At 57.7% G+C, this 113,891-nt stretch carries 109 protein-coding genes and 1 pseudogene (2 of these 110 only partly in view); 33 read left to right on the forward strand and 77 right to left on the reverse strand.

Annotation, left to right across the window (positions count from 1 at the left end):
* The 6 genes from cysT to ACFO3S_RS02100 all read right to left on the reverse strand — a co-directional run.
* Positions 1-290, reverse strand: partial view of a sulfate ABC transporter permease subunit CysT gene (gene cysT, locus ACFO3S_RS02075; protein WP_378091709.1) — the start only. The gene continues 556 nt to the left of window position 1, outside the view; only the first 290 of its 846 coding nucleotides appear in the window; its start codon is at positions 288-290; the stop codon falls past the left edge of the window.
* 31 nt (positions 291-321) lie between these two features.
* Positions 322-1,443: a sulfate ABC transporter substrate-binding protein gene (locus ACFO3S_RS02080; RefSeq protein WP_378091711.1), complete on the reverse strand. Its 1,122-nt coding sequence runs from the start codon at positions 1,441-1,443 to the stop codon at positions 322-324.
* Positions 1,444-1,998: 555 nt separating this feature from the next.
* Entirely contained in the window at positions 1,999-2,952 is a 954-nt protein-coding gene (locus ACFO3S_RS02085) for an ATP-binding protein (protein ID WP_378091713.1), read from the reverse strand.
* A gap of 33 nt (positions 2,953-2,985) precedes the next feature.
* Positions 2,986-4,449, reverse strand: a complete 1,464-nt coding sequence (locus ACFO3S_RS02090) for a DnaD domain protein (RefSeq protein WP_378091715.1) — start codon at positions 4,447-4,449, stop codon at positions 2,986-2,988.
* A 74-nt stretch (positions 4,450-4,523) separates the two neighbouring features.
* Positions 4,524-4,943 (reverse strand): GtrA family protein, encoded by a 420-nt coding sequence (locus tag ACFO3S_RS02095; RefSeq protein WP_378091717.1) that lies wholly within the window; start codon positions 4,941-4,943, stop codon positions 4,524-4,526.
* A gap of 37 nt (positions 4,944-4,980) precedes the next feature.
* On the reverse strand, positions 4,981-5,292 hold the full coding sequence (locus ACFO3S_RS02100; protein ID WP_378091719.1) for a YuiB family protein: 312 nt from the start codon (positions 5,290-5,292) through the stop codon (positions 4,981-4,983).
* Between the two features lie 209 nt (positions 5,293-5,501).
* Between ACFO3S_RS02100 and hemQ the strand changes: the two genes are divergently transcribed.
* Positions 5,502-6,251: a hydrogen peroxide-dependent heme synthase gene (gene hemQ, locus ACFO3S_RS02105; protein WP_378091721.1), complete on the forward strand. Its 750-nt coding sequence runs from the start codon at positions 5,502-5,504 to the stop codon at positions 6,249-6,251.
* 102 nt (positions 6,252-6,353) lie between these two features.
* On the opposite strand, the gene aspA is transcribed toward hemQ, so the two are convergent.
* From aspA to ACFO3S_RS02120, 3 genes are all read right to left on the reverse strand, one after another.
* On the reverse strand, positions 6,354-7,772 hold the full coding sequence (gene aspA, locus ACFO3S_RS02110; RefSeq protein ID WP_378091723.1) for an aspartate ammonia-lyase: 1,419 nt from the start codon (positions 7,770-7,772) through the stop codon (positions 6,354-6,356).
* 188 nt (positions 7,773-7,960) lie between these two features.
* Positions 7,961-8,236, reverse strand: a complete 276-nt coding sequence (locus ACFO3S_RS02115; protein WP_378091725.1) for a hypothetical protein — start codon at positions 8,234-8,236, stop codon at positions 7,961-7,963.
* Positions 8,236-9,432, reverse strand: a complete 1,197-nt coding sequence (locus ACFO3S_RS02120; protein ID WP_378091727.1) for an NAD(P)/FAD-dependent oxidoreductase — start codon at positions 9,430-9,432, stop codon at positions 8,236-8,238. Before ACFO3S_RS02120 ends, ACFO3S_RS02115 begins: the two co-directional genes overlap by 1 nt.
* A gap of 241 nt (positions 9,433-9,673) precedes the next feature.
* Between ACFO3S_RS02120 and ACFO3S_RS02125 the strand changes: the two genes are divergently transcribed.
* Positions 9,674-10,669, forward strand: a complete 996-nt coding sequence (locus tag ACFO3S_RS02125; protein WP_378091728.1) for an NAD(P)/FAD-dependent oxidoreductase — start codon at positions 9,674-9,676, stop codon at positions 10,667-10,669.
* Between the two features lie 317 nt (positions 10,670-10,986).
* On the opposite strand, the gene sda is transcribed toward ACFO3S_RS02125, so the two are convergent.
* Both sda and ACFO3S_RS02135 read right to left on the reverse strand, forming a co-directional pair.
* Positions 10,987-11,130 carry a sporulation histidine kinase inhibitor Sda gene (gene sda / locus ACFO3S_RS02130; protein WP_378091730.1) on the reverse strand — a complete coding sequence of 48 codons (144 nt, stop codon included), beginning with the start codon at positions 11,128-11,130 and terminating at the stop codon, positions 10,987-10,989.
* 262 nt (positions 11,131-11,392) lie between these two features.
* Complete coding sequence (locus ACFO3S_RS02135) at positions 11,393-12,064, reverse strand: YheC/YheD family protein (protein WP_378091732.1); 672 nt, start codon at positions 12,062-12,064, stop codon at positions 11,393-11,395.
* A gap of 238 nt (positions 12,065-12,302) precedes the next feature.
* Between ACFO3S_RS02135 and ACFO3S_RS02140 the strand changes: the two genes are divergently transcribed.
* Positions 12,303-12,809, forward strand: coding sequence for a hypothetical protein (locus ACFO3S_RS02140; RefSeq protein WP_378091734.1), 507 nt, complete (start codon positions 12,303-12,305; stop codon positions 12,807-12,809).
* 15 nt (positions 12,810-12,824) lie between these two features.
* Here ACFO3S_RS02140 and ACFO3S_RS02145 read toward each other — a convergent pair whose 3' ends face one another.
* From ACFO3S_RS02145 to ACFO3S_RS02155, 3 genes are all read right to left on the reverse strand, one after another.
* Positions 12,825-13,073, reverse strand: a complete 249-nt coding sequence (locus ACFO3S_RS02145) for a Spo0E family sporulation regulatory protein-aspartic acid phosphatase (protein ID WP_378091736.1) — start codon at positions 13,071-13,073, stop codon at positions 12,825-12,827.
* A gap of 429 nt (positions 13,074-13,502) precedes the next feature.
* A complete protein-coding gene (erpA, locus tag ACFO3S_RS02150; protein ID WP_378091738.1) occupies positions 13,503-13,862 on the reverse strand; it encodes an iron-sulfur cluster insertion protein ErpA in 360 nt (119 codons plus the stop codon).
* A 55-nt stretch (positions 13,863-13,917) separates the two neighbouring features.
* The gene (locus tag ACFO3S_RS02155) at positions 13,918-14,376 is read right to left on the reverse strand and encodes a hypothetical protein (protein ID WP_378091740.1); all 459 of its coding nucleotides are present in this window, start codon (positions 14,374-14,376) and stop codon (positions 13,918-13,920) included.
* Positions 14,377-14,644: 268 nt separating this feature from the next.
* Between ACFO3S_RS02155 and mqnE the strand changes: the two genes are divergently transcribed.
* Both mqnE and ACFO3S_RS02165 read left to right on the forward strand, forming a co-directional pair.
* On the forward strand, positions 14,645-15,748 hold the full coding sequence (gene mqnE / locus ACFO3S_RS02160) for an aminofutalosine synthase MqnE (protein ID WP_378091742.1): 1,104 nt from the start codon (positions 14,645-14,647) through the stop codon (positions 15,746-15,748).
* Positions 15,749-15,824: 76 nt separating this feature from the next.
* Positions 15,825-16,883, forward strand: a complete 1,059-nt coding sequence (locus ACFO3S_RS02165; RefSeq protein WP_378091744.1) for an NAD(P)/FAD-dependent oxidoreductase — start codon at positions 15,825-15,827, stop codon at positions 16,881-16,883.
* A gap of 18 nt (positions 16,884-16,901) precedes the next feature.
* Here ACFO3S_RS02165 and ACFO3S_RS02170 read toward each other — a convergent pair whose 3' ends face one another.
* Positions 16,902-17,168 carry a YuzB family protein gene (locus tag ACFO3S_RS02170; RefSeq protein ID WP_378091746.1) on the reverse strand — a complete coding sequence of 89 codons (267 nt, stop codon included), beginning with the start codon at positions 17,166-17,168 and terminating at the stop codon, positions 16,902-16,904.
* A 100-nt stretch (positions 17,169-17,268) separates the two neighbouring features.
* On the opposite strand from ACFO3S_RS02170, the gene ACFO3S_RS02175 reads away from it, so the two are divergent.
* Positions 17,269-17,511 carry a NifU family protein gene (locus ACFO3S_RS02175; protein WP_378091748.1) on the forward strand — a complete coding sequence of 81 codons (243 nt, stop codon included), beginning with the start codon at positions 17,269-17,271 and terminating at the stop codon, positions 17,509-17,511.
* Positions 17,512-17,563: 52 nt separating this feature from the next.
* On the opposite strand, the gene ACFO3S_RS02180 is transcribed toward ACFO3S_RS02175, so the two are convergent.
* The 12 genes from ACFO3S_RS02180 to ACFO3S_RS02235 form a co-directional block, all read right to left on the reverse strand.
* Positions 17,564-18,334: an SDR family oxidoreductase gene (locus ACFO3S_RS02180; RefSeq protein WP_378092234.1), complete on the reverse strand. Its 771-nt coding sequence runs from the start codon at positions 18,332-18,334 to the stop codon at positions 17,564-17,566.
* Positions 18,335-18,367: 33 nt separating this feature from the next.
* Complete coding sequence (locus ACFO3S_RS02185; RefSeq protein WP_378091750.1) at positions 18,368-19,078, reverse strand: Cthe_2314 family HEPN domain-containing protein; 711 nt, start codon at positions 19,076-19,078, stop codon at positions 18,368-18,370.
* A gap of 1,076 nt (positions 19,079-20,154) precedes the next feature.
* A complete protein-coding gene (gene nagA / locus ACFO3S_RS02190) occupies positions 20,155-21,345 on the reverse strand; it encodes an N-acetylglucosamine-6-phosphate deacetylase (RefSeq protein WP_378091752.1) in 1,191 nt (396 codons plus the stop codon).
* A 36-nt stretch (positions 21,346-21,381) separates the two neighbouring features.
* Positions 21,382-22,278: an ROK family protein gene (locus ACFO3S_RS02195; RefSeq protein WP_378091754.1), complete on the reverse strand. Its 897-nt coding sequence runs from the start codon at positions 22,276-22,278 to the stop codon at positions 21,382-21,384.
* 2 nt (positions 22,279-22,280) lie between these two features.
* Complete coding sequence (locus ACFO3S_RS02200; RefSeq protein WP_378091756.1) at positions 22,281-23,108, reverse strand: carbohydrate ABC transporter permease; 828 nt, start codon at positions 23,106-23,108, stop codon at positions 22,281-22,283.
* A gap of 11 nt (positions 23,109-23,119) precedes the next feature.
* The gene (locus ACFO3S_RS02205) at positions 23,120-24,034 is read right to left on the reverse strand and encodes a carbohydrate ABC transporter permease (protein WP_378091758.1); all 915 of its coding nucleotides are present in this window, start codon (positions 24,032-24,034) and stop codon (positions 23,120-23,122) included.
* A 76-nt stretch (positions 24,035-24,110) separates the two neighbouring features.
* Positions 24,111-25,451, reverse strand: a complete 1,341-nt coding sequence (locus ACFO3S_RS02210) for an ABC transporter substrate-binding protein (RefSeq protein ID WP_378091760.1) — start codon at positions 25,449-25,451, stop codon at positions 24,111-24,113.
* 27 nt (positions 25,452-25,478) lie between these two features.
* Positions 25,479-26,240, reverse strand: coding sequence for a sugar isomerase domain-containing protein (locus ACFO3S_RS02215; RefSeq protein ID WP_378091762.1), 762 nt, complete (start codon positions 26,238-26,240; stop codon positions 25,479-25,481).
* A 64-nt stretch (positions 26,241-26,304) separates the two neighbouring features.
* Positions 26,305-27,042 carry a GntR family transcriptional regulator gene (locus ACFO3S_RS02220; protein WP_378091764.1) on the reverse strand — a complete coding sequence of 246 codons (738 nt, stop codon included), beginning with the start codon at positions 27,040-27,042 and terminating at the stop codon, positions 26,305-26,307.
* 262 nt (positions 27,043-27,304) lie between these two features.
* Positions 27,305-28,243: a COX15/CtaA family protein gene (locus ACFO3S_RS02225; protein ID WP_378091766.1), complete on the reverse strand. Its 939-nt coding sequence runs from the start codon at positions 28,241-28,243 to the stop codon at positions 27,305-27,307.
* Positions 28,244-28,372: 129 nt separating this feature from the next.
* Entirely contained in the window at positions 28,373-28,717 is a 345-nt protein-coding gene (locus ACFO3S_RS02230; RefSeq protein ID WP_378091768.1) for a thioredoxin family protein, read from the reverse strand.
* 78 nt (positions 28,718-28,795) lie between these two features.
* Positions 28,796-30,340, reverse strand: a complete 1,545-nt coding sequence (locus ACFO3S_RS02235; RefSeq protein WP_378091770.1) for a stalk domain-containing protein — start codon at positions 30,338-30,340, stop codon at positions 28,796-28,798.
* A gap of 210 nt (positions 30,341-30,550) precedes the next feature.
* Between ACFO3S_RS02235 and ACFO3S_RS02240 the strand changes: the two genes are divergently transcribed.
* Positions 30,551-31,687 (forward strand): DUF2515 family protein, encoded by a 1,137-nt coding sequence (locus ACFO3S_RS02240; protein ID WP_378091772.1) that lies wholly within the window; start codon positions 30,551-30,553, stop codon positions 31,685-31,687.
* On the opposite strand, the gene ACFO3S_RS02245 is transcribed toward ACFO3S_RS02240, so the two are convergent.
* The 7 genes from ACFO3S_RS02245 to ACFO3S_RS02275 form a co-directional block, all read right to left on the reverse strand.
* Entirely contained in the window at positions 31,618-33,243 is a 1,626-nt protein-coding gene (locus ACFO3S_RS02245; RefSeq protein WP_378091774.1) for a putative polysaccharide biosynthesis protein, read from the reverse strand. The two genes, ACFO3S_RS02240 and ACFO3S_RS02245, sit on opposite strands and share 70 nt — an antisense overlap.
* A 22-nt stretch (positions 33,244-33,265) precedes the next feature.
* Positions 33,266-33,751: a DUF456 domain-containing protein gene (locus tag ACFO3S_RS02250; RefSeq protein ID WP_378091776.1), complete on the reverse strand. Its 486-nt coding sequence runs from the start codon at positions 33,749-33,751 to the stop codon at positions 33,266-33,268.
* Between the two features lie 4 nt (positions 33,752-33,755).
* The gene (locus ACFO3S_RS02255) at positions 33,756-34,499 is read right to left on the reverse strand and encodes a Cof-type HAD-IIB family hydrolase (RefSeq protein ID WP_378092236.1); all 744 of its coding nucleotides are present in this window, start codon (positions 34,497-34,499) and stop codon (positions 33,756-33,758) included.
* A gap of 164 nt (positions 34,500-34,663) precedes the next feature.
* A complete protein-coding gene (locus ACFO3S_RS02260) occupies positions 34,664-35,548 on the reverse strand; it encodes a metal ABC transporter permease (RefSeq protein ID WP_378091778.1) in 885 nt (294 codons plus the stop codon).
* Positions 35,545-36,489 carry a metal ABC transporter permease gene (locus ACFO3S_RS02265; RefSeq protein WP_378091780.1) on the reverse strand — a complete coding sequence of 315 codons (945 nt, stop codon included), beginning with the start codon at positions 36,487-36,489 and terminating at the stop codon, positions 35,545-35,547. Before ACFO3S_RS02265 ends, ACFO3S_RS02260 begins: the two co-directional genes overlap by 4 nt.
* 5 nt (positions 36,490-36,494) lie before the next feature.
* Positions 36,495-37,289, reverse strand: coding sequence for a metal ABC transporter ATP-binding protein (locus ACFO3S_RS02270; protein WP_378091782.1), 795 nt, complete (start codon positions 37,287-37,289; stop codon positions 36,495-36,497).
* Positions 37,290-37,309: 20 nt separating this feature from the next.
* On the reverse strand, positions 37,310-38,257 hold the full coding sequence (locus ACFO3S_RS02275) for a metal ABC transporter solute-binding protein, Zn/Mn family (protein WP_378091784.1): 948 nt from the start codon (positions 38,255-38,257) through the stop codon (positions 37,310-37,312).
* A 728-nt stretch (positions 38,258-38,985) separates the two neighbouring features.
* Between ACFO3S_RS02275 and ACFO3S_RS02280 the strand changes: the two genes are divergently transcribed.
* From ACFO3S_RS02280 to ACFO3S_RS02290, 3 genes are all read left to right on the forward strand, one after another.
* A complete protein-coding gene (locus ACFO3S_RS02280) occupies positions 38,986-41,208 on the forward strand; it encodes a glycoside hydrolase domain-containing protein (protein WP_378091786.1) in 2,223 nt (740 codons plus the stop codon).
* Positions 41,209-41,405: 197 nt separating this feature from the next.
* Complete coding sequence (locus tag ACFO3S_RS02285) at positions 41,406-41,915, forward strand: hypothetical protein (protein WP_378091788.1); 510 nt, start codon at positions 41,406-41,408, stop codon at positions 41,913-41,915.
* A gap of 596 nt (positions 41,916-42,511) precedes the next feature.
* Positions 42,512-42,940: a hypothetical protein gene (locus ACFO3S_RS02290; RefSeq protein ID WP_378091790.1), complete on the forward strand. Its 429-nt coding sequence runs from the start codon at positions 42,512-42,514 to the stop codon at positions 42,938-42,940.
* A 461-nt stretch (positions 42,941-43,401) separates the two neighbouring features.
* Here ACFO3S_RS02290 and ACFO3S_RS02295 read toward each other — a convergent pair whose 3' ends face one another.
* The 3 genes from ACFO3S_RS02295 to ACFO3S_RS02305 are packed head-to-tail and all read right to left on the reverse strand — an operon-like array spanning position 43,402 to position 47,111.
* Positions 43,402-45,525: a peptidoglycan D,D-transpeptidase FtsI family protein gene (locus ACFO3S_RS02295; RefSeq protein ID WP_378091792.1), complete on the reverse strand. Its 2,124-nt coding sequence runs from the start codon at positions 45,523-45,525 to the stop codon at positions 43,402-43,404.
* Positions 45,522-46,670, reverse strand: coding sequence for a transglutaminase domain-containing protein (locus tag ACFO3S_RS02300; RefSeq protein ID WP_378091794.1), 1,149 nt, complete (start codon positions 46,668-46,670; stop codon positions 45,522-45,524). The genes ACFO3S_RS02295 and ACFO3S_RS02300 overlap by 4 nt, the downstream gene beginning before the upstream one ends.
* A gap of 6 nt (positions 46,671-46,676) precedes the next feature.
* Positions 46,677-47,111, reverse strand: coding sequence for a hypothetical protein (locus ACFO3S_RS02305; protein ID WP_378091796.1), 435 nt, complete (start codon positions 47,109-47,111; stop codon positions 46,677-46,679).
* Between the two features lie 182 nt (positions 47,112-47,293).
* On the opposite strand from ACFO3S_RS02305, the gene ACFO3S_RS02310 reads away from it, so the two are divergent.
* From ACFO3S_RS02310 to ACFO3S_RS02320, 3 genes are all read left to right on the forward strand, one after another.
* Entirely contained in the window at positions 47,294-48,511 is a 1,218-nt protein-coding gene (locus ACFO3S_RS02310) for an MFS transporter (RefSeq protein ID WP_378091798.1), read from the forward strand.
* A 132-nt stretch (positions 48,512-48,643) separates the two neighbouring features.
* Positions 48,644-48,733, forward strand: coding sequence for a sporulation protein YjcZ (locus ACFO3S_RS02315; protein WP_378091800.1), 90 nt, complete (start codon positions 48,644-48,646; stop codon positions 48,731-48,733).
* A gap of 143 nt (positions 48,734-48,876) precedes the next feature.
* Positions 48,877-49,230: a toprim domain-containing protein gene (locus ACFO3S_RS02320; RefSeq protein ID WP_378091802.1), complete on the forward strand. Its 354-nt coding sequence runs from the start codon at positions 48,877-48,879 to the stop codon at positions 49,228-49,230.
* A 94-nt stretch (positions 49,231-49,324) separates the two neighbouring features.
* Here the strand turns inward: ACFO3S_RS02320 and ACFO3S_RS02325 are convergent, their stop codons facing one another.
* Together ACFO3S_RS02325 and cyoE are read right to left on the reverse strand one after the other, a co-directional pair.
* Complete coding sequence (locus ACFO3S_RS02325; RefSeq protein WP_378091804.1) at positions 49,325-50,047, reverse strand: SCO family protein; 723 nt, start codon at positions 50,045-50,047, stop codon at positions 49,325-49,327.
* Positions 50,048-50,049: 2 nt separating this feature from the next.
* Entirely contained in the window at positions 50,050-50,907 is an 858-nt protein-coding gene (gene cyoE, locus ACFO3S_RS02330; protein ID WP_378091806.1) for a heme o synthase, read from the reverse strand.
* A gap of 278 nt (positions 50,908-51,185) precedes the next feature.
* Here cyoE and ACFO3S_RS02335 point away from each other — a divergent pair, with 278 nt between their 5' ends.
* A complete protein-coding gene (locus ACFO3S_RS02335) occupies positions 51,186-51,608 on the forward strand; it encodes a cell wall hydrolase (protein ID WP_378091808.1) in 423 nt (140 codons plus the stop codon).
* A 21-nt stretch (positions 51,609-51,629) separates the two neighbouring features.
* A complete protein-coding gene (gene gerQ / locus ACFO3S_RS02340; RefSeq protein ID WP_378091810.1) occupies positions 51,630-52,085 on the forward strand; it encodes a spore coat protein GerQ in 456 nt (151 codons plus the stop codon).
* Here the strand turns inward: gerQ and ACFO3S_RS02345 are convergent.
* The gene (locus ACFO3S_RS02345; RefSeq protein ID WP_378091812.1) at positions 52,055-52,348 is read right to left on the reverse strand and encodes a hypothetical protein; all 294 of its coding nucleotides are present in this window, start codon (positions 52,346-52,348) and stop codon (positions 52,055-52,057) included. The two genes, gerQ and ACFO3S_RS02345, sit on opposite strands and share 31 nt — an antisense overlap.
* Before the next feature lie 72 nt (positions 52,349-52,420).
* Here ACFO3S_RS02345 and ACFO3S_RS02350 point away from each other — a divergent pair, with 72 nt between their 5' ends.
* Complete coding sequence (locus tag ACFO3S_RS02350) at positions 52,421-53,404, forward strand: metal-dependent hydrolase (RefSeq protein WP_378091814.1); 984 nt, start codon at positions 52,421-52,423, stop codon at positions 53,402-53,404.
* Positions 53,405-53,538: 134 nt separating this feature from the next.
* Here ACFO3S_RS02350 and ACFO3S_RS02355 read toward each other — a convergent pair whose 3' ends face one another.
* On the reverse strand, positions 53,539-53,745 hold the full coding sequence (locus ACFO3S_RS02355; RefSeq protein WP_378091816.1) for a small, acid-soluble spore protein, alpha/beta type: 207 nt from the start codon (positions 53,743-53,745) through the stop codon (positions 53,539-53,541).
* Positions 53,746-53,834: 89 nt separating this feature from the next.
* Between ACFO3S_RS02355 and ACFO3S_RS02360 the strand changes: the two genes are divergently transcribed.
* Complete coding sequence (locus ACFO3S_RS02360) at positions 53,835-54,008, forward strand: DUF5325 family protein (RefSeq protein WP_378091818.1); 174 nt, start codon at positions 53,835-53,837, stop codon at positions 54,006-54,008.
* Here the strand turns inward: ACFO3S_RS02360 and trpS are convergent.
* Entirely contained in the window at positions 54,005-55,003 is a 999-nt protein-coding gene (gene trpS / locus ACFO3S_RS02365) for a tryptophan--tRNA ligase (RefSeq protein ID WP_378091819.1), read from the reverse strand. The genes ACFO3S_RS02360 and trpS overlap by 4 nt on opposite strands.
* Positions 55,004-55,472: 469 nt before the next feature.
* On the opposite strand from trpS, the gene ACFO3S_RS02370 reads away from it, so the two are divergent.
* Positions 55,473-56,657: a permease gene (locus ACFO3S_RS02370; RefSeq protein ID WP_378091821.1), complete on the forward strand. Its 1,185-nt coding sequence runs from the start codon at positions 55,473-55,475 to the stop codon at positions 56,655-56,657.
* A gap of 14 nt (positions 56,658-56,671) precedes the next feature.
* Positions 56,672-57,718: a TIGR03943 family putative permease subunit gene (locus tag ACFO3S_RS02375; protein WP_378091823.1), complete on the forward strand. Its 1,047-nt coding sequence runs from the start codon at positions 56,672-56,674 to the stop codon at positions 57,716-57,718.
* A 168-nt stretch (positions 57,719-57,886) separates the two neighbouring features.
* On the opposite strand, the gene ACFO3S_RS02380 is transcribed toward ACFO3S_RS02375, so the two are convergent.
* Together ACFO3S_RS02380 and ACFO3S_RS02385 are read right to left on the reverse strand one after the other, a co-directional pair.
* Positions 57,887-58,285, reverse strand: a complete 399-nt coding sequence (locus tag ACFO3S_RS02380) for an O-methyltransferase (protein ID WP_378091825.1) — start codon at positions 58,283-58,285, stop codon at positions 57,887-57,889.
* Positions 58,286-58,534: 249 nt separating this feature from the next.
* Positions 58,535-60,316 carry a M3 family oligoendopeptidase gene (locus ACFO3S_RS02385; RefSeq protein ID WP_378091827.1) on the reverse strand — a complete coding sequence of 594 codons (1,782 nt, stop codon included), beginning with the start codon at positions 60,314-60,316 and terminating at the stop codon, positions 58,535-58,537.
* Positions 60,317-60,401: 85 nt separating this feature from the next.
* Here ACFO3S_RS02385 and ACFO3S_RS02390 point away from each other — a divergent pair, with 85 nt between their 5' ends.
* Positions 60,402-60,635 (forward strand): hypothetical protein, encoded by a 234-nt coding sequence (locus ACFO3S_RS02390; RefSeq protein ID WP_378091829.1) that lies wholly within the window; start codon positions 60,402-60,404, stop codon positions 60,633-60,635.
* A gap of 11 nt (positions 60,636-60,646) precedes the next feature.
* Here the strand turns inward: ACFO3S_RS02390 and ACFO3S_RS02395 are convergent, their stop codons facing one another.
* Together ACFO3S_RS02395 and ACFO3S_RS02400 are read right to left on the reverse strand one after the other, a co-directional pair.
* The gene (locus ACFO3S_RS02395) at positions 60,647-61,348 is read right to left on the reverse strand and encodes a DUF2225 domain-containing protein (RefSeq protein ID WP_378091831.1); all 702 of its coding nucleotides are present in this window, start codon (positions 61,346-61,348) and stop codon (positions 60,647-60,649) included.
* Positions 61,349-61,358: 10 nt separating this feature from the next.
* Positions 61,359-61,754: a globin domain-containing protein gene (locus tag ACFO3S_RS02400; RefSeq protein ID WP_378091833.1), complete on the reverse strand. Its 396-nt coding sequence runs from the start codon at positions 61,752-61,754 to the stop codon at positions 61,359-61,361.
* Positions 61,755-62,300: 546 nt separating this feature from the next.
* Between ACFO3S_RS02400 and ACFO3S_RS02405 the strand changes: the two genes are divergently transcribed.
* Both ACFO3S_RS02405 and ACFO3S_RS02410 read left to right on the forward strand, forming a co-directional pair.
* Entirely contained in the window at positions 62,301-63,596 is a 1,296-nt protein-coding gene (locus tag ACFO3S_RS02405; protein ID WP_378091835.1) for a nucleoside recognition domain-containing protein, read from the forward strand.
* A gap of 100 nt (positions 63,597-63,696) precedes the next feature.
* A complete protein-coding gene (locus tag ACFO3S_RS02410) occupies positions 63,697-64,491 on the forward strand; it encodes an NAD kinase (protein WP_378091837.1) in 795 nt (264 codons plus the stop codon).
* A gap of 278 nt (positions 64,492-64,769) precedes the next feature.
* Here the strand turns inward: ACFO3S_RS02410 and ACFO3S_RS02415 are convergent, their stop codons facing one another.
* Together ACFO3S_RS02415 and lipA are read right to left on the reverse strand one after the other, a co-directional pair.
* Positions 64,770-65,750: a YutD-like domain-containing protein gene (locus ACFO3S_RS02415; protein ID WP_378091839.1), complete on the reverse strand. Its 981-nt coding sequence runs from the start codon at positions 65,748-65,750 to the stop codon at positions 64,770-64,772.
* A pseudogene (lipA, locus tag ACFO3S_RS02420) lies at positions 65,747-66,667 on the reverse strand (lipoyl synthase); the annotation flags it as partial. The pseudogene lipA and the gene ACFO3S_RS02415, both read right to left, overlap by 4 nt.
* A gap of 110 nt (positions 66,668-66,777) precedes the next feature.
* Here lipA and ACFO3S_RS02425 point away from each other — a divergent pair.
* Complete coding sequence (locus tag ACFO3S_RS02425) at positions 66,778-67,812, forward strand: M23 family metallopeptidase (RefSeq protein WP_378092238.1); 1,035 nt, start codon at positions 66,778-66,780, stop codon at positions 67,810-67,812.
* A 298-nt stretch (positions 67,813-68,110) separates the two neighbouring features.
* Here ACFO3S_RS02425 and kduD read toward each other — a convergent pair whose 3' ends face one another.
* Genes kduD through kduI form a run of 3 tightly spaced genes read right to left on the reverse strand, consistent with a single transcriptional unit; the run spans position 68,111 to position 70,494 of the window.
* A complete protein-coding gene (kduD, locus tag ACFO3S_RS02430) occupies positions 68,111-68,881 on the reverse strand; it encodes a 2-dehydro-3-deoxy-D-gluconate 5-dehydrogenase KduD (RefSeq protein ID WP_378091841.1) in 771 nt (256 codons plus the stop codon).
* A complete protein-coding gene (locus tag ACFO3S_RS02435) occupies positions 68,853-69,626 on the reverse strand; it encodes a DeoR/GlpR family DNA-binding transcription regulator (protein WP_378091843.1) in 774 nt (257 codons plus the stop codon). The genes kduD and ACFO3S_RS02435 overlap by 29 nt, the downstream gene beginning before the upstream one ends.
* 34 nt (positions 69,627-69,660) lie before the next feature.
* On the reverse strand, positions 69,661-70,494 hold the full coding sequence (gene kduI / locus ACFO3S_RS02440; protein WP_378091845.1) for a 5-dehydro-4-deoxy-D-glucuronate isomerase: 834 nt from the start codon (positions 70,492-70,494) through the stop codon (positions 69,661-69,663).
* Between the two features lie 901 nt (positions 70,495-71,395).
* On the opposite strand from kduI, the gene ACFO3S_RS02445 reads away from it, so the two are divergent.
* Entirely contained in the window at positions 71,396-72,106 is a 711-nt protein-coding gene (locus tag ACFO3S_RS02445; RefSeq protein ID WP_378091847.1) for a DNA-binding response regulator, read from the forward strand.
* Between the two features lie 334 nt (positions 72,107-72,440).
* Here ACFO3S_RS02445 and ACFO3S_RS02450 read toward each other — a convergent pair whose 3' ends face one another.
* From ACFO3S_RS02450 to ACFO3S_RS02470, 5 genes are read right to left on the reverse strand one after another with little or no spacing between them, the layout of a single operon-like run.
* Positions 72,441-74,009: a response regulator gene (locus tag ACFO3S_RS02450; protein ID WP_378091849.1), complete on the reverse strand. Its 1,569-nt coding sequence runs from the start codon at positions 74,007-74,009 to the stop codon at positions 72,441-72,443.
* Between the two features lie 5 nt (positions 74,010-74,014).
* Positions 74,015-75,931, reverse strand: coding sequence for a sensor histidine kinase (locus tag ACFO3S_RS02455; protein WP_378091851.1), 1,917 nt, complete (start codon positions 75,929-75,931; stop codon positions 74,015-74,017).
* 57 nt (positions 75,932-75,988) lie between these two features.
* On the reverse strand, positions 75,989-77,671 hold the full coding sequence (locus ACFO3S_RS02460) for an extracellular solute-binding protein (RefSeq protein WP_378091853.1): 1,683 nt from the start codon (positions 77,669-77,671) through the stop codon (positions 75,989-75,991).
* A 23-nt stretch (positions 77,672-77,694) separates the two neighbouring features.
* Complete coding sequence (locus ACFO3S_RS02465; protein WP_378091855.1) at positions 77,695-78,579, reverse strand: carbohydrate ABC transporter permease; 885 nt, start codon at positions 78,577-78,579, stop codon at positions 77,695-77,697.
* A gap of 19 nt (positions 78,580-78,598) precedes the next feature.
* A complete protein-coding gene (locus tag ACFO3S_RS02470) occupies positions 78,599-79,519 on the reverse strand; it encodes an ABC transporter permease (protein ID WP_378091857.1) in 921 nt (306 codons plus the stop codon).
* A 147-nt stretch (positions 79,520-79,666) separates the two neighbouring features.
* On the opposite strand from ACFO3S_RS02470, the gene ACFO3S_RS02475 reads away from it, so the two are divergent.
* The gene (locus tag ACFO3S_RS02475) at positions 79,667-80,413 is read left to right on the forward strand and encodes a glycoside hydrolase family 16 protein (protein WP_378091859.1); all 747 of its coding nucleotides are present in this window, start codon (positions 79,667-79,669) and stop codon (positions 80,411-80,413) included.
* A gap of 83 nt (positions 80,414-80,496) precedes the next feature.
* Here the strand turns inward: ACFO3S_RS02475 and yunB are convergent, their stop codons facing one another.
* The 12 genes from yunB to ACFO3S_RS02535 form a co-directional block, all read right to left on the reverse strand.
* Positions 80,497-81,456 carry a sporulation protein YunB gene (gene yunB / locus ACFO3S_RS02480; RefSeq protein WP_378091861.1) on the reverse strand — a complete coding sequence of 320 codons (960 nt, stop codon included), beginning with the start codon at positions 81,454-81,456 and terminating at the stop codon, positions 80,497-80,499.
* Between the two features lie 267 nt (positions 81,457-81,723).
* Positions 81,724-82,542, reverse strand: coding sequence for an MBL fold metallo-hydrolase (locus tag ACFO3S_RS02485; RefSeq protein WP_378091863.1), 819 nt, complete (start codon positions 82,540-82,542; stop codon positions 81,724-81,726).
* A gap of 180 nt (positions 82,543-82,722) precedes the next feature.
* Positions 82,723-83,781, reverse strand: a complete 1,059-nt coding sequence (locus ACFO3S_RS02490; protein WP_378091865.1) for a Gfo/Idh/MocA family protein — start codon at positions 83,779-83,781, stop codon at positions 82,723-82,725.
* Positions 83,782-84,975 carry a M20 family metallopeptidase gene (locus ACFO3S_RS02495; RefSeq protein ID WP_378091867.1) on the reverse strand — a complete coding sequence of 398 codons (1,194 nt, stop codon included), beginning with the start codon at positions 84,973-84,975 and terminating at the stop codon, positions 83,782-83,784.
* Between the two features lie 103 nt (positions 84,976-85,078).
* Complete coding sequence (locus ACFO3S_RS02500) at positions 85,079-86,176, reverse strand: alanine racemase (RefSeq protein WP_378091869.1); 1,098 nt, start codon at positions 86,174-86,176, stop codon at positions 85,079-85,081.
* Positions 86,173-86,646, reverse strand: coding sequence for a RidA family protein (locus ACFO3S_RS02505; RefSeq protein WP_378091871.1), 474 nt, complete (start codon positions 86,644-86,646; stop codon positions 86,173-86,175). The genes ACFO3S_RS02500 and ACFO3S_RS02505 overlap by 4 nt, the downstream gene beginning before the upstream one ends.
* Positions 86,643-88,010: an alpha-L-fucosidase gene (locus ACFO3S_RS02510; protein WP_378091873.1), complete on the reverse strand. Its 1,368-nt coding sequence runs from the start codon at positions 88,008-88,010 to the stop codon at positions 86,643-86,645. The genes ACFO3S_RS02505 and ACFO3S_RS02510 overlap by 4 nt, the downstream gene beginning before the upstream one ends.
* A gap of 25 nt (positions 88,011-88,035) precedes the next feature.
* The gene (locus ACFO3S_RS02515) at positions 88,036-89,730 is read right to left on the reverse strand and encodes an ABC transporter substrate-binding protein (RefSeq protein WP_378091875.1); all 1,695 of its coding nucleotides are present in this window, start codon (positions 89,728-89,730) and stop codon (positions 88,036-88,038) included.
* A 14-nt stretch (positions 89,731-89,744) separates the two neighbouring features.
* Complete coding sequence (locus ACFO3S_RS02520; protein WP_378091877.1) at positions 89,745-90,644, reverse strand: carbohydrate ABC transporter permease; 900 nt, start codon at positions 90,642-90,644, stop codon at positions 89,745-89,747.
* A 12-nt stretch (positions 90,645-90,656) separates the two neighbouring features.
* On the reverse strand, positions 90,657-91,631 hold the full coding sequence (locus ACFO3S_RS02525) for an ABC transporter permease (RefSeq protein ID WP_378091879.1): 975 nt from the start codon (positions 91,629-91,631) through the stop codon (positions 90,657-90,659).
* Positions 91,632-92,013: 382 nt separating this feature from the next.
* The gene (locus tag ACFO3S_RS02530) at positions 92,014-94,344 is read right to left on the reverse strand and encodes a helix-turn-helix domain-containing protein (RefSeq protein WP_378091881.1); all 2,331 of its coding nucleotides are present in this window, start codon (positions 94,342-94,344) and stop codon (positions 92,014-92,016) included.
* Between the two features lie 546 nt (positions 94,345-94,890).
* Complete coding sequence (locus ACFO3S_RS02535) at positions 94,891-95,316, reverse strand: GreA/GreB family elongation factor (RefSeq protein WP_378091883.1); 426 nt, start codon at positions 95,314-95,316, stop codon at positions 94,891-94,893.
* Positions 95,317-95,571: 255 nt separating this feature from the next.
* Here ACFO3S_RS02535 and ACFO3S_RS02540 point away from each other — a divergent pair, with 255 nt between their 5' ends.
* The 7 genes from ACFO3S_RS02540 (at position 95,572) to ACFO3S_RS02570 (ending at position 102,271) form a co-directional block, all read left to right on the forward strand.
* Entirely contained in the window at positions 95,572-96,186 is a 615-nt protein-coding gene (locus ACFO3S_RS02540) for a bifunctional transcriptional activator/DNA repair enzyme AdaA (protein WP_378091885.1), read from the forward strand.
* Complete coding sequence (locus ACFO3S_RS02545) at positions 96,167-96,757, forward strand: methylated-DNA--[protein]-cysteine S-methyltransferase (RefSeq protein WP_378091887.1); 591 nt, start codon at positions 96,167-96,169, stop codon at positions 96,755-96,757. Before ACFO3S_RS02540 ends, ACFO3S_RS02545 begins: the two co-directional genes overlap by 20 nt.
* Positions 96,754-97,572 (forward strand): SPL family radical SAM protein, encoded by an 819-nt coding sequence (locus ACFO3S_RS02550; protein WP_378091889.1) that lies wholly within the window; start codon positions 96,754-96,756, stop codon positions 97,570-97,572. Before ACFO3S_RS02545 ends, ACFO3S_RS02550 begins: the two co-directional genes overlap by 4 nt.
* Before the next feature lie 112 nt (positions 97,573-97,684).
* Positions 97,685-98,320, forward strand: a complete 636-nt coding sequence (locus ACFO3S_RS02555) for a hypothetical protein (protein WP_378091891.1) — start codon at positions 97,685-97,687, stop codon at positions 98,318-98,320.
* A 238-nt stretch (positions 98,321-98,558) separates the two neighbouring features.
* Entirely contained in the window at positions 98,559-100,001 is a 1,443-nt protein-coding gene (locus ACFO3S_RS02560) for a spore germination protein (protein WP_378091893.1), read from the forward strand.
* Between the two features lie 30 nt (positions 100,002-100,031).
* On the forward strand, positions 100,032-101,156 hold the full coding sequence (locus ACFO3S_RS02565; protein WP_378091895.1) for a Ger(x)C family spore germination protein: 1,125 nt from the start codon (positions 100,032-100,034) through the stop codon (positions 101,154-101,156).
* A gap of 32 nt (positions 101,157-101,188) precedes the next feature.
* Positions 101,189-102,271, forward strand: a complete 1,083-nt coding sequence (locus ACFO3S_RS02570; RefSeq protein ID WP_378091897.1) for a GerAB/ArcD/ProY family transporter — start codon at positions 101,189-101,191, stop codon at positions 102,269-102,271.
* Between the two features lie 38 nt (positions 102,272-102,309).
* Here the strand turns inward: ACFO3S_RS02570 and ACFO3S_RS02575 are convergent, their stop codons facing one another.
* From ACFO3S_RS02575 to ACFO3S_RS02605, 7 genes are all read right to left on the reverse strand, one after another.
* On the reverse strand, positions 102,310-103,779 hold the full coding sequence (locus tag ACFO3S_RS02575; protein WP_378091899.1) for an ABC transporter substrate-binding protein: 1,470 nt from the start codon (positions 103,777-103,779) through the stop codon (positions 102,310-102,312).
* Between the two features lie 61 nt (positions 103,780-103,840).
* Positions 103,841-104,734 (reverse strand): carbohydrate ABC transporter permease, encoded by an 894-nt coding sequence (locus tag ACFO3S_RS02580; RefSeq protein ID WP_378091901.1) that lies wholly within the window; start codon positions 104,732-104,734, stop codon positions 103,841-103,843.
* Positions 104,734-105,684: an ABC transporter permease gene (locus ACFO3S_RS02585; RefSeq protein ID WP_378091903.1), complete on the reverse strand. Its 951-nt coding sequence runs from the start codon at positions 105,682-105,684 to the stop codon at positions 104,734-104,736. The genes ACFO3S_RS02580 and ACFO3S_RS02585 overlap by 1 nt, the downstream gene beginning before the upstream one ends.
* A gap of 31 nt (positions 105,685-105,715) precedes the next feature.
* Entirely contained in the window at positions 105,716-106,981 is a 1,266-nt protein-coding gene (locus ACFO3S_RS02590; RefSeq protein ID WP_378091905.1) for a Gfo/Idh/MocA family protein, read from the reverse strand.
* 48 nt (positions 106,982-107,029) lie between these two features.
* The gene (locus ACFO3S_RS02595) at positions 107,030-108,115 is read right to left on the reverse strand and encodes a DUF4832 domain-containing protein (protein WP_378091907.1); all 1,086 of its coding nucleotides are present in this window, start codon (positions 108,113-108,115) and stop codon (positions 107,030-107,032) included.
* Positions 108,108-109,424, reverse strand: coding sequence for an acyltransferase domain-containing protein (locus tag ACFO3S_RS02600; protein WP_378091909.1), 1,317 nt, complete (start codon positions 109,422-109,424; stop codon positions 108,108-108,110). Before ACFO3S_RS02600 ends, ACFO3S_RS02595 begins: the two co-directional genes overlap by 8 nt.
* A 4-nt stretch (positions 109,425-109,428) precedes the next feature.
* Positions 109,429-110,763 (reverse strand): DUF4832 domain-containing protein, encoded by a 1,335-nt coding sequence (locus ACFO3S_RS02605; RefSeq protein ID WP_378091911.1) that lies wholly within the window; start codon positions 110,761-110,763, stop codon positions 109,429-109,431.
* Between the two features lie 393 nt (positions 110,764-111,156).
* On the opposite strand from ACFO3S_RS02605, the gene ACFO3S_RS02610 reads away from it, so the two are divergent.
* Entirely contained in the window at positions 111,157-112,161 is a 1,005-nt protein-coding gene (locus tag ACFO3S_RS02610) for a LacI family DNA-binding transcriptional regulator (RefSeq protein ID WP_378091913.1), read from the forward strand.
* Between the two features lie 166 nt (positions 112,162-112,327).
* On the opposite strand, the gene ACFO3S_RS02615 is transcribed toward ACFO3S_RS02610, so the two are convergent.
* Together ACFO3S_RS02615 and ACFO3S_RS02620 are read right to left on the reverse strand one after the other, a co-directional pair.
* Positions 112,328-113,323, reverse strand: coding sequence for a hypothetical protein (locus ACFO3S_RS02615; RefSeq protein WP_378091915.1), 996 nt, complete (start codon positions 113,321-113,323; stop codon positions 112,328-112,330).
* Positions 113,324-113,465: 142 nt separating this feature from the next.
* Positions 113,466-113,891 carry the 3' end of a response regulator transcription factor gene (locus ACFO3S_RS02620; protein WP_378091917.1) on the reverse strand. It continues 1,188 nt past the right edge of the window, so only the last 426 of its 1,614 coding nucleotides appear in the window; its start codon lies beyond the right edge, outside the window; it ends in the stop codon at positions 113,466-113,468.

The raw sequence follows: 113,891 nt of genomic DNA on the forward strand, positions 1-113,891 counted from the left end.
ACGATTCGCTTGCCGGGAAACTCGTAACGTACGAGCACCCAGGCCAGCAGCAAACCGAAGAAAAAGTTGAGCGCCGCCGCGACGAACGCTGTCGTCAAGCTCAGTCTGTAAGAGGCTACGACGCGCGGATCGGCTACGGTTTTCCACCACTGCTCGAGGGACAGATCAGCGGATTTGACGGCCAAAGCCGCCAGAGGGATCAATACGATCAGACTGAGATAGAGGATCGTAAAGCCCAGGGTGATGGAGAAGCCCGGCAATATCCGTTCTTTTTTTCCCAATCGAATCATGAAGCCGCGTCAACCTCCTGCCGGCCCTTGGTCAGGATCCCGGCGCATAAATTTGATCGAACGTGCCTCCGTCGGAAAAATGCTTCGCCTGCGCTTCGTTCCATCCTCCGAAGTCTTCGTCGATCGTCAGCAGGTTCAGCTCGCCGAACTGGTCCTTATAGCGGTCGGCTACCGATTGCAGACGCGGGCGGTAGAAGTTTTTCGCGGCGATCTCCTGACCCTGTTCGGTGTACAGGTATTGGAGATATTCCGTGGCCGCCTCCCTCGTCCCCTTCTTGTCGACGTTTTTATCGACGATCGCAACCGGCGGCTCGGCCAGAATGCTTAAGGAAGGCGTAACGATCTCGTAATGGTCGCCGAACTCCTTCAGCGCCAAATAAGCTTCGTTCTCCCAGGCCAGCAGCACGTCGCCGATTCCTTTTTCGACGAACGTCGTCGTCGATCCCCGGGCTCCCGTGTCGAGCACCGGAACGTTCTTGAACAGCTTCTTCAGAAAATCGAGCGTCTGCGCTTCGTCGTAGCCGAGCGTCCGCGTTGCGTAGCCCCATGCCGCCAAGTAGTTCCAGCGCGCGCCGCCGGACGTTTTCGGATTCGGAGTAATGACTTGAACGCCCTCCTGGATTAAATCGTCCCAATCCTGAATTCCTTTCGGATTGCCCTTCCGCACGAGAAAGACGATTGTGGACGTGTACGGCGTGCTGTTCTGCTCGAACGTCCTCTGCCAATCGGCGTTCAGCAAGCCCGGCTCTATGAGCGCGTCGATATCGAAGCCGAGCGCCAGCGTGACGACGTCCGCTTCCAGGCCGTCGATGACCGAGCGGGCCTGCTTCCCGGAGCCGCCATGGGATTGCTTGATCGTAATTTTGCCGCCGGTCTTTTCTTTCCAATATTCAGCGAAGCTTGCGTTAAACTCTTCATACAGCTCGCGGGTAGGATCGTAGGATACGTTCAGCAGTTCGATGTCTTTCGGCTTTTCCTCGCCTGCCGCCTCCGAAGAAGAGGCGCCCGCCGATTCGCTTGCGGCCGACCCGCTCGGCGAAGCCGCATGAGCCGGCGCGCTGCCGTTGTTTTTGGAGCCGCATGCAGACAGCACCGTAACAATCAACGCCGCAACCAGCAGAAGTTTCCACTTGTTCAAGACCTCCACATTCATCCACCCCAACCATTCCGATAATTTTGCGTTTCCGTGCGCCGGATGGCCCTTCCGGCAGCTCGGGAACGAATTTCCGCTCGCGAGACGGCCAACTTTGTGCTGTTTGCGCGCCCGCTTTTGCCAATAATACCTATATACCATGTAAATCATATAAAATTACTTGGTATTGGTGAAATCTTATCAGGTGAACAAGCGAATTGTCAATAAGTGTCTATCAAAAAAACTTATAAATCTTTTTTGGAGCTAAAACGGCAAAACGGCCTCCCTCCGACGTCTTGGCGTCGCGAGAAGGCCGTTTTCAACCCGCCTAACCGGCGGAAACCGTTCGATTTTTGAACGTCACGTTTTTAAGCGCCCGAAAATCGTGTCCGTATGCGTCACCTTCCCTATCTGTCCATGGTGTCTCCAAACCAAAAAATCCCCCATTCCATCATAGCGCGAAACGGCGCAATGCAGGGGGGATTTTTCGCTTAAATAAGGGTAGACAATTTCATGCGAGGGAAGGCAGGCAGCACGAAGCATCGACGGCCTGGGTTGTTTGCGGGCAGCTGCCCGCTACTTCCCGGCGCCGCGATGATTGCGCCCCCGAACATGGACGACGTCGACGAACGGGCGGATGCGGTCCATCAGGCGCTGTCCTTTGTGCATCTCTTCGCCTTCCTTGTGGGTGAAGCTGAAGTGCTTCTCGAGATTCCCGAGATCGTGATTGGACGTGTAGAAGGTCGGCTTGCGGTTCATGCGATGATTCAGAATCGCGCCGAGCACATGGTCGCGAACCCACGGGGTCAAGTTCTCCGCGCCGATGTCGTCGAAGACGAGCAGATCCGTCTCCTTCATCATCGTCACCGTCTCCTTCAGCTTCTGCGGCTCGAACATAAGCGCCTTGGCGTCCTCGACGAACTCCGGCATATAGACGATGACGCCCGAAAAACCCGACTTGGCCAGCCTCTGAAGCAAATACCCGGCCAGATAGGTTTTGCCGGTGCCGAAGTCGCCCTGGAGGAACAAGCCGCGGCTCGGCAAGCCCGATTCTTCCGCCCGATCGGCGTATTCCTGCAGCAAATCTACGGCAGGCGCCCGATTCGGGTCCAGACGGATCATTTCTTCTTCGTCATAATATTCGCCAAGCGCGGAAGGATCCAAGTACAGACTCGTCACCCGGCGGCGGATCCGCTCCTGGTTCTCGTAAGCCGTCCACTTGTCGCAAGGTTTTTTGTAATCGTTGATCTGCCAGCGGCCGTTCAGACTCTCGCACGACAGGCCTGTCGAATGACCTTGCAAATCGTTCGGACAAGCGTCCAGTCCCGGGCAGGCCTGACAGTTGCGATACTCCTTCGTCATCTGATAGAGCCGATTCAAATTCAGACGAAGCACATGATCGTCCAGCTCGGGATATCGGTTCCGCAGGCTAACGACGAGCGGATCGGCCAGCACCTGCTCGGCGATATCCTTCCCCGGGCCCGTCCGGGGGAACGGAAGCCGACGCAAAGCCTCCTTCAACGATTCCATTCTGCGCACCTCCACTCGAGCCGCTTACCGGCCTTATTTTTTGCTCTTCCGTTCGCGCGCCCGCGCCAGCATTCGTTCCAGCTCCTCCGGAGTGACGTCTTCCGCCGGTCCCGTATCCTTGACGACCGACATGACGGGCTTGCGGCGCCCTCCGCCGCGCGAGCCGGACGCTTCGGCGCGAGGGGGCTCGTCGCCGCGATTTTTGCGGTCGAGCGCTTCGTTCAGCTTCTCCTGCTCGCGAACGTAAGCGATGGCCTTCTCGACCGTGTCGATCCCCTTGGCCAGCATGTTCGAGGCGATCGCGTCGACGAAGGATTTCGTGAGACGCTGTGCCCGGTCAAGCGAGAAGATGTAATGGATCAGCACGTTAATGACCGGCTCCGGCAGCTTGTAGTTCAGATCGATGCGCTCGAATACGCGCACGAAGTTGTCCGGAACTTCCCCGGGAAAATAGCGGGCCAGCATTCGCGTATACGGCTCGCGGCGAAGCATTTCGTTGTATCGGGCTGCCGATACGTTCTCCTGGAATCTCTCGGGAATGTCCATCAGCATAGAGGGGGGAATGACGACAGGCTCGTCCGTCTGCACGAGCTCCGCCCTGCCCTCTCCTCTGGCCATCAACCGTTCCCTCTCTTCCGCACGCTTGCGGTCCTGCCGGTACATTAAATTCGCCCGGTGCTGCAAGTTGTCCCACAGCAGCGTGCCGTCGTGCCGGAAAATGCCGTCCTCGTCGAGCAATCGGCATATTTCGGGCGCCTCCAGATCGTATTTGTAGGCCAAATAGTTGATCTGGGCCATCGATTGAGGCGCCCGGTTCAGCCGCTCTACGAACGCCCGGTTCGCCGAGCCGCGCGGAAACCGAAGCATAATCTCGCTGTGCCGAATCCGATCCGCAGGGCGAAACGACGGGCGCTCCTGGGCGACGGCGCTCTCCGACCAGCCGGCCTCCAGCTCCGGATCGATCAGCCCCGCGCTGATCCGGAAGATCTCCGAGAAGTGAACGGTCGCTTCCTCCCGATTGACGAAACGCGCCAGCTCCGCCGGCGGCTCCGGCCCGAAGACGTCGCGCAGCTCAAGCAGCGCGCTCTTGCCGATCTTGTCGCAGAGCAGCAGCGTCAGATGCTCGCTCGCGAAAAACTCCGCAGGACGGAGCGGAGCCACGAGAGAATACTCGTACAGCGTCTCCTCCGACAACGGATTATGATGACGGTAAACCTGCAGCAGTCCGACCGCTTCCAGCCTTGAAGCCGCGTCGACGACCGTCTGCCGGCCGGCGGCGTTCAGCTCCACGCCCAATCCCAGAAACAGCTTGCGCTGGAACTCCGGAGCCGAGATGCCCGCCGTATCCTCGGCGATCTGATGATAGAGCAATTGATAGAAAGCGGCCGACACCGCCCCCGTCATCGGCTGGTAGAGGGAGACGAACGTTCTCCGGTCCAGGCCGCTGAGGGCGAAGTCTCTGCTGACGATAAATCGATGACTTTCCGTAAATTCCATTAAATTCGACACGCGCATCGCGAGATCGACACTCTCTTCTTCGAAGTGATGATCCTTCTATTGTAGCATAGATTTCAAGATTCAGGCTCCCGAATTCGCCGCTGCCGGCCGCCGCCGAACACCCACAGCCGGTAACCCGCGTAATTCACCCCAAGGGAGACGGCGACGGAGATCGCTTTGGCGATCGCGGACTCCACCCCTCCGCGCTCCAGCCCGAGCAGCGCTGCCGTCGCCGCCGCGAAAGACGCCGCATTGACGAGGACGAAGCGCAGCATCTCCGCCGCGCTTCGCTTGCCGCGAACCCTGAACGTCCAGTAGCGGTTCAGCAAATAGCTGTTCGCCACCCCGGCCGCATAAGACGCCGCCTGCGCTCCGGCGGACGGAACCCCCAGGCCGTAGACCAGCGCACAAAAAACGGCGAAATCCACTCCCGTGTTCACCCCGCCCACGAGCGCGTACTTCGCCACTTTTATCCCTTCCGATAACCGGAGCATTCGACTCCTCCCGACTTCGCGCAGCCGCCGGCCGCCGCTAGAACATTTTATAGCCGCCGCGCCGCAGCGCGCGGATCGACCAACCGCTCAGATAAGCGCCGACCCCTCCGGCCACGATCAGAATCGTATCCGACACGAGCAGCGATTGTATATTTTCGGTCACCGTCAAATCGTCCTGCCATAGCTGCCAAATGCCGAGCGGCACGATAACGATCACGAACAGCCATAGCGGGAACCACGTCGTCTTAATCAGCATATTCAAAATAAACCCGATGCCGAAAAACAGCACTAAACAAAGCAGCGAGCCGATAATGCCGAACAATATTCCACCAACGACTCCACCGATCATTACGCAAACCTCCAAAATAAGACTCTTTTCCAGTTTACAAGCTGCTCAGGCCCTCGTCAACGCGAAGGGTGTGAATGAGCTGTGAACATTGGTCCGAAAACGGCCTTTTTGCCCGTATCCGGCCGTCTGCGCGTTTGCCCCCCGCTCTCTGCTTGGGCTACAATGGTATACAATGGTACTAGTTAAGGATGAACAAGGAGAGATGAACGATGAGTGAAGCCGCTCAAACATTGGATGGATGGTACGTGCTGCACGATCTGCGCACGATCGACTGGCAGGCCTGGAACGCCGCTTCCCCTGCGGAAAAAAACGCCGCGCTGGACGAGCTGGCGAAGCTGCGCTCGGATTGGACGGCGGTCGAGGAGCGCAAGGAAGGCAGCTTCGCATTCTACTCGATCGTCGGCCAGAAAGCCGACTTCCTCCTCATGCATTTGCGCGAAACGCTGGCGGAGCTGAACGAGATCGAGAACGCGTTCAACCGTTCCGCCTTCGCCCGTTATACGACGAAAGCCTACTCTTATGTAAGCGTGGTTGAGCTGAGCAACTATATGGGCGCGCCCGGCGTCGATCCGATGCAGGTGCCGGAGATCGCCGCCCGCTTAAAGCCGATCCTGCCAAAGAGCAAGCATATTTGCTTCTACCCGATGAACAAGAAGCGCAACCTTCAGGACAACTGGTACATGCTGCCGATGGAGGAGCGCAAGACGCTGATGAGAAGCCACGGCATGATCGGACGCGGCTATGCGGGCAAAGTGAAGCAGATCATCTCGGGCTCCGTCGGCTTCGACGATTGGGAATGGGGAGTCACGCTGTTCTCCGACGACGCGCTGCAATTCAAGAAGCTCGTCTACGAGATGAGATTCGATGAGGTGAGCGCGCGCTACGGCGAATTCGGGTCGTTCTTCGTCGGCAATCTGCTGAGCGAAGAAGCGCTCTCTCGCCTGCTCCCGAGAGGTTGACGGAGGCAGACGCCCTCTGATCGGGAAACGTCTTTCCCCGCGCTCGCGTCCTTCCGCCGATCAAGACCGCGCCCCCTTACGGGAGAGGCGCGGTCTTGTCGTTCAGCCCTGATCCTTCAACAGCCGCTCCCCGGCGATTCCCGGCGTCGTCATCTGGATCGGATCGAGAATTTCGTCCATTTCCTTCGCGGTCAGCAAGCCTTTCTCCAAAATCAGCTCCTTGATCGTCATGCCGGTCTTCATCGCCTCCTTCACGAGCTGCGCCGCCACGTCGTAGCCGAGATGCGGGTTCAGCGCGGTGACGATGCCGAAGCTTCTGTCGACGTAGGCCTGACATCTGGCCCGGTTCGCTTCCATCCCCTCGAGCGCGAACCGGTTGAAGACGTCGAGCGCTCTTTGCAGCACCTGCAAGGACTGCAGCAGATTAAAGGCGATGACAGGTCCCATGACGTTCAGCTCGAACTGGCCCGCTTCCGAAGCCATGCAGATCGTATGATCGTTGCCCATCACCTGGAACGCGACCTGGTTGACGACTTCCGCCATCACCGGATTGACTTTGCCCGGCATAATCGACGAGCCCGGCTGCCTCGGAGGGAGGAAAAGCTCGTTCAGGCCGACGTGCGGTCCCGAAGCCATAAGGCGAATATCGTTGCAAATTTTCGACAGGTTGACGGCGCACACCTTCAACGCCGCCGACAGCTCCGTGTAAGCGTCCGTGTTCTGCGTCGCGTCGACCAGATCGGGCGCGGAGCGAACCGGGATGCCGAGATCCTCGGCCAAGCTTTCCACGACCAGACGAATATAGTCGGGCGTGGCGTTCAGGCCCGTGCCGACCGCCGTCGCGCCCATGTTGACCACAAGCAGCCCCTCGGAGGCGCGGCGAATGCGTCCCATATCCCGCTCCAGCACTCTGGAGTAGGCGCCGAACTCCTGGCCCATACGAATCGGCACCGCATCCTGAAGATGGGTTCTTCCCATTTTGATCACATCGTCGAACTCCGCTTCCTTGCGAACAAATCCTTGACGCACCTCTTCCATCGTATTCAGCAGCTGCTCGGTCAAACGGTGGGCCGCGATGCGAAGCGCGGTCGGAATGGCGTCGTTCGTCGACTGCGACATGTTGACGTGATTGTTCGGACTGCAATGGAAGTAATCCCCCTTGGGGCGTCCCATCAGCTCCAGCGCCCGATTGGCCAGCACCTCGTTCATATTCATATTGATCGAAGTGCCTGCGCCCCCTTGTATCGAATCGACGATAAACTGGTCCGACAGGCTCCCGCCCGCGACCTCTTCCGCCGCCTGCACGATCGCTTGTCCGATCTGCGCCGGCAGCCTCCTCAGCTGCAGGTTCGCCAGAGCCGCAGCCTTCTTCACCCGCGCGAGCGCGATCACCAGCTCGGGATGAACCGGGACCCCCGTAATCGGAAAATTCTCTACCGCCCGCAACGTCTGAATTCCGTAGTACACCTCTTCGGGAACTTCCTTGCTGCCGATCGAATCTTTCTCCAGTCTTCCGGGCATCTCTCTTCTCCTCCCTGCATCGCTTGTATGGTTTGGTCTCCCCTTTATTGTACACCAACAAGCGATGGATAGCCGAAACCAGGCAATAACGCCTTCGGCGTCCTCTAGACGCATAATCGCGTAAAAAAAACGGACTCGATCGTTCCCCCGCTTAGCGAGGAGCGATTCGAGTCCGCCCGTTCGTTCGGTTACTCTTCATCTTCCGTGGCGCGCATCTGCGCTTCCCATTCTGCGCGTCGCTTCTCTTCGAGATACTCCTGCGTCATCCGGTCGCGAGCCCGGCCCTTCTCCTTCAGCCGCTCGATTCCCGGCTGAATGAGCAAGTCCACTTCGGCCTGCACGATGGCGACGAGATCGTAACGCTTCTGCGTTTCGAGATAAGCGCCCACTTCCATCAGCGCGTTGTAACGGTCCAGTTCGTCTCGCGTCAACAGGCCCCGCACTTGCACGCTGCAATGTCTCATTACAGGAATTTGCCCTTGCGCAGCACGAGCGGAATGCCGCCGATAATGAACAAATAGCGAAGGTCGATCAGCTTCTTCAGCCATGCGGCCGTACGACCTTTGTACTTCTTGCCGAACGCCAGCCCGATCGCCTCGCCCTTGCCGAGCGAAGCCACGGCGCCTTTGTTATGGAACACGAACGGCTTAAGCGGCTGGTTGCGAATGGCCGCCACCAGATTGTGAGCGCAGTTGACGCCCTGCTGCATCGCGATCTGGGCCGTCGGCGGATAAGGCCGCCCGCCGTCCGGGTTAAATACCAGCGAGTTGTCGCCCAGAACGAACACGTTCTCGTGACCGGGAGCGCGCAGAAACTCGTCGACCTTCACGCGGCCTCTCATCGTCTCGAAGCCCGCTTCCTCGATAAGACGGTTGCCGCGAATGCCGCCCGTCCAAATAACCGTCTGCGACTTGATCTCCTCGCCCTCGCCGACGATAACGCCGTCCGCCGTGCACTCCTTGACGGCCGTGCCGATGCGGAACGTCACGCCTTTCTTCTGAAGCACCTGCATCGCGTATTCGACCAGCTCCGGATCGAAGCCCGGAAGAGCTGTCGGCGCCGCTTCGATATTGATGATTTTAACGAGCGACTGGTCGACGTCGAACTGCTTGCACAGCTCGGGAATGCGATCGGCCAGCTCGCCGATGAATTCGATGCCCGTGAAGCCGGCTCCGCCGACGATAAACGTCAGGTAGTCGGTACGGTGCGGCTCGCGCTTAAAGCGCGCGAATTGATACTCGATATGCTCGCGAATAAGCCGAACGGAGTTGATGCTGCGAATGTTGAACGCATGCTCGACCATTCCCGGGATGCCGAACGTTTCCGGTTCGCCTCCGAGACCGATAATCAGATAATCGTAAGAGAGCGTTCCGTCTTCCAGAATGACCTTGCGGTCCTGCGGGCGAATCTGCACGACCGTCGACTTGACGAAGTCGATCTTGAACTCGTCGATCAGCTTGGAAATGTTGACGCGCGCGTTCTCCGGGTTGTCCGTACCGGCGGCAGGCATGTGCAGGTGCGTCGTAATGTAGTGATAGTCGTGCTTGTTGACGAGAGTGACATCCGCTTCATTATAATTCAATTCCTTCTGCAGCCGGAGCGATGTCAACACACCGCCATAGCCTGCGCCCAGAATGACGATCTTAGGTATACTGCTCATTGATGATCCCATCCAATCCCTTTGTGTGTTAGTCTTGTGAAATTTTACACAATCTCTTTCGCTAAAACACTTAATCGAAACTCTAGAGTAGATCATAGCGGCTTTTCCAACAATTTTCAAGGTTCATTCTTACGAATATATTTGGGCATCTCTACAAAAAGCTTTCTTCTCCTTGTCGACAAGTTTATAATGAAGACGTTTAGCGACCGCTAATCGACATCAATTTACGGAGGTGTCACACTTGGATTCCAGCCATTCGCCAGTCGTCGACGTCGCGATTATCGGGGGAGGACCTGCCGGGATGTTCGCGGCGTTCTACGGCGGCATGAGGAAAATGTCCGTCAGCCTGATCGAAAGCATGCCTCAGCTTGGAGGCCAGCTTGCCGCTCTGTATCCCGAGAAATATATTTACGATGTCGCGGGATTTCCTAAAGTCACCGCGCAGGAGCTCGTCAACAATCTAAAAACCCAGCTGGAGCTTTTCAAGCCCGGCGTTTATTTGGAGCAAAAGGTGTCGAAAGTAACCAAGATCGAGGAACGCCTCTTCGAGATTGTTACCGATAAAGCGGTTCACCATGCGCGATCCGTCATTATTACGGCGGGCGTCGGAGCTTTCGAGCCTCGCCGGCTGGAGCTGCCCGAAGCCTCCGTCTACGAGAAGACGAATCTGCACTACTTCGTCAGCGATCTGGAGCGGTTTCGCGGGCAGAAGGTGCTGATCAGCGGAGGAGGAGACTCGGCGCTCGATTGGTCGCTCATGCTCGAGCCGATCGCAGAGAAGGTGACGCTCGTCCATCGCCGGGACAAATTCCGCGCCCACGAGCACAGCGTCGAACTGTTGAAGAAGTCCAGTGTCGAAGTCGTCACGCCTACGGAGATTACGGGGCTGTACGGAGAAGGCGTGATCGAGCGGGTGACGCTGACCGACGTCAAATCGGGAGCGGTCATCGAGCGCGAGGTCGATGCGGTGATCGTCAACTTCGGATTCGTCAGCTCTCTCGGCCCGATTGCGGAGTGGGGCTTCGACATCGAAAGCGGCTCGATCGTCGTCGATTCCCGAATGGAAACGAGCATCCCCGGCATTTTCGCCGCTGGCGACATTACGACCTATCCGGGCAAGCTGAAGCTGATCGCCGTCGGCTTCGGAGAAGCGCCGACCGCCATCAACAACGCCAAGGTCTACGTCGATCCGGAAGCCAAGCTGTCCCCGGGACACAGCAGCAATATGAAATTTTGAACCGGAACGCGATCCTGTGCAACAATAAGGGCATCCTATCTTAGGAATACCGGTACAGCCGGCCTAAGGAGGATGCCCAATTTGATATGTCCGGTCTGCAACGCCTTAAGCCCCCTAGAGATTTCTTGTCCGAATTGCGGTTCCGCAGCCGAAGACGAAGGTCGTGCGAGCGATTGGAGCGGTCCCTATTCTCCCTACGAACCCGAACTCGCGGCCCTCGAAGCTCCCTCCGGAGCCGAAAGGACGACCTGCCGGCATATCGTCCGCTGCGACGGCTGCCCCTATGAATTCACGGTAGAAATTGCCTTGTGGCATATCTAGACGATCCTTTCTTCGGGGACCGACAGCTTTCTTCTCCGGATTTCCGTCCGCAGCAGGCGCACGAATTCCCTATCCAGCTGCATGCGCAGCGCGCTGCGATAAGCGTCCAACAGCAGTTCGTCGGTTAACGTTGGCAACATGACCCACACCCTCTCCTTTGGTTTGTGTAAGGCATCATAGCATGCCTTGCGCCGGGTGGACAAGCCGACAATTATCCACAAGGAGGTGTGTGTAACTTGTGTGCATTTTGTTGAAATCTGCCAGTAACCCTTGATTTATCGGTGTGTATATTGTGGATGAAGTTATGCACAGTTTTTTCGGCGGTTTATCGATAAACAACTTTCATGACCGCAAAATATTCTATTACGGCTTTCTATAGAAAATGTTGTCGGTTTCTCTCTATTACTGCGGTCGAGTATTGACCTCCAGCATCCAAATATGTCCCTTACGGTCGATGCCGTAATCGTAGCCCAGCTGCCCGATGCCCGGATACCGGCTTTCAAGCAGCGCCGTTGAGGCTTTCGTCAAATGCCGCATTTCGCGTTTTTTCTTTCTGACAAGCTTCGCGGACAACGAGCGCCGAATGCCTTGAGCGGCGGTCATCAGCGTGCCCCCGCGGCACAGGTTCGTCACGAACAGCCCCGGTCTCGCCAGCCTCCCCACCATCGACCGATATCTCCATGTGCCGTTCTCCTTGACGTATTTTACCCGATAATCGATCGGTCTTCCTCCGATCGTCGCAAGCCGGATTCCTTTTTGAATCAAATAAGCTCTCTTCAGGCGCGTAGCGTTCAATGCCTTCATCAGGCCCCCGAATGTCGAGAACGTTCGTTTGCTGGACCTATGCGTCATTTTGTAGGACGAACCGAGCTTTTCGATTTTGATTATGCCGATTCCCCCGCCGCCTCGGACCGGCTTGACGACGACCATGCCGTACCGGTTGATCATGGTGCGCAAGTTCGCCGCGTTCAGCAGTCTGGAAGGCGGAATATGTCCGGCGATATAAGGATTCGAGCGCAAGGCGTTCGTCTTCACCCACTTGTTGGCCAGCTGCCGGCTAATCGTTACCTCCATATGACGGCTCCTTTCCTGAGGGTATGATGTATATATACTCGTTTCTCGGGACAGGTTCTTGGATAGATGACGCCGGAGATTCGCCTCTATTTGCCAAGCAGCCAATAGATTTCGCGAATCGGACGGACCGAATGCGGGAAAAGACGACATGAGGCCGGCTTTCCGGGCATACGGATAGAGGGAGGATGAATCGGGGGGGTGAATGCGGATGGGCGGTACGGAAAGGAGGCGGCCGCTCTTGCGATGGGCGGCTTTATGGGGAAGGCTAACGAACGGTTGGCGGACGGCGGCATTCCCGCCGGAGCCGCCGGCGGAGAGGCGAACGGCAGCCCGCTCGTCCGAGAGCGGAGAGCCGCCGGGAGCGGCAGCGACGGATACGCCGGAGAGCGGACAGGCTAACGGCGCCGAAGCGGACCGAGCGCTCGACGACGACCTTCGCCTCCTGCGGGACGTCCCGATTCCCGAGGAAGCCGAAGAGCTTAACGCACTCAGCACGAGCACCCTCGATCGGATCGGTTATTTGTGCACCTTCAATCTTCGGGGGAACGCCAAAGAAGCCGGCGACTACTATCGTCGGGCTTTCCGGCAGCGAAGCTTCGAATACGCCGAATATACGGACGGATCGACCGTCAATTTGATGGGCGGCAACGACACCTATAGTCTGCTTGTCGGGATATTCCCGAATGAAAACATATCGGAACGAGTAACGGTGACGCTGACTTACGGCGTCAAGAAAGCGAATTAAGCGCGTCTTCTGCCGTCAGCTGTGCACCGAGAAGTTCTTGGCGCGCCGGGGGCGATAGACGAACGCATGGCCCTTGCTTGACGTTCTGGCAGGCTTCCGGCACTTCTCGTAGCGGTTAAGCTGCTCGTCGAGCAGCTGAGAAATCTCCAGCACCCTCGAATTGCGCATGTCCGCTCCATTCTTGACGTAGGCCAGAATCATCTCGTTTCTCAAATTTTCGATATTTCGTTTAATCACCTTCAGCTTCAATTCGCGAAATTCCAACTTTCATCCCTCTCCCAATGGCATTTCCTTTTTCCATATCATGTTATAACTTATCATAAAACGAAAGTTTTTGGAAAGTTCCACAAAAAATATTAAGCAATTGTTAGTGTTTTCGTCAAGATCAAATCTATTTTCTCAAGCATAAACGGCTTACGCCGTCCTTGGGACCGGCGAGATAACGTTTATGTCGGAGGTGATTCAGATATGGATTCAAGCAAAAACGCCTTCGGCGTCCTCTAGACGCAGAATCGCGTTTTTGCCGGAGTTGATTGAGAAAAGGATAGCAATTTTATAATTTCCGAATCACCAAGCAAAAATGGCCTCTTCACGCTATCGTCGCAGACGACATCGCCATAGAGGCCTTATTCCTATGCATTCATGGGTTAACCTTTGTATCACGCCGAGCGGGCTAACGCGCAGCGACCCGGATTAGCAAGGATCGGCAGCCGGATTGCCCGCATCGGTCGCCGTTCTGAAGCTGCTGCCGCAGCCGCAGGTGACGGTGGCGTTCGGATTGTGGATCGTGAAGCCGCCTCCCATGGCGGATTCCTTCCAGTCGATCTCCAGGCCGCGCAAATATTTCATGCTGTCGCTGTCGACCACCACTTTTACGCCGCCGATCTCCATCTCGCTGTCGCCTTCATGGATTTCGTCGTCGAAGCCCATGCCGTATGAGAAGCCGCTGCATCCGCCTTCCTGGACTCCGATGCGCAGAAACAAATTCGGAATTTCCTCCGCGGCAAGCATTTCCTGTATTTTCTCCGAAGCCGATTCGCTGATATTCACCATTGCAGGTTCCCCTCCTTGACTTGCTGTTCTCCTCCTCAGTATACTCCAGAGAACCTCAAGCCTCAAGAGAGGCATCGCCCGCAGTCTGCTGCGGGATCGCTTTCAGCTCGATGCGGCAGCGGAACTGTCCGCCTTCGTTCAGCAGAAAGTCCGCCAGCCGGCGAAAGACGAAGGCCAGCTCTTGCCCGGTCGACTCCGTATCGAGCGTATAGCGGAATTGATCCGCAGACGGACCGCGCACGGAGCCGCTCTGCTCGGAGCCGAGCGCTCCCGCGGCCTGCATTCTCTTCCACTCCTTGGACGGCTCGAACTTGTCCGACCGGCGCACGATCTGTTCGTAGATGCGCTGCTTCTTCAGCCACATGTAATATTGAATCGGATTGTTCAAGTTCCAAGCCTGGCTCAAATCCTTGATCGTATAAGCCGCCCGATATTGCTGCAGCGTTTGAATCTTCTGGGATTCTTCCATTTTCTCCAGCTCGCTCAGTGGCAAAATCTCCGGTTTCAGCTTCACGCACCGCCTCGTTCATCAATTTACTTTTACATTAACCATAATTTTCTTATTATTCAAGTTGATTCCCTATTTTGCCAGAGTTTATACGTTTTCTATTTCCAGTTGCCGTAAAACAGGTTCGGGTTTATAATATTACCAGGTTGTTAACCATTACCTTTATTGATTTATTGGAAAGTTATTTTTTTCACAAATATGTGATAAGGGAAAGTAGTTCGATGATCCTTCATCGCGCTGCTTTGTCATTTCATTACGGCTGGAGGCGCATGCCATGACTCTCGTTACGACGCACCCCGACCGCCAAATGGCGGAAATCGCCGACAAAGTCCGGAACGGCGAACGATTGACTCTGGAGGACGGCGTATTCCTCTACCGCTCGGAAGATCTGCTCACGATCGGGCAATTGGCCAACGAAGTGAATTTGAAGAAAAACGGCAAAAAGGTTTATTTTATCGAGAACATGAGCCTTTACTTTACGAACGTCTGCGAAGCGCGCTGCGCGTTCTGCAACTTCCGCAAGGACGAAGGGCAGGAGGGCGCTTATACGCTGTCTCCGCAGGAGATGATCGACTACGTCGAGCAGCATATCCATCCGGGCGTGCGCGAGTTCCATATCGTAGGCGGACATAATCCGCACGTGCCTTTCGAGTATTACGTCGAGTCGATTCGGGCGCTGAAGATCCAGTATCCGAACGTCACGATCAAAGCCTACACGGCTGCCGAGATCGATTTCTTCTCCCGCATCTCCGGCCTGTCGTACCGCCAGGTGCTCGAGCGGCTTATCGAAGCCGGCCTGGAGACGCTGACGGGCGGCGGCGCGGAAATTCTGTCCGATCAGTACCGGAAAAAAATGCGGGTGACGAAAGCCAACATCGAGCAGTATTTAGACGTCCACCGGACGGCTCACGGCCTCGGCCTGCGCACGCACACCACGATGCTGTACGGCTCCGTGGAGTCGCTGGAGGAACGCGTGCAGCATATGCTCCACATTCGGGAGCTGCAGGACGAGACGAACGGCTTCCAAGTGTTTATTCCGCTGTCGATGCAGCCGATCAGCCCGAAGGCCAGCATCCGCCGGCGCAATTCCGCATTCGACGATCTGAAGGCGATCGCGATCAGCCGTCTCCTGCTGGACAACATTCAACATATTAAAGCCTATTTCATCAATATCGGCACGCAGCTGACGCAAGTCGCGCTGACGATGGGGGCTTCCGACGCGCACGGCACGATCGTCCGCGAGAAAATCAGCCACGCGGCGGGAGCGCTAACTCCGTCCGGCATTACGCGAGAAGATCTGGTATGGCTCATCAAGGGCGCCGGAAGAATTCCGGTGGAGCGCGACACCTTCTATAACGAGATTAAACGATACGAATAATTCAGAGTTCCCCGTCGGGTAGACGGGGACTCTTCTGTGTCATACTAAAGATAACAGACATCAAAGGAGACCAGGTATGAGCAAGGTCGTAATTCTAGGCGGCGGGTACGGGGGGATGATGGTCGTTCAGGAGCTTCTGGAGCAGATCCCGGGCGACAAGGAGATCGTTCTCGTCGAACGCATGCCTTATCAAGGCTTAAAAACGGAGTATTACGCGCTCGCCGCAGGCACCGTATCCGATTTCGAAATCCGCGTCAACCATCCCGTTCATCCGCAACTAAGAATGGTTTACGGCAATATTACCGACATCGACTTGGATAACAAAGTCGTTCGCGTCTCCAACCGCGATCCGATCGCTTACGATTCCCTCGTCGTCGCGCTCGGCTGCACGGACAACTACCACGGCATTCCCGGAGCGGCCGATTACGCGTGCAGCATCCAATCGCTCTCCTCGACCCGCCGCACGTTCCAGCAGATCAACGACATTCGCCCTTACGGCCAGCTGACGATCGTGGGCGGAGGGCTGAGCGGCGTCGAGGTGGCCGCCGAGCTCAGGGAGAGCCGGGCGGATATTAACATTCGCATTCTGGATCGCGGCCACAGCGTCATGTCCGCATTTCCGGGCAAGCTGCAGGAATACGTCGCCTCCTGGTTCCGCCAGCACGACGTGGAGATGCGCTCTCACATCGGCATTACCTCGCTGGAGCAAGGCGTGATTCATAATGGCTCCGAGCCCATCCTGACGGACGTGACCGTCTGGACCGCCGGCATTCAGCCGGTCGAGCTCGTTCAGCGGATGGCGCTTCCGAAAGACCCGCAAGGACGTCTGATCGTGAACGAATATCACGAACTGCCCGATTTTTCCCGCGTCTACGTCATCGGAGACTGCTCCAGCCAGCCGTTCTCCCCAAGCGCGCAGCTGGCCGGGGCGCAGGGCAAGCAGGTCGCCGAGGTCATTCTGGCCCGCTGGCAGGGCAAGGAGCCGAGACTTGGCCGAATCAAGCTGAAGGGAGTTCTCGGCTCCCTGGGCAAGAAAGCCGGCTTCGGACTGATGGGGGCAACGCCGCTGCTCGGCCGCATTCCCCGCATGCTCAAGAGCGGGGTGCTCTGGAAAAGCAAACGGCATTTCGGCTGATGGCGGTCGGTCCGCGGATCAGAGATCGTCCAGCAGCTTATCCAGGGCGATCCGTTCCTGCTCCTGCTTGCGAATTTCTTCCAGCACCAGCTCGTACAGCTGTTCGGCCGTCTCGGCCACGACGCTCTCTCCGTTCACCAGCGCGTACGGAGACAGGAAGCACTCGCCGCAGTTGCCGAGGCATCCGTACTCGATGACTTCGGTATCCGGCAGCTCTTCGAGCTTCTTCAACGCTTCGTCCGTCCCGTGTTGGGCGTTGCTGACGCAATACTCCACGACGTTCATTCGTTTCATTTCCTTTCCGGTTGTGAAAAATGCTAAAGTTGGTCGGTTTGAAAATGGATCTATTTGTACTATAATAGACGTTAGAAAGGAGTGGATGATCATGAGTACAAATGCTCCAAGCATGTACGATGAAGTGAGCGACGTTCTCGACAAGCTGCGTCCGTTCTTGCAGCGCGACGGAGGAGACGTCGAGCTCGTCGACATCGAAGACGGCGTCGTCAAGCTGCGTCTTATGGGCGCTTGCGGCAGCTGCCCAAGCTCCACGATCACGCTCAAAGCCGGGATCGAGCGCGCATTGCTGGAAGAAGTCGAAGGCATTCAGGAAGTCGTTCAAGTGTTCTGATTTTCCTTCATAGGGAAGCGTAGAAGGTCCTGCCGTCCGGCAGGACCTTTTGTCATCGCTTCAGCATCGTCCGGATCGGATCCAGCCCGCCGGACACGTCGATCGTGTTGCCCGTGATGAAGTCCGATTCGGGCATGCACAGAAACGCGATCATTCGGGCGACGTCCTCGCCGCTGCCCGGTCTTCCCCGGGGCGACTCGTCGTCCATCAGATGGACGACGTCGGCGATGCTTTTCTCCTTGTTGTCGCCGCGAATGTCTCCGGGACAGATCATGTTCACCGTAATGCCGCTGGCCGCTTCCTCCACCGCGAGCGTCTTCGTAAACGAGACGAGACCGACCTTGGCCGCCGCATATACGGCTCGATGAGGCCAAGACCTCGCCTCGGAGGCGTGGCCGAAGCCAAAATGGATAATTCTCCCCCACTGTCTGGCCCGCATGCCCGGCAGCACCCGATGGTCCATCAGCATCGTGCCGACAAGGTTGCCGTTCATCAAATAATGGATATCGTCCGAGGAATAATCCGCAAACAAGCGCCGTTCCCGAATGAAAGGTCCGGCGTTGTTGACGAGAATGTCGACGCTTCCGAACCGTCTCTCCGCTTCTGACACGAGGCGCTCCGAGTCGGCAGCGATCGCGATATTCGCCTGAATCGCGTACGCCTTGCGGCCCAAAGCTTCGATCTCTTCGACAAGCCGCTCGGCTTCGTCCCGGCTGTTCACGTAGTTGATGGCCACGTCGCAGCCATGGCTTGCCAGCTCAAGCGCCGTCCGGCGCCCCAGTCCCTTGGCGCTGCCGGTCACCAGCGCCGTTCTGCCCAACAGCTTCACTCGGTTTCCCTCCGTCCCGTTGTCCGCTTACTCCATACGGCGCAATTCGCCGCACGCATATCGAAAGGCGACATGCAGCGAGTCCCGAACCATAGCCCAGCCTTGGTCCAGATCCTCCATATTGGAGCCGAGATCCTCGAGCGTTCTTCGCTCGCCGTCGTAGGCCAGGCTTTGCTGCAGATCGTCTCTCAACTCGGCGTTCATCTGGTGAATCTCCGTGTTCCTTCGGCTGCGCAGACGGCTCATCGCCGCCTGATGCCGCTCCTTGATTTCGTTCAGCGGCTTCATCAGCTCCGTATGGAGCCCATTCTGACGCATATTCCTCAGCACCGTAAAATAGGAATAGCGGGACTTGATTCGCTCCGTCCGTAGGGCCAGCAGCTGATTCAACAGCGTTCCCAGCTTATCCAGCACGGCGAAAAAACGAATGTAGGCGTTTTTGTCGAAATATACATGCCTTTCGTAGCTGGTTCTCTCCTCCGGCGTGAACGCCTCAAGCCGGGAATGCCCGATTTGCAAAGCGTACTTCTTGGCGGCGTAGCAGCTTTGCTCCAGCTCGTTCATCGAGCGCAGCAGACCTTCCGCCCAAATCTCGAACGTCCGGCATTTCTTCGCATGTTCCGGCCGGCGATCCGCAAGCTCGGAGCAGCGGCGGGCGAACGCTTCGATGGAACGGACCGTCTCCAGCGACCTGCCCGTCCACTCGCGAGGTGTTTCCCCGAATAGAACTCTAAGCATCGGCGCTCCCCCCAGCATCTCGCATCTTGTCCCATTGTAACGCAAAAGAGACGACTCGCTCAACCGAACGCGGAAGGCTTCCCTGTTTCGCCTCACGCCTGCAGATCCCATCGGTCAGCCTTAGAAGTATCGATCAACTTGGAATTTGGGCGCTCTTGTTGTTCCTTATCCTGTTTGCAGCGTTATTGGGTATGCGATCGGTGGTATGCGATCGGTGGTATGCGATCGGTGGCATGCGATCGGTGGCATGCGATCGGTGGCGCCCATCCTCTCGGCAACGTCTAACGGTTGCAGTGGCGCTTAATCGATCGTTTTCCCGAAAAAGGAAAAGCTAACGGTTGCCACCGCGCTTATTTGGGGGTGATCGAGCGAAACGGCGCGTTTTCGGCGGAAATAGCCGCTGCTGCAACCGTTACAACCTCCGTACTGCGAAAATGGCACAATTAGCGGCTCTGGCAACCGTTACGTTAGTGGGGTGGCGTAGGCGCGGGTTGGTGGGCAGCGTAGGATGGTGGGCTAGCGGGGGTTGGTGGGCAAGCTTAGGTTGGTGGGCTAGCTGGTGGGCAAGCGTAAGTTGGTGGGCAGCGTAGGTTGGTGGGTTAGCTGGTGGGCAAGCGTAAGTTGGTGAGCAAGAGTAAGTTGGTGGGCAAGAGTAAGTTGGTGGGCAGCGTAGGATGGTGGGCAAGCGTAAGTTGGTGGGCAAGCGTAGGTTGGCCTGGACTGGCGGTGGTTGGCGGGGGTAGTTGACTGGCCTAGGTTGGCGAGGGTTGGTGGTTGGCGCGAGTTGGCCTTTGTTCGCGATGGCCGTCGGGACTCCGCCGGCAACTGGGACGATTCCTGCAAGGCCGCTTTTTAACCGTTGCCTAGCCTGACAACATTGATGTCCCCCCATGGAATGGTCTTCCCCGGATCGGAGCGGATGGCTGCCTGCAGCGGTCTGGCGGACGGTTATGCGACAGCTCCGACGGGCAAGTCATGGAAAAAAACCGATTGCTATAAAAAAACGCTAACGCTCGCATAGGCAAGGTTAGCGAAATAAGAGCTTGCGTTCGGCCAACCGCAACATGCCGAACTTGTCAGTCCCGCTTCCTCCGTGCGGAAGCAATCTCGGCTTCCGGACGGCCGTAAACGAAATTCCCGTTCACCATCGTCCAGCCGACCGAGCGGTTCGGGCGCAGCTGGACCAAATCCGCCTTCATTTCCTCGGCGATCCGGCCCGTGTGCGGATCAAGTCGAAGCAGGGCGGCCGGATTGGCGGAAGCCATGCCGGAGGCGTCGGCCAGCGATACCCGATGATGCGCCACCATTCTGCGGAACGCCTCGTCCAACGTTAGCAGACTGCCGGCCAGCGTTCCGTCTTGAAGTCTGGCCTCCCCTTTCACGACCTGAACGGGAAGTCCGCCGATATCGTACTCCCCGTCGCCCAGACAGGCGGCTCGCATCGCGTCGGTGATCAGCAGCAGCTTGCCGGCCCCTTTGCTGGCGAGCGCCAAATCGACGACGCCCGGATGAAGATGGATGCCGTCCACGATGAGATCGGCCGTTACCGCCGCGCTGCCCAGAGCGAAAGCGACAATTCCCGGTTCCCGGTGATGCAGCGGGCGCATCGCGTTAAACAGATGCGTCACGTGAGACACGCCCCACTCCGTCGCTTTCTCCATATCGCGCCACGTGGCGTCGCTATGTCCCGCCGAGACGACAACGCCCCTCCGAACGGCCTCCTGGATAAGCTCTTGCGCTCCTTCCAGCTCCGGGGCGAGCGTAATCATCTTAACCGCGCCTTCCGCTCTCTCGCACCAGCGGACGAACTGCTCCATGTCCGGCAGCCGGACGCCATCCTCGCGATGCGCGCCCCGAAGCTTAGGGTTGAGGAAGGGCCCCTCCAAGTGAATGCCCAGCGCCGCCGCCCCGACTTTGCCGTTGCGACCGGATTTCATATATTCAACGACCGCGTCGATCGCGCGATCCGTAGCGTCCGCCGATTGGGTAACCGTCGTAGCCAACCACCCCGTCGTTCCTCTAGCCCCGTGCGTACGAGAGATGGTATCCAACGCGTCGGAAGAGGCGTCCATCACATCCGCACCCCCGCCGCCGTGAACATGAACGTCAATAAATCCCGGAAAAATGACGCCTTCAGCCTCCTGCTCTTCGCGGTTCGAAAGCGCATGGAACTCGCATCGAACGATCGTGCCGTCCGCAATCGCAACGACGCCTCTCTTCACCTGTCCTTCGGGCGTCAAGAAGTGCCCTCTCAGTTCATTCTCCATCGTGTTCGTTCCTTTCCGTAAGAGATGCTTCCATCGCTAGAGAAAGACCAGTCTCAGCGCGCCCAGCACGCCGGCTTTCTCCGATAACTTCGCCGCCGCTACGGGAACGTCTCTCGCCGACGGAGATCCGTACCGTTCCATCGCGCTGCGCAGGGAAGGCATCATCCTGTCGAGCTGCAGCGATACGCCGCCGCCGATCAGCACCAGCTCGGGATCGAATACGCTCGCCAGGTTGGCTACCGCTCCTCCGATGCAATAACCGATCTGATGGACCAGCTCCAGCGCCTCGGGATGCCCGGCGGCCGCTCTGTCGAACAGCTCTCTGCCGCTCAGCGGCACGGACAGCCGGGAAGCGCGCCGGTGAATGCCCGTTCCGGACACCATGCGCTCCAGCCAGCCCTGCTCCGGATCGCCCGAATCGGTCATATCCATCGTCAGCCAGCCCATCGAGCCCGCCGTCCCGTTCGCCCCTCTCAGCACTTTGCCGTCCACCATAATGCCGCCGCCGATCCCTGTGCCCAGCGTCAGCATGACGACGGATTGGCGGCTCCGTGCGGCCCCGAGCCACTGCTCTCCGTAGAGCGCCAGCTGACCGTCGTTCTGCAGCCGCGCAGGAATCGCCCAGCGCTCGTCGGCATGCGCCCCCAGATCCAGGCCGTTCAGCTCCGGAAGATTGGGAACCCATTGAACGAGCTTCTCCGACACTCTCCCGGGCAGTCCGATTCCGACTCCGTAAGGAGTGCCCATGCCCTGCCTGAACGAAGCAGCGGCGAAATGCCCGACCAGCTCGTCCAACTGACGGAGCAGGCCGCTGCGCGTTTTTTCCGTGTCGAGCTTGACCTCTTCGATGATCGTTCCCTGCTCCGTGGCCAGAACGGCCCATATTTTCGTTCCGCCGATATCGATTCCGATGCCCGTTTTCAACACTTCCATCCCTATCCCTTCATTCCCGTCATCGTAATGCCTTTGATGAAATACCGCTGAAGCAGGACGAATACGATCAGCGAAGGAATGACAATGATCGTCGAGCCGGTCATCATCATATTCATGTTGGCTTGGGAGCTGTAAGCGTTGCGCAGCATGTTGATGCCCAGCGGCAGCGTATTCATCCCTTCGTCGCTCACGACGACCAGCGGCCAGAGGAAGCTGTCCCATTGGTAGACGAACGAGAAGATGGCCAGAGCGGCAAGCGCCTGCTTCTGCAAGGGAAGAATCATCGACCAGTACACTCTCCATTCGGAAGCTCCGTCGATTCGCGCGGCCTGAATCATCTCGTCCGGGATGCCCGACGTAAACTGCCGCATGAGGAAGATGCCGAAGCCCGTTACGATGTTAGGCACGATGAGGCCTGCGTAGGTGTTCACCCATCCGAGTTCTTTAATGATAAAAAACAGCGGAACAAACAGAACGAAAAACGGGATCATCATCGTCGCCAAAATGAGCATGAACAGCACCTCTCGGCCCTTGAACCGGTATTTGGCCAAGGCGAAGCCCGCCATCGAGCTGGTGAGAAGCACGCCAATGACGATCAGGACGGTGACGATCAAACTGTTGACGTACATATTCCCGAGCGGAATGACCGACCAAATGTCCTTGTAGTTATGCCATTGAGGGTTTTCGGGAAACCACGTAATCGGGACGTGAATAATTTCCTCGGCCGACTTGATGGAGGAAAGAAGCATCCATACGAAAGGGAACGCCATAAAACAACCGAAAACGGCCAAGGGAATACAAATCAAAGTTTGCTTAAGCGCCGGTCTCACGTCTTCCCCTCCTATTCTTGTTGCTGCCGCATCATTTTAAGCTGAACGATCGAGAACGCGATGACCAGAATGAACATAATGACGGACATCGAAGCCGCTTTGCCCATGTTCAGAAACTCGAAAGCCGTCTGGTAAATATAAAGTCCAAGCACGTTGCTCGAATCCATCGGCCCTCCGTTGGTCATGACGTAAAATTGGGTAAAAGCCTGAAACGCATTAATCGCCACCATGACAAAGACGAACACCGATGTCGGCTTGAGCAGCGGAATCGTAATCGAGATCAATCTTCTCCACGCCCCCGCTCCGTCGATCTTCGCCGCCTCGTAGTAATCCTCCGAGATGCCTTGCAGGCCGGCCAGATAAATGATCGCATGGTACCCGATTCCCTGCCACAAGGAGACGATGACGATGGACACAAGCGACAGCCTGGTGCTCATGATCCAGCCCTGCGGAGCGAAGCCAAGCGCTTTCAGAAGCTCGTTCAACGGCCCGTAAGTCGGGTCGAATATGTACTGCCAGACGAGCGACATGGCGACCGCGGAAGTAATGACGGGAAGAAAAAACAACAGCCGCCAGAACCAGGGCACGACTTTAACCTCGTTTAACAAATAAGCGGCGCCCAGCGCCAAAGCTGGCATGAAGATCAGATTGGCCAAGACGAAAAGAAACGTGTTGGTCAGCGCCTTCAGGAATCGGTCGTCGCTCATCAGAACCGCATAATTGCTCAGTCCCGAGAAGGGAGCTTCGATCGCGGGGCCGAGAAGATCCCATTGATGAAAGCTTAAATACACCGTGGCGAGCAGCGGGAACACAAAAAAAATGGCGAAAAAGAGCAAGGTCGGACCGAGAAACAGCAGCACGGCGGCTCCGTTCGTTTCCTTGAGCTTCCTGCCGCGCCTTCTAGGTTCTTCGATCGTGAGTTCCATCCTGTCCCCTCCAAGTCGTATTTAAAGATCAAGCGTACGGAATGCAGCTTGCTCCATCCGTACGCTTGAGGTCACCTTATCTTCCCAGAATGCTGTTGATCTCCGCGACGGCTCCTTTGGAAGCATCCTCAGGGCTTGAAGCGCTGAAGATCAAGCCTTCGATTTTTTTCTGCAGGGCAGTCGTTATTTCCGAAGCGCCCTTCACGATCGGGAACGGCTTCGCTTGGTGCAGAAGTTCGATGTACGTCTTCATGAAATCGTCCCCCAGCGCCTCCCGGTTCGCCTCCTGGTCGCTGCTCCGGCTTGGGATAATGCCCTGGGAGAGCAGCCAATCCCCCTGTACGGAGGACTTGCCTTCGGCCTCCGGCGAGTTCACCCATTGGAGAAACTTCCAGGCTTCCTCTTTGTTCTTGCTGTGAGAGCTTACCGAGTACAGCCACGAATAGAATACCGATACGGAGTCTGTGCCCGACGGGCCGACAGGGATCGGAGCGGTGGCCACGTTCGCGTATTTGTCGCCCATCGTCGCTTGAAGACTGCTCTTCCACCAGTTCGCCATAATGATCATTGCCGTTTTTTCCAGCTCGAAGTTGTTCATGTAGGCGCCGGTCGTGCTTGCGTTGGCCGGACTCATTTCCCGGTTCGTCGACTGGGAGTCGATCAGCTGGCTGTAGAGCTCGAACGTTTGCAGCGCTTGGGGGCTGTCCAGCTCCGCGGCTTTGCCGTCCGCTGCAAGAAAATTGCCGCCGTTAGAGTGGAGCAGCGTTAGAAACGGATGAACCGTTCCCGAATCCCAACCCGTAATGACGCCGAACCCCTGCTGCACGATTTGGCCGTTTTCGATTTTCGTCAGCCGCTTGGCGTAATCGAGCAGCTCGTCCCATGTTTTCGGCGGCGCCGCAATCCCCGCCTCTTCGAACAGACGCTTGTTGTAGTTCAGCGCATAGGCGGTCAGCTCGGTGGGATACCCGTAGATTTTGCCGTCGATGCTGACCGAGTCCTGAATGTTCTGGCCGTATCCCGCCTGGATGTCGGCAAGGTAGTCGCCGGCGGCCGGATCGATCGATTGGCTGCTCGTCAGCTCGGGGAGCCAGGCGCTGTAGATATGATAGATGTCCGCGCCTTCCCCGGAAATGTTGGATACCGTAATCTTCTTGAGCAGCTCTCCGAACGGAACGTTCTGAAGCTCGATCTTGACGTTCGGATGGATCTGCTCATAAGCTTTGACTTGGTCAAGGTAAGCTTTCGAGTTCGCCGCATCCCAGTGCGTCAGAATTTTCAAAGTCGTTGTCCCGGCAGAGTTGGTCTTGGAGGTCGATTCGCTATTCGCGGGCGAACTGTCGCTGCTGTCGGATCCGGAGGAGCACCCTGCCAGCACCGTTAGAAAAGCAAGCATCGCTAGCCATGATTTCTTCATCGAACGTTCACCTCTCGTGGATAGGATCTAGGTTCTGGAGTTGGTCTCCTTCACTCGGGCTCGGAACTCGATATTGACTTCGTCGTTGTGCGTCTTCGAAATGCCCTGGACGTTCGGAGAAGCGAACGGCTTGACGAAATAGCCCTGTTGGGACAAAATCGCGGCCGTCTCGGCCACCAGCGATTGGACGATCAAGACGACCGATACGGTGGAGGTGCCGCCGACTTTGCCGACGACGCCTTCGATCGGAACGACGGCATCCTCGGACGATACGCAGTTGTCGATGACGATATCCGCCACATCGCCGATTTTCTGTCCGGAAGAATGCGTAGCGGGGCGATTGTTATGGTTGTCCAGGCTTGTCACGGCGATCACGAACAGACCGTCCCTCTTGGCCGCTTGCGCGACTTCGACAGGGGCCGCGTTCTGGCCGCCATGGGAGAATACGATGCATACGTCTTGGGGATTCCACTGATTGTGACGCAGAAAGATGTCGGCATAGCCTTCTTGGCGCTCCAGCCAGATCAACTCCTCGGCGCCGCCGAACCCGCTGACCGTCGTCCACATCAAGCGGGGATCCATGATCGGGTACCAGCCGACATAACCGCCGTAACGGGGGAAACAATCCATCGTCGGGATGACCGAGTGGCCGCTCCCGAACATCCGCACCCAGTTGCCGCTCTTAATCGCCTCGGCGCATTTTTCCGCCGCTTTTTTGATCGCGTCCTGTTGACCGTTCAAACGTCCGAGCAAGCTTTGAACTTCGTTTAAGTAAGTCGTCGATGACATCTTCGAATTCCTCCTAAGGTGTGGGCTTCATTATGGCATGATCGGTGCCGCTAGAGGCGCCGCATTACTTGCTTAACTTTACCGAGAGCACATATCTGTCGCCGCGAAGAACGGACTCCGTATATTCGAACTTCTGCTTGTTGGCGAGGCTGGACACTCTGACGCTGAATAGAGCCGGAAATTCCGGAGAGACGTTCAGCATCCGAACCTCTTCCTCCTTGCGAAGCACCATGACGCGGTAGTGCTCCTCCGCTTCGGCCATCTCCGCCTGATACTCGTCCCGGAGCAATTCGTAGAGCGAATTGTTTCCCAAGCCCTTCTTGTCCAGCTCGGGAAATATTTTTTCGGGCAAATAGGCGTACTGCACCGCCATCGGTTCCTCGTCCGCATAGCGGATTCTTTTGATTTTCCAGGTCATGTCGCCTTCCGACAGCTCCAGGCTCTGCATGATTTTCTCGTTGGGAACGACAAGCTCGATTCCGATCAGCTCGGTGCGCGTCCGGTAGCCTCGACTGACCATGTCCTCCGTGAAGCTGATCAGCGTCGTTAACCGGTGCTCTACGCTTTTCTTCTCCGCCACGAACGTTCCTTTTCCTTGAATGCGATAGAGCGTGCCTTCCTGCACCATGCGCTGGATGGCGTTCGTAATCGTGATTCGGCTGACCCCGAGATCTTTGGCCAGAAGCATCTCGGACGGAATCTGCTCGCCGGTCTTATAACGGCCTGAATCAATCATCTCCGTTAAATAATCGATGACCTGCGCGTACAAGGGCATATAACTGGAATGATTGATTTTGGACATTGTTTCACCTCCCATTAGACCTGTTGATATATCAACAGGTCTATATTACCACGAACTCAAAGAGAATGTAAACCGTTGTGTCAGGAAATTTAACGGGACTTCGATTTTTTTACGATCGGTCAATAGGGTTCGAGCAACGGAAATGTATTTAAGCTGTTCACTCTGGATCAGACCGGAAGTACTGCTAACGGACCTGCTGCAATAAAAATAAAAAAAGCTCTCCGCAGCCCTAAAGCCGCTTGGAGAGCTTTGTCTTCCGACGTTATTTCATCGATTGCCTCATTCGAATCGCCAGCAGCACGAGCATGCTGAACAGCGCCGAAATGATAATCGTATGCAGAAGACCCGTAAACACATAAGTGTTCTCGTCGGTGAACGTGAACGAAAGCAGACCGCCGCTCAAAATCTGCAGAACGACGAGGATCAGCGCTTTATGCCCGATCGAAGCCAGCTCCGACGACGGACCGGCCGCCTTGCGAACCCGATAGACGACGATGGCGATGAGCACGAACAGCAGAAGCGCGGCCAGCCGATGCGCGAAAGCGACCGCCGTCGCCCCGGACAATTCGGGCACGATCTCGCCGTTGCAGAGCGGCCAGCCTTCGCACGCCCCTCCGGAGCTCGTGTGGCGAATATAAGCGCCGAGATAGACGACGCCGTAGCAGTAAACGATCAAGGCGATCATGCCCTTGTACAGCGCTGCGGGAATGGAAAGGGCCGAGCCTCGTCCGACCGGACCGGCGGCTGGGCCGGACGACTCGGCGGATTGCCTCTTGACGAGCTTGTACAGCAGCCAGGTGCAGGTAAAGGCGAACAGCGAAATGCCGAAGTGCAGCGCCATGACGATCGAAGACTGCTCCCACTTGACCGCCATAGCGCCGAGAATGGCCTGAATGACGGTAAACAGCAGCGCCCCGCCCGCGTAGAGCAGATTCTCGCGCTGGCGGGCCGGCTGCCAGAAGCGCGTGATCAGGTAGGTGGCCCCGACGAGCAGGCCGACGATGCCGCTAACCATGCGATGGCTGTACTCCACCATCGATTCGACCGTGTAGGCGGGTACGAATTTACCGTTGCAGAGCGGCCAGTCGGTGCCGCATCCGCGTCCGGAATCGGTATTGGTCACGAGCACGCCCGCGATTAGAACGAGAAACATGCCGATACAGGTCCATAAAGCGAATAATCGATATCTTTTGAAGGTCATCCGTATCCCCGATTTCATGTGAATGTTGGCTCAAGGTGCCCGTTCCCATTATACCGAACCTCCCAGGGTAAAACCATGTTCATAATGTGAACATTGGAAAAGGCCGCCCCTCTCGGGACGGCCCATCGATCAGCCTGCGATCGCGTCGGACGTCTGTACCGCGCGGTCGAGAAATTGCTCGATCTCCTCGCGCGTCTTGCGCAGCTTGCTGACGAACCGGACCAGCTCGCGGCCTTGGCGGAAAGCGATAAAGCTCGGAATGCCCAGAATGTTCAACTCTCCGCACAGATCCGGCAGATCGTCGCGGTCGATCTCGATCAGCCTCAGCCGATCCGAGTAGGCCGCCTCCACGTCGCCGATGAACGGATCGATGAAATGGCAGTCCTTGCACCACGTCGTCTTGAAAACCGCTACCGTCAGCCGGTCTTCGGCGATCAGCTCGCGGAACGCTTGCTCGTTCGATATTTTTTGCATAGGTCCCTCCTGTTGCCTGCCTTGGTGTTTATTATAGCGGCTTTAAGCTTCCAGGACAAAAGAGACCTTGCCGAATGCTTACAAATCCCGCTCCACCGCCAAAATCAGTTCTCCGTCCTCCAGCTCCGAGATCCCGTATTCGGCCCCAAGCAAGCCGAACAGGTCGTCGGCCGAGACGTACATGAAATCTGCGTCGTTCACGACCGGGTGCGACAGCTTGACGGCCTCTCCGTTAACGATCGCCTGGTCGGAGCCTTTGCGAAGCGTAATCGACGTCCCCGTCGCGCGGTCGTAAAACTGGACTTCCAGGCTGCCTTCGGCAGGCAAGCTCAGGTTCGGGCGGATGCCGAGCTTTCTAAGCGACTCGCGAAGAGGAACGAAAGCTTGGCCGTCCTCCACGTAGAACGGAATCCCCCACTCGCTGCTCAGCTCGAAGCTCTGATCGTCGATCTCGAAGTCGTTCTTCAGCAGATCGTAGATCAGCGAATCCGATTCGAACAGCTGGACGACACGGTAAGCCTCGTAGCCGTCCAGCTCCTGCAGCCCCAACGCGTTGGCCGGCACTTGCACGTCCGGGATTTCCACCGCGCCGTTGACGTTCCACATTTCGCTGCTCGCCCGAACCTTCACGGCGCGAATCGGGCTGCCCTCCTCTGCGAATGCGGCCGGGGCGATCGTCGCCGCGAAGTCGGACTTCCGAAGCTGGAGCGAGCCGTCCAAATACAGATCGGCCTGAATCGTAATGCCCTTGTCGAAGATTTGCTTCCATTCTTCCTCTTCCTGATATTCCTTCAAGTCCGCCAGCACATCCTCCAGCTCGGGAATCAGGCTCTCCACGGCAAAGTCGGCGAACTCCTCGGCGTCGATCTCGCCCGACGGCGGCAGCCCGAGCTGCAATTCGGAAGCGTGCTCGCTCAGCCATTCGAACACGGCGACGACGGCCGCCCGGAAGCCTTCCTTGTCCTGAATCAGATTTTCCAGATAGACGGGGATCAGCTGTCCCAGCTGCTCGCCGTTAAGCTCCGCGTGAACCTTCGTCAAGCTTTCCGGCACGCCGTTAATCGTCTCGTTCACCTGGTTCACGGTAACGACGGGAGGATTCGGCAGTCCCTGGACGAAATAGGCGCCGACCTTCTTGGCGAGCTCCCGCACCGATTCGGTCAGCTCCTGCTGCAGCTCCAAGCTCGGCATCGCTTCTTCCCCGAGCGAGCTTTGCAGCTCCGCAAGCGACAGGACGAACGGCCTCTTCGCGCCGGCGACGTCGAGCCGGAACGTCTGCCTGTCCGCGTGAAGCGTAAACGGAATGCTTCCCTTGCCGAGCGTCAGCGCTCCCTCCATCCACTGATGGCCCTTCTCGTCCACTTTGGAATGGGAGACCTCCAGCTTGACGGCGCGCAGAAGCTCGACCGCTTTTCTGACCTGCTCGTCTTCGAGCTCGAGCAATTCCTCGTTCAACTCGATTTCCAGCTCCAGAGACATCGACTGCTCCTGATGAGAAACGTCCAGCTGCTTCATCAGCATATCGTTCAGGTTAAGTCCCCCGACCGATTGGCAGCCGACGATAACGGACAAGATTAATGCGCATACTACCCATCTCAATTTCTTTAACGCTTTGATGTTCACGAATGATTTCCCTCCTGTAAAAAGTGCTTGCCGGCGGCTTAGGTCAAGTTTTTCGGCTTCATTTACTTCGACGCCCGATTTGGAAAATCCTCCCCGAGTTCTCGATGTCGTTCGAAGGAGGGATGTGCTATCGGCACGATCCAGCATCTTCTCGCCGCATGGGCCGGCAAAGCCGACAGCCTGTGGCATTCCCGGCGCCTGACCCGGGACGTGCTGCCGCTCGACTGCCCGGCATGCCCGCCGCAGGCCGATCCGGCTCCGTCCGCCGCTTCCCGGCCTCTCCTCACGGAGGAAGACCGGGCGCTGATCGCCCGCATCCGCCAAGAGACGCGCTCGCTCAACCGCAATAACGTCACGCGCACGGCCGCCTATTGGGACGTCTATCGCGCATATCCCGAGCTTCATTGGGCGTTCCTGGCCCACATGGTGTCGCGCAACGGGGGCTGGAGCATGACCGATCTGAAGGGAGAATGGCTCCCGCGTCTGCTGGACGAACGGTTGTCCGGCGCGATGTTCGAGCTGCTGGAAGCCTGCAACGCGCTCATCTTCGGGGACGCTTATCCGCAGCTGCGGTTATATGCGGAGAGCAGAAGCGCCGGACGCAGTCTGTTCGGCCTGCTTCCCGAATTCGGAGTGTCCCGCTTTATGGAGCCGTTCTGGGACCGGTTCCTGTCCGACGGCAATCCGGTGCCGCTGACCGAGGCGCTCGTCGTCAACGAGCAGCACTTCATTCAGCTCCGCGTCGTCGAAGACTCTTATTTCCGCAAGAACGTTCTGGACTCGGCCGCCTTCCGCAGCCAGCCCTATCTGCAGACGAACCAGATCGTCATCCCCCTGTGGCGGGGCGAGGCGGCAGGAGGCGCCAGGCCCATCCGGCTGGCGGGAAGAGTGCTGGAACGGTTCGCGGATTTACGCGAGAGAATCGAGTTCGGCATCTCCCTGTACGGCTTGCTTTTCGGCTATCCGCGAGTGCTTAGGGCGGCGACCGCGTTCGCCCGCCATGTGCCCCATAGCGGTTCGAGAGCGGACTACTGGCCTCACCGCTTCGCCAGCCGCGCGTACGGCAAAAACGGCGAATTCGCCGGAGCGGCCGAAGCCGCCGGGAATTCGCCGTGGTTCAGTCCGGTTCTGGCCGAAGCCTGGCCGGACAAAGCTCTGCCCCGCTCAGAGGAGCGGGACTGGTATCGCGATCGCGAAGCGCTGGCCTATATTGGCCCGATTCGCCCCCCGCGCAGAATCGATCTGACGCACGAGCATCTGCTCGCCCAATACAAGCTTCAGACGGCCGTTCTTCTCGCCCGCAGCTTCATGAAGGGCGCCAAAAGCCGCCGCACCGGCTTGGGGTAGGTGGAGATCTCCTCCGTCGAGACGACGCCGAGATAGACGAGCAGCGCCGGATACAGCACCGCCAGCACGCCTCCCATCACTGCGCAGGAGAGTAGCAGCGCCAGCTTCTCCGGCAGCCCGCCTGCGAGCGCCAGCACGCCCCATTCCGCCAATCCGACTGCGGCCGCGGCGATCGCCACCGTCAGCAGGAACGGCAGCCAGCGCTTGCCGAGCAGCTTAAAGCGCGACCGCTTCCGCAGACTGAGAACGTTAAAGGCGAGCGCCCAGACAAAGCATACCGTCGTAGCCGCAATAATCCCGTACACGCCAAAAAACGGCGCGAGAGCGAAGCTGAGGACGACTTTGAGCAGGATGCCGGTCAGCGCATGCATCGTCGCCTTTTTCGGCTCGGAGATGCCGAGCAGGATCGAGTTCGTCACCATCATCCCGATCTGGAAAATGGTGCCGAGCGTCAGCATCGCGACGATCGGGCTGCCGACCGGCTTCTCGAACAGCAGCCCGTTCACGCTGTACGCCCCGACGCCTAGCATCAGCACGACCGGCATGCCGCTGAACAGCGCGATCCGCACCGCCAGCGACGATTGCTGGCCGACACGATCGGCGTCCCGCAGCGCATGGGCCGACGAGATATGAGGAATGATCGACTGGCTGAGCGCCACGGCCAGAATAATCGGAATGCCCGCGATCGATTGCGCGTTCATCCCGTACACTGCCGCCCAGTGATTGATCGTCTCCGCATCGAAATGGCCGACCGTCAGCGACTTGATCATCAAGTTGTCCATCGTGTAGAGAAGCTGTACCGTGATGCCGGTCATGACGACCGGAATGGACAGATTGAACAGCTCCTTGTAGATCGCGCGCAGGCGCAGCGGCCGGGAGGAATCCGGCCGCTGCCGGGGCTCCAGACGGTCGCTTGCTTTCAGCTTGCGGGAATAGAAGAGCATAACGGCAAAAGCCCCGACGCTGCCGAATACGCTGCCGAAGGCCGCTCCGGAAGCGATGCCCTCCTCGTTGGCGGGATTGACGGCATAGAAGGCGTAAGCGATTCCGACCGCCGCCACGACCCGCGCGATCTGTTCGACGATCTGCGAGATGCCGCCCGCGGTGACGAACTGCCGACCTTGAAAATAGCCGCGCATCATCGCGATCATCGGGAACAGCAGCAGCGAAGGCGCAATGCCCCGAATCGCGGTCGCCGCTTCCGGCTCCTCCAGAATCGATGTCGCGATATAAGGCGCGACCGCCCACAACCCGATCGTAATGACGATGCCTGCGAGCGCGCCGAACAGCATCGCGGCCCGGTACACCTGCTGCGCTTCCTTAACGCGCCCGACCGCGTAACGGCCGGACACCATTTTGCTGACGGCGCTCGGAATGCCCGCAGTCGCCACAATCAGCATGAGCAAGTAGATGGAATTGGCGTTGTTGTAATAGATGACGCCGAGATCGTCCATCAAATAATCGAGCGGCACCCGCTGGAAAATGCCAAGCGCGCGCGCCACGAGAGCGGCGGCCGCCAGAATGAGCGTGCTTTTGAGTAAAGTGTCTTTTTTCAAGGGAACCTCTTCCGCTTAAGAGTTAATTAAAAACGAGCCAGACGACGAACAGGACGATCATCGCCCCCTGGAGCAGCACTTTCACGACGGTGCTCGTGAACAGCCCGACGAGCGAGCCCCAGCCGACCTTCAGCGCGCGATTGAATTCCGAGCCGTGAATCAGCTCGCCCAGAATCGCGCCGGCCAGCGGTCCGATGATCAAGCCGAAAACCGGAATGACGAACGGTCCGATCAGAATGCCGATCGTGCTGCCGACAACCGAGGCCTTGGACCCTCCGAACTTCTTGACTCCCCAGGCGTTCACCATGTAATCGGCAACGAACAGCACGACGACGATGAGCGTCTGGATGATCCAGAACCACCAGCCGAACGGCTCGAAAGAGAAAAACAAGCCGTATACGAAAAACGCCGCATAAATCGCCAGAGCGCCCGGCAGGATCGGATAGATCGCTCCGGCCATGCCGACGGCAAACAACGCTACAATAAGAATCCAGCCGAGAATGTCCACCGGATCACGTCCTCAGCACATATTGTTGAATGACTTGGGCGACACCGTCCTGTTGGTTCGTGGCCGTCACGGCGTCCGCCGCCAGCTTCACCTCTTGCTGGGCGTTGCCCATCGCCACGCCGAGCCCCGAAGCCCGAATGGCGGCAATGTCGTTCAAGCTGTCGCCGACCGCCACGACTTCGGACATGTCGATGCCCGTCATCCGGCACACTTCCATCAGCGCCGTCGCTTTCGAGATGCCCAGCGGGTTGATCTCAATATTGTTCGGAGAAGAATTGCTGATCTCCAGGCCGTCCCACGCGCGGATTTCTTGCAAAATGCTGCCGAGCTGCGCAAGATCCTCCGTGTAAAAACCGAATTTCATCCACTCGTGCCCGGCGGCGTCCTCGGTCCAGATCTCCTTGTTGAAGATGCCCTCCGTCGAGTACGCCCAGAACCAGACGTCCGGATACTGCAGCGCCAGCTCATGCAGACGGATCACCTTGTCGGCGTCCAGAATCGTTCTCTTGTGAAGCTGGTGGGGTCTCTCCCAAATCTCCCCTCCGTTCACCGTAATCATCGGCGAATCGAGGCCCAGCTGCTCAACGATCGAAAGCGTGCTCTGGAACCCCCTTCCCGTGGAAGCCATCACCGTGACGCCCGCCTCGACCGCATGGCGGATCCATCGGGCGTTCGTCTCGCTCACTTCGCTCTGCTCGTTCAGCAGCGTGCCGTCCAAATCCAGGGCCAGCAGCCGGTACTGCTTCATCTCGTATGCCACATTTTCTACCTGCTTCCTCTTGCGTTCTGCCTGTCGTATACCGTTTATTTTAACATAATTCGCGCTTCAATTCGCTCCTCGATAAGAAAAGAATAAGAGCCGCCCTCCACCGTCTCGGACGGAGGACGAGCAGCTCTTCCCTTTATCGGCCTTCAGAACGCCTGGCGAGCCGCCGACGCGCGCTGCCTCAGCTTGCGCACGACAAACCCGTGGGACGGAGAAAATAGAAAGGCCAGCACGAACAGCCCGCCTGCGACGCAGACCATGCAGCCTGCGATCGACGCGTCCAGCGCGGCGGCAGTATAATACCCCCCTACCGAGCTGACGACTCCGACGGAGAGGCTCCACCCGATCATCGCTCCCAGCCGGTCGGTCAGCAGATAGGCCGTCGCCGGCGGCACGATCAGCAAGCCGACGACGAGAATCGCCCCGACGCTTTCGAACGAGCTGACCGTCGCCATGGAGACGAGCCCCATCAGCACGTAGTGGAAGAGGGCGACCGGGATGCCGATGGCCGCCGCCAGCGCGGGATCGAAGGCGCACAGCTTGAACTGCTTGTAAAACAAGGTGATTAACGCCACGATGATAAACAGCGTAATCCCCAGCAGCCATACCGCCTTCGGACCGAGATCGACTCCGCCGAGCACCAGCGTATTCCACTGCACGTAGGCGATTTCTCCATACAGCACGCAATCCAGATCCAGATCGACGTTCTGGGCGTTAAGACTGACGAGAAGCACGCCGGCCGCGAACAGCGAGGTGAAGACGACTCCGATCGAGGCGTCGTTCTGCACGCCGCTCTGCTGGAACATCTGGATGAGAAATACGGTCAGGAAACCGAGGATCGCCGCCCCGAACAGCATAAAGAACGAATCCCTCGAGCCGCTGACCAGAAAAGCGATCACGATGCCCGGCAGCACGGAGTGGCTGATCGCGTCGCCCACGAGCGCCATTCGGCGCAAAATGAGGAAGCAGCCCAAAATGCCGCAGCAAGCCGCGACCAAGGCGCCCGTCAGCATAATCCAAAATCCGCTCATGCCGACACCCCCCGTTCGGAGCGGGCCGCGTCTGCGCCCGATGCTTGCCCGGCGTTCTCGGCGATCCACTCCCGCTTGGCGGTATGCCGACGCACGAGCTTGGCGATCACGCCGCGGCGAGGACCGAGCAGCACCGAGCCGACGAATACGGCCGTCGCCGTCAGCACGCTAAGCGGACCGGTCGGAAGCTGCGCCGTCCCCGCGCTCACCCAGGTGCCGATCGCCCCGCTCAGCGCTCCGAACAGCCCGGACAGCACGGTCATGACGCCAAGCCGGTCGGTCCAATAGCGGGCGGACACCGCCGGCGTAATCAGCAGAGCCGCGACGAGCACGACGCCGACCGCCTGAATGCCGACGACGACGGCGATCGTAACGAGCCAGAGCAGCAGCTGCTCCAGCGTCCCGACGGAGAAGCCTAGCCCGCGCGCATAGCCGGGGTCGAAGCTGAGCAGCTTGAACTCCTTGAACAGCAGCGCGCAGACGACGATCAGCACGGCTGCGACGCTCGTCATCGTGTAGACGTCCTTGGCCGTCATCGACGCCGCCTGCCCGAACAGAAACTTGTCGAGTCCGCTTTGGTTGCCGTAGGAGCTGTGCTGAATTTGCGTCATCAGCACGATGCCGAGTCCGAAAAACACCGACAGCACGATGCCCATCGCCGCATCCTGCTTGATTCGGGAAAATCTCGTGATCCAGCTGATGCCCACCGTGGCGATCATGCCGGCGGCGATCGCTCCGATCATGAACAGTCCGACCGACTTGATCTCGGTCAGCATGAAGGCGATGCAGATGCCGGGAAGAGCCGCGTGGGCGAGCGTATCCCCGATCAGGCTCTGCTTGCGCAAGTAGGCGAACGTCCCGACGACTCCGGTACTGATGCCGAGCAGCACGCTCCCCAGCAAAATCCATTGCAAATTCGGATCGGTCAACAGGTTCGGCATGACCGTCACCCCCTTCCTGCGATCAGGACGGGCTCCTCGGCTTTAGCCCCTTTAAGGAAGGTCAATCTTCCGCCGTACGCCTTCTGAAGATTCTCTTCCGTGAAGGTCGAAGCCGTCGGCCCGTAAGCGATCAGCTCGCCGTTCAGCAGCATGACCGAGTCGAAATACTGCTCTACCGTCGCCAGGTCGTGGTGGACGACGAGCACCGTTTTTCCCTGCCTTTTCAGCTCGTTCAGCAGCTGGATAATCGCCTTCTCCGTGGCGGCGTCGACGCCCGCGAACGGCTCATCCATGAAATACAGCGTCGCGTCCTGGGCCAGCGCCCGAGCCAGAAACACTCTCTGCTGCTGTCCTCCGGACAGCTGGCTGATCTGGCGGCCTGCAAAGTCGCTCATGCCGACCTTCGCCAGAGCTTCCGCCGCGATCGCTTTCTCCTTGGCGCCGGGCCTTCGGAACAGACCGAGCCGCCCGTAAGTGCCCATCATGACGACGTCCAGCGCGTTCGTCGGAAAATCCCAATCGACCGATTCCCGTTGCGGAACGTAGCCGACGAGCTTTCTCTGCGCCTTGTAGGCTTTGCCGTAAACGAGCGTCTCCCCGCCGAGCGTCGGCTGCAAGCCGAGGATCGCTTTGATCAGCGTCGATTTGCCGGCCCCGTTCGGCCCGATTATGCCGATTAGCTCTCCTTCCGTCGCTTCGAACGACACGTTGCGAACGACGGGCTTCTTCTGATAAGCGACCGTCATATTCGAGACGATCAGCGGGGCGGTTCCGGAGCTTCCTTGCGCCGTTGGTGCCATCGTTGCTCTCCCCTTTCCTGCTATTTCAGCGATTTGACAATCGTATCGACATTATGCCGGACCATTCCGATATAGGTGCCTTCCTCGGTTCCGTCCTCGCCCATCGCGTCGGAGAACAGTTCTCCGCCGATCCTGACCTCGTGGCCCATCTTCTTGGCACCCTCGATAACCGCTTCGATCGACTTCTTCGGCACGCTCGATTCCACGAACACCGCTTTGATGCCCCGCTCCACGAGCATATCCCGCAGCGCGGTCACGTCCTTGGAGCCGTATTCGGCCGCCGTGCTGATGCCCTGCAGGCCGACGACCTCGATCGCGTATGCATTGCCGAAATAGCCGAAGGCGTCGTGCGCCGTCACTATTACCCGTCCCTGCTCGGGGATCGTCGCGATCTGCTCTCTGGTGTACCGGTCCAACTCCTCGAGCTTCGCGAGGTACGCGTCCGTACGCTCCCGATATTCGGCTTCATGCTCCGGATCGTTCTCGATCAGCGTGTCGCGGATCGTCTCCGTCGCGCTCATCCACAGCTTCACGTCAAACCAGACGTGCGGATCGAACGTTCCGTCTCCCGTCGTTAGCAGCGACGACTCCGGAATGTTTTTCGTGACGGGAACGACCGACTTGGTTTTGCTCATCTTCTCGAAAATTTCCGTCATCTTGCCTTCCAGGTGAAGTCCGCCGTACAGAATGACCTTCGCGTCCTCCAGCTTGGCGATATCGCCTTGCGACGCCTTGTATAAGTGCGGGTCGACTCCCGGCCCCATGAGGCCGATCACTTCGACGCGTTCTCCTCCGACTTCCTTGACGACGTCGCTGATCATCCCGATTGTCGCCGTTACATGCAGCTTGCCTTCCTCCTTGAACGCCCCGGCTCCCTGGCCGCAGCCGACAGCGATCGCAGCTGTCAAGATCAGGAAAATCAAGGTCAGGATTAAACGTTTAATCGACGATGGCATACGCCTCTTCATGATGCAGCACTCCTCCCGGTGTTTCTTTCTCTTTAACAACTGTTTTGCTAGTACGACGAATAATTTCCCATAGGACTCTTTGTTTATATTATACAATTAAGTTTACCTTATGCAACATTTATTTTTTATCTTCGTTCCGATTGATCTTCAGAAGTTCTCGTCAACGAGTTTCTAATGTTTCCACTGGCACACAAGGAGTTTCCGAAAAATCTATTCGCCCAAGCGTCCACGGTGCTTTTTTTGCAGACGCCAATCAAGAAAAGCCCTATCCTATCCAGCCCATCAGGCAACGGTTGAGTTCTCGACCAGTGAAAATAGGGGGCATTCACAAAAAGTTTTACTTTAACCTGCTACTTTGTCGCACGAATGCCACCGAGTTATAACTAGTCATTTTTGATTAGCTGCCTCTCAGTAGTAAATTAAGCTTTCTCTGCATTAAGTTCTTTTATCACTGAGGAAAAGGAGGGATCGAAGAAACAATAACTTCAATAGAAATTAAATGAGAGGCAAGATACTGTCAAAAACCAGTGGAAATTGCTCATGTTGGCTGTGTTCTGCGTAACGGTACTTAGCGCGATGACGTATGCTACGTTGACGATCCCATATGGTGATCGTTACAGGTATTGGCATTCATCATCCAAAACCGGCTAAGCAAAACCTTGCATAATGGGGCCTTCACAATTTAACCAGCATCAAAATTACAAAAAGAACGAAAGAAGGTAATCTAAATGGATCAAATGGTATTGGAAGTGCAGAAATGGTTGAATAATAATTACTCGGGTAAAACAGGCTATTCGCAAATCGCTGAGGATGGTATTACTGGTACAACCACTGTAAAAGCATTAACTATTGCGCTACAAATCGAGATCGGTATTTCTTCCCCCGATGGAGTGTTTGGACCAACGACAAGTTCACTTTGCCCAACCTTATCAATGGGTTCGAACTCTAACGATCCTGTTGTAAATAGACAGATTCGAATTCTTCAAGGTTCGCTGTATTGCAAAGGGTATAGCCCTGGTGGATTCGATGGCGTATATGGTCAAGGCAATAAGAATGCTATTATCAATTTCCAATCTGATGCCGGCCTAATTAATCCGAATGGCATTGCAAGCCCTATGGTTATGAAGGCCCTTTTAAGCATGGATGCATATGTAAATATTGGTAATCCTAAAATTAGAACGATCCAGCAGAGCCTTAACCGCAGCTATTCGAATACCATTGGCCTCATACCTTGCGATGGTGTTTACTCGAAAACGACTAATAAAGCAATGATTACAGCTATCCAGATTGAACAAGGTAATGCTTCCCCAGATGGTGTATGGGGCCCAAATACAATGTCTCTTTTGCCAACTCTTTCACAAGGAAGCACAAAAACCAACTTTGTACGTTTGCTCCAATACGCCCTGTACGTCAATGGATTTGACCCTAATGGCTTTGATGGTATCTTTGGTAGTGGCGTTAAACAGGTCGTTACAAATTTCCAAGCATTCTGTATGCTTACAGCGGATGGTATCGCCGGCAAACAAACGTGGGCTTCTCTAATGGTAAGCTCAGGCGACAGCAGCCGGAAAGGAACGGCATGTGACTGTGTTACAACCATCACACCTGTACTGGCACAGACTTTGGTTAGTAACGGGTACCAAACTGTTGGCCGCTATCTTGTAGGAGATTGGAAGAAAATTAAGGATGGAGAATTGGCGACTATATTCAACGCAGGTCTAACTGTGTTCCCAATCTACCAGTCTTCCGGTAACGGTGTTTACTACTTCAACTCTCAACAAGGCTCTAAAGATGCAATTTCTGCATTGATTGCTGCAAATAATTACGGTTTCCCTACCGGAACCACGATTTACTTTGCTGTCGATTTTGATGCAGTTGATGGTCAAGTAACATCAAACATCATTCCGTATTTCCAAGCATTGCATGCCAAGATGAAGGCGCTCGGAGCGAAGTACAAGATTGGTATCTATGGACCACGTAATGTATGTAGTCGTGTAGCAGTTGCGGGGTACTCTACATCTAGTTTTGTCAGTGATATGTCGACAGGATTCCAAGGCAATATCGGGTTCCCATTACCAAGCGACTGGGCGTTCGATCAAATTAAAACGATCACGGTCGGATCCGGAAGTGCGGCCATCGAAATTGATAATAATATTAAGTCAGGTAGAAACCCAGGTGTCAGTGCTGTTGTCACTCCTGAAGTGCTAACCATTCTGGACGACATCAACTTCGATACCAGCTACCAAACGAGCCTTTATAACGAATTGATTCCTCTTGCAGATGAACAGCGCTCTGGTATTACCGACTTAAAAGCCGTTCGTAGTCCACAAAGTGCGCTTGATATTATTTTTGCAAATGATGCACAAATTACACTGCTAAGCCAAACCTATTCGATGAGAAAGGCAATGTTACAGGCCATCTTGTATAGAGAACTGTTCTGCGAAGGTTTGGAAGACTCCGCGAAAGATGGGGTAGTCATATCGACATATGCTTACTGGGATGCATTGGACGCGTGGGAAGCACTGCCTCCAGCTTTGAAGCTTATTACACCAGTACCGCAACCACCAATCCTAATGGCTGAAGATTCCAGCACAGGATACGGTCAAATCTTTGCAGCCACTGCTATTGATGCCATTAATTTTGCTATTCAAAATGGAATCAATCCGGGCAGGCTCTATGATAAGACCGTACGCTCTGATATGAAGGAAGTTTGGTTCCTCCTTCATGATGATCAAGTATATAATATCTACATGTGTGCAATGGTATTGATTCAAGCATCGGATTATGTTCAACAAGATCGAGACTTCTACAACTACACGGAGTCGGAAATTAAAACAGTACTTTCCAGATATAATGGTACAGGTCCTGCAGCTACGAACTATGGAAATGAAACTTATGAATTGTACAAAGTTTTCGAGAAGTATAATAAGCTTGTTCGGGAAGATCTATAATTATTTGTCTGATTCAAAAAGCCTTTGTCTCTATGGCAAAGGCTTTTGCTCATTTGGGAAGTAACAAATCTTGGAACATTACCGGTGCCTTAAACGTTAATATATTAATGAGAAACAGTATTGTCAGTCCTTATTTGTACACAGTAATCATTAGTTGTATTAGACTGTAAGAATGCATCGCAGAACGGGAGGAGAATATGAAAAGGATACCCTATAAAGTATTTTCTTTACTTGCTATTTTCGTGCTTCTTATCTGTTTGTTTGTGTTTTATCTAGGAAAACCAGACAGAATTTCGAATAAATTTGCAGGAAACCTTTTCGATTATCCTCTGCCTAAAGAAACTACCCTGATAGAAAAAAAACAATATAATGGGCGGAATTGGGTTGATAGCGGAGGTAGCGGAGGGTTTTGGAATGTGGTTGCATTTATGAAGTTACATACAAACTTACCCAAAAGTGAAATTGTAAAATACTATAAGGCAGCCGGTAAATTTCCATATCCAGATAGTAAACAGCAAGAGGTACAGGTTGAAATTTATTTTGAGGACGATAGAAAATTAGTTGAAGAAAGAGAAGGAGCATATTACTTAACAAAAGGAGGATCGCATCAGACTGTAGACAACATGGATGTGAATGAACAAGTGGGGTTATCAAATGAAGTAATCATTCAAATTGTAAGTGGCTTCAAGTACTTTCAAATTGACTAGTATCCCATCAGCTCTTAAAGAGTTATTAAGACACTCCAACTTAATTTGTGCATCATCGATGATAAATTTCCAATTAAACCCTTCTGAGACTGGTAGAAATCTCCAAATATGACAGTTCAGTTCAATTCGTTCGGTAGAAGGGATGCGACGTCTCAACCATTGGCTCAGTTCAATCTCCGCGTTGTTCAACTGCCTTGTCTGGGCATGGTCCAATCGCTCTGCAAGACGACGAGTCATTTGCGGATCAAAGCAATCAAGCCTGATACAAAAAGTCATTGGAATGTGTTCTATATCGTCCATCATCAAGTTAACGAATGATGCCTCTGGATAATGGCCACCAGCAATTTCCGAACTTGCTCTTCCCAATGAACCCGGGTTCATTTCTAAATAAAATGATTTATTGAGTTTTCACAGCAACCGGTCAGTCTATTATTTTTCGGAAAACCATTTCGGATAATTTGTATCGAACAGGAAGTCACTTATTTCTATATAACCAATGATTTTCCAGTACAATTAAAATTATTTACATTTTCCAACTAATGATGTATTATCCTAGTATACTCACCAATTTTAATTTTGAATAGGAGGATTTTTATATGAAAAAGGTACTGGTTACAATTGCTTCTATCATCGCATCTCTTTCTCTTGCTTTGACTGCTCACGCTGCTACCTATGTTTCGGCAACTGCAAATGTAACAACGCCTTACAAAGCAAGCTCTTCAACTACCGGAAAAGGTCAATATGTCCTTTTTGAGTGCAAAATAAAAAACAGAAACACTACGCCCAATGATAGTAACACAACCTCTTGGGGGGACTGTAGTCTTGAAAAACTATCGAATGGAGAGTACATACCCATAAAGACGCTATTTGTGGATGAAACCGGGAATGCTGGTAGTTCTCATTCTATTACATACGGTGGTATTACCTTAGAAGATGGTGTTAAGTATAGGGTTACGTCATCGTTAGATCCTATACATTTTGATGAAAAGGGATATTTATATGCAGCACTGAGCACAGTAAGCTGATTGAGAATTAATTGTCGTTTAAGCTCTTACAGACGCTTATGGCTAAACAACTATAGATTCAATGGCACCATTGTCTATGAAAAAACGTAAAAGACTGTCGAATCTCGGCAGTCTTTTTATATCTTTACATTCCATTACGATAACGCGTTAAAGTTGCAAACTGATTGTATGCTCTACCATGTCCCCACCGGTGCGACTTGATCGACACGTTGAGGCGATGGCAGTCGCTAGCTGTTCGGCGAAGTTGCAGCCTGTCTTAGTATAGTCGAACGCCCCCTAGTCATAGTTGTCCCCCCGTGCTAACACATAGGTTACTACCATCATTATACTTCATAATCCAGCTCGAGAATTGGATTGTTCTTTTATAGACATGAAAATGCTCCCCTATAGAAGAGAAGCAGGAGTTTTTATATCACCTGTCTCTGTATGGGGAGCAACTTGGCGGGAAGACCCCTACCTTATTATTCTTCCCGTATACCCTCGACCGGCAAAACCACTTCCGCATTGACGGCGTTCGCTCCATCCTGCTGCGGTTCTCCCGCGTTGGCGTCGGGAGAGCCCGAGACCTGTTGAACGCCGTACAGCTGCGGACGCGGAGTGCCGTACAGCCCGATCTCCGCATCGTACGCGTCGAAAATTTGGCGGGCGATCGGAGCCGCTCCCCATCCGCCGTAACCGCCGTCCGGAACGACGACCGCGACCGCCAGCTTCGGCTTGTCGGCCGGAGCGTAGGCGATAAACACCGCGTTCTCCACCTTGCGGCGGTTGCCGACGTCCTGCTGGGACGTTCCGGTTTTCCGCAGGAATGTGTATGGCACGCCGTCGAAGCCTTTGACCGAAACTTGGGACATCCCCTTTTCGATTTCCTTCCAGTACTGCTCTGGAATGTCAATCGAATTGAGCATTTCCGGCTGGAAGCCCACGGTGACGTTGCCGTCGACGTCGCGGATTTCCTGCACGAATTGCGGCTTCATCCGCTTGCCATGGCTGGCGAGCGTCGCCGCGTATTGCGCGAGCTGCAACGCCGTATATTTCGCCTGCTGGCCCCAGGAAGACCGGATCAATACGGACTGCAGGCCTTCCACCTTAACATTTTTGAGATAATCGAGAACGCCGGCCGACTCGCCGTAAAGTCCGCTTCCCGTCGTGACGCCCAGTCCGAACTGTTTTAAGTAATTATCCCATATTTGCAAACCTTCGTCGCCTTTATAATTCAAGAACAGCTTATTGCCGATCATCGCGGACATGAAGGCGTTGGATGACTTGGAGATCGCCTGCCATGCCGTAATCTTCCCGTTGGCCGCGTTACTGGCGTTCCAGATGCGAACTTCGTGGCCCTTGCGTCCGAATTCGAAATAGCCCGGATCGTTAAAAACCGTAGTGGGCGTAAACAGCTTCTCGTTCAGCCCGAGCAGAACGGACAGGGGCTTTTGCGTAGAGCCGAGATACACGAGCGAGGACGGGTGGTTTTTGCGCTGCTCGTACTCCTCATACGGAGGCTGAACCTCGCGGATCGTTCCGTTATACTGGAAAAACTGGATCGCGTCCAGATCCTTCTGGCTGATGCCGCCCTGCCACACGCTCGGATCGTAATCGGGCATGCTGGCCATCGCGATCACCTTGCCGGTGTCCACCTCCATGGCGACAGCGTAGCCGGTCGTCGGATGCGCGCTCTCGTACTGCTTTCCTTTCGCATTTCTGACGAATTCGATATGCTCCATGATCGCCTGCTGCGTCTTCAGCTGGACGTTCCGGTTGATCGTCAGGTACAGATTTTCGCCTTTGACCGGCTTCGTCAGCTTCATCGGGCCGACGATCTCTCCCTGATTGTTAACGGGGTACTCCTTGACGCCGTTGCTGCCCCTCAATTCGTCCTGGTACATCAGCTCCAGTCCGTCAAAGCCGACCTCCTCCGTCTCGATGTACCGAAGCGCCTTGTCGGTCTGCTCCTTGTCGATCTCCTTGTACTTGTCGAGATCCTTCGCTCCGCTGAGCTTCTTCATATAGCCGACGAGCTGGACGGCGACGCGGTCCTCGCTGTACTGGCGAATGCTCTCCTCGACGATGTCGATGCCCTTGAACTCCTGGCGATGCTCGGAGAAATAAGCGATCTCCTCCTTCGTCAAGCCGGCCTTGATCCGTCTCGGCTGGTGCGCGTAATGCACCTTGCCGGACAGGTCCATGTCGTCGAAGACGTCCTGAACCGTGAGGGGAGGGGCGCTCTTGTCGCCCAGGCGGTCGAACACCTCGACGAGCCTTGCGGCCAGCGCCATCGCTTCGTCGGTTTTCATTTTCATATCCAGCGTGTAATACAACGATTGCGTGGATACCGAGTAAGCGATCTCCTTGCCGGTCGAGTCGTAAATATTGCCCCGGATCGGAGGAACCGGCACGCTTCTGGAGCCGATCTGATGCTCTTTCGCCTTCAGGTTGTCGCTTTCGACGAACTGCAAGTAAGCCAGTCTGACGATCAATACGGAAAACACGAAAAAAGTAAGGAAGAAAAACACGTTCAGACGAAAGCTGAAATGCCTTCTGTTGCGGATTTCCCGCTTCTGCGCCTCTTCCGTCATGCTGCTGCTCACCCGGTTACCCCTCCTTGCCGTATATGCGTATCGGCAAATCCGGGAGAATCGAACCAATTGCCCGTCTTTGCCCAAGTCGAATCCAGCGGAATCCATCTGCCGTCCTCAGCCGTATACACCTCGTTCCAGGCATGCGCCCCGTAACCGCCTCGGCCGTCGTAGCCGAGCCCCGTCACGACGCGAACGTCCAGGCCGACCGCGCGCGCCATCGCCGCGTACAGTCGGGCGTAATCGATGCATACGCCTTTGCGGGTGGCGAACGTTACCTCGGGATTTTGCTCCCGCCACTCGCCCCTCTCCTCGTAAGCCGTCACCTTGTCGTCGTCGTAGGCGATTCTCGTGCCGACCCAGTCGTACAGCGCCCGGGCTTTGGCTCTGTCTCCGTCCTTGTTTTCCGTGACGGAAAGCGCCGCCTGCACGATATCGTCGGGCAGCTCGGCGTCGATGACGTCGTACCGCTTCTGCCAGAGCTGATCCAACTCGCCGGACATCGCCCTGGCGAACACGGGAAGCCGATCTTCCAGCACGCCGCCGGCGGCCGGGCGAATGATCTGCGCCGCCAATTCCCGGTATAGCCCGGACTGCTGGATATAATCGGTCATCGGCCCTTGCGGGAACAGCGCGCAGTAGGCGAACAGCATCGCCGTGATTAGCAGCGCCCTTCCGGCCCCGAGCGCCGTCCCGATCGCGCCTCCGGCCGTCCGGCTGGCCGCGCCCCCCGACGAGGAGCCGAAGACCGAGGAGCCGCCCCCGCGGGGCAGGAGCGCTCTGGCGCCCAGGCCCGCCAACAGCCGGATCAGCGTGTGCGCGAGCAGAAACAGAGCGGCGAACCGGAGCAAGGGCAGATCCCTCAGCCCGGTCAGCGCAGTATAGAAAAACTGCGAAGCGGCCGACGAGTCCGGTGCGGGGCGGGACAGGCTCCGCCCGGCCAGCCATTCCTGCAGGCGCGGCGACAGCTCCGATGCGGCCATCGCCGCCAGAACGACGGCGGCCACCGTCAGCAGCGCTTCCCCGAGAAACTGGACGAGCCGCCTGGCGGAGCCCGAAGCCCCCCGGCGAACGCCCTGATATAAGGATAGTGCGACAATCGCGAGCAGCCCCCAGGTGACGAGATTGGCGTCGACAACCGTCCCCCAGCCCTTCATCTCGGGTTACTTCGCCGCAGCCCGCGCCTTCGTGACGAAGTCGCGAACCTCGCCTTCCATCTGCCAGGTGCCCAGGGAAATGCCCCTGAACTTGACGCTCACCTCGCCGGAGTTCGGCACTCCGGTCAGTTCGAGGTTCTCCGTCTTGATCGTATAGGTGCCGTCCTCGTTCACCGTATAGTCGGCCTCGCTCGCTTCGCCTGCCATCGCCTTGATCGCCTGATCCTTGGCCTCCTCGGTCACCTTCGTTCCGACTTCCTTGATGTCGTCGATCGTGAAGCCGCCATAGGTGACGATGCCGATAACGATCGCGGCGACAAGCACCCACTTCAGCACCGTCTTGACCACCTTGATGACGATCAGAATGGCTGCGATCGCCACCGCGATCACAATCCAGTTTTCCTGTACAAACGTCAGCCAAGCATCCATATCCAGATTCATCCGATGCCCCCCCATGAACAAAAAGAATCTTCTCTCAAACTCACATAATTCCTATTATACCGTAATCGCTCGGCCTCAGTAAACGACGGGCATATCCGCGGCAGGTCGAACGTAAATGTAGGATAAGCCGCGGTTGCGGACAAGGGGAGCCTCGTCCCCATATCGACTAGGAGGTCGCGGAAATGAAAACCGCCATATGGCTTTACTTATTTTTATTCGTCGCATTCTTCGATCTGCACGCCCAATACCCGATGCTCACTCCGTTCGCCGTGTCGCTCGGGGCGGCCCCGTCGTTCATCGGCCTCGTGATGGGGATGTACTCCTTGACTCATCTGCCGGGCAACCTGATCGCCGGAATCGCGGTGGATCGCCGCGGCAGCCGGCTGTTCATCTCCTTCAGCCTTATCGGCGCAGGCATTCTGCTGCTCTTCCAGGCTCGGGTCACCGATCCTTGGCAGCTGCTCTATATCCGTTCCATTAGCGGCTTCGTGCTGGCCTTCCTGTCTCCCGCCTGCATGTCTCTGCTGGCCAGACTGGCGAAAAACCATATCCAGCAGGGCAAGCTGATGGCCGGCAACGGCCTCGTCCATACGGTCGCCTCCGTAGTCTCTCCGGCGGCAGGCGCTTTTCTTGCCGCCTCCATCGGCTTCAGCCGCTCCTTCGCCTTGCTCGGATGGGTGCTTCTGGCGACCGGCATTCTGTCGATCTGGTTCATCAAGGAGCCTGCCGTCATGCCGCACCCGGTCCGGGACGAGCCGGAGTCTTCGCCGGCCCCGCGCGAATCCGGGCCCGGCGGGAAGCCTGCCGCCGACGTCCCCCCCGGGGAGCCGGCTCCCGCCGGCTTCCCCTGGGCCGTATTTATCCTGCCGATCGGCATGGCTTGCGCCCAGGGCATCCTGGCCTTCGAGCTGCCCCTGCGAGGAACGGACGCCGCGACAATCATGAGCACCGGCATCTTGTTCTCCATCATCAGCCTCGGCTCCCTCGTCACGCTCGGTCTGCTGTTTCTGAACCGGTATTTGCCTTACTTCCGAACGGTGATCGGGGTGATGCTGCTGGCCGTCTGCTATTACGGCCTCGCCTCGAATTGGCCCGTCTCCCTGCTCGCGCTGCTCTTCATCATCGGCATGGCCAAGGGCATCATATTCCCGGCGATGACGTCGTTTCTGCTTCAGCTGAGCGGTCCGTCCCGATACGGCAGAACGTTCTCGATTCTGTCGATCTCGCTGTCGATCGGCTCGTTCCTCGGTCCGGTCGCAGCCGGGGCCGTCCGGGAACACTTCTCTCCTTATTTTCTTTCTTTCGTCGCGCTGATGATCGCGCTCACCTTCCTGTTCCCCCGGGCCTCGTTCAAGTCGAACTGGAATCCGAACGCGGCCATCCCGCCCGGCGTGCATTGATCCGCATTCGCCTGGGTACTCGCCCGCTTCGCAACCGGCCCGCTCGCATATTCTGTATGACAGCCCATGCCCGCTCCGGCCGCGCGCAACCTCTCGGGCGGAGTCGGGGGCTAAAGGAGCGAGGTGATCTCCATGACCGCATTCGCCGCCGGCAGCGGGGCGACGACGACGATCGTGCTCGTCCTGTTCATTCTTCTCGTCCTCGTGCTTCGCGCCCCGTAAATCAGAGACGGGAGCCGCCGCTTCGGCCGGAAGCCGCTGCGGCGGCCGACCGCCGATCGTCGGCCGGACAAGGTCCGGCGCAACAAACGCGCAGGACATGGTACAATAACAGACATAGCTATCATCACGGAGGAACCCGCCCCTTGGATATCGCGATTATCGTCGAAGGAAAAAACGACAAAAGCCGACTTTCCCGCGTTCTCGATCCGGCGGTGCCGATCCATTGCACGTTCGGCACGTTGAGCACGAACCGGATCGAAGCGCTCCGCAAGGCGGTAGGAAGCCGTCACGTCTACCTGTTCACCGACCACGACGCCTCCGGCCGGCGCATTCGAGGCATTCTTCGCGACGTGTTCCCGGACGCCGAGCACCTCTACACGCGCAAAGGCTACAAGGGGGTCGAAGGCACCCCCGAGGAATATCTGATCCAGCAGCTTGAGAAGGCCGGGCTGGAGGATTATATCCGCTACCCGGAGCCCGGCGCGCTGCCGGATTGAGCTCTCCGGCGACCGCTAGGAACGGAAAAATGGCGGGCAGGAGCTTCTCTCTCCTGTCCCGCCATTATCCGTTCGATGCGGCCCTCCGGCCGGCTTATAACAGGCTCTTGATCAACCGGGTCAGCTCGCTCGGGCTGAGCTTCTCCGCGCCGGCTTCGAGGTCGATGTAGTCGTTGGCCGATATCCAGTCGCGAATCTGGCCCTGCTTGTCGAGCAGCACGATAACGTTCATATGGCCGAAATTGCCTTCGTTGTCCTTCTGCACGAAAACGCCGTATTCCCGAGCCAGCGCCGCCGTCTCCTGCTCGTCTCCGCGCAGGAATTTCCAGCCTTCCCGGTCCGCTTCGAACCGTTTCGCGTAATCCTGCAGCATCTCCGGCGTATCGCGCTCCGGATCGATCGTCACGGACAGAAACTGCACTTCCGTTCCGAACAGTCCCTGCTCCATCAGCTCGTCCTGCACTTCAGACATGACGAACGTCGTCGGCGGACAGACGTCCGGGCAATTCGCGAAGAAAAAGTAGAGCAGTCTGACTTTGCCGTTCGTTCCGCTCAGCGAGACGTTCTCGCCGTACATATCGGCATAGGAAAACTCGACCCCTGGTCCTTGGACGGGCAGCTCGTCCTTCTTGTTCTGCTGCTCCAAAATAAAGTACCCCATCACGATGCACAGGGCAAGCACGACGAGCGAAAAACCGTAGCGCTGAAGCCAGGGCTTCTGCGGCCTGTCGGCCTTCACCGGCTCGACGACGACCTCTTCGGCCGGCGCGGCCGACTGCTGCTCCTCGCCTTGCTTCTTTTCTTTTGACAAATCCACCTTTATCCCCCCGTCGTATTCAAGATCATCACAAAAAACATAACCATCAAATAATTGATCGAGATCATGAAGTCCATCTTGGCCCACTTCTCGTCATCCTTGGCCCGCAGTCCGCCCAGCGCATGGACGAACCAGACCGCGGCGATTCCGACGGACAGAACCAAAAAATAAATGCCCACGTAGCCGTAGGAGTACATCAGGATGGACGCAGGAATGAGCAGAAGAATATACGGAAGCATCTGCCACTTCGTCCGCGTGACGCCCTTGACGACCGGCAGCAGCGGAAAGCCGGCCGCTTTGTATTCTTCCATGCGGCGAATGGCCAGCGACCAGAAATGAGCGGGCTGCCAAAGAAACAGCAGCGCGAACAGAATCCAGGCTCCTTCGTCGACGCGGTCCGTCACGGCGCAATAACCGATGACGGGCGGCATCGCCCCCGATATTCCGCCGACCGACGTGCTCCAGGTCGAGCTTCGCTTCAGCCACATCGTGTAGATGACGATGTAGACGAACATGCCCAGCAAGCCGAGCCACCCCGTTAGAGGATTTACCAGCAGGAACAGAACGGCGAGACCGGCGAGGCCTAGCGCGATGCCGTACGCGAGCACGAAGCCCGGAGAGAGCCGCTTCTGCGGAAGAGCCCGGTCTCTCGTCCGCTCCATTTTCAAATCGAGATCCCGATCCCAATAATTGTTGATGACGCAGGACGAAGCCATCGTTAACGTGGAACCGAGCAGCATCCAGATCAAAATCCATATATCCGGGTCCCACTTGGATGCGACCCAATAGCCGCCGAAAGCGGCGATCAAGTTCAAGCGGATAATGCGCGGCTTGGTGAGAGCCACAAGATCTTTAAGCACGAAGCTCCTCCTCATTCCTGCCAAGCGTTACGGCAGACGCCGTCCTTGGGGACCTGATGTCTGTTCAATGATACCGCAAATCTTCAAGCCTTGACAATGTTCGCCCGGGCGAGTTCATCAAATCGCCATTACATGGAAACGCCCTCGAAGACGCCCGGGAAAAATCCGATTCGCCCAGTCACACAATAGGGTTCGCCTAAATACACTGTATTGCGACAATCGCCCATCGCCTTTGCGGTCGGCGTGGGCGACCTGAATCAGAGAGGGTGACGTGTGGATTGGCCGTTATTAAAGCAAGCAGCGACGACATTCGAATGCTGGCCCGTCTCATGCGGGCCGAAGCCGAGGGCGAAGGCGAGCTGGGCATGCTTATGGTCGGCAATGTAGGCGTGAACCGAGTTCGAGGCGACTGCATGGACTTCAGAAACATCCGCTCGATCCCCAACATGGTGTACCAGTCTCCCGGGGGCTTCGAGGCGGTGCAGAAATCGTATTTTTATCAGAGAGCGCGCGAAAGGGACGTACGGCTGGCCGAACGGGTCGTTAACGGAGAGCGGCAGCATCCGGCCAGCAACGCCCTCTGGTTTTTCCGGCCGTCGGGAGGCTGCCCGGGCACCTGGTACGACCAGCCGAATACCGGAAGGTTCAAAGCCCACTGCTTCTTCGCGCCGTCCCGCGAGGATTGTCCGAACGTGTATTAACATTTTAAGGAGGATTCGCGAATGTTGAACAACAAAATGCCCTGGAGCGGTTTTGCGCCCCATGCCGGCACGATGCCGATGAATACGCCCGGAACCGGGATGACGACAACGATGATGCCCATCCCCAATACGGTCATTCAGGGACCGGTGACGCCTCCGCCCGTGCCTTCGGGCGCCGCGATCACGCCGTCCGGCGTCGCCGTGCCCGGCATGCCCGGTATGCAAGAGGAATCCTACGTCGAGAACATTCTTCGCATGAACCTGGGCAAGGTCGCCACCCTGTACATGACGTACGAAAACAACTCCGAATGGAACGCCAAAATCTTCAAAGGCGTGCTGGAGGCCGCCGGACGCGACCACATTATCATTAGCGACCCGGCGACGGGCAAGCGGTTTTTGCTGCTCACGCTGAATCTGGACTACATTACGTTCGACGGGCCGCTGAACTATACGCTGCCCTTCGGAAGCGGCCGCTGACGAAACGTCCATACCCGCAAGCCGTCCGGGCCTCCCTTCACCCACTGCTCCATCTCTTTCCAGGAACGCCCTTCGCGGCGTTCCTTTGCCGTTCGCATCGCTTCGTCTTCCGTCCCGGCTCTGCGGATTTCGACGAACACGCCGGGCTGCGCCGTATTCTCGGCCAGCTCGGCGTCCTTCCATAATTCCGGATGGGCATCCGCCCACTTGAGAAAACGATCGCGATTTTCCGCCGGCACGACATATTCGCAGAACACAATCAAGGCGCCGCTGCGCCTCCCTTCATATTTTATAGCCGTATCGTCCATACTGAAGCACATAAGGGGGGTCACGTTATGGACACCGGCACGCATTTCGTCTTTGGACTTGGCTTGGGGGGGCTTGCGATGACCGATCCCGTTATCGCTTCGCACCCTTACGGACCGATCGCCATTCTGATCGGGACCGTAGCCGGCTCTAACGCGCCCGATCTGGACGGGCTGCTGAGATTCAAGAGCAATGCCGATTATATCAAAAACCATCGCGGTTTGTCTCATTCTTTTCCTGCAATCGCCGGCTGGACCGCGCTCATTACCGCCGCCGTCGCGCTTGCGTTCCGAACCCTTCCCTGGTGGCATATCGCGTTCTGGGTGCTGCTCGCCGTCGTCGTCCATGTCGTGACCGATCTGTTTAATTCTTACGGCACGCAGGCATACCGCCCGATCAGCAAGCAATGGGTCGCCTGGAGCATCATTCATATTTTCGATCCGTTTATTTTTTCCGCCCATCTGCTCGCTCTGCTGCTGTGGATTTCGGGCGTCGCCGCTCCGCAGGCGATTTTCCCCGCGCTGTACGTCCTTCTCGGCATATATTACGGCTGGCGAACGCTCGTGCGCCGAAGGCTGTCGGCCGGAATCGCCGGCCTGGATCCCGAAGGCCGGCCCGGCGACCGCTACACGCTGCTGCCGACCGTCTCCTTGTACCGCTGGAATCTCGTCCGGGTATCGGCGGACGGCACCTACGGGATCGGGGAATGGAATCACGGGAAAGTCCAATGGCAGGACGTGCTGAAGTGCGACGAGCATCCTGCCCTCGAAGCCTCCAGGCAAGAGGCGGACGTTCAAGCCTTCCTGAGCGTAACTCCCTTCCCGTGCGGCCAGGTCACGCCGCGTACATGGGGGTACGAGGTGCGCTGGGTCGACGTCAGATACCGCTACCGGAAGCAGTATCCGTTCGTGGCCGTCGTTCTGATGGATCTGCAGCTGACGCCGCTGCAATCGTACGTCGGCTGGCTGAGCGACGATCGGCTGGAGAAGAGGCTGCGAATGAACACGTACTGAATGCGCCTCGCGCATCGCAAGGCCGTCCCCGATTGAGGCGAAGGGGAACGGCCTCTTGACGTTTGAGCGCCGGAAGCGCACAATATGAAAAGCCCGAGGGGTTTCCTCGGGCTTTCGGTTCGAACCGCAGGTTATTAGCGACCGGAAAGTTGCTGCTCGGCAATTTGGACAAGCTTCTTGGTGATGTAGCCGCCAAGGGAACCCGTTTCGCGGGACGTTACGTTGCCGTAATATCCGTCTGCCGGAATTTGGACGCCCAGGGATTGAGCAGCTTCCATCTTCATGCTTTGCAGTGCCGCTCTGGCTTGCGGTACAACAAGTTGGTTGTTGCTTGATGCCATGATTGAAATCTCCCTTCGCCTTGATGATTGGTTTGCAAGCTTGCCAACTTAGTATGCTAGATACAAAGAAAAATATTCGAGGTGAGATCGTGAGTAAAACATTGTCACTGCTGTTCGCCGTGCTGTCCGTCATTTTCATGCTGGCCACGGCTTTCTCGATCAGCTACAACGGTTGGCTGGCGCTTCTGTTCGGCGTCGTGTCGATCGCCGTCATGGGACTCGGGTTCGTCATCAAGGCGAAGCTGAGAAAAAAATCGGCTTAACGGGCTTTCGGGAGGAAGCCCATCGCTTCCTTCACCGCCGTCAGCGTCCGCTCCGCCGCGGCATTGGCGCGTTCCGCGCCGTCGCGCAGAATGCGGTGTATTTCCCCGGAGGACCGGATGTCCGCGTAGACGCGCTGCATCGGCTCGAGCGCCTCGACGACCACTTCCGCCAGATCCTTTTTGAAAGCGCCGTAGCCCAATCCTTCGTACGCGGTCTGAACCTCCTCGATCGACTTGCCGGAGCATTGGGCGTAGATCGTCATCAGGTTGCTGACCTCCGGCTTGTTCTGCACGTCGTACACGATTTCCCGGCCCATGTCCGTCTTGGCCCGGGCTATTTTTTTGCGGATTTCGTCCGGAGCGTCGAGCATGGAAATATAGCTTCCCGCGCTCGGATTGCTCTTGCTCATCTTTTTCGTTCCGTCCTCCAGCGACATAATGCGCGCCCCCTGCTTCGGAATGAACGGCTCCGGCACGACGAAAGTGTCTCCGTATCTGTAATTGAATCTGCCCGCCAAATCCCTCGTCAGCTCCAGATGCTGCTTCTGATCGTCGCCAACGGGAACGAGTGTCGGGTTATAGAGCAGAATGTCGGCGGCCATCAGCGCGGGATAGACGAACAGCCCTGCTCCCACCGCCTCCTTGCCTTCCGATTTGTCCTTGAATTGCGTCATCCGCTCCAGCTCGCCCATGTAAGACATCGTCGTCAGCAGCCAGCCGAGCTCGGCATGCGCCGGGATGTGGGATTGGATGAAGATCGCCGCCTCGGCCGGATCGAGACCGGCGGCCACGTACAGCGCCGCCACCGATTCGGTCTGCTCCCGCAGCGCCGCCGGCTCCTGCGGAACGGTAACCGCATGAAGATCGGCGATCATAAAAAAGCATTCGTGCTCGTGCTGCAAGGCGACGAAGTTTTTCATCGCGCCGATGTAGTTGCCGATCGTCAGCTTGCCGCTGGACTGAATTCCCGATAATACGCGTTGTTGCTTGGACATTTTCGAATCGCTCCTTTTTCGGAAAATAAAAAAAGACCTTCCTCCGTTAGGGACGAGGAAAGCCGTGGTGCCACCCTAATTCGCATCGCTGCGGCCGAAACCGGTCGCGACGCCTTCGGTTCCTGTAACGGGGAACAGTCGGGAAAGCATGGGACAGAGGCTGACCGGCGCATTCGTCCGGCGCGGCTTCGTCTTTACGCTTCCGGCTCCAAGATCCATTCCGCTAGGCGTGCGTACCGGCTTCCAGCCCATCACCGGCTCTCTGTGAGCGCCTCATCCAAGCGTACTTGTTCTCTTCATCGCCGAATATACATGAGTTGTACCCATTATACCCTGCCGGGCCGCGTTGTCAACCGGTGCAACGGCTGCGAAACGCGGATCGAGGCGGCGCCGGACAATCCCGAGTGCCAAACCCGCAACCCTGTTGTATAATAACCGTAATAATTACTATCCGGGAGGAAGTGAAATCGTGCCCAACGGTTGGATGAAGCTGGCTACCGCTGCGGCTTCAGTCGTATGCGCCGTGCTCCTCGTGCTCATTTTTTTCGGCCGAGATCTCGGCGATTGGACGCTGGACAACGCCAGGCTGCAAAATTTTAAAATTATTTTCATCAGCATCATTCTCGAAGCGCTGCCGTTTCTGCTGATCGGCGTCGTCGTATCGGCGCTTCTTCAGGCGTTCGTGTCGGACGAGCTCGTACGCAAGATCACACCGCGCCATCCGATCCCGGGAGTGCTGTTCGGCAGTCTCCTCGGCATCGTGCTGCCGCTCTGCGAATGCGGCATGATTCCGATCGTTCGGCGTCTTATCCGCAAAGGCTTGCCCGCCTACATAGGCCTGATCTACATCGTCGCAGGTCCGATCATTAACCCGGTCGTATTCGGCGCCACGTTTCAGGCTTTCCGCATGAATGAAAGCTTGGCCTATTCTCGTTTTTATCTGGCGTTTGTCGTATCCGTCGCGCTCGGCTTGATCCTGTACGATCGTCTGAAGCAATCCCCGTTGAAATCCGACCGGTCCAAGCCGTCCGCCGGCGAGATCGCGCACGGGTACGCCGCCCAAGCCCAACGCGGCCAGAACGGGCATGCTTCCGATCACGACTCTCTTCACGGACAGCATGCACACCATGGCCACCATCATGACCACCATCATGACCACCATGATGACCACCACCACGGCCATCACCATGGACATGACCATGGACATGACCACCATCATTCGAAGGGCGGTCGGACGCCGTTCTTCCGGAAGCTGGCCTCGACGCCGTCCCATATCGCTGAAGAGTTTTTCGAGATGGGCAAGTATTTGATCCTCGGTTCGCTGATAACCGGGCTGATGCAGACGTTCATCACGCGCTCGTCATTCGCCGCAGTGGCCGATCACGAGCTGCTGTCCCATCTGTTCATGATGGCGTTCGCTTACGTGCTCTCGCTGTGCTCGACTTCGGACGCGTTCGTCGCCGCTTCGTTCAACAATCTGTTCCCGCCGGCGGCGCTTCTGTCCTTCCTCGTGCTCGGACCGATGCTCGACTTGAAAAATACGCTGATGATGCTGGCCGTTTTCCGTAAAAAATTCGTACTGAAATTCAGCCTGCTGATCGCCGCGCTCGTTCTCATCGGATCGATCGCCTTCGATCGGCTGGGCCTCGTCTAAAGGAGCTGTTTCCATTGTCCAAATCCGCCGTTCTCGCCTTCCATTACGCCGCGCGGGCGATCGTGCTCGCCGGGTTCGCGTTCCTGATCGTTCATCTCGTCCGTTCGGGCAACCTGAATCTGTATATCGCCGAACGGATGCAGCTGATCGTCAAGCTGTCCGCGCTGGGGCTTTACGCAGTCGCAGCCCAGCAGCTCTATTCGGCGATGCGCGCCTTCTTCGACAAGGAGCACGACGGTCCGAACTGCGATTGCCTGCACGAGATGCCCGCGACATGGGGCAAGAGCCTGCTGTTTTACGGCTGGTTTGCGATTCCGCTCGTCATCGGCTACGCCGTGCCGGACGGTCTGCTCGGCAGCAGCATGGCGTCCGCCAAAGGCGTCCAGTTCGCGCCGCATCAGACGGCCGTCGGAAGCCAGACGAAGACGTCCCTATCGGCCAGTCTGCCTTCGGCGTCCGTGCAGTCCCCGGACCCTTCCGCCGACGCTCCCGCGCCCGAGCCGACAAGCGCCGTTGACGCCGGGAAGGCTTCGCCGCCGCCGGAACCGGCCGACGAAGCGGGCTCCGTCGCCGAGCGGGAACGAACAGCGCCGTCCGGCAATCTCGACGAGCTGTTCCCTTCCGACACGTTCACCGAGAGCTACGCCGCCTTCGGCAAAAAGCTGTACCGACAGGACGTCATTCACGTCTCTCCCAAGCAGTTTATCGAAACGTTAACTACGATCGATCTGTATCGCGACGCTTTTCTCGGCAAAACGGTGGAAGTCAGCGGCTTCGTCTACCGCGAGGACGATATGGGCCCCCAGCAGTTCGGCGTCAGCCGGTTCGCCGTCACGTGCTGTTCGGCGGACGCTTCTCCGTACGGCTTGATGGCCGCCTTCGACGAAGCGGATAAGCTGGCGACCGACGAATGGATCTCCGTCACCGGCACACTGGGCACGACGATGTACAACGGCATCGAGATCATTCAGATCGACGTCGCCGAAACCGTCAAAATCCCGGCCCCGGACGACCCATACGTTTCTCCGGACTTCGACTTCGGAATCGAGGCGTTCGAGTGACGTACGGCAGGACCCTGTCCGCCGAACGATTTCGCTGAACGGTTCGGGTGACCAAAGCGGCGGTTCGCCGCCGCGAGTATGGACACGACGAGGGGCTGCCCGGCAAGTCGGCAACATGCCGTTTGCTCGGTCAGCCCCTCAACGCTGGGTATGTATAAGATCTGTTCATTATCCGTTGGACGCTTCTCTTCGATCCCGATTTTTCGGAGAATAGCGGAACATCAGATTCGCCATATTATAATTGGATTCGAATTGAACGCTGACCAGCACCCGCCCCTGCTTCAGCAAGAAATCGTACGAAATCTCCCCGTGCGTCCACCCGTTCTTGCGCTTGAGCGCTTCAACTGCCAGATGCCGCAATTCCAGCACCTGGTCTGCCGTCAAGCCCGGGGCGGCGGGGGCTTGATCGCCGCAATCGACGGGCAGGTGGCGAATGCCGAACCGGCCGACCGAGTCCTCCCGAATCTGCAGCACGATCGTACCGGCGGTCATTCCCTTCAGCTCTCCTCCCAGCTTCTCCAAAGCCAAGTCGATCTGACGGGCCAAAGAAATGTGATTGGAAGTCATTATTCTCCTCCTTCGGACTCAGTTTCTCTAATACTTCCGGCAAACCCAATGTATTCCATATGAGACTTCGGACTCAGTATAATTGAATTTTTTGAATATTTCAATGATTTTGTCAAAAATCAGAGTCTTTTGGTTAAAAAAGGCGTAAACCTCCTCGCACGAGGACCTTTACGCCTGAATGGAATTAGGAGTCGCCGATCGCCGATCCGGAGCCGGCTCCGCTCGCGGAGCGAATTGTGCCGGGGACCTCTAGCTTTGGCACAGCGCGGCGAAGGCGTCGACGTCGGCGACCGCTCGGGCGACCGCGCTTTCCCAGAAGTGCGGCTCGTCCAAGCGGACATTCAGATGACGCAGGGCCAGCTCTTCAACGGTCATTGCGGCGGTGTCCCGCAGCAGATCGTCGTAGCGCCTTCCGAACGAGGGACCTTCCCGCTCCGCAGCGGCCGCAAGGCCCGTGCTGAACAAATATCCGAACGTATACGGAAAGTTGTAAAACGGCACGTCCGTCAAATAAAAATGCAGCTTGGACGCCCAGAAATGCGGATGCCAGCTTCCAAGAGCGCCGCCGAACGCTTCTTTCTGCGCTCCCTCCATTAGCTCGCTCAATTCCGCGGCTTCGAGCATACCCGAAGCTCTGCGCGCATAGAAGCGGGTCTCGAACAGAAACCGGGCCCGAATGTTCATGCAGAAGGCGACGGCCCGCTGCAGCCGTTCGTCCAGCAAGGCGAGCTTCTCCCCGTCGCTCCCGGCTCTCCGCAGCAGCGCGTCGCTGACAATCTCCTCCGCGAACGTCGAAGCGGTTTCCGCGACGTTCATCGCATACTCCTGAGCCAGCGGAGGCAGCTGCTGAACGAGCCGGGCATGGTAGGCGTGGCCCAACTCGTGGGCCAGCGTCGATACGTTGCCGGGGGTGCCCGAGTACGTCATGAAAATTCGGCTCTGGCGTCCGATCGGAAAACTCGTGCAGAAGCCGCCCGGTCTCTTCCCGGGTCGATCCTCCGCCTCGATCCAGCGGTCGGTGAAGGCGGTCCGGGCCAGCTCCGCCATCTCCGGCGAGAACCGCGAGAAAGCCTCCGTAATCAGTCCGGCCGCTTCCTCGTAACCGATTCGGGAAGATGCGGAAGCGACCGGCGCGCCGACATCGTGCCAGCCCAGCCTCATCTTGCCCAGCAAGCGCGCCTTGAGAGCCAAATACCGCTGAAGCGGAGAGATGCTGCCTTCGACGGCCGTCCACATCGCGTCCAGCGTCCGGCGAGTCATGCGATTGATCGCCAGCGGCTCCTTCAGCGGATCGCCCCAGCCGCGAAGCCGGTACAGCTTCAGACGGAAGCCGGCAATCCGATTGAGCGCGTCCGCTCCCAGATCCGCCTGCGCTCCCCAGGCCTTCTCCCACTTGGCGGCCATGACGTCGCGGACGGCCTGCGACGGATCGTCCAGCTTGTTGGCCGCCTGGCCCGCAGAGAGGGGGATCGTCTCGCCCCCCTCCTCCCACGGAATGGAGATTCGCCCGACGATCGTGTTATAATGCTCGCCCCAGCCGTGATAGCCGTCCACCGCCAGCTCGCTGGCTACCGCCTCCAACGCGGGCGGCAGCTTTTCCTTGGCGAAGCCGCGCTTCTCGTTCAGTGAGAACGCGACCGCAGCCAGATCGGGCCGATCGGCCGTCCACGAGCGCCAATCCGAATCCGCCGCGAGAGCCAGCTTCGCGTCGAACAGGTCGGATGCCTGCCTGTAGCGGGAAGACAGCGTCTGAATCCGCTCCGTCCAGCCTACCGCGCGTTTGTCGCCGACGTTTTGCGCCGTCAGGCAGGCGACGAAGGAATCGGCTTCCTTCAGCCGGGCGAGCGCGTCCTGAAGCTTCGCGGTCCAGGCGGACAGCCGCTCCGCATTCGGCGCCGAATCTCCGCTTTCCCGCAGCTCGTTCAGCAGCGCGTCGCAGCCGGCCTCCGCCTCGGCGACGAAAGCCGCAAACTCAAGCGAAGAGGAGCCGCCCGCGAAGAGCGACTCCAGGTTCCATATCGGTTGTGCCATGATTCACATCTCCTATCCTGTTGCTTTCGGCCAATCGCTTGCGTTATCTTTAAGTCAACGTACAAGCAAGGAGAGATCAGCCGTCTTGATTCCTTTAAGAAACAGTTTGCCCTATGACGTGCTCATGCAGGACGTCGTCGCTCTGGAATGCCCATTCTGCAAAAGCGCCAACGTTCGGCTTCCGCTCACCCCCGAGGACGTGCAGGCGATGTACGGCGGCGCCCGCAAAAGAACGATCGTGTTCCCCTGCTGCCAAAGCTCGCTGCGCTTCATCGACGCGGACCGGGACTACCTGCTCGCCAACCGGGCGATCCGCTGATCGCCGGCGCTTTACGCCCCGTTCTCCACCATTTCCTCCGGAAGCTCCAGCCCTTTCCCGGTCATTTCCTCGCGAATCGCCTGCCACTGCTCGCGGGAAGCGCGAATCATCGCAGCGTCGACAATCTTTTTATCCTGGATGACTCTTCCGAACCATCGGACGGCTTCGTTGTATTGGCCGGTTCGTCTGTTCAGCTCGCCGATCAAGTACATAAGGCGGGCGCTGCTGACCGAGCCGCTTTCCGTCTCGTACACGCGAATATAGGCTTCCAGGGCGAATTGAAGAAAACGGGTCTCCTGCTCCTTCTTCCCTTCGTACCGGTACAGCCAGGCGATATGGTGCAGCAGAGCCGCAATGACGCGATCCTTCTCTCCGATCACCTGCGCCGTCAGCAGGCTGAGCTTGTAGCACTCCATCGCGTCGTCGGTGCTTCTCTCTCCCCCGTAGTCGCGATGCTTCCACTGGCCCCCGATTTTATCGTAAAAAGCCGCCTTCTGCTTCTCGCTGATCCTCTCCGAGAAGTTTTCCGTCGAGGCGAAGCCGCAGTAGGGACATACGCGCACGACGTAGAAGTCCGGATTTACCGTTTTGAAGTACGAGCAGAAATCGGTGTCCGTCTTGACCGCTTTTTTGAGGCTTGGCCGAACTCTGGACGTCTGAAACAGTTGCTCGCAGCAGATGCAGGTTACTTTGATCTGGAATAACGGTTCCATAGTGAGCCCCCTATTGATGATCGGAATCGGATTCCGTATTGATAAAATGGTTCGCCGGTCCGGACAATCGTTCGATCGTCAGCTTCTGCAGCGGTTCGGGAATCGAAGTTTCGGACAACGCTTCGGCCATGCAGGCCAGCCAGGCCGCTGCGCGTTCGGGCGTAATCGGAAACGGCAGATGACGGGCTCTCATCATCGGATGTCCGTATTGGTCGGAATACAGCGGCGGACCGCCCAAGAACTGCGTCAAAAACAAAAACTGCTTCTCCATGACGGGCTGAATATCTTCCGGAAACAGAGGAGCGAGCAGCGGATGCGCCTGAACCTTCGGATAGAACCGTGTCACGATCTCGCGGATAGCGTCTGCTCCTCCAATGGCCTCGTAAATCGTCGCGTAGCTGGACAAGTTGCGCCTCCTGAGCGGCATCGCGGGCATCTGCCTGCTCGCGATGGATGTAATGGGCGGAAAGTCCTTTTTCGACTTCCGCAACTCCTCTTCATTATAGCATACCGCTCCGTTTCTCCTCGCACAAAAAATAAAAATCGCCCGCAGGGGGCGATAGAAATCGGCATGCCGCCGATCGCTGCTCGAAGCTCTTATCCTTCCTCTTCCGCTGGAGCTAAAGATTCCCGAATGACATAAACGAAAGCGCATACAATCAAACCTGCGACGACGGCCGCCATACTCATCACTCCAGCCTCGATGAATTTGTGGTGCGCGGGTAGGATTTCCTTAACGGATTCTAGTTCGATTGTATCATAGGTTCGCGCTTTTTTGAATCCTTTAAGTAAGCGATTTCAGCAGGAAATAACCGGTTCTGCTCCGGGCTCCGCGTCTATAAGCCAGGGCGGACGGAATCGGGGAAAGACGTGACGGGAAAGACGATCGGCAAGATTGTCCGGCCTCGATCATATATTGGGACAAGGCACGTCAACGAATGGAGGAATGACCGTGGTTCCATCGGGCGCAAGTCCGGAACGTGCGAGCTCCCGCTTCGCGCTGGCGAGCGCGCTGGTCATCGGCGGAGCCGCGCTGCTGATCGGCGGCCTGGCGCTGGGAGACGGCGCAAGCGCGCTGAACGCCTCGCTAAGAGGCGTGGCGGTGTGGTGGGAGGTGCTGTTCCCCGCCCTGTTCCCTTTTTTTGTCCTGTCCGAGCTGCTGCTCGGCTTTGGAATCGTTCATTTTATGGGCACGCTTCTGGACCCTTTTATGCGCCCGCTGTTTCGCTTGCCGGGAGTAGGCGGGTTTATCGTCTCGATGGGCTTCGTATCGGGCTATCCGGTTGGCGCGCGGCTGACGTCGCGCCTGATGGAGCAGAAGCTGGTGACGAGGGACCAGGGGGAGCGGCTCGTCGCGATGACGACGACGTCGGACCCCATTTTCTTGATCGGCGCCGTCTGCATCGGCTTCTTCGGCCATCTGCAGACCGCTCCCGTTCTGGCGGCCGCTCATTACAGCGGCGCTCTTCTGCTCGGGGTCGCCTCCCGCTTCGGCCGGCGCCGCGACGCTGTCGAAATCTCCGCGCGGAAGGAAGCGGCCCCTCCTGGCCGATGGCGCGCGGCGTTCTCCGCCATGCATCGGGCGAGAATCGAGGACGGACGTCCTTTGGGCGTTCTGCTGCAGCAGGCGCTGCAATCGTCTCTCTCGCTGATGATGATCGTCGGCGGGCTGGTCGTCTTTTTCTCCGCGGCGCTCGATCTGCTGGTCAACGGAGGCATGCTGACGCCTCTGCGGCAGCTGGCCGCCCAGCTTCTGCCTTGGTTCGGCCTGTCGCCGCATCTGTCGGAGGCGTACATGCACGGCGCCTTCGAGGTGACCCTCGGCAACAAGGCCGCCGCCGCGGACCCGGCCATCCCCCTCGTCGACCGCGTCGCCGTCGCCGCCTTCGTGCTTTCCTGGGCGGGCTTCTCCGTCCACGCGCAGGTGGCCGGCCTCATGAGCGGGACCGGGTGGAGGTACCTTCCGTTCGCGCGAATGCGGTTCCTGCACGGACTGCTGGCGATGCTTCTCGTCTATGCGTTCTGGCCTCTTCTTTATCGGGGCGAAGCGGCGGCGACTTCCGCCATACTCGCTTGGACGAACGGCGTTCCGGATACCGCCGGTGTCCCGTTCGGGTGGGCGGCCGCTGTCGTCTGGCTCCCGATTCTGCTCGTCTTGGCCATCGTCATGATCGTCGCAGCGGGCTCGATCGCGATCGGCCTTCGGTATGGCTGGTCCCGTTTCGTTTCTCCGCGCCCGAAAGATTGAATTCGGCCAAGTTATTGGTTATGATCAAGACAACGATCCCTTTCGAATCTCGAAGAAGGCATCGAGTAACAGGGTTTATTTCGGAAGGAGCGGCAGACGTTTGAAATACGCATTGCTGGACCGGGGCGACCCGTTATCCCGGGAACTAAAGGAACAATTCAAAGCCCAGGCGAAAGCCAGAGGCTTCGTCTACGACGAGGAAGCGCCGGAGAGCGTCGTCTCGATCGGCGGCGACGGCACGATGCTCCAAGCGTTCCACCGTTACAAAGATCAGCTGGAGAGCGTCGCTTTCATCGGGATTCATACGGGGCATCTGGGCTTTTATGCCGATTGGCAAAAAAACGAGCTCACCGAGCTGCTCGACCTGATGGCGACTACCGAGCCCCGCAATATCCATTATCCTCTGCTGCATGTCGAGATCGATACGACAGAAGGGACAGAGGCTCACCTCGTGCTGAACGAATTCACGTTAAAAAGCGCCGACGGCACGCTCGTATCGGCAATCCATATTAATGACGAGCCGTTCGAGATGTTTCGCGGCGACGGCATCGTCATCTCGACCCCGACAGGCAGCACCGGCTATAACAAAAGTCTCGGAGGCGCGGTCATTCACCCGTCGCTGGAGGCGCTGCAGATCGCCGAGATCGCTTCGATCAACAACCGCGTGTACCGGACGCTCGGTTCCTCGGTCATCCTGCCCAAGCACCACCACTGCGACATCGTTCCTCCCGATCTCGAGGAAGAGCTGATCATCGGCGTCGACCATCTGCTCATGGCCAAATCCGGAGTCCGTTCGATTATGTGCAGAGTCGCCGAGAAGAAGGTCACCTTCTCCAGATACCGGCCCTTCACGTTCTGGAATCGCGTCCGCGAGGCGTTCATCGGATCGGTATAAGCCAGCCAGCCGTAAGCGCGCCATTTTCTCCGCCGTCAGGCCCGCTTACGGCCTACCGCATCGTTAGCGCCCCATTTTCCCCGCCAACGGACGCTCCCTTCTGAAGCAGACAAGCATAAACGGCTTACGCCGTCCTTAGGATCGGCGGGATAACGTTTATGTCGGAGGTGATTCAGATAAGGATAACGAATTTTATACTTTCTGAATCACTCATAAAAACAGGGATAAGCAGCAACGCGCTGCCTACCCCTGTTTTCATCTTCCTCTAACCGAGGAGCTTATTCGCTGGACTTGGAAGCGCCCGGCTCCGGCCGGACAGCGCCTTCCGGACGGTTGTCCGGCTTGCCTCCGAAGCCTTTGCGGCGACGGTTCCGGCCTTGCCAGCGATTGTCGTTGCGCCCTCCCTCGCCGCGCGCCCCGTCGCTGCGGGATTCCTTGCGGGGAGCGTCCGCGCGCGCGCCTTCCTGCCGGTGAGCATCCTTGCGGCCCCCGTCATGACGCGGGCCTTCTTGCCTTTGTCCCGCATGAGCTCCCGCTTCTTGCGTTCTAGGCGCCTGATCTGAATTGCCGCCGTTCCGGTGACCTCCCCGCGTCTTCCCCGACGCTTGTCCGCCCCCCGGTCTGCGCTCATGAGAATGGGAGCGGCCTTGCCGGTGGGAGCCTCCGGAATCCTGACCGTTCCTCGCCTGATTTCCACGGCCCGAAGAAGAACCTCCGAAGCCTCTGTGCTCCCGCTCCGACTGGTTCGAAGAGCGTCTCTCGGCCTCCCGGCGCTCCGCATCCGCCGCGGCGCGAGCGACCGCGGATACCGTTACGTTCGGCACGCGAACAGGGCCTCCCGCTCTTTCCTTAAGCGGCCATCTCATGATCGGCCCGCTTAAGGCTGCGGCCGTCTCAGCCGCTTGGCCCTCCGTCTCGTTCAACGCGGCGGCCGTCTCCGAAGGCTCCTCCGGCACGATGACCGCATCCGGCGGAAGAGCATTCACGTCGAGCTTAGCCAGAACGAAATGGGCGCAGCCGAAATTGCAGTATTCGTTAATGTAATCGACGAAATTGGAGATCGCCGAATCTTTGCCCGCCCGCGGATGTCCGTCCCGATAGAAACCCCGGAGACGAAGCTGATTGTAGCCCCAATCCCCGACGATATAATCGAAACGGTCCAGGACGTCGCTGTACCTCTCGCGAAAAGCTTCGGGATTCCATCCGTTCTTGTATTCGTGGACCAGCGAGTAAGCGTTGCCTCCCGCCATAAAAATCATGTTACGCTCTCCTTCTGGAGACCGTTCGATCTTGCCTCCGCGGATTTAACCTGCTCATGCGCATGATACGAGCTGCGGACGAAAGGCGCGGACTCCACGTGAGAGAACCCCCGTTTGAGCCCTTCCTCCTTTAACGCCGCGAACTCGTCCGGATGTACGTACCGAACGACGTCGAGGTGCGACGGTGAAGGCTGCAAGTATTGGCCGAGAGTCAGAATGTTGCAGTCCACCGCCCGCAGGTCGTCCATCGCCTGCAGCACTTCCTCGAACGTTTCCCCCAGGCCGAGCATAATGCTCGACTTTGTCGGAATGTTCGGCTGCATCTCCTTCGCTCTTCGAATGAGCTCCAGCGAGCGCGGATACTTCGCTTTCGCGCGCACGCGGTCGGACAGCCGGGCAACGGTCTCGATATTGTGGTTGAGAATGTCCGGTTTCGCGTCCATGACGATCTTCAAGGAATCCGGGTTGCCGAGAAAATCCGGAATGAGCACTTCGACGCTGCAGAACGGCATTCTCTTGCGAATCGCCTTGATCGTGGCCGCGAAAATGGATGCCCCCCCGTCCTTCAGATCGTCCCTCGCTACCGAGGTGACGACGCAATGCTTCAAGCCCATCTGCTCGGCCGCTTCCGCCACCCGTTCGGGCTCCTGCAGGTCGAGCTCCGTGGGCAGTCCGGTTTTGACCGCGCAGAACCGGCACGCCCTCGTGCAGATGTCCCCGAGAATCATAAAAGTCGCCGTACGGTTGGCCCAGCATTCATATATGTTCGGACAGCGCGCTTCTTCGCAAACCGTATGGAGCGTCTTGCTCCGCATCACTTGCTTCAGTTCCTGATAAGGCTCCCCAGTCGTCAGCTTGATTTTCAGCCATTCGGGTTTGCGCGGTTTAGCGCCAGTCGTCATCGTCATTCCCCTCTTTCTGTCCTCCTTATTATAGCACGATTCGGATAAAAACCAATGATCTGTAAAACCCTACTCCTACATACCGAGCTCGAGGAGGAGTCACGTTGCGACACGATTGGCGGAAAATGGGGCCAGCCTTCAGGGGCGCCGTCATGGCGGTTCTCGCTTGTCTCGCGCTGTTGGGAGCGGGAGAGTCCGGCGCCGCCGTTCACGGCGCAGGTCAGGATCCGTCGTCCAAGGCCGACGAATACGCGAAACGGCGCAAGCTGTACGAGTCGATCAGCCTGCGCACCGGTCTGGAATGGCCCTACATCGCGGCCATCGATCAGTATGAGCGGACGATGTCCCAGGCCCATCCGAAGACGAGGCCGATTCGCAAGGATGCGGTGTCCGGCATATACATTCCCGCGAAGCGATGGAGCGGAGATTTGAATCCGACCGAGGAGGATACGAACCCGGTATCCATCCGTTTTTTCCACGGAATCGGCCGGGACGGCTCGGGAGACCGGATCGCCGATCGGGGCCAGGACGAGGATCTGCTTTATTCGGTTACGCTGCAGGCGCTGCGGTACGGCAGCTCGGAGGACGATTTCAGCATCGGACTGTGGGAGTACTATCACAACACGCGCGCCGTCCAGCGCATTATGCAGTTCTCCAAGCTGTATCGTCATTTCGAGCGACTCGACCTGTCCGGCCACGCCTTCCCGCTCCCGCTGCAAAGCACCTACTCGTACCGCAGCACCTGGGGGAACAAACGCGGCTGGGGCGGTAGGCGAATTCACGAAGGAACGGACATATTCGCCGGATACGGCGTACCCGTCAGAAGCACCTGTTACGGAGTCATCGAGATCAAAGGCTGGAACGCCTACGGAGGTTGGAGAATCGGCATTCGCGACCTGAACAATCTGTATCATTATTACGCGCATCTGTCCGGCTTCGATAAAGCTCTCAAGACCGGAGACATCGTGCGTCCCGGCCAAGTCATCGGTTGGGTAGGCAGCTCCGGCTACGGTCGTCCGGGCACGCAGGGCAAGTTTCCTCCCCATCTGCACTACGGTATTTACCGGGACAGAGGGCTGGTGGAGTGGGCGTTCGACCCTTATCCGCTGCTGCGCCGCTGGGAAAGCGAGGAATACAAAGCATTAAAAAGAAAACGGTAGACCGCGTCTTTCCCTGCGGCTCTACCGTCTCCCTTTTCTCGGCGTCGTGCAGACCTTTGCCGGTATCCCGTTGGATCAGGCCCGGTACGAATCTGCCTTCGTCGGTATCCCGTTGGATCAGGCGCTGTACGAACCCGCCTTCGTCGGTATCCCGTTGGATCAGGCGCTGTACGAACCCGCCTTCGTCGGTATCCCGTTGGATCAGGCCCGGTACGAATCTGCCTTCGTCGGTATCCCGTTGGATCAGGCGCTGTACGAACCCTCCTTCGTCGGTATCCCGCTCGCTCAGATCACGTTGCTAGCGGTTCATCCAGCCGCCGTCTACGCAAAGCACGTGTCCGCTCATGTAATCGGATGCCTCCGAAGCGAGGAATATGGCCGGACCGACGAGGTCCTCGTCCGCGCCCCAGCGACCGGCCGGAATGCGCTCGAGAATTTGCCGGCTGCGGACCGGATCGTTGCGGAGCGCCTCCGTATTGTCCGTCGCCATGTAGCCCGGCGCTATCGCGTTCACCTGAACGCCCTTGGACGCCCACTCATTGGCGAGCGCCTTGGTCAGTCCGGCGACCGCGTGCTTGCTGGCCGTGTATCCCGGGACGTTGATCCCGCCCTGGAAGCTGAGCATCGACGCGATGTTGACAATTTTGCCGCGCCCCTGGTCGATCATCCGTTTGCCGGCGAGCTGGCACAGAACGAAAACGGAGTTCAAATTCACGTCCAGCACTTCCTGCCAATCGGAATAAGCGTGCTCCGCCGCCGGCGTGCGGCGGATGATGCCCGCATTGTTCACCAGGATGTCGACGCCGCCAAACGTTTTGACGGCCGCGTCGACGACAGACGGAAGCTTGCTCCGGTCGGCCACGTCCGCCTGTACGATAATCGCTTGGCGGCCGTACGCCTCCGCCTTCGCCTTCGTTTCCTCGGCGGACGTGCGGTTGGTGACGAGCACCAGGTTCGCCCCGGCTTCGGCCAGACCGGCCGCGATCGCTTGTCCCAGCCCTCTGCCCGCTCCGGTAACGATGGCCGTTCGGCCGGACAGATCAAATCGATTGCGTGGTTGCGAGTTCAATTTTCACTCTTCCTCCTTCTTCGTAGCGGCGCCTAACCTCCTCAGGAAGTCCGTCGTCCGTGATCAACAGGTCTAGATCCTCCAGCGCTGCGAACGTCTGCAGGGCGGCCCGGTCGAACTTGCTGTGATCGGCTACTCCGTAGATTTCCTTCGCTCCGTTCAAATAGGCCCGCTTCAGATCGAGCAGCTCGCCGGTGAACACGGACAAGCCGAACTTGTCGTGCACGCCTGTGGCCGACAGGAACAGCTTCTGCACGTTCAGTCGCGCCAGCCACTCCAGCGCGTCGTTGCCGACGAGCACGTTACGGTGACGGTAACCGCCGGGGACGACGAGCCGGATTCGCTCTTTCGCCATCAGCTCGCGCATGATCAGCAAATCGTTGGTCAGCACGGTCAGCGGCATATCGGGCAGCTTCCTCGCGATCTCGAGCGTCGTGCTGCCCGCATCCAGGGCGATCACATCGTCCTGGCGAATGTAGCGCAGCGCCTGCGCGGCGATCGCTTCCTTCTCGGCAGCGCGCTTTGTATTCGGAATCTGCAGCGGAAGCAGCGGGTCGGCTGCGTCTCCGCGACTGACCGCTCCGCCGTGAATCCGCGTCAGCAGCCCCTTCTCCTCCAGCTTCTCCAGATCCTCGCGAATCGTCTTGGGCGTCACCGAAAACCTGTCGCTTAGCTCGGACACCTGCACCGTTCCGTTCTCTTGCAGCCATTCCAGAATCAATTGATGCCGTGTAATCGCAAGCATGTAGGGGTCGTTCCTCCCGACTTGGCAGTTGCTGCTATTTTAGCGCATCCATCGCAACGACATCCATATCCTTGAACGTATAATTTTCCCCGGCCATCGCCCACACGAACGCATAGCTGCTCGTTCCCGCTCCCGAATGGATCGACCAGCTCGGAGAAATGACCGCCTGCTCGTTGGCGATGACGATATGGCGGGTTTCGTTCGGCTCGCCCATAAAATGAAACACCCTTGCGTCGGCATTCATGTCGAAATACAAATACGCTTCCATGCGGCGGTCGTGCAGATGCGCAGGCATCGTGTTCCAGACGCTGCCGGGCTTGAACAGCGTTACGCCAAGCATAAGCTGGCAGCTCTGCACGCCGTTCTCGTGAATGATCTGATGGATCGTCCGTTCGTTGGACGATTCGAGCGAGCCGAGATTCAGCGTGTTCGCCTCCTGCACCGACACCTTGCGCGTCGGGAGCGTCGCATGGGCGAGCGCCGAAGTGAAGTAAATTTTCGCCGGATCGGACGGGTTGGCGCTGGACAGCGTCAGATTGCGAGTGCCTTTGCCGACGTACAGCGTGTCCAGCTTGCCGAGCGCGTAGCGTTCGCCGTCCGCCTCGATGACCGCTTCTCCGCCGCCGATGTGAATGAAACCGACCTCCCTCCGCTCCAAAAAATAGTCCGTCTTCAACACGTCGGCCGCCTCCACCGTCAAAGCGGCGTTAACGGGAAACGCTCCGCCGATAATCAAACGGTCGTCGTGCGCGTACACCATTTTGATTTCGTCGGGCTGGAACAGGTTCTCGATCAAGTATTGCCGGCGCAGCCTCGCCGTATCGTAATGCTTGGCGTCGGCCGGATTCGTCGAATGTCTGATTTCCACAGGGATCCCCTCCGTTTAGGTTCGTTTTCGTTCGAAATCAGTATATCACACTTTTTCGAACTTTAGTGAACCAATTTGAACATCGAACTCCCTCCTCGCTCCCGTCCCGCCACCACAAAGGGATTTTCTTGGCCTCGAGCGACACTAACCACTCCGCTCTCCGCAACTCGGGGCACTTTCTTGGCCTCGAGCGACACTAACCACTCCGCTCTCCGCAACTCCGAGGCACTTTTTTGGCCTTGGGCGACTCTCACCGCTCCGATCTCCGCAACTCCGAGGCACTTTTTTGGCCTTGGGCGACTCTCACCGCTCCGATCTCCGCAACTCGGGGCACTTTTTTGGCCTTGGGCGACTCTCACCGCTCCGATCTCCGCAACTCCGAGGCACTTTTTTGGCCTTGGGCGACTCTCACCGCTCCGATCTTCGCAACCCCGAGGCACTTTTTTGGCCTTGGACGACTCTCACCGCTCCGCTCTCCGCAACTCGGGGCACTTTTTTGGCCTTGGGCGACTCTCACCGCTCCGCTCTCCGCAACTCGAGGCACTTTTTTGGCCTCGGGCGACTCTCACCGCTCCGATCTCCGCAACTCGAGGCACTTTTTTGGCCTTGGACGACTCTCACCGCTCCGCTCTCCGCAACTCCGAGGCACTTTTGGGCCTCGGGCGACTCTCACCGCTCCGATCTCCGCAACTCGGGGCACTTTTTTGGTCTTCGGCTTCTTCCGGCGCGTCTTGCCTCCGTTTCTGCTTCATTTTTTAGCAAAATACTGTTGCACATCAAATAAATAAGTGTTATGTTAGAACATATTCATATACTCGGCCGTGAAGCACACGCCGCTCTTACCGGGAAATCGCCGGTCTGGGCGGCTTTTTGTTTTCAATGTGAAAGGATGTTGATACTGGTGGAGGAAAAAGAGACTATTGCAGTTGATGAAAAATTCGGGGCGGCTTATGAAAGGTGGATGGCGGATCAACTAGCAAGCGGTACAAACGAGCGAAAGAATCGACTTGCGGATATCGATCATCATGCGGAGAAAATGTTTCTCGAAAAAGTATGGTGGCCCTCGTTCAAGCACTTCGTCGGTTTGAGCGCGGAATACGAGGTGAGCGATTTCAAGGACGGCCGTCGCTATTTAGACTTTGCCTACCATACAGCAGGTTATAAAATCTGCATAGAAATCGACGGCCTTGGGACGCATTGGAAAAACATCGACCAACACAAATTCTCCGCCCATCTGATCCGACAGAACCACTTGGTGCTGGACGGTTGGATCGTGTTACGGTTTTCCTATGACGACGTTCGAGACAAACCTAGGCGCTGCCAGCAAATTATTCAGCAATTGCTTGGCAAATTAAGCGGTCTGAGTCTCGTTCAGCTCACACCGATGGAGAAAGTTCTCTACGATTTGGCCTGCGTTAGCAGCAGTCCGGTCACTCCCTTACAGGCAGCAACACGCCTGGGCATCCATCGCAAGACGGCTGCCAAGCATTTACGCAAGCTTAGTGAGAAAGGAATGATGATCCCGCTCGCTGCCAAATCCAAAGATAAACCTGTCAGGACGATTCGCTATCAAGCTGTCCCTACGGATTTCCATGGCTTCCGAGCTCAATAAACTGCCGCAGCCTTCTCTGCTCGAGAGTCCCGAAAGCCCGCCCGAATGCGCGTCGCCACCAACACGGGACAAAAAGGGGCAGGCCGCGTTGCCCTTCCCTCCGCCTTCTTCTCTTAAGCTTTACTCGCTATGGAACTCAACCGAAGCCGCTATCCGATCGCTGCCCTTTCGCCTTATCTCCTCGTCCCCGAGGATGTACGTCTGCCAAGACGTACCCGGAGCGCCTTCCCCCGGGTTATAGGTAAGGAAGCGTTCGACGGTGGCCGTTGACGTATAGCAGCAAGTTGTCGACTTTTGCTAGAGGCCGCGCACCTCGCCGCCGATCGAACTGCCGTCAGAGCGCCGTCTCCCGATATTTCCCTTCCCGGTCGGCCTTCCGCCGCATCGTCTGCCGGTACTCCGTCGGCTGCATGCCCGTCGTCTCGCGGAAGGCCCGGATAAAGCTTTTGTAGCTTTCATAACCGACCATGGCGGCCACCTCGACGATTTTATGCTCGGTGTCGGCCAGCAGCCGCCGGGCTTTATCCAGACGCACGTCGCGCAAGTATTCCGCGAAGCCTTTGCCGATATTTTTCTTGAACAGATTGGAAAAGTAAGCGTAGTTCAGGGAGACATGGTTGGACACCATCGCCAGATCGAGCGGCTTATCGTAGTTTGCGTGGATAAAGCGAACCGCCTCGTTCAAGTCCTGCGAGTTGCGATAGCTGCACTTGAATTCGTAATAGAACTGGTCCAGCCGAAGCAGCTGCTGCTGCAGCGCCTGAATATAGTCGCGAATACCCGGATAATCGTATAGCTCCCGCAAGCATTCGATGTCCAGCGCTTCTTCTCCCATATAGGGGCGGATCACGCGCTCGTATTCCTCCAGCAGCTGCACCGCGGCGCGGCACAGCTGCTCCGTGTAGCGAATAGGATAGCGCTGCAGCTCTCTCTTGTGGAAGATCGCCGACAGCCCTTCGGCGATCTTGCCGCTGTTATGGGTGCCGATTAACCGGAACAGGGCGTACAGCTGCTCGTGGGGAACCGCCCACTGCCGCTCCAGTCCCCCGATATCGTCCGGCAGAATGCAGCGTTTATCCGGGAACAGGTAGCTGTGGCGATGCAGCTCCATGACTTGCTCGTAGCTTCCCGGCAGCGCCTTCAGCCCCTGCCGCGGATCGGTCATGGCCGCAGAAGCCCCGATCTGCTCCGCCTGAAGCGCGGCGGGCAAAGCCTTCGGATCCACGGCGGCGTCGACCGCCAAAATCAGATGCGGGCGATGCTGCAGACAGACGCACCCCTGCCTGCCGTAGACGCGGTAGGCGATGGATTCGATGGCATGGGCGCTGTCCGCCCCAGGCTGATGAATCCGCCTTTCCTCCTTCACCAGACATAGACGGTAGCTTCGCCACAGCTCCGGATTTTGCCGCTGAACCTGGCCGATCCATTCCTCGTCGCTCGGCGCCCCCTGCATAAACATGCAAAGCTCCTTCCGCTCCGTCTCCCGGGCCCGGCGGGACAGATGCTCCAGATTGCGCGAGAGCGCCTGCCGCGTTCGAACCTCCTGCTCGACATGCTCCACCGAAGCCTGCAGATCCTCTCTCTTCACCGGCTTGAGCAGATAGCCCTTGGCCCCGAGGCCGATCGCTTTCTGGGCGTAGGCGAAGTCGCTATAACCGCTAATAATCAGATAATCGGCCTGGATTCGCTCCTCTTTGGCCTGCGCCATCAACGCCAATCCGTCCATATCCGGCATTCTGATATCGGTAATCACCAGCTGAATGCGGGCCTGCCGCAATATTTCCAGCGCCTCGATCCCGTTGCCCGCGCAGCGGATATCGCCGAACGGCAGCGGAAACTGCCGCAGCATCGCCTGCAAGCCGTCGCGGATATGCTTCTGATCGTCCACAATCAGAATGTTCATCGTTTCTACCACCCCCCAAGATTTGCATTTTCCCATGGCAGACGAATCGTTACGCACGTATAGGCGCCCTGCGTGCTGTCGATCCACAGCCCGCTTCCTTTGCCGTAATGAAGCTGCAAGCGCTTATGCACGTTTTCCAGGCCAAGCCCGTTGTTGCCGGCGACGATCGGCGAGTCCGGGTTGCCCTGCAGCCCGGCCTGCAGACCGGACAGCGTCTGAGGGTCGACGCCCGCTCCGTCGTCGCGGATCTCGATGAGCAGCAGCCGGTCGTTCTCCACCGTGACGGTAATTCCAATACGCACGCTGCCGCCCGAGGGGGCCGCATGGTGCACGACATTTTCGACGATCGGCTGCATGCACATTTTGGGGATGGCATAGCGAAGCACCTCCTGGGGGAGATCGGCCGTCAGTTCGAAGCTGCCGCCCTCCATAAAGTTGATGAACTGGATGTAGCTTCGGATGTTGGCCAGCTCCTCGCCGAGGGCGACGGAGTCGCTGCGCCAATTCATGCTGTAGCGCAGAAGCGACCCGAGCGACACAAGCGCATTGGCGATCGCGGGCTGCTTCTGCACCTCCGCCTGCATGCGAATGGATTCCAGCGCGTTATACAGAAAATGCGAGTTGATCTGAGAATGCAGCGAATGCAGCTGCGCGTTTTTGGCAATCAGCTGCTTATCCACCACCTGCGTCATCAGCCGCTGAATCTCGTCCAGCATATTGTTGTAGCTGACCGCCATCTCGTCGATCTCGTCGCCGGTCTCGTTCTCGCCCAGGCCGGTGTCGATCTTCGCGTCCAGCTGCCCCTTGCGCACCTTGCGCATGGAGATGAGCACGCTGTTCATCCGGCGGAAAATGCGCCGGGTCGTATGCGAGACGAGCAGCAGCATCAGCAGCAGCACGCACAGCGCAACCGCGACGACGGCGACGTACCAGCTGCGCGGCCCCTTCATCAGCGCCTGGTGAGATGCGATATCCACCACGTAGGCGTTAAGCGGAGCGATGTAACGGTAGAGCGCGTAATAGGTCTGGTCTCCGGATTCGACCTTGACCGGGTCGGTCTGCTGCAGCGCGTCCAGCTGCCGGTGAACGCTGCCGAGTATATCGTCCAGCGCCTCCCCGGCATGGCGCACGAACGAATGCTCCGAATCGTAGACGTATCGGGGAGCGTTCGTCCCCTCCATAACGACGGAGAAGAAATCCCCGCCGCCCCCCTCCAGCAGATCGCGGAAAAACACGTCATGATCTACCCGAATTTCCATAATGCTGGGACGTTTGTGCTGCTGTCCCTGCAAGCGCACCAGCCGATAGTAGGAAAGCGTATGTTCGCCGTCCTTGAAGGCGAACAGCCGGTAAGCCGAGCCGCCCTCGTCCCGAAGCGAGACCCAGTAATCCTGCGGCCAGAATCTGTCGTAATGGTAGATTTCGGGCCAAATTTCATACAAATTCGGGTTATCGACATAAAAGCTAAGCTGGCTGATCATCTCGTTGCTCTGAATGATGTTATGCATCTGCTCGTACTGGTTTTGCCTGAATTTCACCAGACGAAGACCGTCCGCGCGCATGTGGGTATGAATAAAGTCCACGAACGCTTTCTGCGTCAAGGCGGTAGAGGAAGCGTTTTCAATCATGTCCATTCTGCCGCGCAGCTGCTCGTTAAGCCGGGAAATATGACTGCTCCCGGCAGCCATGGCGTCCTTGTACAGCTGATGCTCCTGAAGGCGGATAAACAGGAAGGACACCAGAATGGCAGGAACGGCGATCAACAGGCTGAACGCCAGGAACAGCTTCTGAGAGATGCGGGCGTTGCGGTAAATCTTCCTCATTTGATTCGGCAGAACCTTCACGTCGATGCCCTCCCCCACCTCCGTAATATACCATATTCGTTCCCCGGGCGTCAGACGGTCGGGAAGCTCGGGCTTCACCGGAGAATGCCGACCGCCTTGTCGGCGGCCGGCAGCGGTTGTGGCCGGGGAGCGCGGTTACTGCGCCATTTTGGCTTTGCGCGCGTCCAGCTCGGTCTGGCGGTACTCCATCACCTGGTCGAAGCCGTAGCTCGCGCGGCGGGCCAGGAAGCTTTCGAAGATCTTGTCGAAGGCGGCTTCATCCTTGGCCGTAATCAGCTCGGGCAGCACTTCCTCCCAATTTTGGGCTATACGCGACCAGGCGACTGCGACGTCGGAATCGCCGAGCGGGTCCAGCCCCTTGTAGATGCCGCTGTCGATATCGGCCTGCGCGTTGGCGAAGTCCTCCATCTGCTTGATGACGGGCGCCTTCTCCGGTCTCCACTGGTTGACGATGACGGGGTTGCGCATCATCCAGTACGTGTCCAGAACGCCGTATTCCTTCTCCAGCTTCTCGATATCGGTTTCGATCAGCTGCACCAGCTCGGCCTTCAGCTGCGGCTTGCCGTCCGCCATCTCCCACGTTTCGCCTTCCTTGCCGAGGAACAGATCCCGCTGGCCCTCTTCGCTGGCCAAATAGGTCAGGAAGCGGATGGCTCGTTCGGGATTTTTGGCCGATTTGCTGATCATCGTCACCATCCAGCCGTCCATGTTGCCGGGGAACAGCTTGGCGCTGTCTCCGTTCGCGTTCCGGGGTCCGTCCACCGCGATATAGTACGAGTCCGGATTGGCGCTTGCGGCGAGCATCGGATTGACCGCGGTCATCCCCGTCCATTCGCGGATCATCATGAAATAACGGGCATTGTTCGTCTTCTCCTCCACCTGGGTATCGGAATCGACCAGGAAATCGACGTTGATCAATCCGCGCTCGTAAGCGGTGCGGAACGTCTTCAGCCAGGCGATATAATCGGAATCGGTAAGACGGTCGTAGACTTTGCCGTCCTTCTCGTACGGAACGGCCAGCAGGTTTTGCAAATACTCGGTCATCCCGTAGGGAACGTTGCCCTGCGCGAAGAACGGGCTCATCGGCTGCCCTTTATATTGGGAATATTGATCCTTCAGCAGCTGCAGCGCGTTCAGAAAGCCCTCCGGCGTCGTCAAATCCGGGCGGCCCATCTCCTCGTACAAATCCTTGCGCACAAGGAACGTCTGATTGGCGGCCGTCATGCCGGTCTCATGCATCAGGTTGGGACTATAGGAATCGTTAGGCACGCCGTAGGTATTGCCGTTTTCCTGACGATACCACTTCAGCGTGCCGTCGCCCGCCACCTTGAAGAAGTAAGGATCGTACTGCTCGGCCAACTCGTTCAGCGCATAGACGTGGTCGCCTTCCCACAGCTTCTTGACAGCGGTTTCCCACGACCCCATGGAAATCAAATCCGGCAGCTTGCCCGAGGTCATCATCAGCGTAATATGCTCGTTGGCTTCGCCGGACGGCACCTCGATTTTGACGTTGACGCCCGTTTTCTCCGTCACATACTTGGAGGCCAAGCTTTCTCCCCAGCTGTGACCGTACCAATTGGCGCCTACGAACCAGGTCAAATCCACCGGGCTGGTATCCAGCTTCCAAGCGGGCTCGTCGGGGTTAGGCGCCGCCTCCCCGGCAGCGGTCTCGGACGGCTGGCTGGCCGACGGCTGGGCCGACGGCTTGCTTTCCCCTTTGTCGGATCCGGTGCACGCGGCCAGGCTCAGCGTCAGCATGACAGCCAGCACGAGCGCCCCGCCCTTTTGAATCGGCATCCCCTTCATTTTCACGCTCATCCTTTCTATCTTCTCTATTATATTCACCCTTTAATTGCGCCGATCATTACGCCTTTGACCAGATAGCGCTGAATAAAGGGGTAGAACACCAGAATAGGCAGCGTGGCCACCATCATGGAGGCGAACTTGATCGAGTTGCCGGGCAGCCTGGCGCCGAACTGCGCCATCGCCTGCTGCTGCATGAAGGACATCGAGTTCTCTGCGATGATTTTGTACAGCATCGTCTGCAGAGGCAGCTGATCCTGCGAACGAATGTAGATCACGCCCTGGTAATAATCGTTCCAATGATAGACGGCCGAGAAAAGCGCGATAGTGGCGATGACGGCCATGCTGTTGGGCAGTACGATCTTGAACAGAACGCCGTAATCCGAAGCGCCGTCCACCTTCGCGGATTCCTCCAGGCTGTCGGGAATCGTGCGAAAGAAGCTCATGAAGATGACCATATTGAAAAAGGTGTACATGGCGGGAATGATGAAGACCAGGAAATGGTCGTACAGCCCCAGCTTCGTCATCAAAATGAACGTAGGGATCAGCCCGCCCGAGAACAGCATCGTAATGAGGGCGATTTTCATATACACCTTGCGTCCGATCAGATTGGACTTGCTCATTCCGTAGGCGACGATGGCGGTGAACAGCACGTGCACCGTCGTTCCGATCACCGTGCGCAGTGTGGTGATATAAAATCCGTTCATCAGACCTTTGTCATTGAACACGACGCTGTAGCTGGCCAGCGAAAGCTCCTTCGGAAACCAGTTGACCGTCCCCAGCAGCGCTTGCTGCGGCGCATTCAGCGAGTTGACCAGCACAAACCACATCGGGTACAGCGTAATAAAGCAAACCGCCAGCATCAGCAAGGTATTCCAAATCTCGAATGCGCCGATTCGCCGAAGCGTTCCTCGTCTTTTCATGCGCTCCCTCCCTCCTTCCTCAGAAAATGCTGTCGCCCGTCAGTTTTTTGGAGGCGTAGTTCGCCATGAGCAGCAGCCCCAGCGCAACGATCGAGCGGACGAACAGAACGGCTGTCGAGAAGGAGTGGCGTCCGGAGACCAGCCCCATGTTATAGATGTACAGGTCCAGACTTTCCGCCATCTTCATGTTCATGTTGTTCTTGAGCATAAAGATCTGCTCGAAGTTGCTGCCGAGCATCCCGCTGACGGCGAGGATAAACAAAATCGCGATCGTCGGACGTATGCTCTGAACGGTAATATGCCACATGCGCTGCCAGCGGTTCGCGCCGTCCAGCTCGGCCGCCTCGTACAGCCCCGGATCGATGCCGGCTATGGCGGCAATGTAGATGATGGCGCTCCAGCCGGTTTCCTTGAGCGTATCGGAGAAATAGACGATCCACCAGAAGTATTTGGGATCGCTGTTATACAGAATTTCGCGATCCTGGATGCCGAGCGCCATCGTCACTTGATTAATGACGCCGCCCTCGCCCAGCCAGTTGAGCATAATGCCGCCGAAGATCGTCCAGGCAATAAAGTGGGGCAGGTACGATAGAGTCTGCACGGTGCGCTTAAAGCGAATATGGCGAATCTCGTTAAGCAGCAGGGCGAAGATAATCGGGATGGGAAAGCCCAGCGCCAGCTTGATCGAGCTCATCCCCAGCGTATTGCGGATCGAACGCCAGAAGCGATCGTCGGTCATAAAGTCCTGAAAATGCTTCAGTCCGACAAAAGGCGACTCCAGCATCGGCCTGGCAATGCTGTAGTCCATAAATGCGATAATCAGCCAAAACATCGGGAGATAGCAAAATATAAACATCCAGACGATTCCCGGCACGACCATGCTCTGCAGCTGCCACTGCCTCAAAAACGCTTTCATTTGTCCTGTTTTGTGATGGAACATCTTCCCTGCCCCTTTCGTTCTTATCGTAAAAAAAGCGGACGACAAAAAAAAGGCCACCGTTTTTGGCCTTATCCCATTTTTTTAGATTTGATTGACCGGTCGGAAAAATGAAGTATTCTGGGAATAAGTTAAAGGAGGAGAAGGAGAATGAGCGAGCTGATCTGGCAGCAGGACTTCCTGCGAAGCGACGCCGATCTGAGCCAATGGAACGTTCGGCTCGGCAACGATTTGCTGGACGACGACGGTCAGGCCGTCTGTCCGGGCTGGGGCAACAACGAGCAGCAGTATTACACGGGCCACGCCGGCAACCTGTATATCGACGGCAACGGCTTGAATCTGTGCGCGCGCAAGGAAACCGTCGAGACGGAGGACGGGCGGACGTTCGCCTATACTTCCGCCCGGCTGGACACCAGGGATCGCTTTTCCTACCGCTACGGCAAGCTGGTCGTACGCGCGAAGCTGCCGGTCGGACAAGGATTGTGGCCCGCCGTCTGGCTCATGCCGCAGCATTCGGCTTACGGCCCGTGGCCTGCCTCGGGCGAGATCGACGTCATGGAGGCGAAGGGCCGCCTGCCTCGGCGCATTTACGGCACGCTGCATCACGGCAAGGATATGGACCATAAAGTAACCGACGAGTTCTCTTACGAATTCGAGGAAGGCACGATCGCCCAGTTTCGCGACTACGGGTTGGAATGGGACGCCGGCTCCATCCGCTGGCTGGCCGACGGGCACATCTTCGCCGAGCGCCGCCTGGAGCCGGGGGTAACCCCCTTCGACCAGCCTTTCTATCTGGTGCTCAATCTCGCTGTGGGCGGCTGGTTCGACGCCGTTCCGGTCGACGACGCCTCTCTGCCCGCGGTCATGACCGTTGCCGGCATCCGGCTGTATCGATAAGTAGAGGAAGAGGCTGTCCCCAGAGCAGGTCTGCTCGCTTGAAGGGGTTCGTTCGACCGCGGCCGCTTGCCGCGCTGCAACCTCTAATGCCCCGCTCCCGTTCCCGCTTGCGGGGAGGGGGCCGCGCCGGCGGCGTCGGGCAGCGGAAGCGCGAGCGCGGGCGCCTGGGCCGCGCCGCTGCCGACCGGGTTGCCGCTGCCGTCGTAGTAATAGGAAGGAACGTCTCCGACGACGAGAGCGTAGGAGAGCGGAATTTTCGTCTCCACGATTTCCGGCTCCCGGTCGAAGGGGATGACGACGGCAACCTCCGTGCGGATATGCACGTACACTTCGACCAGCAGCATATTGATGCCGGCCTCTGTCTGCTGCAGCCCGACCTCCGCTTTAATGACGCTGGCCGGATGGAACTTGACGGCGACGCTCGGACCGATGGACGAGATGAGCGGACTGTTCAGCGCGTGGCCGATCGGGATGCGCTCCGGAACGTCCTCGTGCGCTCTCAGAGATTGCTCGACGACTTCGATCGTCTTGGAGGTGATGGCCATCTGCTGCTTGTAGTCAAGCTCGAAGCCGGTAATTTTCCCGTCCCCGTTCGTCCGCCACATAATCATTTTATCCGACTCGGCCGCACGGGCGAATTCGGCTTTAATCGCCGAATTGATCGCGTCGGTCGCCAGTTGGTTAACCTTTACCTTGGCCAGAAACATCAGAGGGCCTCTCAGTTCCCGGTCCAGAAACATCATCGCCTGAATGGCCGCCAAGACGACCAGCAGCAGCGCGATGATCCATATGTGGCTTCGCCTCATTCTCGGTCTCTGCCGCTTGGGCGTCCACCGCTTGACCGGCGTATAGCTCGGACCGGCGCCGCCGGTCCCGACGGAAAAGCGCCTCGTCGTTCCCCATTTGCGCGGCACGGGCCGGGAAGGAGGCGCTCCGATTCGCGGAGAAAGCGCCTTCCGCCCCCATCGTCGAGGTAGCGGCTTAAACGGCGACCCGTTCCCGAATCCGCTCCACTGGAAGCCTCTGCCCCATTTTTTTCGCATCGCTTCAACCTCCCCATGCTGGCCCTGTACGAGCAGGGTCGTCCTTGGGATGCCATGGTTCAAGCTTATGCTGGGGGCCGGGCAAAAAGAAGCCGTCCTGTCTGCCGAATGCGGCAGCCGCCGCCTATTCGTTCGGGACGGCCCGTCCGGGCGGCCCGCAATCACGGCGCCGGGTCCGGCAATCCGCGATCGTCGTCGCGGCGGGAACCAGATCCGGCGCGCTAAGCCGAAGCTTGACGGGGTTCATCCTTTCTCGTCCTCGCCGCTTTACAGCTCGAACGCAAGCCCGTCGTACGCCACCTCAATCCCGTGCGGCTCGAAAATCTCGCACAGATCGGTATGGAGAAGCCGATTGTTGTGAGAGAAGTGGGTGACGACGACGCGGGCCCCGGTCTTCAGCATTCCGTACTGTTCGAATCTCGCCTTCGTCTCCAGCACGGCGTCTACGTTCATATGCGTTTGCCAATAGTCGGCGTTCCCCATCGTGCATTCGAGAACGGCCAGATCGAGCGGTTTGCCTTTCAGCCATTCCCAGGTCTCCTCGGGGAACTTGCCGGAGTCGTGGCCGTACAGCACCTTTTTTCCGTTCTTCTCGATGTAATAGAGCAAGCAGGTCTCATTCGGGTCGTGCGCGGCCAGCAGAGGAACGGCCGTCGCCGTCTGCAGCTCCGCCTTCGCGAACGGGCGCAGCCGGTGGAGCTCGTAGACGCCGGGCGCCCCTCGGTTCGCGTCGAACTGCTGCCGGATGTTGGCGAGCGTCAAGTCGCTGCCGTACAGATGGATCGGTCGGTCCTGGGCTTGGGCGAATCCGGGAAATCTAGCGACCAGATCCTCCGCATACAGATGATCGGAGTGGGAATGCGTAAACAAAATATCCTGCACCCGATCCAGATCGAGGCCGTAACGATGCATATGAAGCAGCGTATCCGGCGGAAAATCGATTTTCAGATCGTCGTCCAGCATGACGGACGTTCGCGTGCGGAACTCTTTGCCCCCAAGCTTCTTTGCCTTCATACACAGCTCGCAGCCGCAGAACAAGGCGGGCACTCCTTCGAAAGCGGCGGTTCCCAGAAAACGGACGTTCATTCGCTTATCGCTCCCCGCAATTAGAAATGTCGAACCGTCTCAAGCCCGCCGCCCGTTGCGCCGGAATGCGCTGCCGAAACGCAAACGGGCGGCATTCGTTGCCTTCGCCCAAGAGTATACCTGATCTCCCGAACATGTCAACGGAATGCCGCCGAATGCCGAATGCCGCCCGGAAGCGGACTAGAAGCGGATCTCCTCGCCCTTGTCCGCGGATTCGTAGACGCCGCACAAGATCCGCATCATTTCCACGCCGTCGGACACGGGACTGAGAGGCTCCCGGTCGTTCAGCACGCAATCGACGAAATGGTCGATCTCGTTCTGGAACGCGCTTTCCAGATGGAAGCCGGGATGATCGGTTTGCGGCAGCGCGTTCAGAATCGTATCGTGCTTCTCGGTCGTCAGAACGAGCCGCGGATCGATCTCAACGCCCCCCTTGTCCCCGTGCAGGCGAATCGTCGTTTGGTTCTCTTTGGCATGCAGCGTAAAGCTTGCTTCAAGCAGCAGCGAAGCTCCGTTCTCGAAACGGATCATCGCATTCGCCATATCCTCCACCGTATTGCGCGAAGCTTCGTAATCGGCCGCCCGATAGGAGGACAAGCGCCGAACGTTCGAGCGGCTGCCGAGTCTGCTGTACGTATTCGCGGAGATCGACTTCACCTTCGGCTTCCCCATCAAATACCAGCACAGATCGATCACGTGCACGCCGATATCGATCACCGGTCCGCCCCCGGAGCGGCTTTTGTCCGCGAACCAGCCGCCGGGATTGCCGATTCTCCGCAGACTGGAGGCGTGGGCGTAGTAGAACCCTCCGAACTCTCCGTTGTCGGCGAACTGCTTGACCAGTTGCGCGTTGCCGTCATACCTCCGAACATAGCCGACCATCAGCTTGCGTCCGCTGGCGGCAACGGCCTCCTGGATTCTCAGCGCCTCTTCCACGGTGGTGCTGAGCGGCTTCTCGAGCAGGACGTCGACGCCGGCCTTCAGCGCAGCGACGGCGATCGGCTCGTGCATATTGTTCCAGGTGCAAATGCTGACGGCGTCGACAGCGCCGGAAGCGAACATCTCGTTGTAGTCCGTAAATACCCGAGAAGCTCCGTAGCGGGCGGCCGTCGCCCGCGCCCGCTCGGCGTTCAGATCGCAGACGGCGCTGATCGCCGCCTTGGCGTTGTTCCGGTACGCGTTCAGGTGCAGCTCCGAGATGGTGCCGACACCGACGATTCCGATTCTGACTTTCTCCATCTACTCTTCATCCTCTCCGTAGTGAACGACCAAATCCAGCAGCGCCGAAGCGGCGGCGGCCACTTCCCGCAGCGGCACCCACTCGTCGGGCTTATGCGCCTGCGCGATCGAGCCCGGACCGAAGACGACGGTCGGAACGCCGACGCGGGCCAGCTTGCTCGCGTCGGTGCCGTAGGCCGCGCCCAGATTCCGCCTGTCCGCGGCGAACTTGGCGGTCGATTGCGACAGACGCCGGACGATCGGCGCACGCAAGGGCGCTTCCATCGCGTAATCGACGATAAAAGGGGAGCCCACCGTCAGAGCAAGCCCGGGCGAAGCCCGGCGCAGCCGATCGAGCCGTTCTCTCAGCTCCGCCCAGACGGCTAGCGGCTCCTCTCCCGGAACCGTTCTGCGGTCGATCGTAATCCGGCACATGTCCGGAATCGTATTGGGCGCGTCCCCGCCGGCAATCTCGCTGATGCAATGGGTGGGCGGTCCGACCAGCGGATGGCGAAGCGCCTCGTAGCCCGGCTCCACTTCATCTCGCAAGTAGGCGATCACCTCGGCCATCCGCTCGATGGCGTTCACGCCCGCAGCCGGCTCCGAGCTGTGCCCGGCCGCTCCCTGAACCTCGATATGGAACCGGACGCAGCCTTTGTGCGCCACGACGCGGTGCAGGCTGGTCGGCTCGCCGACGACAGCCGCGTCATAGCGCAGCTTCCCGGAGGCAATCTCCTCGGCGATCGCCGATACGCCGCTGTAGGCGTACTCCTCGTCGATGACGGCCGCCAGATGAACGCCGCACGGCAGCGGCGCTCCGCTTCTGCCCAGCGTGCCGGCGACGACAAGCATCGCGGCCAGAGACGCCTTGGTGTCGCAGGCGCCGCGGCCGTACAGCCGACCGTCCCGGACTTCCCCGGCGAACGGGTCGACGGACATGCCCGTCGTTTGAACCGTATCCATATGCGCCTCGAGCAGAAGCGTCGGTCCGCCCTTGGCGGCTGGAAGCATCCCCAGCACGTTGCCGCGTCCCGGATGCACCGGCTGCTCCCGGACGTCGACGCCGTTGCGGCGCATATAGGAGGCGACATAAGCGGCCACCCCCGCTTCGCCTGTCCCGCCGGGAAACGCGGGATTCACGCTCGGGATCGCCACCAGATCCCGCAGCACCGCAGCGACTTCTCCGCCGTCGATCGTCAAATCGGTTAACAGCACCTTGCGCGCCTCCTTCATTCGCCAAAGCGGCGGGTTCCCAAAACCCCGCCGCCCGCCTTTTTCTCTTCCCGGAACGGTTCTGTCCGGCCGTCCCGCCTGCGCTCTACGTGCTGCAGCCGCGGGCGTCGACGGAGATCCATTCCGTCACTCTTCCCTTCCGAACGCCGGCGACGCGATCCAGCAAATTCGGGAGGACGCAGGCGTGGTTCGGGATCAGCTCCACGCGATCCCCGATCCGCAGCCGCACGCGATCGGGATCGTAGGCCAGAAAGCCGTGCTCCTCGTTCAGCGCCGTTACGGAAATCTCGGGATAACCGACCACGATGCCGAAGCCCTCGCGATGATGCGCCCTGTCGCTGGTCAGCGTCTTCGTGCCGGCGTCGATCGTCGCCCTTCCGGGCAGCGGCGTGCTGACGACGGTAGCGACGACGCGCAGCGCGCAGTCCGCCTCCGTCGCCAGCCCCATGCCGACCCCGGAAGCGTCGAAAAACGCATAGTTGCCGGAGCGAACCTCGGTCACCCCTTCCAGAAGCTCGGCGAGCAGCCCCGCCGGGGACGAGCCGGTGCTGACGATCTCTGCGGAGAGGCCGTGCGCGCGGAACAGCGCGGCGACAGCCGCCATCGTCTCCGCCTCTTTCTTCACGGCTTCCGCCAGATCTCGACCGTTCCTGTGCTTGTAGACGGTGCCGAAGTAGCCCATCAGTCCCCGGACTTCGATGCCAGGCAGCGCATCGACGGCACGGGCGAATTGCAGCGCGTCCTCTCCCGGCTGACGGCCTCCCCGATGAAGCCCTCCGTCGATCTCGATCAGCACCCGGACGGGCTTGCCGGTCGAGACGCCGACCCCGGACAAGCCGGCGGCGCCCTCCAGGCTGTCCGCGGTGACGAGCAGTTCGGTCCGCAGGTGCAAAGCCGCCAGACGCGCGAGCTTGTCCGCTCCGACGATCGGGTAGGCCAGAAGAATGTTCGGAATGCCTCCCCCGGCGAACACCTCCGCTTCGGAGAGCTTGGCGGCCGTGACGCCGATCGCTCCGGCGGCCAGCTGCCTCTGGGCGACGGCGATCGATTTGTGCGACTTCAGGTGGGGACGGTGAGCGATGCCCCGGGCCTTCAGCCGTTCGGCCATCGCCGAGATATTCGCTTCCATAACGTCCAGATCGATGTATACCGCCGGCGTAGGAAGCTCCGCCAACGAACTCACGGCTCCGACACCTCGACGATCAGCTCGATCTCGACCGGAGTGTCGAAGGGCAGCTCGTTCGCCGAGATGGCGGATCGCGCATGCTTGCCCTTGTCGCCGAGCGCCTCCACCAGAAGATCGGACGCGCCGTTGATAACGTAGGGCTGCTGCGTAAATCCGTCCGCGCTGTTCACGAACGCCAGCATTTTCACGACCTGCTTAATTCGATCCAGCTCTCCGAGATGCTCCTTCAGCACCGCCAGCAAATTGATCGCCACTTGTCTGGCCGCAGCGTAGCCCTGCTCCACGGTCAGGTCCGATCCGACCTTGCCCGTCATCATCAGCACCCCGTCGATCCGGCAATCGTTGCCCGACGTGTACACCAGATTCCCAACTGTCTTGGCCGACACGTAGGTCGCCACCGCCGGCGGCACGGGCCCCAGCTGAATGCCAAGCTCCTCCAGCCTGCGTTCGACGCTGCCGGTCCTCATCTCTCCACCCCGTCCGCATACACGGATTCGCCTCGCTGAAGGCGTGCCCATTCGGCGACGCGGGCGGGATCGCCCTCCCACAGCCGCTCCCTGCCCCACTGGTTCGCTTCCGGCCGGCCCTCGCAGGTGATGCGAATGACCGGAAACAGCCGGCTCGGCGCTTCCTTGGGCAGACCGCCGACGATCAACTCGTCGCCGGACTGGCGAAACGGCAGCTTCTGACCGGTCGTCAGCAGCGTGACGTCGCTCACCTTCGAGGTCAGGTCGGCCAGCCGAAGCTCGGGCCGTCCGTCCCAGAAACGGATAATCAAATACAGATGATGGCCTCGGGTCGTCTGGCGACCCCTCGTAATGAATTCCGTCACGGAGCCTCCGTCGCTGCCGTATATCGCTTCGCCGTGAACCTCCAGCCAGCGTCCGATCTCCTCGGAGCGCTCCAGAAACTCCGGCGGCAGCAGCCCGTCAGCGGTCGGACCGACGTTCAGCAGCAGGTTGCCGCCGCGCGCGCCGCCCTTCTCCGCGCACTCGCACAGCATGTCGAGCAGGTAGTCCGCAGACCGCCAGCGTTCGCCGAACACGTGGCTCCACAGCCGCCAGGTCGTCACCTGGCAGGACTCCCACAAGCGCTTGCTGTCGGTGACGATCAGATGCTCCGGCGTGCCGAAATCCCCGAGCGTCTCCGAGTCTCCGGCGCCCATTCCTCCGTCCGCCCGGTATCCGTCGTGGGCGGCCGAATAGCCGAGCCGGTTGTTGATCAGAATGTTCGGCTGCAGCCGGCGCATCTCCTCAACCAGCTCAACGCTGCCCAGATCGTCGGCATTGCGCGGCCAGACGCCGTCGAAGAAAAAGTGGTCGATCTGCCCGTATTCGGTCAGCAGCTCCTTCACCTGATTGTGCAAATACGTTTTCACCTTGGCCCAGCCTTCCGGATTGGTCTGCGGACCTTCGAAATAAGCCGGCAGCCGCCAATCGATCCAGGAGTAATAGAGGCCGATGCGCAATCCCGCCTTGCGGAACGCCTCGACGTACTCGCGCACGAAATCCCGCTTCGGCGCCTGCTTGGCGCTGGTGTAATCGGTATAGGCGCTGTCCCACAGACAATAGCCGTCATGGTGTCTCGTCGTCAGGCAGGCGTATTTGAACCCGCCCTTCTTCGCTTGATGCGCCCACAGCTCGGGGTCGAAGTGCTGCGGGTTCCATCGGCACGCTTGCTCCGCGTACGCCTTCTGATCCAGATGCTCCCGGAAGAGCACCTGTTCTCCGCGCCCGTGCTCCGCATAAGGGCCCCAATGAATAAACAGGCCGTACCGGCTTTCCGTAAACCATTTCCACTTGTCCGGAACTTCAAATGGTGCGCTCGTCATCTCGAGATTTCCTCCTGTCTGCCGATCATTTTGCCGCCGCAGCTTTGCGAGCCTCGTACGCCTCTTGATAGATCTCCAGATAGCGGGAGAGGTTCATGCTATCCAGCGTCTGCACATATTTGTCCCATTCCTCGTCCAGATCGGCGTCGCCGATAATAAAGCGGGCCATCATTTCGTTCGTATAGTCGTAGATCGTCTTGGACAGATCCGCGATTTCCTGCGACTGGTCCACCGTGAAATTAAGCGGCGGCAGCACCGTCTCGACGTCGACGCGATAAGGCTCGTACTTGTCCTTCGTCTCTGCGTACAGAATCGACTCCAGCGGATTTTCCGGATCCGCCACCGCGCCCAGGCGAAGCGAGTTCGGACGGTAGGCGATGCCCGTCTGCGACCAATGCTTGTTCTGCGTTACGCCGAACTTCGATTCGTCCTTGTAGACGGCGGGTTCCCCGTTTAAGCCGATCTCGCCCGGCTCGGCCCATCTCCAGTCCACGCCCGGCTCGCCGATCGTGGAGCGAAGCGTCATCTCCCGATCGTACAGCGCGTCGGCGAAGCGGAACGCGGCTTCGGGATTTTTCGCTTCGCTCGTAATGACGAATTTGCCCGGAGCGACCTGATACGGATCGTATTGCGTCAGCTGAACGCCGTTCGGCCCTTTCAGCGGAGGCACGGCCACATATTCCTTCCATCTGCCGCTTGCGCCGTTCAGCTGCGACACCGCGCTCATGTTCGGTCCCGGAGCGGCTCCCAGCACGGCGACGCCCGGATTCTCGCCCAATTGCACGAGCTGGGCGGCGTCGCGGGTCAGCGCCTGCGGATCCATCAGTCCTTCGGCGTACAGCTTGTGCAGAAACGCGAGTCCTTCCTTCCAGCCGGCCTTGTTGAACGGTACGTCGACTTTATCTTCCTCGTTGACGTAAATTCGGGTATACGGCGCGTAAGTAAAGGAGTTCATCAGGAAATGGTCCACGCTAGTCGTAAGCGTCGAAGTTTGCGCCGTTTGCGGCGCGCCGGACAGCGGAATTTCGTCCGCCAATCCGTTTTTGTTCGGATCCCGGGTCTTGAACGCCTTCAGCACCTCGTAGAACTCGTCGATCGTCGTCGGCATGTCCAGGCCAAGCTCGGTCAGCCACGGCTCGTAGATCCACAGCTTCTGACGCATCGAGCAGTGGTAGCACTCGTTCGGCGCCGGAAGCGCGTAGATGTTGCCGTCGGCCGACGTAATGGTCGGCTTGATCAGCGGGCTTTCCTCGAACATCTTTTTCGTGTTGACGCCGTACTTCTCGATGTAATCGTTCAGCGGCAGCAGAATGCCTTGCTCGCCGTACAGCGCCTGCTGCTCCGGAGTGACGTCCATCATCATGATCACGTCCGGCAGATCGCCGCTGGCCAGCGTCAAGTTCAGCTTCTCGGCCGCCATGCTGACCGGGACGAGCTCCCAGTCGACGTGAATGTTCGTCAGCTCCTCGAAATAGGTCGTAAACTCGTTCGTCTCGAAGTTTTCGACGGCCGGATTGGCCACCGTCATCACCTTCAGCGTAATCTTCTCGTCTACGATCGGGAATGCGCCCGCCTCGTTCACGGCGCCTCCCGCTCCGCCGGACGGAGCCGCGCCGGAGGCTTGAGGCCCGTTCGAGCTCGAATTGCCGCTGCACGCCGACAGCGCCCCGGTCAATGCCAGACAACAGATCATCGTCCATACGAATCCTTTGATTTTCATGCGCAATCTTCCCCTTATCCTTTTAGTGAGCCGATCATAACGCCCTTGACCAAATATTTTTGCACGAACGGATAGAACAAAAGCAAAGGGATGGTGGATAGGACAATCAACGAAAATTTCAGCAGCGTCTTCAGCGCTTCGCGCTTCGCCGCGTCCAGCGGATCCCCGGAGAGCATCGCGACGTCGACGTCGTTCTTGACGAGAATATCCTTGAGCACAAGCTGCAGCGGATACATCGACTGCGACTTCAAGTAAATCATGGCGTTAAAATATTGGTTCCAGTTGGCGGCGGCGTAATACAGCGTAATGACGGCCAGAATCGGCCCCGACAGACGAACGACGATTTTCCAGACGAATTGAAAATCGTTGCAGCCGTCCAGCTGCGCCGCCTCGAGCAGCTCGTCCGGAATCGACATCTGGAAGTAAGTCCGCGCGATGATCACGTTCCATACGGTCAAAGCGCTGGGAATCACCATCGCCCAAACCGAATCGATCATGCCGAGCTCGCGCACGAGCAAAAAATTCGGAATCAGACCGCCGGTAAACATCGTCGTGAACATAAAGGCGATCATAAAGAAGTTTTTACCGAAAAAATCTTTGCGAGACAGCGGATAGGCCGCGAGGACCGTCATCACGATATTGATCGCCGTCCCGACGACGGTGTAGATCAGCGAATTTTTAAATCCGGTCCATACTTGTCCGTACTGGAACACCGCCGTATACCCTTCCAGGTTCGGCCGCACCGGCCACAGCCATACTTCGCCCGACACGACGGCCTGGGAGTCGCTGAACGAGGCGCTGACGATATAGATGATCGGATACAGCACGCTCAGAAACAGCAAGGTGATGAATAAAGCGTTCAAAATCGTAAAAACTTTATCCGGCAAAGATTCGTTGCGAAACGAGATGTTCAATTCCTCACCTCCCTACCACAGGCTAGCCTGTCTCGTCTTTTGCGCAAGCTTGTTCACGGCCAGCAGCAGCGCCAAGTTAATGACGGATTTGAAAAGCCCGATCGCCGTCGAATAAGAATAGTTGGCCACTTGCGCGGTTAGCCCCACTTTATACACGTAGGTGTCGACAATTTCCGAGGCTTTCAGATTGATCGGATTTTGCAGCAGCAGCACCTTCTCGAAGCCGACGTCCAGAATATGTCCGGTGTTGAGAATGAGCAGAATAATCGCCATCGGCATAATGCCGGGCAAGTCGATATGCCACATTCGGCGGAACTTGCTGGCTCCGTCCATGACCGCAGCCTCGTGAAGCGCCGGATCGATCGCCGCCAGCGCCGCGATAAAGATGATGCAGTTGAAGCCGACATGCTGCCAGACGTCCGACCAGACATAGATGGAAGAGAACATCGAGATCTCGCCCATAAAATTGATCGGATCGACGCCGAACAGGCCAAGCGCCTTGTTGACGATGCCGATGCGCGGGTCGAGCAGCTCCTTGATGATGCCGACCACAACGACGATCGAAATAAAATGAGGCGCGTAGGTGACCATCTGAACCGCTTTTCTGAACACGTTGCTTCTCAGGTAATTCAATCCGAGCGCCAGCAAAATCGGAAACGGAAATCCCGCGATCAGATTGTAGAAGCTGAGAATAAGCGTGTTTTTCAGAATTCGCCAGAAATCGTAGGAATTCACAAACCGCTCGAACTGCTTGAGTCCGACCCATTCGCTGCCCCAGATGCCCTTGGTGACGACAAAATTTTTGAAGGCGATCTGCGCTCCGTACATCGGCACGTACTTGAACACGATCAAGTACAGAAAAGGCAGCGCCATCAGTACGTACAGCTGCCAGCTCTTGAGCAGCTGCTTAACGAAGGGCGACCGCGCGGCAGGCTGCGGCGCCGATGGGGCCGGCAGCCGGATTTCCGTTGCGTTCGTTGCGTTCACTTCTCGATTCACCTCCCTGGGTTGAAATGCTGCCGCGATCCCTGCGGCCTGGAGTCGGCCGAACGGCGTACACCCAGCATAGGAGGCGATCGACCCTTTCGTAAATTGTAAAGAGCCCGAATCGTATTCAAATATGCAGAAACCGGTCTTGTCGTTTGTTCAGACGATAGGCATTCGTTCAGACGAGGGCCGCGAAGCCTTGCCGGACGGCCCTTTCGCGGCTTCGGCATCGGACGCCAAGCCTCTGCGGCAGCCTTGCGCGCCCATCAAGCGTAAGGCTTGCGCCGTCCCCGGGATCGGCGGGATCACGTTGAGAATTTTATGCTTTATGCAACACGAAAAAAGGCCAAGGCAAGTCGCCTTGACCAAGCTGCGGCGTTCTTTATCCTCCCGTGGAGCCGACCGCCACTTTCTTCTGGGCAAATTCGCGGAAGGACGTCGCGCTTAAGCCGCTTCCCCGCTTAAACGCCCGGCAAAAGGTGCTTGCCGACTGATAGCCCACCTGTTCGGCGATATATCCGATCGGCAGGGAGGTGTCGGCCAGCAGCTGCTTGGCTTCGTCCATGCGCCGCTTCTCCACATAGTCCGAAAAGTTGATTCCCGTCTGTTCCTTGAAAAACTGGGACATGTACCCTTTGGAGATGTTCATCGCGTCCGCGACGGCGTCCAGATTCAGCCCGGATTCGCCGAACCGCTCGTTGACGTATGCGAGAATGTCTTCGATCAGCTTGACGTTTCGGCTTTTCTTGCGGCCGTCCGCCTCCTCGCTGACGGCCAGAAAGCGCTCCGTGACGATTCGGTATGCGAGCTTGGGGCTTTCCCCGGCGACCAGCTGCTGGAACAGATGCTTGATGTCGAAGCTCCGCTTCAGCAGCAGCTCGTCCTGAAGCTTCACCAGACAGCTCACGATCTCGAAGTAAAACAGCTGCTGCATCGCCAGCGGTAGATGCCGGCGCTGGAAGTTTTCCAAATACAGCGACTGCAGCAGTTGGCGGACCTCGGCGGTTTCGCCCGCCTTCGTGTAGTTGATTAGCCGGCTTTCCGCCTCGGCCGGGAAATAGAATCCGGCATGCTCGTTGGGCAGATCGGCGTACCAGACGATCCGGGCGTCCTCCTCGTATTGGACGGAGGAAAGAGACTGCCGCGCTTCCTCGTACGAGCCCGACACATCGAGCAGGGACGAACGGAAGCCCCCGACGGCAAAGTACAAATTCAGCTGAACCCGGTCCGCCAAGCTGTCCGTAATCGCCGCCAGACTGCGCTCAATCCGCTGCCGGAACAAGGATTCGTCGCCGCTGTAGTCGACGAACAGCAGCGCGATCTTATCCTCCGCCAGGTTGTGGGCGTACCGGTCGTCTCCCAAATACCGGCTTAGCGCCTCCTTGATCAGCACGCGCTCGACGTCCAGCCTCTGCAGCGCATCTCCGCTCATATCGTGACCGGGCACCGGAAAGTGGACGATGCCGACCGCGTAGCCGGCGCCGTTAATCTCGATGCGCTGATGTCTCAGCAGCGTATTGATCTCGTTCATCGTCATGAATTCGCCCTTCAGCAGACGCTGGAAAAACGTTTCCCACAGCAGCGGAGCCTGACGCTCGATCTCGCGCTGAAGCTCGTTGTTGTTATCGATCAGATGGTTCAGCGAATGCTGGATAAAGCCGTACATATCCATCGGCCGCTTCGCCTGCACGCCGCCCTGGCCTTCCTTCAGCGTGGATACGATGCGGGCCAGCGGCTTGCCGCTTCGGTTGGCGAACATGTAGGCCAGCACGAGGCCGATCGCCACGAAGACGAGCAGAATCGTCCACGTCAGCTGCTTCAGCGACAGCACCTTGCCGAGCACGATATGCGGAGGCTGCGCGACGATGTAAGACCAGCCGTTGTAGCTCGACTTCGTGTAGGTGAGCATCCGGTTGCCCGTTCCGGAGGAAGGCTCGATCGTGCCCGACTCGCCGGGAAAAGCGCTCAGATCGACGGACGGGACGGAGCCGTCGGACGACAGCGAGCTGACGAGCCGCCCCTTATCGTCGACGATGGATACCCAGCCGCCGTCGGACAGGTCGATGCCGGACAGCAGCGACTTCAGATTGCGGCCGTCCACGAGCACGATCAGGGCGCCTTGAATATGTCCCGGACTGCCGAGCGACTGAACGTAGGTCAGCATTTCATAGGGACGGCCCTCGAACGACGCCACCCCCGTCGGCATGATCTCGCGGTTGCGGTACGTCTCGAACAGCTCCTTCCGCCAGACGTCGTAGTCCATGTTCTCGTAGGACAGCACATGCTTGTAGAAAGCGGGAAGCTCATAGGTCGTATTGGACGAAAGCGCCAGATTGCTGTTCTTGAACAGCAGGTAGTAGTCGAGCACGAAATTGTTGGAGGCGTTGTAGCTGTACAGGTTTCTTTGCGTCTCCAGCACCTTGTAGGTCGTCGTGCTGCTGAACGGATCGCTCACCCGCTGAAAGCTCTGAACTCTCGGATTGCTCGACAGCTGCATCGCGATCGTGTTCATCTCGGACATGCGGCTGTCCATCGTCTCCTTCACTTGCTCCAGCATCTGCATGTTGTTGCGCATCACTTCGCCTTTGACCGCATGATAGGACTGATTGTAGAACAACCAGCCGAGAAAGAGCGCCAGCAGCATGAACAAAAAGTAAGGCAGCATCAGATGAACGAACAACGTTTTTTGTCCCAGCCGTTTCTTCAAAACCATGGCCTCGTCCCCTCCCCTGTAAGCAGCGCACGTCAATCTCAGTTGCGTTAGAATATCTAACGCAAATGAACGAAACGTTCTCTTTATGTGATGTATAATAACATATAACTTCGCGATTGAAACGTTATCAAAGAGAAACATTGTTCATTTTAAGCGCTTTCAATCGAGAAAGCAATCGTTTATGCAAAATTGTATAGCCGCTAAGCCAAAGTCAATAAAATTGGCGAGCCCCCGTGCCTGCTGGCCTTTCTCCGCAGCGACGGGAAGCAAAGAGGGGAGAGTCAAGCTAAATGAACAATAAACCGGGGATTCCAGGGGTTCCGTCTTGGGGTCGGGCAGTTTTTGCCTGCCGATGCGTTGCGCGTATCAAGAAGGCGGCAGCAGAACAAAGCATAGCATAGCAATGCTATGACGGCGCAGGGACAGCCCCCCCCCCCTGCACCGCCATTTTAACGATTCACCTTTTCTCTCCAGCAACGATCTCAGTCAAGCTCCAGCCTGCTGACGAGACAGTCTCGACTGTCGCGAATTCAGCGGCAGCGGCCTCTAACGCTCGTAGACCGTCTCGAACAAGAGCACGGCGTAACTGCCCGACGGGGAATCCACCTCGATCCGGTCGCCCTTGCGGGCCAGCAGCAGGCGGCTGCCCAGCGGCGACAGAAAAGAAATATGCCCCAGGTCGGCGTCGATCTCGTGCGGCAGCACGACCTTGTACCGTTCCTCCGTCCCGTCGATCTCGTCGACGATCGTAACGGAGGAGCCGATCCATACGCAGGCGTCGGTCTCTCCGATGATCTCTCCGTTTAAGTAGGCGTGAATATGATCGCAGTATTCGGAGATCCGATCGCGAGTCGCGTCCCTTCTCGTTAGGTCGGGATACGCTTTTCTCAGCAGCTCGGACGCTTCCTTCTCGAAATAAGCCAACTGCCTCAGCAAATCCTCGCGAAAAGCCTGCTCGAAACTAGGGCTCATACAGCGTTTCCCCCTCCTTGCCTGCAGATACATACTCCGTCAGCAGCTTCAATAAAGATTTCATGGATTCAGTCCTCCCAAATAAGAAAATAGACCCTGCGAAAGGGCCTTAAAGGTATCATAGCAGATCTTGCCGTATTCCGCCTCCAGAAAAATGAAAGACGAATCCGAATTACTCAATCTTGCTTTTCCATCCAAAAAAGCGTACATACGTTCACGTTTCGAGTTATACTGTCCATAAGAGAGGTGAACGACATGCTGAATCCGGGCATCGCGCTGACGGACGACGTTTGGCGCGTGATCGTCGGCAACGACGGCTCGCTGAACGGGAAGCTGTATTACGCCGTGAAGACGACAGGCATCTTCTGCCGCCCCTCGTGCAAGTCCAGACCGCCTCGCAGGGAGAACATCCGCCTGTTCCGAACGGCCGAACAGGCGTTACAGGCCGGCTTCAGACCGTGCAAGCGATGCAAGCCGACCGGCGAGCGCCTGCCGGACGCCGATTGGATTGCGCATGTGACCGACTACGCGGAGCGTCATTACAAGGAGCCTCTGTCGCTTGGCGTTCTCGCGGAGATCAGCCACGGGAGCCCTTATCACCTGCATCGAACGTTCAAGAAAATCAAAGGCGTGACGCCGCTCGAGTACATTCGGCAGCTCCGCATCGACAAGGCCAAGCTGCTGCTGCTGTCGACGGAGCTGCCGGTCGCCGACGTCGGCTCCAAGGTCGGCCTGGCACACACGCCGTATTTCATCACCCTGTTCAAACGGACGACCGGATCGACTCCCGCCGGTTATCGCCGCTCGCACGGCCCGAACACCGAACAAACCTGTCAAGGAGGATCTACCGATGAGCATTCCCTCCCGTAAACGAACTTTAAATCCGTCCCGTCCCCCTGCCGCCTCGGCGGCGCAACATCCGGTCTATTGGACCGTCGTTTCCTGCGACGGCTGGCAGCTTCCGATTGCCGCAGGCCCCGGCGGCCTGCGATACGTAGGCGGACAGAACCAATCCGTATCGGATTTGGCCGAATGGGCGGCCGCCCGTTACCCGGCCAGCCCGTTCATCCGCGACGACGAACGGATGCGTCCGTACGCCCGGCAGCTGCTGGAGTATTTGCGCGGGGAAAGAACCGCGTTCGACCTCCCCCTCGACGTTCAGGGCACGCCGTTTCAGCGCGCGGTGTGGGAGGCGCTGCGTTCCGTTTCCTACGGCAGCACGCGCTCCTACTCGGATATCGCCGAAGCGGTCGGCAAACCGTCGGCCGTTCGGGCCGTAGGCGCGGCGATCGGAGCCAATCCCGTTCTGATCGCAATCCCGTGCCACCGCATCGTTGGCAAGAACGGGGCGCTAACAGGCTTTAGAGGCGGTCTCGAAATGAAAAGGAAGCTGCTCGAGATGGAGCTCGGAGAAGCGGACGCCCCGGTGAAGGTTCGATGAGGACGACGGTGCAGTTCAGGCTTCCGAAGACGCTGTTGAATAAGGGCACCGGCTTCCTGGGCGGATACACGCATACGCTGAACCCGTACGCCGGGTGCGCCTTCGGCTGCTCCTATTGCTATGTTCGGCAAATGCCGGTGTCCTTGTTCCGGGAAGACGAGTGGGGCTCATGGGTAGACGTGAAGAGGGAAGCGGACGCCCTGCTTCGCAAGGAGCTTGGCAAAGCCAAGGCGAAAGGCCCGGTCACGATCTTCATGTCCTCCAGCACAGATCCGTACCAGCCCGTCGAACACCGGGAACGGGTGACGAGAGCGCTGCTGGAGGTGATGGCCGACGAGCCGCCCGACTTCCTGCTCGTGCAGACGCGAAGCTCCCTCGTCACGAGGGATATCGATCTGTTTCGCCGCCTGGGCGATCGCGTCCGGATCAGCATGACGATCGAGACCGACCGTGAGGACATCCGCAAAGCTTTCACCCCTTACGCCCCTCCGATTCCGGCCCGCTTAAAGGCGCTGCGTGAGCTCTCCGAAGCCGGAATTCCGACCCAGGCGGCTGTCGCTCCCGTCCTGCCCAGCACCGAGCGACTCCCCGAATGGCTCGCCCAAGTCACGGATCGCGTGTGCGTGGACGATTACTTCATGGGCGACGGCAGCGGCGGCAAGCGTACGCGCAATCTGCGCATCCATACGCTGTACGACGAGCTGAATCTGGCGGAATGGAACGATCCCTCCGCTCACCGCATCGTACTTGAGCGGTTAAACCGCACATTCCCCGCCGACCGCGTCCGGATCAGCCGAGAAGGCTTTGAGCCGTAACCATATGCGTGTTGGGGAAAAGCGCGATCGCAGTTGCCGGGCGCTGGCAGAATGGTATAATAAAGTCGATTGATGTTAAATAGAGGAAAACCTGTGCTAAGGAGAGAGATTCATGGCTGCCGGCGGAAGACCTTTTTATCCGGGGTGGATTATTTTTCTCGTTCTGTTCGTCTTTTTCCCCGTAGGGATCGTTCTTATTTTTATACGAATCCACAAACATAGGGATTACACCCATTTGAAACTTCTCGATTATAAGATTTGCGCCAATACGCTTATCACACTCTTCCTATTAAGCACCGTTTCTTATATTTACAGTATGGGAAGCGGAGAAAGCCCGATTTTTTCGGTCTATCTCATCGCCACATCGCTCTCTCTGCTTCCCGGAATCTTGCTGTACGCAAGGGCAAACGGCATTAAAAAAGCAATGCGTCTGCGATTCGAACATTATCGTTCCATGATCTACGAGCAAGGGCTGACTTCCATTGTTCAGATCGCATCCAACGCGGGCATGAAACCGGTAATTGCCGGCAACGAACTGGAGAGAATGGCCTATTTGAGATTGCTGCCAAACGTACATATCGATCGGGCGTCCGACACGGTGCTGCCGATCTCGGAACGGACGGAGAACGCAGCGGAGCCATCGCCCCCAAGAACCGTAAATTGTCCAAGCTGCGGAGCAAGAACGGTAGTGCGGCCGGGGGAGAGCAAGGAATGCAGCTACTGCCATACCCTCGTGAACGCCGGATGACTTCCCTCCTCCAATCCGCTTAACCTAGCTTGCTTAATCCGCATAGCCAAGAGGCGCCGAACGGCCAAGGAACCCTTCCGGTTTCTTGGCCGTTCCTCGGAGCGAACCGAATGCGACTTGCGCCCCCCCAACTCCATGACCTTCTTCCCCCCCCTAACGAATTAGACCCTCTCAGAATGGAGATACAGAGAATAGGCGTCAGCCCGCTCTACCCATCCCATTGAAAAGGCGACACGACATGACCAAACTACACCGGAACTCCCTGTCCGAACGACGGCGGCAGCTGGAGCAGCGCCTCGGGGAAAGCGCCGATCTCATCGTACGGGAATGCAGCATCGGCCAGGAAGCCGTTCCGGCTTTGCTGATGTGGATCGACAGCATTGTGGACAAGCGAACGCTTCAGCTGACGACGCTCACGCCATTGTTATCCTTGCACGGAATGCCGGAGGCCGGGAAGGCACGCTCCGAAGGTCTGGATTTTCTGTGCCGCTCCGTCATTACCGCCCCGGAGACGAAGCTGGTGCGTTCGGAGGACGACGCGATCCCGCTGCTGCTGGACGGCTGGACGGCGCTGCTGCTGGACGGCGCCCCGGACATCGCCGCCATCCAAACCCGGGGCCTGGAAAAGAGGGGCATCGAGGAAGCGCCCTCCTCCACCGTCGTTCGCGGACCGCGCGACGGCTTCGTGGAATCGCTGGACGTTAACGTCTCGCTTGTCCGGCGCCGAATCCGCAGCGAGAACGTACGCGTCGACAAGCTCAAGGCCGGCTCGGTCTCGCACACCGACATTGCGATCATGTACATTCACCAAATCGCGAAGCCGGCGATGGTGGAGGAGGTCAAAAGCCGAGTCCGCAAGCTCCAGATCGACGGCGTGCTGGAATCCCAATATGTCGAGGAGTTGGTCAAGGACAGTCCGGCTTCCATCTTCCCGACCGTATACAGCACGGAACGCCCGGACGACATCGCCGGCATACTGCTGGAGGGCCGCATTGCCATCCTCGTGGACGGCTCGCCGTTCGCGCTGGCGCTGCCCTGCACGCTGGCTCATCTGCTGAAAACGACCGAGGATCTGTATTTGGCTTACCCGGTAGCCACATTTATTCGCTGGCTCCGCTACGTAGGCTGCCTGATGAACCTGCTGCTTCCGTCCGTATACGTCGGAACGCTGACCTTCCATCCGGAGATGGTGCCGCCCCAGTTGCTCAGCAGCATTCTGACCGCACGGGAAGGCGTGCCCTTCCCCGTGCTTCTCGAAACGCTGCTGATGGAGGTCACCTTCGAGGTGCTGAGAGAGGCCAGCGTCCGGATGCCGCGTACGATCGGCTCCGCCATCAGCATCGTCGGCGCGCTGGTCATCGGAGAATCGGCCGTTCAGGCCGGCATCATCTCCTCCCCCGCCATCATCGTCGTGGCGGCCACCGCGATCGCTTCGTTCACGATTCCGTCCACCTCTCTGTCCGGAACAGTGCGTATTCTACGGTTCGGAATGGTGCTTCTGGCCTCGATGTTCGGCCTATACGGCATAATGATCGGGCTGTTCCTGCTTGGCATCCACCTGGCCTCGCTCAAGTCTCTGGGCGTTCCGTACTTGGCCCCGTTCGCTCCGTTCCGGAAGAAGCAGTTCATTAAATTTGCGGTTCGCATTCCCTGGTTCATCCAGAACCGAAATCGAAAATAACGGCGTCGAGCGCGAAGGAGCTGCATGATTATGAAGGCGGCCAAAGCCGGCATTGGCCTTCTGGCGGCCGTGTTGACCAGCGGCTGCTGGGGCCAGATCAACTTCGACCAGCTGACCGTCGTGTCGGCGATCGGCCTCGATCCGGCGAAGAACGGAAGGGTCAGAGTCACCCTCCAGCTGTCCAACCCGACGCTCCCGGTCACCGCCGGCGGCGGAAGCCAGGCCCGCAGACCGTTCGTCAATTACGACGCCGTCGGGGTCACGATCCAGGAAGCGGTTGAGCGCATTCAGCACCAGGCGAAGAAAAGCCTCTTCTTCCCCCAAACCAAAGTCGTGCTGATCAGCGAGCCGTTCGCCCGCCGCGGGCTTGACGACACGCTTGACTATTTCTGGAGAGAGACGAACCAAAACCTGAACAGCTGGGTTCTTGTCTCGACGCTGCCCGCTCGCCATGTGCTGGACAAGGCAATGGAGCTCGAGTCGGTTCCCGCCGAGGAGTGGATGAAATACTTGAAGGGCGACTGGAAACGGCCGCTCCAGGTGGACATCCAGATGTACCAGTTTCTTCCCCGGTTGAACCAGACCGGCTTCCAGGCCGTAAGTCCGGGCATCGGCCCGTTCAATAGAAGCGGGAAGAGCGACATTATGGAGATCGGGGATACGGCCATATTCAAGAACGACCGCATGGTCGGCTGGCTGAGCGGCGAGGAGAGCCAGATCGTGAACTGGCTGACGGGCTCAAGCCGCAACGGCAGCTTCCACACCGATCTGGCGAAGGAGGAAAGCGTCAGCTTTAATCTGAGCGCCGTTCGCGCCCGAATGACGCCGGTTCTCCGAGACGGACGGCTGTCCGTGAACGTTCGGATCCGAGGCGAAGCGGAGGTGCTGACCGCCACCTTGCCGCTGCACTTCGGCGACGAGCACGAAATGCTGCGGGACACTCTGAATAAGCAGCTGCAGCTGGCGGTGGAGGAAACGATCGACAAGCTGTTCCGTCAGTACGGGAGCGACGTGGTCGGGCTGGGCGAAGCCCTGCACAGAAGTCATCCGGCGGAATGGACGAAACGAAAGCCCCGGTGGGAAGAGGAGCTTCGCGGAGCGAATGCGCGCGTCTCCGTCTCCTTCCGGATCAGAAAATCGGGACTGCTCCACTAGGAGCGTCCCGACCAGCCAAAGGAATGAGAGCCTTGCGCAAGCCGTTCATATCGGAGCTTCAATTTTTCTTTATGATCTTCGTGTCCATCGCATCCCTGACCTTCCTTTCCGTGCCCTCTCAACTGATTCCCAAGGTTAATCAGGATCTGTGGCTGTCCATGTGCTTGGGCATTACGATCGACGTGTTCGTCGCCTTCCTGCTGTACCGCCTCGGCCTTCGTTATCCCGGTCAGTCGATCGTGCAATATTCGCGGTCGATTCTCGGGCCGGCAGGCCATCTGATCAGCCTCCTGCTGCTGCTGTTCTTCTTGGGCGTATGCATCACGACCATCTGGATCTACAGCGATTTTCTATCCAGCTCGCTGCTGCCCGATTCGCCGCTCGTCTCCTTCTCGGGCACGTTAACCCTCTGCTCCGGCTGGGCGGCCTTTAAGGGAATCGAGACGATCGCCCGGCTCAGCCAGATTCTGGGGACGATCATTCTTCTCTCGACGCTGATCTTGTTCGCCTCCTCCATCCCGATCTTCGAGGCTAGCCACCTGCTCCCTCAGTTCGAGCACGGCGCCTGGCCCGCCGTCAGAGGAGCCGCGTATCCCGCAAGCTGGTTCGGCGTCTGCATTATGATGGGCATGCTGATGCCCCACCTGTCCAGACCGGAGCGCACCCTTCCGATCAAGGCGTACGCGGTGCTGCTCGGCGCATTCATCATGACCGGGTACATGATGTACAGCATTGCGGTGCTGGGGGCCAACATGGCGAGCCAGATGAAAAACCCGATCTTCGTGTACACGAGAGTGGCCCAGTTTCTCATCTTCGAACGGATCGAAGTGCTGGCCGTGCTCGTCTTCGTATGCGGCTCCTTCATTACGTACGCCACGCTCTACTACTGCATCGCACAAGGCTGCCGCCAGCTGTTCGGCACGAAAAGCTACAAGCCCTGGATCTATGCGTTCGCCCCGCTGCTCGTCGTCCTCCCGGTGCTCGACGTGATGCAGCGGTTCGGTCAATGGCAGCCCTTCCTGGACTTCTGGTTTCCCGTCGTCGCCTTATCGGTAGAAGGCGGCATTACCGCGCTGCTGTTCGTCGGCTCCTTTTTTCGCAAGACAAAACGCTGATCGGCGGAAACCGCCGACCAGCGTTTTTCATCAGCCTTCTACGATTTATCGGCCAAGAACTCGTCCAGCTGTCGCTGAACTTCGGCCACGTACTCGTCGATTCCCGCAGCCTTCAGCTGCTGAACCGCCTTCGGATATTCCTTGTCGAAGTCCACGAAGCCCGAACGGATTGCGGCGAATTGCTTGCCGGCCACTTCCTTCAAAGCCGTTTCGAGATGCTTCACCTTCTCGTTGTTGAACCGGAAGCCGAGCGAGTCGGAAATGATCGCTTCGTTGTCCCAGCTCTTGTATTGATCGATCGCTTCCTGCGACACATCCGGCGTGAACAGCTGGTAGTTCTGGTTGCGGAACATCCATTCATAGAAAAACTCGCTGGAAGTCAGCTTCGTAATTCTGCCGTCCGTAACCTCGTAATCCTTCCCTTCCACTCCGTACAGGGCGAACAGATAGTTTTCCTGGGACGAATACAGCCAGTTCAGGAACTTCATCGCGCCCGTCGGATTCGGAGCGGTTACCGGAATGCCGATCACTTCGCCGCCCGTCGCGATAATATAGCGCGGCTTCTCCTCCGCAAGCAAATACGATTTGAGCTGAGCCTCCGGAGCGTTCGACTGTACCGAATGGATGATTTCCATTTCCTTGCCGAGCGAGCCTTCCACCCACAAATAAAGACCGGTCTGCATGCGGGTATCTCTTTCGTTGTATTTGATCGTCAGATCTTCGGAGTACAGACCGTCCTGATTCATCGTCCGGTTAAACTTGGCGACTTCCTGGAACGCCTGCGTCTCGAAATAGCTGTACGCCTTCTTGGAATCTTCCCCAAACACGACCAGATCCTCGGACGCGATCCAGTTGTACTGCTCGTCTGCGAAATAACGCGTCAACGGCTTGAAGATAATGTCGGCCGGACCTTTCATCTGCGGGAATTTGTCCTTCGCCTTGGTCGCGAACTCCTTCAAATCCTCAGGCGTATTCAAGTCCGTCATCCCGACGGCATCCATGATATCCTGGCGCACGGCCACGAGCTGATACATTGCGGAGGACGGCGCGTAGGCGGAAGGAATGCCGTAGATTTGCCCGTTAATCTTCGCTCCCTGCAGATGCTCCATCGGCAGCACCTTCAGCAGATCCTGTCCGTGCTCCGAGATCAGATCGTCCAGAGGCTGAGCCTGCTTCTTGTTGACGATCGTGGAGAGGTCCGGCAGACCGTCCCAGAACAGGTCGATCGGCTCGTTCGCCGCAAGCATAATGTCCTTCTGCTCCCAGTATTGCGACCAGGGAACGAATACGACATCCAGCTCGATTCCGATGTCCTTGGCGAGCTTCTCGGCCAATTCGTTATCGATAAATTCGCTGAAACGGTCGGTTTCGTCTCCGGGGTACAAGAAGGTCACCTTTTCGAGCTTCCCTCCGTCCGCCGTCTCTTCCTTGCCGCCGCTGCATGCCGACACGACGGATACAACCATCGCCAACAATACCGATAAGACAAGCATTCTCTTCAAGTTCATTTTCATAACCCTCCTCGGTCTTTGTCCAAGCATCTATATAAAAGCCTATAAGGCTAGCATGCTATTCCTTAACCGCTCCGGTCATAATCCCTTGAACGAAGTACTTCTGCACGAACGGGTACAGAAACAGAATCGGACCGATCGTAATGATCGTGACGGCCATTTTGACCGTTTCAGCTGGAAGCGTAATGCTGCCGGAGGCTCCCGCGGGAATTCGTCCGGAGCTGATCGCGTTGACGTTCGACAAAATGTTGTACAGAAAATACTGCAGCGGGAACAAGTCTCTGTCGTTGATAAAAATAAGCGCGTGCCACCAATCGTTCCAATACTGCAGCGCATACATGAGCCCGACCGTGAGCAGCGCGGTCTTGCTGAGCGGAAGCGCGACCTTCCAGTAGATCGTGAAATGATTGGCGCCGTCGACCTCCGCCGCTTCATAGAGCGAAGGAGAGATGTGCGCGAAGTAGGTCCGCAGCAAAAACATGTTCCACACGTTAAAGATCGAAGGCACGATCAGCGCCAGCAAGCTGTTCTTCAAGCCGTAATAGTTAACGCTGACGATGTACCAGGGAATCAGGCCGGCGGAAAAGATAATCGTAAAGTTGCATATAAACGCAATGACGTTGCGATACCTGAGCTTCTTGATCGAGATGGCGTAGGCAACCATGCTCGTCAGCAGCAGGGCGCCCAGCGTGCCCGCGATCGTCACGAAGATCGTGACGACATAGGATCTCGCGATTCTGCTGCCGCTGTTGGCAAAGATATAGCGATAGGTGTCCAGGCTGAAATCCTGGGGGAAAATCGAATATCCGTTCCGGGCGATCGCCTGCTCCGACGAGAAGGAAACGCTTAAGGTCAGCAGAAGCGGATACAGGCACAGGACGGCGAACAGCGAAATGAAGCCATAGGCGAAGACCGACACGAGCCGGTCGTTCAGCCCCGCGTTTCTCAGCATCAGAACAGCCCCTCCCCGTCATTGACCTTCTTGGCGACGCCATTGGCCATCGTGATCAGGATCAGACCCATGACGGATTGAAACAGGCCGATCGCCGTCGAATAGGAGAAGCCGAGTGTCCGCATCGATTGATAGACGTATGTGTCGATGACGGTCACCTCGTCGATCAGCACCGGGTTGTTGCCGACGATCCCGTAGATCATGCCGAAATCGCCGTAGAAGATGCGGCCGACGCTTAGCAGCGTCAGCACGATCACAGTCGGCTTCAGCATCGGCACCGTCAGGCGCATGATCTGCTGCAGCCGGTTGGCGCCGTCAACCTTCGCCGCCTCGTACAGGCTGGAGTCGAAGTTGGACATCGCCGCCAAGTAGATGATCGAGTTATAGCCGCTCCACTTCCACACGTTCGCGAGAATGATGATCTCCTTCCAGTACTTCGGCTCCGAGTACCAGCGAATCGGCTCGATCCCGAACCATGCGAGTATGCCGTTGGCGACGCCGACGTCCGTGGAGAAAATTCCGTAGATAATCGCTCCCACGACGACCCAGGAAATAAAGTAAGGGAAAAACATCATGCTTTGCGTCAGCTTCTTGAACGCCTTGCCGCGAATCTCGTTCAGCAGAATGGCGATCGTAATCGGAAAGATAATGCCGAGGATGATGCCGAAGAAATTGATGACCAGCGTATTGTAGGTCACTCTCCATCCCATGCTGCTGGAAAAGAAGTATTTGAAGTTGTCCAGGCCGACAAACTTGCTTCCGAAGATGCCGTCGACGACGTTAAAATCGGTGAAAGCCATCCAGATTCCCGCAAAGGGCACGTAGCTGAACATGATCAAAACCACCAGGCCCGGCACGCACATCAGGTACAACATCCGGTGCTTCTTCAGTTCATGGAGAGCGCCTTGACGGTTCTTTTTCGTTTCTGCCGCTTCGCTTGACGCAATCATTGTCCGTCTCCCCTTCCTCGTCCGCCATGCCTTACGCCAGCACGGCCTCGCGCAGCTCTTGCTTCAGCCGGTCCATGTCCACCACGGTTCCGGTCACTCTGGCCTTCTCGGCGGCGTAAGCCATAATGTGGCTTTCCACCGACTGGTCTATGGAGGACTTGCTGTCGCTGCCCCCTCGCTCCAGCTCGTTCAGAAAATCGTTGATCAGCCCTTCGTCCCCGCCGTTATGGCCTCCGGAGACGGACGCCGGACGAATGACCCTCTGCTCGACCGCCTCCGCCATATTGGACGCGAATCTTGTCACCTCAATCAAATTCTGACTGTCGTCGCCGCGAATCTCTCCATGCTCGCACATGATCTTGATCGTACGGTGCATCTTGTTCGTGAAGGCGCTGAGATGGAACGTCACCTTCACGCCGTTCTTGAATTCGATGATCGATACCTGGTGGTCGCAGACGTCGTTGTCGCTGCGGAAGACGCATTTGCCGTAGGGCCCGGTCTCCAGCGCCTTCAGTAGCCCTTCCTCCGACTGATCCTCGGACACGACGGTCGCAGGCCAGCTGCCGGCGATCGGCAAGTACGTCTTCCTGACGTCGAATCTGCAATCGGGAGCGGCGGCGCAGGTCAGGCATCTGTCCGAGCTGCCCGCAGGCGCGTTCTCCTCCTTGAAGAAGACCAGCTCCCCGTAAGAGGAGATCCGCTTGGCGTCGCTGCCCGCCAGCCAGGCCAGAATGTCCATGTCGTGACAGGACTTCTGCATAATGAGCGGGCTCGACAGATCGCTCCTCCTCCAGTTTCCCCGGACGAACGAATGGGCCATGTGGAAATTTCCGATATTTTCGTTATGCTGGATCGTGACGACCTTGCCCAGCTCGCCGCTGTCGATGATGCTCTTGAGCTCCGAGAAGAAATTCGTGTAACGGAGCACGTGGCACACCGTCACCTTGCAGCCTTTTTCGTTGGCTTTCTGCTGAATCTGCACGCATTCCTGCGGGCTGGGGGAGATCGGCTTCTCCAGCAGAATGTCGTATCCCAGATCCAGCGCCCGCATCGTCTGTTCGAAATGATCTCTGTCCATCGAAGAAATGATGACGGCATCCGCGATTTTGCCTGGAAGGAAGAACTCTTCTACCGTAGCGTACTGCCGCTCCGAGGCGATGCGGAATTTCTCCGCCGCCGCTTGTCTTCTCTTCTCGTCCGGCTCCACGACCGCAACGATCTCCGCGCGGCGGGAAGCGGATGAGGAGTAGATCATACCACGCTGTCCCGCTCCGATTAAAGCCAATTTCAATGTCATTCCCCCCTGGTGTCGTTTCCGTGCTTGCCTGCCATTCCCGCTCGTTCCTTATTCCTGGGGAGCCTGAGGATCTTCTAGCGGATAATAGCCGTCCGGATAATAAGTGTCCCAGACGTTCTCCAGCGGATCCCGGTCCGTTCGCTCGACGGTCACGTCGCCGAGCTCGTAGTAGCCTTCCGTCGCCGGGCCTCGGATGCTTAACCGCAGCGGACGATCCTCCCCGTCGAACAGCCCGATGCCGATGCCGTATACCCCGGCCGCCATCTCCGGCAGCTTCGCCATCTCGTTGTGCACGATGTCTCCGACCGTCCACTCCCGCGTTCTCGCGCTTAACGGGATGACGACGCTTGCGCCGTCGCGGCCGGCAAGCCGCAGCTTCAGACGGTAATCGGCGTAGAGGCGGGCCGTTCCGGAGTTGACCAGCCATAACCGGACGGGCAGACTCCCTCCGCTGGCGACCGTATGCGGATAGGTCAGCCTCCGCAGCTCGGCGTTCCAGCCGAGCCCGGCCTCTACGTTCGAGAGCGCCGCATGCCACCGCCTCGCCTCCCGCCGGACGTTCGGCCCGCACTCCGGATCGGTCACATGCAGGAGAACCGGACTGCGCTTCCACAGACCGCTCAGCCGTTGATTGGCAATCGCTTCGCAGCTGGACAGCCAGCTGTCCTCGCCGCAGACGATTCTCAGCCCGAATTCCCGGCCCCGTTCCCGCAGGCGGCGGATCAGCCGCTCCTGATGCAGATCCGCGACCAAGGTCGTACGCTCGAACGCTTCCGTATACGCGTTCCATTCTTCCTCGCCGTCCGTCAGCGTCCTCACGAGAACCCCGAACAGACGACGGTCCGAATCGACGAGACTTCCGACCTTGCGAATCATCGCGCCGTAATAGGCTGAGACGTCCCGATCGACCCATGCCGGCACGTCCGGGACGAGCACGAGCACGGGGTTGACCGCCGAACGGATCGCCTCGAGCATCGGCTCGGGACGATATTCTCCGCGGCCGGGCTCCAGCCGCCTCCATGACACTTCGACATAATTGAAGCGGCCGTCGTTCAGATGCGCTTCGACCAGAGGCTCCGGCCGAATTTTCACCGTCCTGTACCGTTCGTAGTTTTCCAACGAATATTTACCCATTCGCTACCCTCCCCCGCAAATGGCTGTCAACGGTCGCCCGAAATAGGTCGATATCCTTCGAGGTAATATAGGGCATGCTGCCGATAGCGGGAACGTCCTCTTTCAAGACGATCATGCCGAGCGTGTTAAAGCGGGCTCCCGTCTTCATGTAGTCGGCGGCCGCCTTCTGCAGCGACGTCTTCAGCGGCCGGCCGTCCTGAAGCGGATCGGCGGACCGGTCGCCGAACAGCTCGTAGCGGAGCATGCCGTCCCCGTCGCCGACCGGATAGTTGTACAGCTGCCGCTGCACTTGAACGATCCGGCTCCTTTCGGGGTCGAGGACGAGCGACAGCCTCGTATCGTAAAGCCAGCTTTCGCTCCAGAAGCCTTTGATCGGCATCTCCGGGAAATACCGGTCATAGAAATCGATCGCCATCTCCATCGAGGTTTTCAGCCTCTCCGGCGTGTAGCCGGGACCGGAAGGAATATGAAGCGCGAGCAGCCAATCGCCCTTCCTCAGCGCCGGCGCCCACACCTTCTTGTCGATCCGGGTCGTCTCCCGCTCGACGAAGCCCAGCGGATTGATCCGGTTGGCCGTTATGCCTGCGTCGTCTTCCTCCCACACCGATTCGAATCGGCTCTCTTCATCGAATACGCCGTTCATGCCGTCCGGCTGTCCGTCCGACCGGAACGTCTCTCCGGCATGCCGCAGGGCGACGACCCGGTTCGTGACGCTGCTTCTGTACATCGAGAATGCGCTGTCAAAGCCATGAGGAATGAACAGAAACCGATCGAACAGGAAGATCGAGCAAGTATAAAAATTCATCACCCACGGAAAGTCGTGCACTCCGGGATCGCCGGACGATACGATTTTCTCGAGCTGCGTCTTCAGAGGCTGGTGCGGGACGTCCTCGTAACGGGAGGCCGGCACGCCCCGGCGCTCCAGAAGCTTCATCGCAGGGCCGATGCAGGACAGCAAAAGCAGGAAGGAATACCATGCCCCATGCCTCTTCATGCAGCCCGGCGTCATGGCGTTGTAGAAAACCGGATCGCACCGATTGCGCGCAACGGTCATTGCGCTGGAGAGAAACCGGGTGAAGCGAAACAAAATCCGGTCTTGCTCGATTTCTTTCAGCGCTTCCTCCATCTGTTCCCTTACCGCTGCGGGAAGCTCGTATCGCTTCAGCAGCTCCTCGAGAAAATCGCGCGGAATGAGCGCCGTCTCTCCGTCGGCTTCGAAGGAAGCGTACTTCTCCTCAAGCCCTTCCGGCAAATGATCGAACCGGCAATAGGCGACGCATTGGTGAAAATCGGGTCTCGGTTCCGTCATCTGCTCATCCCCTCTCTACTGTAAGCGCGCCCATCGGATAATAGCCGTTCCGGCAGCCCTCAATCGCCAGCCTGACGTTCCCGATTTCCTCCACGCCCGTCTCGACGCCAATCTCAAGCTCATATTCGCCTTCAGGAAGATCGGCCGGAAGCTCGAACCGCTCCTTCCACGCGATATCTTGATCGGGCAGCCATTCGCGAATGTCCTCGCGGCTCTGCAGCGTAACGGTGCGGTCCGGGCAGACGAGCCGGACGACAAGCGGATAACGGTTGTAGATCGGCGCTACGCCTACGTTCGCCCACAGCGCCTCGATCTGCAGCCCTTCTCCCGCTCGCGCCTTGGCGTCGTAGGTCAGCTTGCGCAGCTCGAAACGGTACCCCATCTTGTTGACCCATCGCTCGATCTTGTCTTTCCAGGGCTCGGGAACGACGGTCCCCTTATTATTGAAGGAAGAGATATGCCACTTCAGCGACTCTTCGATAATGTAGTCGATGTCCCAGCCCCGTTCGTACCAGTCGGTCATATGCCAGCAGGCTTCGAACAGCACCGGCCCCTTCTCCCAGGCGTCGCTCATGTTAAAATTGAAAATGTTCTGCGGGTAAAAGTCGGTCATATGCGACCACTCCCTACCGTGAAAGCCGCCCATATCTCCAAGGCAATCAACGCGAAATCCGATTCCGGCCTTGCTGGCCTTGATGATCTGAACGGACTGCGGATCGTGCAGCAGCGCCTGAAGCGGCGTGAGCTTAAATCCGTCCGTGTAGGCGTTCACGATTCGCCTTATGCCCTCCGGCTCCATAAACTCCGTGCCGCCGCCTTCGCCCCATGCGCCCACGACGGCCATATCCACCGAACTGATGACGGGATGGCCGTCGAAGCGCGCCGCGAATTGTTGGACGAAAGACGACCAATATTCCGCGTAGCGGGTCTGGTTCGGGTCGACCTTCCAGAACGGAAATTCCGGCATCTCCGGCGCCTCCGCCCGAAACCATCCGGGGACGTCCTCGTCCTCCCGCAGCGCGTAAGGAGAGCAGCGAACGATCGCGGAGCAGCCGAGCGACTTGGCCTGGGCCAGCTTCTCCTCCAGCGCCTCCCAGCGGAAGACGCCCTTCTCTGGCTCCGCATCCTTCCATCTGACTCCGATATAAATCACCTTGGTATCGGGATGATTCCACGTGCGGCTGTCTTCCGTAAACTTATATTTCCCGACCCGGTTGCCCCGATGGTCGAATACTTCGTCCAGTTCGCCCATCAGTGCCGGGGCCGCCGTAAATCCGATTCCCGGATTGGCAAGCATCCCTTCCAGCTTCTTCGGATACACGGATACGGCCTGTCTCATGTTCGACCACTCCCGATTCTGAATTTCTCGCATTCTCAACGTAACTATAGCCTTTTTGTTACTTTATGTGATACACTTGTTTAGTAATCTTCTTGTTGTCATTATATCATCGAAAACGGATCTTGCAACCTGATTTTTCAAGATTTTGTTTACGAAAATGAATCGACATTCTTAGTTACATGTTCATAAAATCGCCGCGATAATTGGGTTTTTCCCCTTTAATTCCGCAAGATTTTTCCGTTTCATTTGTTTACGTAACAAAAGAAGATTATGTAACATTTTAACGAAAACAAGTTCTCAATTTTACGTAAATGAATCTCATTCAGGGTCGTGATTTACGAAAAGTCATGCTAAAATGGAAACATACGCCACTTGCCAAAGGAGATCGTAATTATGAGCACCATCAGAGAGGTCGCCAAGTTAGCGAACGTATCGACCGCCACCGTCTCGCGGGTTTTGAATAAAGATACGACCTATAAAATTACGGAGGAAACCCGCGCCCGGGTATTGCAGGCGGTGAGCCAGTTGAACTACCGGATCGCGCCGAACGGAAAGCGGCCCTCCCGGGAATTGGCGAATATGAAGATCGGGTGCGTGCTAAGCGTCACCAAGAACAAATATAACGATCCTTACTTCATGTCGATTATGTCCGGCGTGGAGGAGCGTCTTCTTTCCGAAGGAATGGACATCGCATTTATTCGCACGGGAGCGGAGCTGGAGGACAGACAAATTCTGCTGAACACGTTTAACGAACCGATTACCGGCCTCATTCTGATGGAAACTTTAAACCACGAGACGTATGACTATTTGCGGAAAAAAGTGCCTTATATTGTGGGGATCGATACGGAGAGATGGGAAATCGACAACGTGGGGTACGACCATCATCATGTGGCTTCCATGGCTGTGCGCCATCTGATCGATAAGGGCCATTCGCAGATCGGCTTTATCGGAGGAAGCGGGCTGAAGGGAAATATTCGGGAGAGCCAGCGTTACCGGGGCTATTACGCCACGATGCACGCCGCCGGGTTGACGGTTAACCCCGATTGGATCATCGACTGCCAGTGGGACGAGGTCACCTGCATCGATAAAGTGAACGCGCTGTGCAAGAGCGGCAACCTGCCGACCGCCTTCTTCGCAGCCAGCGACCTGATGGCGATGGCGACATTGAACAGCCTGTACGGCAACAGCGTCTCCGTTCCCGATCAGGTCGCGGTAATCGGCCTGTCCAATATCGAGATGTCCAAATATTCCAATCCGCCGCTCACGACGATCCACGTCCCGACCAAAGAAATCGGAATCGTCGGCGCGGAGCTGCTGCTGGAAAGAATTAAGGGAAGCACGATGCTGGCCAAGCGGGTGAGCCTTCCGGCGAGTCTGGTGGAGCGCAGCTCGACTTGATTCGGCTGCTCTCGCTTTCGAAGCCAAGCAAAAACGCCGTCGGCGTCCTCTAGACGCAGAATCGCGCGCAAAAAGACCCCATCCCCCTCCAAGCGGAGGGATATGGGGTCCCTTACTACAACGAAGCCGGGACTGGCGCGCCGCCGGTCCCATCGGGGCCGCCACTTTAAAGTCCCAATGCAGGTTTAATGAGATTTTGCGTGATCTCCTGAAAATATCTCAGCATAAATGCTCCGGCCGTTTCCCGTTCGTCCTCTCTTTTGCTCCATTCCGAAGACGTTCTGTCGGGGAATGGAAGCAAGAGGACCGTTACGGTTCGATTCGGCAACCGCATGTCCGCTTTTAAGCCCGAATGTCTCGGGGACACGTTCGAAGCAAACGATTCAAAGCATGCTTCCGGAAATATCTTTTCCAGAATTCGCTTTTTAACGGGAATCTCGCCCAGCCCCACAACGATCGGTGCCTCTATCCGGTTAAAAACATTCCTTAAAATCGCAAGGCGTTTCTTTACATCTTCCGTATAGTTCGTGTTTGGGTCGGCGTACTCTTCATCATATTTCAGCGAAAATGCTTTTTCATACAAACCGTGATCTATTCCGAATTGCGTTGCCGAAGGCTCATACTCCGAACACCACTTTTTCATGTCCTTCCTCGGAAGCGGCTTTAAATCCGTAAGCGCCGTATGGATCGCATCGTCTGAATCGGTTTGAAACAGGGACTCTCGGCGTTTTCTGATCATTTCGGCCGCTTTTTTGTTATGACCCATGAATTGAAACCAGTAATTGGGCGCAAAATTCGGTTGCTCAAGCTCCAGGCAAATTCGGGCTACGATTTCGTTAAATCCGCCTTTTACAGCTTTCTTCTTGGGCATAACTCCGTCGCGTTGGGCGATATATTCCCTTACCTTCCGGCCGCCGGATTGGCCGTTCGGCTCCCAGTAGCCTTGATCGCGCGACGGAGCGTTGATCGCAGAAATCAGCTTACCGTTTGAATCGAACGAACCAAAGCTGTGGACTCTAGCCATAACATTCTCTTCAATCTCGTAGCCGCCTGTGCCCTCTTCTATGCCGAATACGACGATTTTTGCTTTCTCAAAATCCCCGCAGCCAAAGTACGTTAGAAGAGTCTCGTATTGTTCTTTGCTGATATGCCAGCCGCTCATCTCAATCCCCCAGTCGATCATGCTTGCCTATTTTTTAACGCCAACAATCATTATAGTGCTGCAGAAATCGTGTCGTCCAGTAAACAGAAGAAACCGGAGCGGCGTTCAAGCGGCGGCTTGGCGAGCTCCGGTCTCTACCGGTTTACAGCCTATTGTTCTTATATTCTTGCGGCGTCATCCCGTACTGGGATTTGAACAGCTTGATAAAATACTGCGGCTTCTGGTAGCCGACCTCGTGCGCAATCTGGCTGATCTTCAAATCCTTGATCTTCAGCAGCTGAACCGCCTTCTCCATACGCAGGCGAAGCACGTAGTTCGAGAAGTTCTCCCCCGTCTCCTGCTTGAACAGGTTGGATACGTATACGGGATGCAGGTTGACGTGATCGGCCACCGCTTGAAGGGTAATCTCTTGGAGATTGCCTTGAATAAACTGCCGGATTCTATGCATCAGATCGGACCGCATATTGTCCGAATAGCTGTCGCTGTAAGCTTTGATCCGGACATAACTGCCGAAGGCCCACTCCTTTAACGGCTCTGCGCTCCAGCTCGCATCGAGCTTCAGCATCTT

The sequence above is a fragment of the Cohnella hongkongensis genome, from assembly GCF_042654645.1.
GTDB classification, from domain to species: Bacteria; Bacillota; Bacilli; order Paenibacillales; family Paenibacillaceae; genus Cohnella; species Cohnella hongkongensis.

What these genes read in the sequence shown, in the direction of transcription:
- ACFO3S_RS02515 (WP_378091875.1), bottom strand. Translation starts at nt 89,730, where the DNA reads ATGAAAATCAAAGGATTCGTATGGACGATGATCTGTTGTCTGGCATTG.
- ACFO3S_RS02195 (WP_378091754.1), bottom strand. Translation starts at nt 22,278, where the DNA reads ATGGAAGTGTTGAAAACGGGCATCGGAATCGATATCGGCGGAACGAAA.
- ACFO3S_RS02275 (WP_378091784.1), bottom strand. Translation starts at nt 38,257, where the DNA reads ATGAAGAGGCGTATGCCATCGTCGATTAAACGTTTAATCCTGACCTTG.
- ACFO3S_RS02470 (WP_378091857.1), bottom strand. Translation starts at nt 79,519, where the DNA reads ATGTTCCATCACAAAACAGGACAAATGAAAGCGTTTTTGAGGCAGTGG.
- ACFO3S_RS02535 (WP_378091883.1), bottom strand. Translation starts at nt 95,316, where the DNA reads ATGAGCCCTAGTTTCGAGCAGGCTTTTCGCGAGGATTTGCTGAGGCAG.
- ACFO3S_RS02255 (WP_378092236.1), bottom strand. Translation starts at nt 34,499, where the DNA reads ATGAAGCAGTACCGGCTGCTGGCCCTGGATTTGGACGGCACGCTGCTG.
- ACFO3S_RS02540 (WP_378091885.1), top strand. Translation starts at nt 95,572, where the DNA reads ATGCTGAATCCGGGCATCGCGCTGACGGACGACGTTTGGCGCGTGATC.
- ACFO3S_RS02490 (WP_378091865.1), bottom strand. Translation starts at nt 83,781, where the DNA reads ATGGAGAAAGTCAGAATCGGAATCGTCGGTGTCGGCACCATCTCGGAG.
- ACFO3S_RS02100 (WP_378091719.1), bottom strand. Translation starts at nt 5,292, where the DNA reads ATGATCGGTGGAGTCGTTGGTGGAATATTGTTCGGCATTATCGGCTCG.
- ACFO3S_RS02530 (WP_378091881.1), bottom strand. Translation starts at nt 94,344, where the DNA reads ATGGTTTTGAAGAAACGGCTGGGACAAAAAACGTTGTTCGTTCATCTG.
- ACFO3S_RS02280 (WP_378091786.1), top strand. Translation starts at nt 38,986, where the DNA reads ATGGATCAAATGGTATTGGAAGTGCAGAAATGGTTGAATAATAATTAC.
- ACFO3S_RS02230 (WP_378091768.1), bottom strand. Translation starts at nt 28,717, where the DNA reads ATGCAAAAAATATCGAACGAGCAAGCGTTCCGCGAGCTGATCGCCGAA.
- ACFO3S_RS02220 (WP_378091764.1), bottom strand. Translation starts at nt 27,042, where the DNA reads ATGTCCAAAATCAATCATTCCAGTTATATGCCCTTGTACGCGCAGGTC.
- ACFO3S_RS02090 (WP_378091715.1), bottom strand. Translation starts at nt 4,449, where the DNA reads ATGGAATTTACGGAAAGTCATCGATTTATCGTCAGCAGAGACTTCGCC.
- ACFO3S_RS02465 (WP_378091855.1), bottom strand. Translation starts at nt 78,579, where the DNA reads ATGAAAAGACGAGGAACGCTTCGGCGAATCGGCGCATTCGAGATTTGG.
- ACFO3S_RS02460 (WP_378091853.1), bottom strand. Translation starts at nt 77,671, where the DNA reads ATGAGCGTGAAAATGAAGGGGATGCCGATTCAAAAGGGCGGGGCGCTC.
- ACFO3S_RS02545 (WP_378091887.1), top strand. Translation starts at nt 96,167, where the DNA reads ATGAGCATTCCCTCCCGTAAACGAACTTTAAATCCGTCCCGTCCCCCT.
- ACFO3S_RS02595 (WP_378091907.1), bottom strand. Translation starts at nt 108,115, where the DNA reads ATGGGTAAATATTCGTTGGAAAACTACGAACGGTACAGGACGGTGAAA.
- ACFO3S_RS02550 (WP_378091889.1), top strand. Translation starts at nt 96,754, where the DNA reads ATGAGGACGACGGTGCAGTTCAGGCTTCCGAAGACGCTGTTGAATAAG.
- hemQ (WP_378091721.1), top strand. Translation starts at nt 5,502, where the DNA reads ATGAGTGAAGCCGCTCAAACATTGGATGGATGGTACGTGCTGCACGAT.
- sda (WP_378091730.1), bottom strand. Translation starts at nt 11,130, where the DNA reads ATGTTGCCAACGTTAACCGACGAACTGCTGTTGGACGCTTATCGCAGC.
- ACFO3S_RS02135 (WP_378091732.1), bottom strand. Translation starts at nt 12,064, where the DNA reads ATGGAGGTAACGATTAGCCGGCAGCTGGCCAACAAGTGGGTGAAGACG.
- ACFO3S_RS02170 (WP_378091746.1), bottom strand. Translation starts at nt 17,168, where the DNA reads ATGAACGTCGTGGAGTATTGCGTCAGCAACGCCCAACACGGGACGGAC.
- ACFO3S_RS02565 (WP_378091895.1), top strand. Translation starts at nt 100,032, where the DNA reads ATGAAGGCGGCCAAAGCCGGCATTGGCCTTCTGGCGGCCGTGTTGACC.
- ACFO3S_RS02615 (WP_378091915.1), bottom strand. Translation starts at nt 113,323, where the DNA reads ATGAGCGGCTGGCATATCAGCAAAGAACAATACGAGACTCTTCTAACG.
- ACFO3S_RS02115 (WP_378091725.1), bottom strand. Translation starts at nt 8,236, where the DNA reads ATGAGACATTGCAGCGTGCAAGTGCGGGGCCTGTTGACGCGAGACGAA.
- ACFO3S_RS02350 (WP_378091814.1), top strand. Translation starts at nt 52,421, where the DNA reads ATGGACACCGGCACGCATTTCGTCTTTGGACTTGGCTTGGGGGGGCTT.
- ACFO3S_RS02510 (WP_378091873.1), bottom strand. Translation starts at nt 88,010, where the DNA reads ATGACGAGCGCACCATTTGAAGTTCCGGACAAGTGGAAATGGTTTACG.
- mqnE (WP_378091742.1), top strand. Translation starts at nt 14,645, where the DNA reads ATGACTCTCGTTACGACGCACCCCGACCGCCAAATGGCGGAAATCGCC.
- ACFO3S_RS02205 (WP_378091758.1), bottom strand. Translation starts at nt 24,034, where the DNA reads ATGGAACTCACGATCGAAGAACCTAGAAGGCGCGGCAGGAAGCTCAAG.
- ACFO3S_RS02415 (WP_378091839.1), bottom strand. Translation starts at nt 65,750, where the DNA reads ATGATTTTTATGGCGGGAGGCAACGCTTACTCGCTGGTCCACGAATAC.
- ACFO3S_RS02270 (WP_378091782.1), bottom strand. Translation starts at nt 37,289, where the DNA reads ATGGCACCAACGGCGCAAGGAAGCTCCGGAACCGCCCCGCTGATCGTC.
- ACFO3S_RS02385 (WP_378091827.1), bottom strand. Translation starts at nt 60,316, where the DNA reads ATGGCACAACCGATATGGAACCTGGAGTCGCTCTTCGCGGGCGGCTCC.
- ACFO3S_RS02600 (WP_378091909.1), bottom strand. Translation starts at nt 109,424, where the DNA reads ATGACGGAACCGAGACCCGATTTTCACCAATGCGTCGCCTATTGCCGG.
- ACFO3S_RS02175 (WP_378091748.1), top strand. Translation starts at nt 17,269, where the DNA reads ATGAGTACAAATGCTCCAAGCATGTACGATGAAGTGAGCGACGTTCTC.
- ACFO3S_RS02285 (WP_378091788.1), top strand. Translation starts at nt 41,406, where the DNA reads ATGAAAAGGATACCCTATAAAGTATTTTCTTTACTTGCTATTTTCGTG.
- ACFO3S_RS02310 (WP_378091798.1), top strand. Translation starts at nt 47,294, where the DNA reads ATGAAAACCGCCATATGGCTTTACTTATTTTTATTCGTCGCATTCTTC.
- ACFO3S_RS02095 (WP_378091717.1), bottom strand. Translation starts at nt 4,943, where the DNA reads ATGCTCCGGTTATCGGAAGGGATAAAAGTGGCGAAGTACGCGCTCGTG.
- ACFO3S_RS02505 (WP_378091871.1), bottom strand. Translation starts at nt 86,646, where the DNA reads ATGAGGACCGGCAGCGTCGAACGCAGGCTGGAGGAGCTTGGCATTCAG.
- ACFO3S_RS02305 (WP_378091796.1), bottom strand. Translation starts at nt 47,111, where the DNA reads ATGAATCTGGATATGGATGCTTGGCTGACGTTTGTACAGGAAAACTGG.
- ACFO3S_RS02485 (WP_378091863.1), bottom strand. Translation starts at nt 82,542, where the DNA reads ATGAACGTCCGTTTTCTGGGAACCGCCGCTTTCGAAGGAGTGCCCGCC.
- ACFO3S_RS02260 (WP_378091778.1), bottom strand. Translation starts at nt 35,548, where the DNA reads ATGAGCGGATTTTGGATTATGCTGACGGGCGCCTTGGTCGCGGCTTGC.
- ACFO3S_RS02475 (WP_378091859.1), top strand. Translation starts at nt 79,667, where the DNA reads ATGAGCGAGCTGATCTGGCAGCAGGACTTCCTGCGAAGCGACGCCGAT.
- ACFO3S_RS02215 (WP_378091762.1), bottom strand. Translation starts at nt 26,240, where the DNA reads ATGTCATCGACGACTTACTTAAACGAAGTTCAAAGCTTGCTCGGACGT.
- ACFO3S_RS02575 (WP_378091899.1), bottom strand. Translation starts at nt 103,779, where the DNA reads ATGAACTTGAAGAGAATGCTTGTCTTATCGGTATTGTTGGCGATGGTT.
- ACFO3S_RS02210 (WP_378091760.1), bottom strand. Translation starts at nt 25,451, where the DNA reads ATGAAGAAATCATGGCTAGCGATGCTTGCTTTTCTAACGGTGCTGGCA.
- erpA (WP_378091738.1), bottom strand. Translation starts at nt 13,862, where the DNA reads ATGGTGAATATCAGCGAATCGGCTTCGGAGAAAATACAGGAAATGCTT.
- ACFO3S_RS02085 (WP_378091713.1), bottom strand. Translation starts at nt 2,952, where the DNA reads ATGGAATCGTTGAAGGAGGCTTTGCGTCGGCTTCCGTTCCCCCGGACG.
- trpS (WP_378091819.1), bottom strand. Translation starts at nt 55,003, where the DNA reads ATGTCCAAGCAACAACGCGTATTATCGGGAATTCAGTCCAGCGGCAAG.
- ACFO3S_RS02225 (WP_378091766.1), bottom strand. Translation starts at nt 28,243, where the DNA reads ATGACCTTCAAAAGATATCGATTATTCGCTTTATGGACCTGTATCGGC.
- ACFO3S_RS02290 (WP_378091790.1), top strand. Translation starts at nt 42,512, where the DNA reads ATGAAAAAGGTACTGGTTACAATTGCTTCTATCATCGCATCTCTTTCT.
- ACFO3S_RS02355 (WP_378091816.1), bottom strand. Translation starts at nt 53,745, where the DNA reads ATGGCATCAAGCAACAACCAACTTGTTGTACCGCAAGCCAGAGCGGCA.
- ACFO3S_RS02435 (WP_378091843.1), bottom strand. Translation starts at nt 69,626, where the DNA reads ATGCTTGCGATTACACGGCATCAATTGATTCTGGAATGGCTGCAAGAG.
- yunB (WP_378091861.1), bottom strand. Translation starts at nt 81,456, where the DNA reads ATGCGAAAAAAATGGGGCAGAGGCTTCCAGTGGAGCGGATTCGGGAAC.
- aspA (WP_378091723.1), bottom strand. Translation starts at nt 7,772, where the DNA reads ATGCCCGGAAGACTGGAGAAAGATTCGATCGGCAGCAAGGAAGTTCCC.
- ACFO3S_RS02380 (WP_378091825.1), bottom strand. Translation starts at nt 58,285, where the DNA reads ATGACTTCCAATCACATTTCTTTGGCCCGTCAGATCGACTTGGCTTTG.
- ACFO3S_RS02185 (WP_378091750.1), bottom strand. Translation starts at nt 19,078, where the DNA reads ATGCTTAGAGTTCTATTCGGGGAAACACCTCGCGAGTGGACGGGCAGG.
- ACFO3S_RS02605 (WP_378091911.1), bottom strand. Translation starts at nt 110,763, where the DNA reads ATGAGACAGGCCGTATCCGTGTATCCGAAGAAGCTGGAAGGGATGCTT.
- ACFO3S_RS02585 (WP_378091903.1), bottom strand. Translation starts at nt 105,684, where the DNA reads ATGATTGCGTCAAGCGAAGCGGCAGAAACGAAAAAGAACCGTCAAGGC.
- gerQ (WP_378091810.1), top strand. Translation starts at nt 51,630, where the DNA reads ATGTTGAACAACAAAATGCCCTGGAGCGGTTTTGCGCCCCATGCCGGC.
- ACFO3S_RS02555 (WP_378091891.1), top strand. Translation starts at nt 97,685, where the DNA reads ATGGCTGCCGGCGGAAGACCTTTTTATCCGGGGTGGATTATTTTTCTC.
- ACFO3S_RS02590 (WP_378091905.1), bottom strand. Translation starts at nt 106,981, where the DNA reads ATGACATTGAAATTGGCTTTAATCGGAGCGGGACAGCGTGGTATGATC.
- ACFO3S_RS02165 (WP_378091744.1), top strand. Translation starts at nt 15,825, where the DNA reads ATGAGCAAGGTCGTAATTCTAGGCGGCGGGTACGGGGGGATGATGGTC.
- ACFO3S_RS02580 (WP_378091901.1), bottom strand. Translation starts at nt 104,734, where the DNA reads ATGCTGAGAAACGCGGGGCTGAACGACCGGCTCGTGTCGGTCTTCGCC.
- ACFO3S_RS02450 (WP_378091849.1), bottom strand. Translation starts at nt 74,009, where the DNA reads ATGAACATTCTGATTGTGGACGATCAGAAGCATATCCGCGACGGCTTG.
- ACFO3S_RS02265 (WP_378091780.1), bottom strand. Translation starts at nt 36,489, where the DNA reads ATGCCGAACCTGTTGACCGATCCGAATTTGCAATGGATTTTGCTGGGG.
- ACFO3S_RS02120 (WP_378091727.1), bottom strand. Translation starts at nt 9,432, where the DNA reads ATGAGCAGTATACCTAAGATCGTCATTCTGGGCGCAGGCTATGGCGGT.
- ACFO3S_RS02395 (WP_378091831.1), bottom strand. Translation starts at nt 61,348, where the DNA reads ATGGAACCGTTATTCCAGATCAAAGTAACCTGCATCTGCTGCGAGCAA.
- ACFO3S_RS02300 (WP_378091794.1), bottom strand. Translation starts at nt 46,670, where the DNA reads ATGAAGGGCTGGGGGACGGTTGTCGACGCCAATCTCGTCACCTGGGGG.
- ACFO3S_RS02560 (WP_378091893.1), top strand. Translation starts at nt 98,559, where the DNA reads ATGACCAAACTACACCGGAACTCCCTGTCCGAACGACGGCGGCAGCTG.
- ACFO3S_RS02315 (WP_378091800.1), top strand. Translation starts at nt 48,644, where the DNA reads ATGACCGCATTCGCCGCCGGCAGCGGGGCGACGACGACGATCGTGCTC.
- ACFO3S_RS02080 (WP_378091711.1), bottom strand. Translation starts at nt 1,443, where the DNA reads ATGAATGTGGAGGTCTTGAACAAGTGGAAACTTCTGCTGGTTGCGGCG.
- nagA (WP_378091752.1), bottom strand. Translation starts at nt 21,345, where the DNA reads ATGGAGAATGAACTGAGAGGGCACTTCTTGACGCCCGAAGGACAGGTG.
- ACFO3S_RS02610 (WP_378091913.1), top strand. Translation starts at nt 111,157, where the DNA reads ATGAGCACCATCAGAGAGGTCGCCAAGTTAGCGAACGTATCGACCGCC.
- ACFO3S_RS02425 (WP_378092238.1), top strand. Translation starts at nt 66,778, where the DNA reads ATGGGGCCAGCCTTCAGGGGCGCCGTCATGGCGGTTCTCGCTTGTCTC.